Here is a 112,059-nt window from a genome sequence, read left to right as displayed (position 1 = left end):
CGGTCCTGCTCCGGGCCCCGGGCGGAGCCCTGTCCTGGTCCGGCGGAGTGGCGGCCGCGGCCGCCGCCGCGTATCTGAGCCAGGACCTGCCACGGCAGTTCAGCGACCGGCTGGCGCGGCGCAGGGCACGGGAGGACTCCGGCTCGGCCGTCCCGGTCCTCGTCTCGACACGGATCAGGAACCAGGACTACGTGGTGCTGGAGGAGGGCGGCCGGGTCGTCGAGGTCCCGGCCGGCGGGCACACGGTCCGGCTGGTCGTGACCGGGGCCGGGCCGCTTCCCGTGGTGCTGACGGACCTGCGCGTGGAGGTGATCGCGCGGACGGACCGCTCCGGAGACCTCTCCCGGCACGCGGCGGAGGTCCCGCTGCGCCGGTTCGAGGTGCTGCTCGACGCGACTTTGCCGCGTGTACGCCCGCTCTCCACCAGCGACTTCCCGTACCAGGTCGGCCAGGGCGAGGTGGAGGTGCTGGACCTGGAGGTCAGGACCGAGGCCGGGGACACCGAGTGGGTGCTGTGGCTCGACTGGTCCTGCGGCGGCCGGACCGGGAGCGTCCGGGTGGACCTCGGCGGCCGCCCGTTCCGGACCGCCGCCCGCCACGCCCGGCCGGCCCTGTGATGGCGTCGGCACCCGCGCTGCGCGGCGCGGCCCTCACCACCCTTGCCCCGCTCGTCCTGGGCGGCGCGGTGCTGCTCGCGGGCGGCACCCACGCCTGGCCCGCCTGGGCGGCCGTCGTCGCGGTCTCCGCCGCCTCGGGCACAGTGACGCTGCGGCGGACGGCACCCACCGAGCACCCCTCCCGTGATCAGCGGGGACCAGGCGGCGAGGTAGATGAAGTCCGGCGCGTCGTACGCCGGGACCGTCTGCCAGCTCACCGTCAGCAGCAGCGCGGCCGAGAGCAGCGCCCCGAACACCGCCGCGACCCGCTGCCACAGCCCCAGCATGGTCAGCACGCCCACCACGATCTGGAGGAAGGCCACCGACAGGCCCGCCCCGACCGGATGCTGGAGCGCGAAGGCGCGCAGCGGCTCGGCGAGGGCCCACGGGTGCAGCGAGTTCAGCCACTTCATCATCGAGCCGCGCTCGCCGCCGTCGAAGTAGACGGGGTCGCAGAGCTTGCCCATCCCCGCGTACACGGAGATGAAGCCGAGGAAGACGCGCAGCGGGAGGAGGACCACACCGAGGTTCATCCGGCGGCCCGGGTAGTACGCGTGCCGCACCTGGTCCGCGCCGTGCCGCTGGCCGCGCGACTCCGGGCCGTCCTCGCCCTCGTAGCCGTCGTCGTAGCCGCGCTCGAACTCGTCGAACCCGTCGTCCCCGTACGCCCCTTGGGCGTATCCGTGCGGGCTCTGGCGCACCGCCTGGAGCAGGGCCGTCTCCGCGCCGCCGCCGGAGTCCGCAAGCGGCGCGCGCGGGGCCACCACCACCGGCGTCGGCATGGTGTCCTCGTCGATGCGCGGGATGACCTGGGTGGCGCCCACGTCGAGCGACTCGCCCGCCGCGCCCGGCGCCTCCAGTCCGCGCACCGCCTGCAGCAGGCCGGTCGCCCCGGGCGCCGCCCGGCCGCTCCACACCACCGGGGCCCGGCGGCGGGCCGCACCCGCGGCCGGCACCCTCGCCGGGTCCCTCAGCGGGCGCTTCGACTGGGCCTTCGGGGCGAAGTGCACCCGGAAACTGGCGTGGTTGACGATGACCTGCGCGGGGTCCGAGTCCACCTTGACCATACTGAGGGCAGGCTGATCGTCGAACCCGGGCCGGGGCGTTCTGGTGTCCACACTCATCTAACCGAGTGATGGAGGTTTAGGACACTGCCTTGACGGAGGCGAGATCTGTCCGAGGCCCGTCAAGATCACCTACTCCGGACGGGCGTCGGACGGCAGCGTCCGTACGAAGGGCGTCAGCCCTTGCGCCGGCGCGCCGCCTCGTACAGCACGATGCCCGCCGCGACACCGGCGTTCAGCGACTCGGCGCCGCCCGGCATCGAGATCCGCACCCGGTAGTCGCAGGTCTCGCCGACGAGGCGGCCCAGGCCCTTGCCCTCGCTGCCGATGACGATGACGACCGGGCCGGCCAGCGCTTCCAGCTGCTCGACCGTGTGCTCGCCGTCGGCCGCCAGGCCCACGATCGTGACTCCGGCCTTCTTGTAGTCCTCCAGGGCGCGGGTCAGGTTGGTGACGCGCGAGACCGGCGTACGGGCGGCGGTGCCCGCCGAGGACTTCCAGGCGCCGGCCGTCATCCCGGCCGCGCGGCGCTCGGGCACGACCACGCCGTGGCCGCCGAAGGCGGAGGTGGAGCGGACGATCGCGCCGAGGTTGCGCGGGTCGGTGACACCGTCGAGGGCCACGATGAGCGGCGTGTCGTGGTTGTCGTACGCGGCCTCCAGGAGGTCCTGCGGGTGCGCGTACTCGTACGGCGGGACCTGGAGGACCAGGCCCTGGTGGTTGAGCCCGTTGGTCATCCGGTCGAGCTCGGCGCGCGGGGCCTCCATCAGGTTGATGTTGCCGCGCTCGCCCGCGAGCTGGAGCGCGTCGCGCACCCGCTCGTCGTTGTCGATGTACTGCTGCACGTACAGCGTGGTCGCCGGGACGCCGTCGCGCAGGGCCTCGAAGACCGGGTTGCGGCCGACGACCATCTCGGACGTGCCCTTGGCGCCGCCGCGGCGCGGGGCCGGGCGGCGGGTCGCCGCCTGCCTGGCCTTGGCGGTGGCGATGCGGTTCTTCTTGTGCTTCTTGCGGTCCTCGGCGGGCGGCGTGGGGCCCTTGCCCTCCAGGCCCCGGCGCCGCTGGCCACCGCTGCCGACCGTCGCGCCCTTCTTGTTGGACGTGCGGCGGTTCCTGCGCTGGCTGTTCCCGGCCATGACCTACCTGTTTCCGTGATTCTGCGACCTACGGGGCGTCGTTTCGTCCGTGGGTCCTGCGTACGTACGTATATGAAGTGTGCCGCCCGGTCGCCCGGGCGGCACATCGCGCTGCCCCGTCAGCGGGGGCCGAGGGTCCAGCGGGGGCCGCTGGGGCTGTCCTCGATGACCAGGCCGGACTGGGTCAGCTGGTCGCGGATGGCGTCGGCGGTGGCCCAGTCCTTGCGGGCCCGGGCCGCCTCACGCTGTTCGAGCACCAGCCGTACGAGCGTGTCGACGGCCCCGTGCAGGTCCTCGCCCCGGTCGGCCTCGCCCGCCCAGTGGGCGTCCAGCGGGTCGAGCCCGAGGACGCCGAGCATCGCGCGGACCTCGGCGAGGCGGGCGACGGCCTCTTCCTTGTCGTCGGCGGCCAGCGCGCTGTTGCCCTGGCGGACCGTGGTGTGGATGATCGCGAGCGCCCCCGGGACGCCCAGGTCGTCGTCCATCGCCTCGGCGAACGCGGGCGGCACCTCGGCGGCCGGCTCGACCACGCCCCCGGCCTTCTCGACCACGCGCTGGACGAAGCCCTCGATGCGCGCGAACGCCGACTCGGCCTCGCGCAGGGCCTCCTCGCTGTACTCGATGGTCGAGCGGTAGTGCGGGGTGCCGAGGTAGTAGCGCAGCACGATCGGGCGCCACGTCTTGACCATGTCGGAGACGAGCACCGAGTTGCCGAGCGACTTGGACATCTTCTCGCCGGACAGGGTGACCCAGGCGTTGTGCATCCAGTACGCGGCGAAGTCGTCGCCGTACGCCTTGGCCTGGGCGATCTCGTTCTCGTGGTGCGGGAAGATCAGGTCGCGACCGCCGCCGTGGATGTCGAAGGCGCTGCCCAGGTACTTGTGGGCCATCGCCGAGCACTCCAGGTGCCAGCCCGGACGGCCGCGGCCCCAGGGCGTCTCCCAGTCGGGCTCGCCCGGCTTGGACGCCTTCCACATGGCGAAGTCGCGGGGGTCGCGCTTGCCCGCGACGCCCTCGTCGGGCTGGAGCAGGTCGTCGATGTCCTGGTTGGACAGCTCCAGATAGCCGGGGAAGGAGCGCACGTCGAAGTAGACGCTGCCGTCCGACGCGTACGCGTGGCCGCGCTCGATCAGGCCGCGCATCATCTCGATCATCTCGGGGACGTGCCCGGTCGCGCGCGGCTCGTAGGTGGGCGGCAGGCAACCCAGGGCGTTGTAGCCGTCGTTGAAGGCGCGCTCGTTCTCGTAGCCGATCGACCACCAGGGGCGGCCCTGTTCGGCCGACTTGGCGATGATCTTGTCGTCGATGTCGGTGACGTTGCGGATGAACGTGACGTCGTAGCCGCGGTATTGGAACCAGCGGCGCGCGATGTCGAAGTCGAGGTAGGAGCGGACGTGCCCGATGTGCGGGGCGGCCTGCACGGTCGCGCCACAGAGGTAGATCGAGACACAGCCCGGAACGAGCGGGGTGAAGTCACGGATCTGCCGGGCGCTGGTGTCGTACAGGCGAATAGTCACGAGTCCAGGGTAGTGGGCCCGTAGCAGTGCCCCGCGACCCTTGGGCCACGGGGCACCGAAGTGTGACAGAAGCTTTTCCGGCGGGCTCCGCCGCGGGCATTTCGGCGGCCTTTCGACCCGTCCGCCGGAACGCCTTCATCCGGTCCGGTACACCAGCGCCGTGGCGATCCCGGCGAGGCCGTCGCCGCGGCCGGGGAAGCCCAGGCCGTCGGTGGTGGCGCCGGAGACCGAGACCGGCGCGCCGACCGCGTCCGAGAGCACCTTCTGCGCCTCCTCGCGCCGCTTGCCGATCTTCGGGCGGGGGCCGACCACCTGGACGGCCACGTTGCCGATGCCGAAGCCCGCCTCCCGGACGATCCGGGCGGCCTCGGTGAGCAGGGTGACGCCGGAGGCGCCGGACCACTCGGGGCGCCCGGTGCCGAAGTGGGCGCCGAGGTCGCCGAGGCCCGCCGCCGAGAAGAGCGCGTTGCAGGCGGCGTGGGCGACGACGTCCGCGTCGGAGTGGCCCGCGAGGCCGGGGCCCTCGCCCTCCCAGAGCAGGCCCGCGCACCACAGCTCGCGGCCCTCCTCGAAGGCGTGGATGTCGGTGCCGATGCCGACCTGCGGGATCACCGGGGCCGGGGCCCGCGGGGGCGTCTCAGAAGCCATCGTTCGCCCTCCTGCGGGCCAGGACCGCCTCCGCCAGGACCAGGTCCAGCGGGCGGGTCACCTTGAAGGCCTCCTCGTGGCCGGGGACGACCACGACCTTCAGGCCGAGCCGCTCGACCATCGACGCGTCGTCCGTGACCTCGCCGGTGACGCTCTCGTGGGCGCGCACCAGGGTGGCGTGGTCGAAGCCCTGCGGGGTCTGTACGGCGCGCAGCCGGGACCGGTCGGGCGTGGCGAGCACCGGCTCGGGGGTGCCGTCGGTGTGCGGCTCGACCTCCTTGACGGTGTCGGCGAGCGGCAGCGCGGGGACGACGGCCGGGGCCCCGTCCCGTACGGCCTCGATCACCGCGTCGACGGTGTCGACCGGCACCAGCGGACGGGCCGCGTCGTGGACGAGGACCACGTCGATGCCCTGCGGCAGCGCCTGGAGGCCGAGCCGCACGGACTCCTGGCGGCTCTCGCCGCCGGGCACCACGACGAAGTCGGTGCGCTCCGGCAGCGCGTGCTCGGCCAGCAGGTTCTTGACCTCGGTGGCGCCGTCGGGCGGGGCCACGACGACGACGAGCGAGACGGCGCGGGAGGCGGCCATCGCCCGGACGGCGTGGATGAGCATGGGCGTGCCGTTCAGCGCGCGGAGCGCCTTGGGGGCGCCCGGGCCGAGCCGCACGCCGCGGCCGGCCGCGGGAATCACGGCGGCGGTACGGAAAACGCGCGTTTCCTCAGACAAGGTTTGTGTCCTTCGGCGACATGGGTATGGCCTCAGCAAGCTGGGCGCGACGCCCCTGACCGGCCCCTTCCGTGACGACCGGTCGGGCGCTCCACCCGGCCCGGCACGCCGTCGCGGGTGCCGTGCGTACGAATGATGTCCGAACATGCCGCAGCGCCCGGCGACACAGCAGTAGGGTCACTGCTGGTCAGCGGGCACCGCGGCAATGCTGGTCCTCCGGGAGGCGAAGCCCCCGGACCTACCAGGTCAGGACGCGAGAACCTCGTCGAGGAGGGCCTCGGCCTTGTCTTCGTTGGTGTTCTCAGCGAGTGCCAGCTCGCTCACCAGGATCTGCCGCGCCTTGGCGAGCATGCGCTTCTCACCTGCGGAGAGTCCGCGCTCGCGCTCACGACGCCACAGGTCGCGCACTACTTCGGCGACCTTGATGACATCGCCGGAGGCGAGCTTCTCCAGATTTGCCTTGTAGCGACGGGACCAGTTCGTGGGCTCTTCCGCATACGGTGCCCGCAGCACCTCGAAGACCCGGTCCAGCCCGTCCTGCCCGACCACATCGCGCACGCCTACGAACTCCGCATTGTCCGCGGGTACGCGCACCGTCAAGTCGCCCTGGGCGACCTTGAGCACCAAGTAGGTCTTGTCCACGCCTTTGATCTGGCGAGTTTCGATGGCCTCGATCAGCGCGGCCCCGTGATGGGGATAGACCACGGTGTCGCCAACCTTGAACGTCATGTGACAGGTACCCCTTCCGTGGCTATCCAGGGTAACACGAGAACAGCCTGTTCTGAATGGCGTTTTCGCAGGTCAGGGCATATCTCGGGGCTTGACAACAGCAACACGAACGTGCTGCGGAGGGCTCACGGGAGGGGGTATTCGCAGGTCGGAGCGGCTGTTCGGGGGCAGGGAAACATGCCCGCCACACACTCCGCAACCCCCCTCAGCTGGTCTGAACGTCCCGTTTTGTCGGGTTCCAAGCGGTGAACTTCCACTGCTCCGTTCGGTGATCGGTCACCCGTTCGGCGGGACCGCGATTTTTTCGTGAATTGATCAACGGATGCCGGCCGGGAGGTTTTCGGTAAGGAATACGTGGCGGTACGGAGAATTGATCACCGGCGATATGTGAACGCCACGCGAAACACCGAGATCAGCATGGGTGCGGGCGCTTCGCGGGGGGTGTGGGGACGGTAACCTAAGCCAGCTGACACAGACTTAGCTGTCCTTTAGATGTCCCGATGTCCTTACGTCCAAGGAGTTGCCGCCGCCGTGAGCCGCAGCCTTCGACGCGGCGCCCTCGCCGCCTCTGCCATCGCGTTCTCGCTCGCCTCCCTCGCCGCATGCTCGGCGGGCAACGACGCGCAGACGCTCGAAGTGAAGCCGGACAACGCCGCCGTCAAGGTCGGTGACATCAAGATCCAGAACGCGACCGTGCTGACCCAGCCGAAGACGGACGCCGCCGGGCCCGCCGTCATCACGGCGACGATCTTCAACAACGGCGACAAGCCGCAGACGCTCGACGCCGTCAAGCTCGCGGCCTCGGGCGCCACGGTGAAGCTCTCCCCCGGCAAGGGCCAGACCGGGCTCACCGTCCCCGCGCACGGCTCGCTGATCATCGGCGGCAAGGACAACGCGTCCGCCGTGGTCGAGAACGGCAAGGAGGCCGCCAAGAACGGCGACGCCCAGCCGGTCACCTTCCAGCTGAGCAAGGCCGGCGACGTGACGCTGCGCGCGTTCGTGGTCCCGTCCACCAGCTACTTCGAGGGCTACGGCCCCAGCGAGCTCCCCAAGCCCCCGGCGGCCACGCCGGGCGCGCCGGGCGCGACCACCTCGCCGGGCGCCTCCACGTCCCCGGGTGCGCCCGCGAGCGGCAAGCCCTCGGGCAAGCCGGCCAAGGGCGGCAAGCCGTCGGGCACCGCGAGCACGGGTGCGGCTCACTGACGTACACGCACAGACGAGGAGGGGCCCCGGACAGAAGTCCGGGGCCCCTCCTCGTGTGCGTCCGCGCGGCGCGTGTCTACGGCTCGAACTTGTAGCCGAGGCCGCGGACCGTCACCAGGTAGCGGGGCGCGCCCGGGTCCGGCTCGATCTTGGCGCGGAGGCGCTTGACGTGGACGTCGAGGGTCTTGGTGTCGCCCACGTAGTCCGCGCCCCAGACTCTGTCGATCAGCTGCATACGGGTCAGCACGCGGCCCGCGTTGCGCAGCAGCATCTCCAGGAGGTCGAACTCCTTCAGGGGCAGGTCGACCTTGCCGCCGGAGACGGTGACCACGTGGCGGTCCACGTCCATACGGACGGGGCCGGCCTCCAGGGCCGCCGGGGTGACCTCCTCCGGCTCGCCGCGCCGGCGCAGCACCGCACGGATGCGGGCCACGAGCTCACGGGACGAGAAGGGCTTGGTGACGTAGTCGTCGGCTCCTATTTCGAGGCCCACGACCTTGTCGATCTCGCTGTCCTTGGCGGTGACCATGATCACCGGGACGTTGGAGCGGCCGCGCAGCTGGCGGCAGACCTCCGTGCCGGGCAGCCCCGGCAGCATCAGGTCGAGCAGCACGAGGTCGGCGCCGTTGCGCTCGAACTCGTCCAGCCCGTCGGGTCCGGTGGCCGCCACGGCGACCTCGAAGCCCTCTTTGCGGAGCATGTAGGACAGGGCGTCGCTGAACGATTCCTCGTCCTCGACGACGAGCACTCGGGTCACGGAAGGACCTCCGGGGCAGGGAGCACAGTGGTGGAGTCGTGCGCGGTGGGGAAGGTGTCGTACGGCGGCTCGTCGACGGCGTCGTCGTCCGGGCCTGCGATGTCGGGTGCGGCGCGGTCCCGTACGGCGCCGGCCTCCGGCAGCCTCAGGGTGAAGGTGGAGCCCTGTCCCTCGGAGCTCCACACCGTGACCTCCCCGCCGTGCGAGGCGGCCACGTGTTTGACGATGGCCAGGCCCAGGCCCGTACCACCGGTGGCGCGGGAGCGGGCCGGGTCGACGCGGTAGAAGCGCTCGAAGACGCGCTCCCGGTCCTTCTCCGAGATGCCGATGCCCTGGTCGGTCACGGCTATCTCGATCAGGTCCCCGCCGGGCGCGGCGACGCGGCGGCCCGCGATGCCGACCCTGGTCCTGGCCGGGGAGTAGTTGACGGCGTTCTCGACGAGGTTGCCGAGAGCGGCGGCGAGCTGGCCGCGGTGGCCCCAGACGTACAGGTCCGCCGTGCCGCCCGCGGCCATGGTGATCTGCTTGGTGGACGCGGGGTGGCGGGAGCGGTCGATGGCCTCGGCCACCAGCTCGTCGACCCGGACCGGCTCGGCGTCCTCCAGCGGGTCGTCGTTCTGGACCCGGGAGAGGTCGATGAGCTCCTGGACCAGATTGGTGAGCCGGCTGGCCTCGATCTGCATCCGGCCCGCGAAGCGGGTGATCGCCTCGGGGTCGTCCGAGGCGTCCATGACGGCCTCGGAGAGCAGGGAGAGCGCGCCGACCGGGGTCTTGAGCTCATGGCTGACGTTGGCGACGAAGTCGCGCCGGACCGCCTCGATGCGGCGGGCCTCGGTGAGGTCCTCCACCAGGAGGAGCACCAGGCGGGAGCCGAGCGGGGCGACGCGGGCGGAGACCGCAAGGGCCTCGCCCCGGCCGGTGCCCCGGCGCGGAAGATCCAGCTCCACCTGCCGTATCTCACCGTCGCGCCGGGTGTCGCGGGCCATGTGGAGCATCGGCTCCACGGCCAGCTTCCCGCCTCTGACCAGCCCCAGCGCATACGCCGCGGAGCTGGCCTTGACCACCGAGTCGCTCTCGTCGAGCACCACCGCCGAGGAGCGGAGCACCGACAGCACGGTGTCCACGCCGGGCGGCAGTACCGCGTCCGTGTGCAGGGATGTCCGGGTGGGCCGCGCCTGGTCGCGCTCGCTCCAGCGGAACGCCAGCATGGCGATGACGCCGGTGCACAACCCGGCGATCGCTGCCGCTGCGGCGACCGCCGCGTTCACGTCCATGCCTCCAGGTTATGCGGGTGCGCCGACACTCTCCCAGCCATCCGGGTGTCTGCTCGAACGTTCGTCGCCCAGAGTTCACCATGGTGATAGTGCTGGTTCACTTGGTGTGGCCGAATCGGACGCGTAACCCACGGAACGTGGGAGCGTGGGGGTCACGACATCCCCTGCCTCCCCCGGGGTCATCGCCCCCGGTCATCGAAAGAGGGACACCCATGCGGGACGCGTACCACGAGGAACTTGACTCGATCGGCGAGGGCCTGGTCGAGATGGCCCGCCTTGTCGGGTCGGCGATCGGGCGCGCCACGACGTCCATGCTCGACGCCGATCTCAAGCTCGCCGAGAGTGTGATCGCCGCCGACCAGAAGGTCGACGATCTGCAGCACGAGCTGGAGGCGCGGGCGATAGCCCTGCTGGCCCGCCAGCAGCCGGTCGCCACCGATCTGCGGATCGTCGTCACCTCGCTCAGGATGAGCGCCGACCTGGAGCGCTCGGGCGACCTGGCCCAGCACGTGGCCAAGCTGACCCGGCTGCGCTACCCGGAGCGGGCGGTCCCGCGCGACCTGCACGCCACCATCCTGGAGATGGGCCAGCTGGCCCAGCGCCTGATGGCGAAGGCCGCCGAGGTGATCATCACCAAGGACGTCGACCTGGCGCTCCAGCTGGAGCAGGACGACGACGAGATGGACCTGCTGCACCGCACGCTCTTCCAGCACCTGATGGACGACCGCTGGAAGCACGGCATCGAGACGGCCGTCGACGTGACGCTGCTCGGCCGCTACTACGAGCGCTTCGCCGACCACGCGGTCTCGGTCGCCAAGCGCGTGGTGTACCTGGTCACGGGCGAGCACGCGGACGAGCTCCAGCCGCCGGTGCAGGTCGAGGGCGCGTAGCGCGGAGCGCACAGGGGTGCGTACAGGCGCGCATTGAGCGACGCGCGCGGATGCGCCGTTGATGCGCCCGCCCCGATGGGCATGCAATGGGGGAAGGTGCGCGTACTCGCCCCCGACCCCATCCCGGGAGGGACTCATGAACGAAACCCCCGCCCCGAACGCCTCCGGCTGCAGCTGCGGCCCCGGCTGCCAGTGCGGCTGCCAGTCGGGCGGCTCCTGCCAGTGCGGCGGCGGCTGCTGAGCAAGCGGCACGAGATGGGCCCCGTCCGGTGAACCGGACGGGGCCCTTCGCGCGCTGCGGCTCCTCGCGGGTGTCAGTCCTGGTCGGACGCGTCGCCGTAGACGTTGCCGGGGCTGATCACCTGGGTGATGGCCCGGCCGAGCAGGGTGCTGGGGTTCTCGTCGTTCGAGGCGATGTCGGTGTTGAGCAGGATCACCATCGTCGCCTTCTGGGCGGGCAGGTGGACGGTGAGGCTCTGGTAGCCGGGCAGGGAGCCCGCGTGGCCGATCCACCCGTGGTTGATGTCGATGCCCAGCCCGTAGAAGTCGCCCGGCGCGCCGGTGGGCTGCGCGTCGAGGCGCTGCGCCTGGGTGTGCCGGGTCAGGAGCCGGCCGGTGGCGACGTTCACCGCCCAGGAGCGCATGTCGTCGAGGTTCGAGATCATCGCGCCGGCCGCCCAGCCCCAGCTGGGGTTGAAGTCCGTGGCGTCCGCCACCGAGCCGTCCGGCGTGAAGTCGGTGTAGCCGTGGGCGTGCGGCCGCGGGAACTCCGCCGCCTTCGGCAGGAAGGTGTGCTTCAGGCCGCTCGGCCGGGTGATCAGGTCCCGGATCGCGTCCCGCAACGGGCAGTGGGTGACCTTCTCGACGACCAGCCCGAGCAGCACGGTGTTGGTGTTGGAGTAGTCGAACCGCGTGCCGGGCGGGAACTGGTTGGCGTGCTTGAAGGCGAGGCGGAGCAGCTCCCTCGGGGCCCACTGGCGGTGCGGCTGGGTCGTCAGCAAGTGCTGGAAGTCCTCGTCCTTGCTGTACGGGAACAGACCGCTGCGCATCTCCGCGAGCTGGCGCAGCGTGATGTGCCGTCCGTCGGGCACTCCGGGGACGTACCGGGAGATCGGGTCGTCCAGGCCGACCCTGCCTCGGTCGACGAGCTGGAGCAGCGCGGTGACGGTGAAGGTCTTGGTCTCACTGCCGATGCGCATGTTCAGGCCGGTCCGCATCGGGGTGCGGCCGCGCTTGTCGGCGACGCCGAAGGCCCGCACATAGCGCGGCTGTCCGGGCTTCCAGACGCCCACGATCACTCCCGGGACCCCGGCGTCGGCGGCCGCCCGCTGGATCACCCGGTCGAGCTCCGCCGCGGTCGCGGCCCAGGGCGGTGGCGCGGCGGCCGATGTCCTGGGAACCGGTACGGCCGCCGCGGGACCGGCGATCGAGGGCAGGAAGGCGGCCACGCAGGCGGAGACGACCAGCGCGGTACGAAACAGAGCATTTCTGCCCATGCGGATATACATATGTCCTGGATAAGTCCCGCCGGGCCGTTGCCCGCAGTGCAACGCTGGCCCCCGGCGCACATTCATCCGAACGCCCCGGGGCCGCCTCACCCGGCAGGGGTCGCCTCACCCGGCAGAGAAGGGGCCGAGGGCCCACAGCGGTTCCAGGCCGTGAAAATGCCTCCCCGCCGCGCCCTTCGCGCGGCGGGGAGGCATGATCGCGTCGTCTACTTCTTCTTGCCCTGGTTCTTGACCGCCTCGATCGCGGCCGCGGCCGCGTCCGGGTCGAGGTAGGTGCCGCCGGGGTTGACCGGCTTGAAGTCGGCGTCGAGCTCGTAGACGAGCGGGATGCCGGTCGGGATGTTCAGGCCCGCGATGTCGGCGTCGGAGACGCCGTCGAGGTGCTTGACCAGGGCCCGGAGGCTGTTGCCGTGCGCGGCGACCAGCACGGTCCGGCCCGCGAGCAGGTCCGGGACGATGCCGTCGTACCAGTACGGCAGCATGCGGACGACGACGTCCTTGAGGCACTCGGTGCGGGGGCGCAGCTCCGGCGGGATGGAGGCGTAACGGGCGTCGTCGCTCTGCGAGAACTCCGTGCCGTCCGCGAGCTCCGGCGGCGGGGTGTCGTACGAGCGGCGCCACAGCATGAACTGCTCCTCGCCGAACTCGGCGAGGGTCTGCGCCTTGTCCTTGCCCTGGAGCGCGCCGTAGTGGCGCTCGTTCAGACGCCACGAGCGGTGGACGGGGATCCAGTGGCGGTCGGCGGAGTCCAGCGCCAGCTGGGCCGTGCGGATCGCGCGCCGCTGGAGGGAGGTGTGCAGCACGTCGGGGAGCAGGCCGGCGTCCTTGAGCAGCTCACCGCCGCGCGCCGCCTCCTTCTCGCCCTTCGCGGTGAGGTTGACGTCCACCCACCCGGTGAACAGGTTCTTCTCGTTCCACTCGCTCTCGCCGTGGCGGAGGAGGATCAGCTTGTACGGTGCGTCGGCCATGCGTCCGAGCGTAATCGACGTTCGCGGGCCCTCGCGCGCGCGGGGACCAGGCTCCCGCGAGCGTCTCGGCAGGTGGACGATTGACGGACGGCGTCAATTGACTGGCGTGCGAGAGCCCTCCGCTCGTAAGTTGCAGCTATTACCAGCGCCACTTACAGATCCAGGTGCTGCCTGTTCGTCGCTCCGGGGGGAATCCGATGTCCGTCGCCAGTCTCAGACGCGCCGCACGAGAGAGCGTCTCGGGTCTGCCCCGGGAGTTCTGGTGGCTGTGGACGAGCACGCTGATCAACCGGCTCGGGGCGTTCGTCGCCACGTTCATGACCCTCTACCTCACCCATGAGCGCGGCTACTCGGCCTCGTACGCCGGCCTCGTCGTCTCCCTGCACGGCCTGGGCGGCGTGGTCTCCTCACTCGGCGCGGGCGTCCTGACCGACCGGCTCGGCCGCCGCCCCACGATGATGATCGCCCAGACGGCGACCGCCTTCTCGGTGGCGCTGCTCGGCTTCATGACCGACCCGGCGGCGATCGTCGCGGTCGCCTTCCTGGTCGGTATGGCCTCCAACGCCTCACGCCCGGCCGTACAGGCGATGATGGCGGACATCGTGAAGCCCGCGGACCGGATGCGGGCCTTCTCGCTCAACTACTGGGCGATCAACCTCGGGTTCGCCGTCTCCTCGGCGGGCGCCGGCTTCGTCGCGCAGCACAGCTATCTGGCGGGCTTCCTCGGCGAGGCCGCGCTCACCCTGACCTGCGCGATCCTCGTCTTCCTCAAGCTGCCCGAGTCCCGGCCCGAGCCCACCTCCGCGGTACGGGAGAAGGGCCGCGAGCCGGAGGTCGGCCTCGGCACGGTGTTCCGCGACGGCCGCTTCATGGGCGTGGTCGGCCTGTCCTTCCTCATCTCCCTGATCTTCCAGCAGGGTTACGTCGGTCTGCCGGTGGCGATGGGCGCGGACGGCTTCTCCAGCGCGGACTTCGGTCTGGCGATCGCGGTCAACGGCGTACTGATCGTCGCCGTCCAGATCCCGGTCACCCGGGCCATCGAGCACCGCGACCCGCGCCGGCTGCTGATCGTCTCGGCGCTGCTCGCGGGATACGGGTTCGGGCTCACCGCGTTCGCGGGTTCGGTGGCGGTGTACGCGGCCACGATCTGCGTCTGGACCCTGGCCGAGATCGTCAACTCGCCCACCCAGACAGGTCTGGTGGTGCGCCTCTCGCCCGTCCACGGCCGGGGCCGCTACCAGGGCGTCTACACGATGTCCTGGTCGGTGGCGGCGCTGGTCGCCCCGCTGATGTCCGGCTACGTCGTCGACCACTTCGGCGCGGACTGGCTGTGGGCCGCCTGCGCGGTGCTCGGCACGGTGGCCGCGGCGGGGTACTGGCTCTTGATGCGGGACCTGGACGGCGGCGAGGACGTGGTGGCCGGGGTCAGCGCCCCGGAGCGCGCCGACCTCCGTACGGACGCGGTGGCCTGACGGCCGGTCCCGGCCCCGGGGCCTGTCCGGCCTGGTTGCGCGGCGCCTAGTTGCGCGGCGAGGGCCGGGACGGCGAGGACTTGGTCAGGTTGGCGAACGCGTCCAGGTTGCGCGTCGACTCCCCGCGCGAGACCCGCCACTCGTACTCCCGCCGGATCGCCGACGCGAAGCCCAGTTCCAGGAGGGTGTTGAAGGAGCCGTCCGCCTCCTCCAGGACCGTGCCCAGGAGGCGGTCCAGCTCCTCGGGGGTGACCGAGGCGAGGGGGAGCTTGCCGGCGAGGTAGACGTCTCCGAGGTTGTCGACCGCGTAACCCACCCCGTACAGCCGCAGGTTGCGCTCCAGGAGCCAGCGGTGGACGCCCTGCTCGTTCTCGTCGGGATGGCGGACGACGAAGGCGTTCACCGACAGGGAGTGGCGGCCCACCCGCAGCGAGCACGTGGTGGAGAGCTTGCGCGTACCGGGCAGCTTCACCACGTACGAGCCCGGCTCGGGGGACTCCCAGTCGAGCTCGGCGTCCTTCAGGTACGCGTCGATCACAGCCAGTGCGTCAGCCATGGTGCGAGCGTACGCGACGGCGGTGTTCGTGCATGGCGGCGGTGTAGACGTCCGCCGTGGCCGAGGCGGCCGTGCCCCAGCCGAAGGACTCGGCGTGCCGGGCGGCCGCCGCGCCCATCCGGTCCACCAGCGCCGGGTCGTCCACGAAGCGGCTGAGGGCGCGCGCGTAGTCGCCCGGGTCGTGGCCGGAGACCAGGAAGCCGGTCTCGCCGGAGCGCACCGCGACCGGCAGACCGCCCACCGAGGCCGCCACCACCGGTGTCCCCGCCGCCTGCGCCTCGATCGCCACCAGCCCGAAGGACTCGCTGTACGAGGGCATGACCAGCACCGACGCCGCCCGGCTTCAGCGCCCGCCGTTGTACGGCCCGTACGGACCGTCGCTGCTCGATCCGCCGCTACGGCCGCCGCGCCCGCGCCCGCGCCCGCGCCCACCGCTGATCTGCCGCACCGCGGGACGGACGTCCACGATGTAGACGATCACCGCCACCGCGCCGATGACCGGCAGGAACGAGAGCAGCGGGAACAGCACGCTGACCAGCAGCGCGATGCCCAGGATGATCAGCCAGAACGGCTTGGTCTGCTTGTCCACCGCGCGGAACGCGTCCTCCCGGCGGAAGGCCGCATCCACCAGCGCGAACAGGCTCAGTGCGGTCAGGGCTGTGCTCAGCAGCCACATGAACCCCGTGAATCCTTGCATCAGCACGGTCGTCCACCACCTTTCCCGGGATCGGTCCCTACGCGGCCAAGGTACCCGTCAAACGAGGCGGGCACCGAAAAAGTGCCCGCCGCCGCGACGGCCCCGGCTCACTCCGAGGGCTTGGCCGCGGTCTTCTTGGCGGTGCTCCGGCGCGCGGTGGTCTTCTTGGCGGCCGCGGGCTTGGCCTCGGCGGAAGCGGAGGAGTCGGCCGCGTCGGCGGACGCGGCGGAGTCGTCGGCCGGGGCCTCGGACGCGGGCTCCGACGCGGGCTCCGAGCTCTTCGGCTCGACGATCTCGGCGACCTCCAAGATCTCCTCGGCGGCCTCGCCGCGCCACTTCTTGACGGCGGCCTCGCCCTGCCCGGCCACGTAGTCGTACGTCTCGCGGCTCTTGACCAGGGTCTCGACCGTCACGCCGACGGCCTGGAGCGCGAGGTGCTGGACGGAGTCGCCCAGCTTCTTCATGTCGCCGTCGAGCGCGCCGACGACGTCGTTCACCTTCGCGGTGAAGGCGGCCTGGGCCTCCTTGGCCGTGGCGACGACCTTGTCCTGGACGACCTTGGGGTCGGTGTTGCGCACGGCCTCGATCCGCGCCGGGACCTCGCTCTGGAGCCGCTCGACCAGGCCCGGGATCTTCTCCGGGACCTTCGCGGCCTGCTTCGCGCCGAGGTCGAGCGCCCCGGCGACGAAGAAGAGGGGCTTGGGGCTCAGGGCATTACGCAGCTCATCGGTGACGGCCATGCTGGTTTCCTCCCGGATCGGTACGTGGATCGGTACGCGGATCAGCTCTGGGGAGCCGATGCGGCATCGCCCGCTCCGTCGCCCTCGTCCCGCCCCCGGCCGGCGGCCGAAGCAGGTGCGTCCGCGTCGAGCCCGTTCTCCTTGCGGAAGGACTCGTAGATCTGGATCAGCACCTGCTTCTGCCGCTCGTCGAGCGAGGGGTCGGCGAGGATGACGCTCCGTGTCTCCGCCGCTTCCGGCGCCCGTTCGTCGAGGATCCCGGCCTGCACGTACAGCGTCTCGGCGGAGATCCGCAGCGCCTTGGCGAGCTGCTGGAGGATGTCCGCGCTCGGCTTGCGCAGCCCGCGCTCGATCTGGCTCAGATACGGATTGGACACACCGGCGGCATCGGCGAGCTGCCGCAACGAGAGCTGGGCGTTACGCCGCTGCTCGCGCAGGAAGCCGCCGAGATTGCCGACGTTGAGCGATGCCATACCCCGATACTGCCCCCTCCTTGCTAACTATTGCAAGCGGATGCTTGCAATAGTGCGCCGCGCCACGTCGGGCCGCACTGCGCCCACGCCCCGCACCCCCTCAGGCCCGGCTCGCCTCCACATCCAGCGTGATCTTGATGGTGTCGCCGAGGGTCGCGCCCACCGGGCCGCCGGTGACGCCGAAGTCCTTGCGGCCGATCTTGGTGGTCGCGGTGAAGCCCGCCACCGAGCGGCCCTCGTACCCCTTGCCGAAGCCGAGCAGCTCCAGGTCCAGGGTGACGGGACGGGTGACGCCGCGGACGCTCAGCTCGCCGTCGAGCAGGAAGCCCTCGGCGCCGCCGGACCGGACCCCCGTCGAGCGGAAGGTCATCTCGGGGAACTCCTCCGCGTGCAGGAAGTCCGCCGACCGTATGTGGTTGTCGCGCTGCTCGTGCGCCGTGGAGACCGAGGCGATCCTGATCGTCGCGGTGACCGAGGACTCCAGCGGGTTCTCGGCGAGCACGATCTCGCCCTCGAACTCGTCGAACCGGCCGCGCACGTTGGCGACGCCCAAGTGCCGTACGGCGAAGGCGATTTCGGAGTGCACCGGGTCGATCACCCAGGTGCCGGGCTCATAGCCGGGCAGCTCGGCGGCCGAGACGGCCGGCTCGGGTGACGCGGAGGACGAGGAGGAAGTGGCGGTCATGCTGGTGGCCCCCTGAAGGCGTAGGCGTTCGAGTGGTGGAGTGCTCGCGTTGCCTTGCTCTGCCGCCCCGCGCCTCCTTGCCCCGCGCAGGGCTCGACCTCGCCCCGCGTAGGGCTCGGTCCCATGCTTGAACCCTCCACAACATAGTGAGTCGAGGCCACTCGCGCACCCAACTGCCGCAGGAAATACGGGTGTTGCACACCGCTACCGCAGCGCCGGCGGCAGCGGCCTGCTGTGCAGGACCTCCAGCCGGGACACCGCCCGTGTCAGCACCACGTACAGCCGGTGCAGCCCGCGCTCCTCCGCCTCCGCGATCGCCGCCGGCTCCACGGCCACCACATGGTCGTACTCCAGGCCCTTCGCCACCGTCGCGGGCAGCACCGTCACCCGGGCCGCCGCCGTCAGGTCGTCCGCCTCCGCCGTCGCCACGCCCGCCTCGGCGAGGGCCGCACGCAGCTCCGGTACGTCCGCGTCGTGCGCGATCACGCCCACCGAGCCCTCCCGTGCGAGCGCCGCCCGTACGGAGTCGACCAGCGCGGCCCGTACGTCCTCGACCCGCCGCACCGCCAACTCCCCGTCCCGGCGCAGCGAACGGGACGGCGGTACGGCCACGTCGAGCGCCCCGAGCAGCCCGTTGGCCAGCGTCACGATCGCCGCCGGGACCCGGAAGCCGGTCGTCAGCGGGACCACCGGGGCGTCCGGCTTGCCCAGGTGCGCCAGCCACTCCGGCCAGTCGCGGGCCGCCCACGGGGTGGTGCCCTGGGCCAGGTCGCCGAGCACGGTGAGCGAGCCGAACCCGGAGCGGCGGGCGACGGCCCGGCACTGCATCGGGGAGAGGTCCTGGGCCTCGTCGACGACGATGTGGCCGTACCCCTGGGGGCGTTCGACCAGCCCCGCGAGCTCGTCGAGCAGGACCTGGTCGGCCGCCGACCACTTGGCCGACTTGTACGAGCGCGGCGCCCGGCTCCACAGCAGCCGCTTCTGCTCCTCGGCGCCGAGCACGCCGTCGGCGGCGGCCGCCAGCGCGTCCGGGTCGGTGAACAGCGCCGCGAGCACCTCCTCGGGCGTGACCTTGGGCCAGGCCGCGTCCACGAACGCGGAGACCGGGCGGGCCCGGGAGATGCGCTGCAGCCAGGTGTTGTTCATCGGCCCGGCCCGGCGCTCGGCCTCCAACTGGATGACGCGCACGGCCCGGCTGCGCACCCGCTCGCGGCCCACGGCGTACGGCGGCGCCTCGGCCCGTACCTCCTCGACGATCCGCGCCAGTTCGCCGCCGCTCACGCGCCAGCGGTACGAGCCGTCGGCCACCTCGACCGCCTCGAACCGCCCGGCCGGGTCGCCCACGCGCGCGTAGAGCGCCCGGTGCAGGACCCGCGCCATCCGGGCGTCGTGCTTGACGACGGCCGCGGCCTCGTCGTCGACCGCCCGGACGGGCCCGCGCGCGACCTCGTCGTCGACCGTCGACTGCCGGATGTCGATCTCGCCGAGGGCGGGCAGGACCTGGGCGATGTAGTGGAGGAAGGTCCGGTTGGGGCCGAGGACCAGGAGGCCGCCGCGCTGGATGCGCTGCGGGTAGGTGTAGAGCAGATACGCGGCCCGGTGCAGCCCGACCGCCGTCTTGCCGGTGCCCGGGGCGCCCTGGACGCACAGGGACCGGCCGAGCTCGGACCGTACGAGGTCGTCCTGCTCGGGCTGGATGGTGGCGGCGATGTCGCGCATCGGGCCGACGCGGGGGCGCTCGATCTCGGCGGCGAGGATCCCGCCGACGGCGCCGTCCTCCGGGGCCGGGGCGGCCGTTCCCAGCCGCTCGTCCTCCATGCCGGTGAGGTCCTCGGCGGCGCCGAGGCTGCCCGGGGCCCAGCCGAAGCGGCGGCGGACGGCGACGCCCAGCGGATCGCGGGACCCGGCCTGGTAGAACGTCCGCGAGACGGGCGCCCGCCAGTCGACGACCAGGGGCGGCGCCGAGGGGTGCTCGCTGATGCGGCGGCGGCCGATGTAGTAGCGCTGCCCGGCGTGGTCGCCGCAGGCACCGCCGTCCTCGAAGTCGAGCCGCCCGAAGAACAGCGGGCTGTCGGGCTCCTGCCGCAACTCCTTGGCCCAGCTGCGCAGTTGATAGCCGAGCACCTCCGCGTCCGCGCCGGAGGCGAAGGCGTTCTCGCCGGTCACGACCCGTTCGTCCGCGCCTTCGGCCATGCCGGCCAGGGCCGCGCGGCAGGCTTCGTGGTAGGCCCGTTCCTGGCTGAGTTCGCGGTCGAGTGGCGTCATGCCGTCCAGCGTAACGCAACTTGGTTAAATTTTTTACTCAGTAACGTTTTCTACTGGCGAGCGCCTTCCTCACGCATAGCGCCCCAGCCCCTCCCTCAGCTGCTCGAACGCCTCCTCCGCAGCCGTCACCGCGCCCGCGTACACCTCTTCGGCGCTCTCACCGGCCTGGATCCGCCGCCAGTTCTCCTCCGCGAGGATCCGCTGGACGGCGACGATCTGGCCCGCCGCGAGACGCGCCCCGATGTCCTCGCCCAGGGCCGCGGCGAGCGCGCCCTCGGCCCGGCTCTGGTACGCGAACAGCCGCGCCACCAGGCTCGGTGTGCCGTACAGCAGCCCGTGGTACGCGCGGACCCGGGGATCGTCGTTCAGCCCCGTCACCGGGTCGCGGCCGTCGAGCCCGGCCAGGAAGTGGCGGCGCAGGGCGGGGAGCGGCGCAAGCCCCTCCGTGCGCCCCTGTGCGACCACCCGCGCGGCCTCGTCCTCGTGGTCCGAGAACCGGTGCAGGGCCAGGTCCTCCTTGGCCGGGAAGTAGCGGAAGAGGGTCGGCTTGGAGATCCCGGCGGCGGCCGCCACCTCCGCGACCGGCACGTTGTCGAAGCCCTTCTCCAGGAAGAGGGCGATCGCCACGTCCGAGACGGCCAGGTACGTCTGCTGCTTCTTCCGCTCCCGCAAGCCCATGGGGCGAGCGTACGGGGAGACCGGCGGGCCCGCGCTTGACCTCAAGTGGAGTTGAGGTCAAAGAATCCGATCAAGAAAGCCGCTCGGCGGCTTTCAGCGGCTTTTCAGCGGCTTTTCGGCGAACGACGGGGATGGGTGAGCGGCATGCGCGTGGCACAGGTGAGGGAGTTCGGCGGCCCGGAGGTACTGGTTCCGGCGGAGCTGCCGGACCCGGTTGCCGGGCCCGACGAGGTGGTGGTCGCGGTCGACCACATCGACACGCTGTTCGTGCAGACGCAGATACGGGCGGGAGAGTTCGGGGAGTACTTCGACGTCCGGCCGCCGTACGTGCCCGGCGGAGGCATCTCCGGCACGGTGGCCTCGACCGGCTCGGAGGTCGACCCGGCGGTGTGGACGGGGCGCCGGGTGATCGCCGCGGTGGAGCCCGGCAGCTACGCCTCGCTGGCCGCCGTCCCCGTCGACCACCTGGTCCCGGTCCCGGAGAACCTCGGCCTGCGCGAGGCGGCGGCCCTGGTCCACGACAGCGTGACCGCGCTGGCGCTGCTGGAGCTGACGGCCCTGAAGGCGGGCGAGACGGTCCTGATCACGGGCGCGTCCGGCGGCATGGGCACGCTCCTGGTCCAGCTGGCCCGGTCGCTGGGCGCGCGGGTGGTGGCGGTGGCCCGGGGCGACGAGAAGACGGCGCTGGTACGGGAGCTGGGCGCGCACGAGGTGGTGGACGCGGCGTCCCCGGACTGGCCGGAGCGCGCCGCGGCGGTGCTGGGCGGGGCGGGCGCGGACGTGGTCCTGGACGGGGTGGGCGGCGCCGTGGGCGCGGCGGCCTTCCCCCTGACCGCTCCCGGCGGCCGCTTCTCGGCCCACGGCGCCCCCACGGGCCACGGCTTCGCCGCGGTCTCCCCGGAGGAGGCGGCCGCCCGGGCCATCACCCTGCTCGGCATAGCGGACGTCCAGCTCACCCCCGAGCGCCGCACAACCCTGGCCGCCCGAGCCCTGGAGGAGGCGGCAGCGGGCCGGCTGCGTACGGTGATCGGGGCGGTGTTCCCGCTGGAGCGGGCGGGGGACGCCTGTACGTCACCGACCCGGCGGGGAGACGGCTGCTCTGGCACGTCCTGGACGCGGCGGGCAGGCCCTCGCGGGGCGTCGGCTGGCAGGTGTTCACGCCCACGGGGGCCGAGCCGGACGGAACGGTGGCCGCGCACCCGTCCCTGCCGCTCCTCTACCTCGCCAACCGGGACGAGAAGGCGGCCGTCAGTTGCCTCCCCCTGGGCCCGGACGGCAGGCCCGACGACGGCGGCACGACGACGCTGTGGGTACGCGGCACGGCCCCGCTCCACAAGGGCCTGGCCGTCCACCCGGCGGGCACCCATCTGTACGTCAGCGATCCCGGCGGGCGCACCCTGAACGTCTTCGCGCTCCGCGCGGACGGCCGGGCGGACTCCGACGGGCCGTCACTCACCCACCGGGTGCGGCAGGCCCCCGGCCCCCTGGCGGTCCACCCGGAGGCCGGCTGCGTCTACTTCGCCGAGCGGGAGACGGGAGCGGTCCACCGGACCGCGCTCGCATCCGACGGCCTCCTCGCCCAGGACACCGCACCCGAGCAGCTGCCGGGCTTCACGGCCCCGCACTGCACGGGGATCGCGGTGCACCCGAGGGGCACCTATCTCTACGCGTCCACCGCGCTCACCCTCGCGGTGACGGAGCTGAGCCCACGCACCGGCCACCCGTCCGGGCGCCCGGTCACGCTCCCGCTGCCGCGCCGCCGACCGTGACCGTGATCTCGTGCACCGAGTTGCGCACACCCGGCGGCGGCTGGACGCGCCCGTCGCGGTCGGTGGCGCGGGCCCGGACGCGGTGGCGGCCGGGCGGCAGGCGCAGGGAGAGGGTGAAGGGCTGCCAGGCGGGATCGGCCCCGAGGGGTTCGAGGGAGGCGGGCAGCCAGGGCCCGTCATCGACGCTGACATCGAGCGAGACGACCTCCCCGACACTCCAGGCCCGCCCGGCCAACTCCACGTACCCACCCGCGACTTGATCGCCGTCCTGCGGGCTGAGGATCTTGCTGCCGACGTCGACGGCCCGCACCGGGCGGGCGGTGTGCTCGCCCGGGTGGACGCGGGTGTAGAAGCGCGTGGTGAACATGTGGTCCGGCCGCTCCTCGGCCAGGACGATCCGGGTCAGCCACTTCACCGAGTTGGTGCCGAACATCCGGGGCACGACGGTCCGCAGCGGATGCCCGTGCCGGACGGTGAGCGGCTCGCCGTTCATCTCGTACGCGAGGAAGACGTCGCGCCGGGCGGTCTCCAGGGGCAGGTCCTTCAGGTACGAGAGCCCGTCCTCGCCGTCGAAGGTCCCGGTGTCCGCGCCCTCGAACCAGACGTGCCGCGCGGACGGCAGCGGCACGGCCCGGTCGAGGAGGGCGGAGAGGTCGAACCCGGTCCACCGGAGGTTGGCCACGGCCCGGGTCGGCACGTCGGGCTCGAAGGGGTTGCCGAAGCACTCGTGGAACGCGGTGAAACGGCGGGCGGGCAGGGCGAGGACGTCGTCGAGCCGCAGCCGGAGCGGCCGCTCGACGAGCCCTTCGACGGACAGGGTCCAGGAGTCGACGTCGAGGTCGGGCACGCCGAGGTGGGCGCGCACGAAGACGTTGTCGACGGGAGTGAGGAAGTCCGTGACATCGGCGAAGTCCCTTACGTCTAACGCCTGTTCGCCCATTCCCCGGCCCCGTTCCCGTTCTCGTGTCCGACTACAGCCCGCGGGCGACCTCCGTCGCCCAGTACGTCAGGATCATGTTCGCACCGGCCCGCTTGATTCCCGTCAGAGTCTCCAGGATCGCCTTGTCGCGGTCGATCCAGCCCTTCTCGGCGGCGGCCTCGACCATCGCGTACTCACCGCTGATCTGGTAGGCGGCGACGGGCACGTCGACGGACTCGGCGACCTTGGCGAGGATGTCGAGGTACGGTCCGGCCGGCTTGACCATGACCATGTCCGCGCCCTCGTCGAGGTCGAGGGCGAGTTCGCGCAGCGACTCGCGGACGTTGGCGGGGTCCTGCTGATAGGTCTTGCGGTCCCCGCGGAGGGAGGAGCCGACGGCCTCGCGGAAGGGCCCGTAGAAGGCGGACGAGTACTTCGCGGTGTAGGCGAGGATGGACACGTCCTCATGGCCGGTCTGGTCCAACGCGTCCCTGATGACGCCGACCTGACCGTCCATCATGCCGCTGGGGCCGACGACGTGGACGCCGGCGTCGGCCTGGACCTGGGCCATCTCGGCGTACCGCTCCAGGGTGGCGTCGTTGTCGACGCGCCCCTCGGCGTCGAGGACGCCGCAGTGGCCGTGGTCGGTGGTCTCGTCGAGGCAGAGGTCGGACATGACGACGAGGTCGTCGCCGACCTCCTGCTTCACGGCGCGGATGGCGACCTGCAGAATCCCGTCGGGATCGGTCCCGGCCGTTCCGTTCGCGTCCTTCTTCGCTTCCTCCGGCACTCCGAAGAGCATGATCCCGGCGACCCCGGCCTCCACGGCCTCCACGGCGGCCTTCCTCAGCGTGTCCATCGTGTGCTGGACGACGCCGGGCATGGCCTGGATGGGAACGGGCCGGTCGATGCCCTCGCGCACGAAGGCGGGGAGGATCAGGTCGGCGGGGTGCAGCCGGGTCTCGGCGACCATGCGGCGCATGGCGGGGGTGGTCCGGAGCCGCCGGGGGCGGGCGCCGGGGAACGATCCGTAGGTCATACGCCTACGCTACGCCGGTCCGCCCGGGCCTTTTTGCCCCACCCCGCCCCTTCCCGTAAGCCCTCTGGCGGGCGGCCGGGTGGCGGGCGGCCGGGTAGCGGGCCGGGGCCCACTGCCGGGGGCGCTGCCCCCGGACCCCTTGATTTATCCGCGGCTCCGGTGAGGGCTGGCCGCGCAGTTCCCCGCGCCCCTTACGTAGTCCGCCGCAGCCGGAGAATCCAGCTCAGCCACAGGCTTTTAGGGGCGCGGGGAACTGCGCGAGCAACCCAGCACGGTCCGCGGACAAACGACGGCCCCTTCAGGGGCGCGGGGAACTGCGCGAGCAACCCAGCACGGTCCGCGGACAAACGACGGCCCCTTCAGGGGCGGGGGTTGGGTACGGGAGTCAGCGGGAGGGGCCGAACCAGCGCTCCAGGGCCTGCCTCAGCCCGGTGCCGTCGGTGTCCGGTGCGCCCGCCCAGGCCACATGGCCGTCGGGCCGCACCAGGACGGCGCCCACACTGTCGAGGGCGCCGCCCTTCTCCGGCACGGCCGGCAGCACGGTTACCCGGTCGGCCCAGCCGGAGGTGTCCGGCAGCGCCGCACCGCCGCCGGACAGTTCGAGGAGCACACCGCGTGCGGTGCGCAGCAACTGGGCCGTGTTCACCGGGCCTTCGCCGGTGGTCAGGCCCGCGTCCGGCAGCCGGGCGCCGAGCAGCGGGTGCTCGGGGCCGCCGACGTCGTAGCGGATGTCGAGACCGCTGATCATCCCGGCGAGGTGCGCCCGGACGTCGTCGTGGGTGAGGAGCTCGGTGAGCACCGAGCGCAGCGGCTCGACCTCAAGGCCGCCGAGCAGCAGCATCGCCTGCGCCCTGATGTTGGACAGGACCCGCCGGCCGACCTCGTGGCGTTCGGAGTGGTACGTGTCGAGCAGGCCTTCGGGGGCGGTCCCGCCGAGGTGCAGGGCCAGCTTCCAGCCCAGGTTGAAGGCGTCCTGGAGGCCGAGGTTGAGGGCCTGGCCGCCGATCGGCATCTGGCGGTGGGCCGCGTCCCCGGCGAACAGGATCCTGCCCTGGCGGTAGCGCGTCAACTGGCGGTTGGCGTCGCCGAAGGAGTTCGCCCACAGCGGGGTGCCCCCGCTGATGTCCTCGCCGGTGACGCGCTTCCAGACGGCCGCGATCTCGCCGAACTCCGGGTCCCCGGTGCGCGGTTCGGCCTGGGAGCCGAACTCGTGCACCATCACCCGGGTGACCCCGTCGCGGGTCGCCGCGATGGCGAGCCCGGCGGGCAGCCGCTCGAAGCGGCGGTTGGGGATGGTGACACCGGCGACGTCCGCGCGCAGCAGCTCGCGGCCGGCGTCGTTGCCCGGGAACTCCGCCCCGGTGAGGCGGCGCACGGTGGAGTCCTCGCCGTCGCACCCGACGAGGAAGCCACCGCGCACCACGACCGTGCCCTCGGGCCCGGCCGCCGTCGCCTCGACGAAGTCGCCCCGGTCGGACACCCCGCGCAGCTCGTGGCCGCGCCGGATGTCCACGCCCAGCGAGAGCGCCCACTCCTGGAGCAGGGCCTCGGTCCGGGTCTGGGGCATCTTCCACTGCCCGGGGAAGGGGCTGGGCAGCGTGAGGTCCATCGGGATGCCGCCGAAGTGGCCGCGCGGCTCGTTCGGCGGCGTCCCGAAGACGTCGAGCAGTCCACGGCTGTCGAGGAGCTCCATGGTGCGGGCGTGCAGTGTGGAGGCCCTCGACTCCGTGGTGGGCGTGGCCCGTTGTTCCAGTACGACCACGTCGGCTCCGCCAAGACGCAGCTCACCGGCGAGCAGAAGCCCGACGGGGCCGGCGCCGACGACGATGACCTGGGTGTCGAGGCGGTCCGTGGTGGTCATCCGGGGTCAGCCCTTCGACTCGGCGTACGTCTTGGCGTGGTTGAGCGTGGCCGTGCTGTTGGTGGACAGCGCGGTGTGCACGTACTCACGGGCGTCCGCGACGGTGGCCTCGGGGCCGAGGATCTTCGCGATGTTGTCCGTGTTGAGCGTGACGGTGTGCTGCGAGGAGGCGGCCGTGCCCTCCGGCGTCTCCTCGAACGTCCAGATCCCGGTGTGCAGGGTCATCAGCGCGGGCAGCGTGATCTGCTTGTACGCGATCTTGTGGTTCGGGAAGGTCACCCGGTACGACTTGGTGGTGTGCACCGAGCCGTCCTTGGCGCGGGTGTCCATCTCCAGGGTCTGGAGCCCGGGGGTGTCCTCGGTCAGCCGGACCACGGCCACGTGCGGCAGCCGCTCGGACCACAGGTTCGCCTCGTTGATGAAGTCGAACAGGTCCTTGGGCGAGCCCTGGACGATGACGGTGTCGGTGAACGAGAACGTCACCTCCTCGGTGGCGTGCGCGAGCTCGACGTTCTGCTTGAGCGCGGCCAGCTCCGAGCGGCTGTTCTTGTCGACCGCCTCGTCGATCCAGGCCAGGCCCTCGGGGTCGTCGTCGATCGCCCGGTAGTCGTGCAGCAGCCGCACGCGCGAGGAGTTCTCGGCCAGGGTCTCGATGATCCAGGTGCCGCCCATCGCCGCGACCGGAGGCGTGGTGACCTCCTGGCGGAAGGTGATGCGCAGGGCCTCGGGGTCCAGCTCGCGGTGCGAGGTCCAGTTCTTGGCCTCGCCGTTGGCGGTGGCCCAGATCCGGATGCGCTCGTGGTTGCCGTTCTCGCCGACCTGGTCCACGTAGATCGTGGGCGGGAAGATCCGCGGCCAGTTGGTGACCTCCGCCAGCAGCCGGTACACCGCGGCGGCGGGGGCGTCGATGGTGATCTCGTGCTCGACCTCACGGGTCGTCATATCCGCTCCTCCTTCGGGTACTTGGGCGTGCTAGAAGTTGCCGAGCCCGCCGCAGACGTTGAGCGCCTGCGCGGTGATGGAGGCGGCGGTGTCGGAGGCCAGATAGCCGACCAGACCCGCGACCTCGTCCGGGGTGGAGTAGCGGCCGAGCGGGATCTTGGACTGGAACTTCTCCAGGATCGCGTCCTCGGAGGTGGAGTACGCGGCCGCGTAACCCTGCCGCACGCGCTGCGCCATCGGCGTCTCGACGTAACCCGGGCAGACGGCGTTGACCGTGATGCCGGTGGGCGCGAGCTCGTTGCCGAGCGCCTTGGTGAAGCCGACCACGCCGTGCTTGGAGGCCGAGTACGGGGCGCCGAGCACGACGCCCTGCTTGCCCGCGGTGGAGGCGATGTTGATGATCCGGCCGCGGTCCTTGTGGCGCATGCCACCGGTGTTCAGGACCTCACGGGTGACCCGGAAGACGCTGTTCAGGTTGGTGTCGATGACGGCGTCCCACAGCTCGTCCTCGATGTCGGCGGTCACCCCGCCACCCGAGCGCCCGGCGTTGTTGACCAGCACGTCGACGGTGCCGAAGCGGTCGACGGCCGCCTGGACGAACGCCTTGACGCTGTCGGCGTCGGTGACGTCCAGCGCCGAGCCGTCGGCCTCCAGGCCCTCGCCCTGGAGCTGCTTGACGGTCTCGGTGACGTTCTCGGCGTTGCGCGCGCCGATGAAGACACGGTGCCCCTGGGAGGCGAGCAGCCGGGCCACGGAGAGCCCGATGCCGCTCGTGGCGCCCGTCACCAGTGCGACCCGTGCGGTGTTCTCGGTCATGTCGTTCTTCCTTAGTCTGTGGCTCAGGCGGCGGACGCGGAGGACAGCTGGGCGTTGACGACCTCGATGAGGGCGCGCGGGGTGGTGGCGTCGGTCAGCGCGTCGTCGTCCAGCGAGATGCCGTACTCACGCTCGATCCGGCCGCCCGTCTCCAGGAGCGCGAGCGACTCGTATCCCAGGACCTCGAACTCGGTGTCCAGGATGTCGCCGTCCAGGTCGACGCCCTCGTCGGCGCCCGCTGCCTCAAGCAGGATGCGCTTCAGGTCCTCGAGGGTGAACGTGGTGGCCATGGGATTTCCCTTCCTCTGTACGGCGTGCCGCAGGGGCTGGTCGCAGTGGTGTTCAGCGGTGGTGCGTGGACAGGTGGTGCGGTGGAGCGGTTGCGTACCGGCTATGCGGCGGCACGGACGACGACGGCCGAGTTGAAGCCGCCGTAGCCGCGGGCGATGACCAGCGCGGTGCGCACCTCGGCGGTGCGCGGCTCGCCGGTGACCAGGTCGAGGTCGTACTCGGCGGCCGGGTCGACGTGCACGGTCGGCGGGATCAGACCGTCCTTGATCGCGAGGAAGGCGGCGGCCAGGTCCAGCGGAGCCGCGCCCGAGTAGAGCCGTCCGGTCATCGTCTTGGGCGCGGTGACCGCGACCCCCCGGGTGCCGAAGACCGCGTTGAGCGCCTCCGCCTCCTGGCGGTCGAGCTCGGGGTCGGCGGCCGCGTCGGCGAAGACCACGTCCACGTCACCCGGTGCGACCCCCGCGTCGGCCAGGGCGAGTTCGATGGCCTTGCGCAGCCCCGGCGGGCGGCCGGAGCCGGCCTTGGGGTCGATGGTCGAGCCGTATCCGGAGATCTCGCCGTAGATCCGGGCGCCGCGTGCGCGGGCCGCCTCGGCGTCCTCCATGATCAGGATCGCGCCGCCCTCGCCGGGCACGTACCCGGCGGCCTCGCGGTCGAAGGGCAGGTAGGCGCGGGTCGGCTCCTCGCTGGTGGAGAGCCGGTCGCTGGCCAGCTGGGCCACCCAGCCCCACGGGCAGACCGAGGCGTCGATGGCGCCGGAGACGATCAGCGAGGTGCCCTTGCGGATCTGGCGGCGGGCCTGGGCCACCGCGTCGAGACCGCCGGCCTGGTCGCTGACGACCACGCCGCTGGGGCCCTTCATCCCGTTGCGGATGGAGATCTGGCCGCTGTTGACCGCGTAGAACCAGGCGAAGGACTGGTACGCCGAGACGTACTGGCTGCCCTTGGACCACAGGGCCTGGAGCTCGCCCTGGCCGAACTCGAAGCCGCCGGCCGCGCTCGCGGTCACCACGCCCATGTCGAACTCGGGGAGTTCGGCCGGGGTGATGCCCGCGTCGGCGAGCGCCCAGTCGGCCGCGACCAGCGCGAGCCGGGTCACCCGGTCGGTCTGCGGGAGCAGTCGGCTCGGCAGCAGGTCCTCGGCGACGAAGCCCGGGACCTCGCCGGCCAGCTTGGCCGGGTAGGACGACGGGTCGAAGCGGGTGATACGGCCGATGCCGCTCTTGCCACCGACGGTCGCCGCCCAGTAGTCCTGGATGCCGAGCCCGTTGGGGGACGCCACCCCCAGGCCGGTGACCACCACGGACGACGTCATGCGAGCTTCCTCTCGGGACGGGCGAGCACCACGGCGCTCTGGAAACCGCCGAAGCCACTGCCGACCGAGAGGACCGCGTCGGTCTTCCGGTCGCGGGCGGTCAGCGGGACGTAGTCCAGGTCGCACTCGGGGTCGGGCGTGTGCAGATTGGCCGTGGGCGGTACGACGTTGTACTCCATGGCGAGCGCGGAGGCGGCGATCTCGATGGAGCCGATCGCGCCGAGCGAGTGCCCCACCATCGACTTGATGGAGCTCATCGGCGTCCGGTACGCGTGGTCGCCGAGGACCCGCTTGACGGCCGCCGTCTCGTGGCGGTCGTTCTGCTTGGTGCCGGAGCCGTGGGCGTTGACGTAGTCGATCTGGTCGCTGTTCATCCGCGCCTCGTCGAGCGCCACGCGGATCGCCTCGGCCATCTCCGCGCCGTCGGGGCGCAGTCCGGTCATGTGGTACGCGTTGGAGCGCGTGGCGTAGCCCGCGATCTCCGCGTAGATGTGGGCGCCGCGCTTCTGCGCGCTCTCCAGCTCCTCGAGCACGAAGAAGGCGGTGCCCTCGCCGAGCACGAAGCCGTTGCGCGAGTTGTCGAAGGGCCGCGAGGCCGTCTCCGGCTCGTCGTAGCGGTTCGTCGTGGCCTTGATCGCGTCGAAGCACGCCATGGTGATGGGCGAGATCGGCGCGTCCGAGGATCCGGCGATCATGACGTCGGCGGAGCCCTCACGGATCAGCTCGACGGCGTAGCCGACCGAGTCGATGCCGGAGGTGCAGCCCGTGGAGACCACGGTGCTGGGGCCCTCGGCCCCGACGGCCCAGGCCACCTCGGCCGCGAAGGAGCTCGGCACCAGGTGGTTGTAGAGGTGCGGGGCGGCGTACTGGTGGTCCACCAGGTCCAGCCGGCCGCCGTCGCTGACGACCCGGTACTCCTCGTCGAGTCCCATGGTCGCGCCGACCGCGCTGCCGACGGTGACACCGATCCGGTACGGGTCCAGGCCTGCCAGCTCCAGACCGCTGTCGGCGACCGCGCCGCGCGAGGCGACGACCGCGAACTGCCCGGCGCGGTCCATGCGCCGGACCTCCTGCGGGCTCAGACCGTGCTCGTACGGATCGAAGTCGATCTCGGCGGCCACCCGGGAGCGGAACGGCGTGGGGTCGAAGAACGTGATCCCACGCGTCGCCGTGCGGCCCTCGCTGAGGAGGCTCCAGAAGTTCTTGGTGCCGATTCCACCCGGGGCCAGCACCTCCATCCCCGTGATGACGACCCTGCGAGGCGTTGTCACGCGCCCGCCTCCCAGTTGTAGAAGCGGGCGGCCATGGCGTCGGCGGGCGAGCGCCAGGTGGCCGGGTCGTACGCCTGGATGAACGGCTTCAGGTCGTTGCTGATCCCGATGAACCGCGGGTCGTTCTTCGCGGCCTCGATCAGCTCACCGCCGTTGTCCGCGTCGAAGTCCTGCAGGTGGAAGTAGAGGCCCCGGTAGGAGAACAGCTGACGGCGCAGCGTTCCCATCCGGTGCGGCATCTCCGTCGCGTCGAACTCGGCGAACAGCTTGGCGACGTCGGTGCTCGAACCGGGTTCCATGCGGGCGACGATGAGCGTGCTGTGCATACGTATTCGCTCCTCAGCGGTTGCGGTTGATCCGGCACTGGCCCCGCTCCTGGCGCGTACGACGTCGGACGCGCCCGGATTCGAGGGCCATGAGCGGGAGTTGAGCGAGAGGATCAGCGGTGGCGAACCACGCCCCGGATCATGTATTCAAGGGTCTTCTGATCCCGCTCGCCGTTCAAGGCGCCCCGGTTCAGGTCTACGTCCGGTTCGGTCAGATTCCGCAAATACACCGCAGCCATGTCAGAGAACACGCAACGAAGAGCAGCTGAGCGGTGCGGAATTGTCACGTCGGCGTCAGATGCCGTCAGGTCGCGAACCGGAGCGTCTCCCCTGCCGGACCCGGCCCAAAAAACCGGAACGCCCGGCTCCTGGAGAGGAACCGGGCGTTCTGAGGTACCGCGGTGGTGGTGCGGGGTGTCAGTTACCGGCGGCGCGGGTGTGCACCACGCGGTAGGTGTTGGAGTCCACCGACGTCAGGAGCGAGCCGGTGCGGCGCTCGGCCTCCTGGCGGGCAGCGGGCTTGGCGTCCTGAGCGGTGGCCTGGTAGGCGTCGAACGCCTCCTTGCTCTCCCACTGCGAGTAGGAGACCACGAAGGAGCCCTCAAGACCGCGGGCGGCGATGCCCTTGAGGATCGTGTGGGAGACGTAGCCGGCGGTGTCACCGAGGAACTTCATCGACGGGCCGAGCGCGTCGACCAGGTCGTCCTGGTTCTTCTCCTCGACACCGAAGACCGCGATCACGGTGTAGTCCGAGCGCTCCGGGGAGATCTCGACGCCCTCGCCCGACTTGGTCTGGGAGTACGCGATCTCGTTCTGGAGCAGCCGGATCGAGGTGGTCAGCTCGCCGAAGAGCGGGAGCGTGCGGTGCTTGAACTCCTCGCCGTCGTAACGGTCCTCCAGGTCCGCGCGGCTGCGCCACTGGATGAAGTTGGCCGTGCCCGGCTTGTCCACACCGGCGTGCACGGTGGAGGACATCCAGCCCGGGTAGGCCGCCGAGTCGACGATCTCGCGCATCGCGCCGAGCAGACCCTCCTGCTTCTCCGGGGCGTCCGTGGAGAAGAGGTTGAGGACGGTCAGGTTCTTGTCATCGCTGGAGATCTTGGGCATGTTCTTCGCTTCCTTCGAGGTACGGGTATGAGAGAACGGGGCGTCAGACCCTGCTCAGTTGGGCCGGCCGAACCATCGGTCGAGGGCTTCGGCGAGCCCCTCCGTGCGCGAAGCGGAGGGGGAGACCCAGGCGACGTAACCGTCGGGGCGCACAAGGAAGGCGTCCAGACCGGCGTCGCAGTCGTGTTGCTCGGCGGTGACCGTGGTGACACGGTCGGCCCAGCCCGCGGCGAGTTCCCGCAGGTGGGAGTCGTCGGTGAGGTCGAAAAGGACGGCCTTGCCGGCCGTCAGCAGCTCGAAGTTGGTGGTCTTCTTGCCGTCGACCACCAGTTCCTCGTCCTTGAGACGGCGGCCGAGGAGCGGATGGTCGCCCTCGCCCACGTCGTGGCGGATGTCCAGTCCGGTGACCATCCCGATCAGCGTCTTCTGGACGTCCTCGAACCCGGTCAGCTCGGTGAAGACGTCGAGCAGCGGGGTGATCTCGTCGCCGCCCAGGTAGAGGATCCGCTGGGCGAGCGTGTTGGTGAGCACCCGCGCACCGACCGGGTGGCGCTCGGAGTGGTACGTGTCGAGCAGGCCCTCGGGAGCCTGGCCCTTGATCTCCAGGGCCAGCTTCCAGCCGAGGTTCACCGCGTCCTGCACGCCGGCGCTCATTCCCTGGGCGCCGATGGGCAGATGGATGTGCGCGGCGTCGCCGGCCAGGAAGACCCGGCCCTTGCGGTACTCGGCGGCCTGGCGGCTCACATCGGTGGTGGTGGAGACCCAGTGCACCGTGGCGCCGCTGATGTCCTCGCCGGACAGGCGCTTGAACGCCTCGGCCACCTCGTCGAAGGTGATCGGGTCCGGGCTCTTGCGGAGCGGTTCGCTCCGGTCGAAGTAGACGATCCGGCAGCGCTCCGGGCCGAGCGGCAGCACCATGACCATGCCGCCGGGCACCCGCTCGCCGCTGAAGCGCGGGCGCAGCGGCACCCCGCTGATGTCGGCGAACCGGAGCTCGATGGCCGGGTCGGTGCCCGGGAAGTCGATGCCCGCGAGCTTGCGCACCACACTGCGGGCGCCGTCGGCACCCACCAGGTAGCGGCCGCGCAAGGTGGCCGGGCCCTCGGGCGTGGCCACCTCCACGGTGACCCCGTCGGCGCCGTCCGTCAGGCCCGTGACCTCGACCCCGCGGCGGACCTCGGCGCCCAGCTGCCCGGCCCAGCCGGCCAGCACGCCCTCGGTACGCGACTGGGGGATGCCCCGGGCCCCGTACGAACCGCCCTCGACCAACCGGTAATCGATGGACACCCCGCCGAAATGGCCGACCGGAATGACGTCCACGCCACCGAAACGCTCCAGCAGCCCGCGCTGGCCGAATTCCTCTATGGTGCGCGCCGAGAATCCCAGCGCACGCGACTGCTGTATCGGCTCGGCAAGGCGATCGACGACAATCACGGACACGCCGTTCAGGCGCAGTTCGCCTGCGAGCATGAGTCCAGTGGGGCCGGCTCCCGCGATAATTACGTCCGCGTCAAAGTTATCCATCTACCCTCTTCCGACTGGCGTTTCTCCAGTATCCCGAGGGCCCCAGCGAGCGTAAATAGCTGCTAGTACAGGCCTTTGACAAGTACGTCAACTCTGCTACAGAGACTCTTGGTCAGAGGCCTGTCCCGGAGTCATCCTCAACCATGACCTCAAGCCAATCCACCGCCGATGTCGCGGGACTGCTCGACCGTTACCTGATCAATCTGGACGACGACAAGCTCGATGACGCCTGGGCCCGGGGGCTGTTCACCGAGGACGCCGTCGTCGAGTTCCCGATGAGCCGGCACGAGGGGATCGAGGGCCTCGCCGAGTACCACAGCACCGCGCTGGCGGCGTTCGCCCTCACCCAGCACATCAACTCGCCCGCCGTGGTCGAAATCGACGGCGACCGGGCCTCTTTGCGCGCCAACATCGTCTCCACGCACGTGCACCACGCCTCCGACCATCCGGAGGACGCCGAGCGCGATCCGATATTCGCGAACGGAAGCCTGGTGAGCGCCGAGGCCCGGCGCACCCCGGACGGCTGGCGCCTGAGCCTGCTCTCGCTGCGCATGATCTGGGTGACCGGCACCCCGCCGCGCAAGGGCTGAGGAACCGCGGCACAACGGAGCGCGGCGGTACGGGGAGGACACTCCCCGTACCGCCGCGCTCCGCGTTGCCTCGCCTCTCCCCGCCTTCGGGATCGGCACCGGGTTCTATACGTTCAGGCTCAGCACACGGTCGACCCGGATCTCGACCACCACACGGCCGGGCGGGTTGGGCGGGCCCGAGCGGTAGCGCCGGGCGTAGCGGCGCGCGCCCTCGGTGACCCGGGCGGGCTCGTCCTGGACCACGGCCGTGCCCTCCAGGGTGACCCAACTGAACCCGGCCACCTGGCAGATGGCGACCCGGGAACCCGGCGCGGCGATCAGATTGCGGGCCTTGCGGGACGAGGACACCGTCATCACCCGGGCGAGCCCCGCCTCCGCGTCCCAGGTGAACCGCACCGGCGCGACGTGCGGGGACCCGTCGGGCCGGATCGTGGTCAGCACGCCGATGTGCGGCTCCGTCAGGAAGCCCTCCACCGACGCCGACACCTCCGGCGCACTCGTACGCCCCAGGGGCAACGACATCGTGTTCGTCCTTCCGTCTCACTGCAGCTACCAGGCCATTGTCAACACCCGGGGCCGACCTGTGGAACCGACTGGGCAACTGCGAACCGCATACCCCAACTGGCGGGAAGTCGGGGCTGGTTCAGTGGGTTACGGCAGGGCATAGTAGAGTCAAACGGAGGGAGGTTCCGTATGCCAACGTCAACGCCGGTCAGTGAGAGCGGTGGCCGCCGGCTCCGGGCTGACGCGGAGCGCAACCGGGCCCGGGTCCTGAACGCGGCGCGCGAGCTCTTCGCGGAACGCGGCGCCAACGTGTCCATGGACGAGGTGGCCCGGCACGCCGAGGTCGGCGTGGGCACGCTCTACCGCCACTTCCCCACCAAGGAAGCCATGGTCGTGGCGGCCTCCCAGCAGCGCTTCGGCGAGATCCTCACGTACTACCGCACGGTGTGCCGCGAGTCGGCCGAGCCGCTTGAGGCGCTCCAGATGCTGCTCACCCGGGTCGGCGAGGTGGAGGCGCGCGACCGGGGTTTCGCCAGCGTCATCGGCGGCACGCTCGGCTCCGAGGGCCCGCCCAGCACCATGCGCGCCGATCTGGAGGCCGAGCTCGTGGACCTGGTCGGCAAGGGCCAGGCGGCCGGCTCCATCCGGCACGACATCGCGGGTGCCGACATCCTCGCCCTGACCTGCGGTCTCACCTCGATCGTGCACCGGCGCAGCGGCGACTGGCGGCGCTATATCGACATCGTGCTCGACGGCCTGCGCTCGGACCACATCACGCCGTAGCGGCACCCCGGGGCGCGCGGCACGGCCGTGCCCGCCCACGGGCGGGCCGGATGTCAGACCCGTCCTGTTGTATGGGGGCATGAACCACACGAGCACCACGGATCTGCGCACCCGGGCCGACGCCGTCCTGGCCCGCCTCGTCGGCGACCCCACGGGAGCGGCCAGGCTGCGCGAGGACCAGTGGCGCGCCATCGAGGCGCTCGTCGCCGAAGGGCGGCGCGCGCTGGTCGTCCAGCGCACCGGCTGGGGCAAGTCCGCGGTGTACTTCGTGGCGACCTCGCTGCTGCGCGAGCGCGGCAGCGGCCCCACCGTGATCGTCTCGCCGCTGCTCGCGCTGATGCGCAACCAGGTGGAGGCCGCCGCCCGCGCGGGCATCCGCGCCCGCACGATCAACTCCTCGAACACCGAGGAGTGGGAGACCGTCCAGGCCGAGGTGGCCGCGGGCGAGGTCGACGTCCTGCTGGTGAGCCCGGAGCGCCTCAACAACCCGGACTTCCGCGACGAGGTGCTGCCCAAGCTCTCCGCGGCCACCGGTCTGCTCGTGGTGGACGAGGCGCACTGCATCTCGGACTGGGGCCACGACTTCCGCCCCGACTACCGCCGGCTGCGCACCATGCTCGCCGAGCTCCCCCCGGGCGTCCCGGTCCTCGCGACGACGGCGACGGCCAACGCGCGCGTGACGGCCGATGTGGCGGAGCAGTTGGGCACCGGCGCGGACACCGACGCGCTGGTGCTGCGCGGCCCCCTGGACCGCGAGAGCCTGAGTCTGAACGTGCTGTCGCTGCCGGACGCCGCACACCGCCTGGCCTGGCTCGCCGACCACCTGGACGAGCTGCCGGGCTCGGGGATCATCTACACGCTGACGGTGGCGGCCGCCGAGGAGATCACCGCGTATCTGCGCCAGTGCGGTCACACGGTCGCCTCCTACACCGGCCGCACGGAGAACGCGGACCGCCAGCAGGCCGAGGACGATCTGCTGGCCAACCGGGTCAAGGCGCTGGTCGCCACCTCCGCGCTGGGCATGGGCTTCGACAAGCCGGACCTCGGCTTCGTGGTCCACCTGGGCTCGCCGTCCTCCCCCATCGCCTACTACCAGCAGGTGGGCCGCGCGGGCCGAGGTGTGGAGCACGCGGAGGTGCTGCTGCTGCCCGGCAAGGAGGACGAGGCGATCTGGAAGTACTTCGCCTCGGTCGCCTTCCCGCCCGAGGAGCAGGTCCGCCGCACCCTGGACGTGCTGGCCCGGTCGGGCCGCCCGCTGTCGCTGCCCGCCCTGGAGCCGCAGGTCGAGCTGCGGCGCACCCGCCTGGAGACCATGCTCAAGGTCCTCGACGTGGACGGCGCGGTCCACCGCGTCAAGGGCGGCTGGACCTCCACCGGACAGCCCTGGGTGTACGACGCGGAGCGGTACGCGTGGGTGGCCCGCCAGCGGGAGGCCGAGCAGCAGGCGATGCGGGACTACGCGGCGGCGACCGGCTGCCGGATGGAGTTCCTGCGCCGCCAGCTCGACGACGAGGAGGCGGCCCCGTGCGGCCGCTGCGACAACTGCGCGGGCGCCCGCTTCACCGCCGATGTGTCCGGCACCGCACTGGAGGCGGCCAAGGGCGAGCTCACCAGGCCGGGCGTCGAGGTCGAGCCCCGCAAGATGTGGCCGACCGGCCTCGGGGCGGTCGGCGTGGACCTCAAGGGCCGTATCCCCGCGGGTGAACAGGCCTTCCCCGGCCGGGCCCTCGGCCGTCTCTCGGACATCGGCTGGGGCAACCGGCTGCGCCCGATGCTCGCCCCCCAGAGCCCCGACGGACCGGTTCCGGCCGACGTGGTGGACGCCGTGGTGACCGTCCTGGCGGACTGGGCCAAGGGCCCGGGCGGCTGGGCCTCCGGCGGCCCCGACGCACCGCCCCGGCCCGCCGGAGTGGTCACCGTCGCCTCGCTCACCCGCCCCCGGCTCGTGGAGTCGCTGGGCGCCCGGATCGCGGAGATCGGCCGCATGCCCCTGCTCGGACGCGTGGAGTACGGGGAGGAGGCCGCCGGGTTCCGCGTTCCCGCCTCCAACAGCGCGCAGCGGGTGCGCGCCCTGCACCACGCCTTCACGGTGCCGGACGAGTTGGCACGGGCGGTGCGGGAGGCGGGCGGTCCGGTGCTGCTCGTCGACGACCGGTCGGACACGGGCTGGACGCTGGCGGTGGCGGCCCGGCTGCTGCGCCGGGCGGGTGCGCAGGGGGTGTTTCCGCTGGTCCTCGCCGTTCAGGGATGACCGCAGGGCTCCGGGGCGTGATCGGGGGTGTGGCTGGGCAGGGATATGAGCGTCATACCCTCCGATTCCCGTCAGCGGCTCCATTTGCTCGTTGCCGCGTGCCCGTGAGGCAGCGAGAATTGAAGCCGCGCCGCGACGGCGGACCCGGATTGGGGGCCCTGCTGTGCTGCGCCCTCACCCGACCCTGCCCGCACTGTGGGCGCGTATCCGGAAGGGAGGACCGTGACCTTCGGATTCGCACCGTCCGCAGCCTCGGCAGGCGCGTCGTCCCTCATGTCGGCGGCCTCGGGGAACCGTCTCGCCAGGATGCTGGAGCCCGCGGAGTGGGCCTCGGCGGGGATCCCGCTGCTGCGCAACCCCCGCGAGGTGGTCAGCGGCCTGCACACCCGGCACCGCCCGACCCCGTCGACGGCGGTGATCGCCGTCCTGGACCACGAGGAACGGCTGGCCGCCAGCGCCTCGTTCGTGCGGCGCCCGGTCGCCGCCGACGGCTGGGAGTTCCGCAACGCGCTCCTCGCGCATCTGCGCCGGGTGATCCCGCACGACCTGCGCCGCCGGACGCCGGTGCGCACCGCCGTCCTGCTCTACTGCCGTGACGGCGACGAGCGTTGGACCGAGGAGGACGGCGCCTGGATGTGGGGCCTGCGGGACGCCTGCACCCTGCACGGGCTGCGCTGCGGCGCGTACATCACCCTGACGCGCGCCGGCTGGCAGGTCCTGGGCGAGGGCCGAGGCGGCCGCCACCCCCACTCCACCAGCCGCCCCACCCCCCTGGCGAACACCACCGGTGCTGTTGAGGGCTTAGCGGCCGGGCGGGACACACGGGCGGGGCTCCGGTCCCGCCCTGGCCATCTGGTCGCCGGCCCCACCGAGGAGAACCATTCCGCGTACGCGGACATGATCTGCGAGGGCGTCGGGATCCCGCTCAGCCTCATCGGACCGGCCGCCGCCGCGAGCGCGCGCCCCACCTTCCGGGCCTCACGCTCCATCGCCCCCCAGTTCGGCCCCGGTCCGGGGCCCAGCGCCAGCGCCGCGCGCATCATGTCCGTGTACACCGACTGCACGCGCTTGAACTCGAGGAGCACGGGCAGGTCCTGCTCCCACCCCGTGGAGCTGCCCGGCCGCGCACTCTCCACGGACGACCGCCACAGCTCGCCGACACGGCGGGCCTCCCGGGGCGGGTAGCGCATCAGATGCAGATGGGTGGCGAGGTCCCAGAGCGGGTCGCCGATCATCGCGAGTTCCCAGTCGATGGTCCACAGGTCCCCGGCCGGGTCCACGATGAGGTTCTTCCGGTGCAGATCCCCGTGGAGCAGGGAGAACGGGCGCGGCCGGAGCGCGGCCGCCCGCTCCTTGAGCTCGTGCAGGACGTTCCCGGGAACGCGCAGCCGCCGGAAGAGCGGCTCGTAGAGCGCGGCATGCTTGTGGCACACCTCGTTCTCGGTGAAGTGGATCAGCCGGCCGAGGAAGGCCGCCGAGTCGCCGTCGGGGGCGCGGTCCTCGGGGGCGCAGGCGCACTCGGCCCGGAGCTCGTCCGGCTCGATGCTCACCAGTTCCGCGAAGAGGTCCGCCAGTTGGGCGCTGTGGCGACCCGAGAGCGGCTGACCGGGCGGCTGCCCCGCACCGAGTGTCCGGCCCGGGATGAACTCCTGCAGAACGACGTTCTCCACCACCTCCGCGCACTCCGGAACGCGGCCCACCCTGCCGCGCAGTGCGAGCAGCAGCCGGTCCTCGGACACGAAGCACCGCCGGTCGAACCAGAGCAGGCCGGGTCGCGGCGAGCGGAGCTTCACCCGTTCGAAGCGCGCGCTCAGCGGGTTCTCCGCAGGCAGCGGAAAGGCGTACGTCTCGTGGTGGTAGCCCCGGAGTGGCCCGACGACCGCCTCGGCGTCGCGGCTCAGCCCAGCCGCCTGCCGACGCACTGCGGATACCGCCTCGCCTGTCATCGCTTCGCGCCCTCGGGTGGTCATCAGCCGGGAACAGATTGAGGAAAATTACCCTCTCTAGCATGGGTCGGCCGAATTCACACCGATGTCACTCGCTCAGCACCAACGGCGCCGACAGCTTCGACCAATACCGCTCGAACAGCAGCTGAAGTTGGTCGAAGTACGCCTCCTCGCGGGGCGTGTCGCCACCGGGGTGGCCCGTCCAGGTGAAGAGATCGACACCGCTCTCCAAATCCATGATCTCCCCCGCCCCGTCCCCCGGCCCCAGCTCCACCTTGTTCGTCCGTATGCGATAGAAGCTGGTCAGCGCCTGTGCCCCGTTGAGGACGTACAGCTTCTGCATCGGCAGCACCGGCATGCCGCGGATCGCCACCGACACCGAGGGGACCAGGCCGTCCTCCTTCAGGGTGACCAACGAGTGCTCCAACTGGCCCGCGTACATCCGGATGAGCCTGCGCAGCCGCTTGAGCGGCCGGGAGTCGGCCGGGTCGGCGAGCAGGTAGGGCAGCGGGTGGACGGCTTCGAGGCTGGGCAGCAGCATTCTGAGCCGGATGGTCTTCGGCCAGGTGCCCGCCGCCTCCTTGGTGGACTCCAGCTGGCGTGTGACGACCTTGCTCAGCCTCTCCGTGGTGAAGGACAGGACGTCCAGCGTCACATCCTCGGCGCGGAAGGCGTCCGCTATGTACTCGGTGAGCGTGTGGGGCACGGCGCCCCTGGCCACCACGCGAGGCCCCCTGCCCCGCACGCCCGCATCGATCAGGCCCCAGGACCTGAGCTCCTCGACGGCCCGCTGAGCCGTGCGCCTCGACACGTGGTAGCGCGCCGTCAGCGCGTGCTGGGTGGGTATCACCTCGCCCACGCCATGTGCCCCGCTGGCGATCGCCTCCCGCAGGTCCGAGGCGATGAGCAGGTACTGGGGCTGATGGGCGCCGCCCGGCCCCGCCTCTTGCCCTGTCGACACCATTCAAGAAAGTTACAACAGGCCGCCATCAGGCGTGAGTTGGCCACCCCTTGGCGCGCACACCCCGCACCTGCCGCTCCGTTGCCGCCCACTTGCCGCATGCCGGCTCGTGCGCGGCGTCATGTACGGATCACTTGACAGCTGTTGCGGACGCGAAGGCTCCCCGTAGCTTCGGCCTTCAGGGAAGACCCGGGAGGCCGGAACATGGAAGATCGGAACGTGGGTGAACCGTCACTCCGCGCGCAGGCCGGAGCCGACCGCGTCGTACAGCGGTTCCAGCGAGCGGACGATGTCCTTCACCCCGGCATCCGCCAGCTGCGCGACCTTGGCGCCGTCGGGTGCGTAGCCGAGGAAGGAGACCCCTATGGCGTCGGCGGCGATCCAGTCCGCGGGCGAGTCCCCGATCATCAGCGTCTCGGCCGGGGACGAGCCGGTGGAATCGAGCGCCCGCTCCAGGCAGTGCGGATGGGGTTTGAGCAGCGCCAGGTCGGCCGTACGGCCGTGGATGTGTTCGCCGAAGCAGCCATCGAGCCCCTCGCGTCTGAGATAGGCGGCCACCGCCTTGGGCGAGTTGTTCGTGGTGACGGCCAGCCGGAACCCCGCCGCGCTCAGGGCCAGTATCAGGGAGTTGGCGTAGGCGGTGCTGTGGGCGCTCGTGGCGGCACGGATCTCCTGCGCCGTGAGCGTGCTCTCCGCCTCCTTGACCACCGCCTTGCTCTCGCCCTGCTTCCAGGCCGCGAGCAGCAGGGCCAGCGGATCGCCGGCGGCCTTCCCTTTCGGTCTGAGGGCCCCGTGTTCGAGCCTGCCCGAGAGGCGCTCGGCGATCGCGGCGGCCACAGCGGGCGCCCCGACTCCCGCGAAGAGCCGGCACACCGGTCCGTCGAAGTCGAAGAGCACGCATTTGGCAGCGGCAAGGCGCTCGCGAAGGTCGGTCACGTCACTCCGTCCGTCGGGGAGGTGGGTCACTTGCCGGTTCCTTCAACCACCATGGTGCCCGCGCCTGCTCGCGGCGGTGAGGGCCAGGAGGTACGGGCATGCCCGGCTGGCTGAGAACCGCCGGTCCCCGTGGGCCGCTACGACAGTCTCATCTGCGAAGTGATCGTGTTCCAGAGCCCGTCGAACCACTGCTGCGACCGTTCCACGAACGCCGCGTCCCGCGCACCCGCGCTGCGCAGGTACTGGAACAGCATCGACTGGTTGCCCAGCGAGTCGAAGATCTCCACCGACGTGTCGGCGATCTCCTGTTCGCGGCGGGTGATGTCGTAGTAGCCGAACAGCGCCTCGGAGCCGTTGAGCAGGTAGAGCTTGATCGGCGAGGTCAGCGGGAGCGTCTGGAACTCGATGCGGACCTCGACTCCCTCGATGATGTGCAGCGCCTCCAGGTTGTCCCGCAGGACGAGGCCCTGGGTGTTGCGCTGGCTCAGCCACCGTTCGTGGACCAGCCGGTCGTCGGCCGCCGAGCGGTGGACGGGGCGGGGGAAGGCGAGGTTGATGCCCCGGTCCGGCAGCAGGATGCGTACGTGGACCGAGTCCGGGCGGAAGCGGCGGGCGTGGATCGCGCCCAGCGGTTCGCCGAGGGCCAGGTTGAGGGTCTCCGTCGTCAGGCAGACCGCGTCGATCCGCACCTCCCTCGCACGGAACGCCTCCGCCACCCGGGGGCTGAGCACCGCCGCCGTCAGCTTCGGCTCCTCGTCAGACGGGCGGGACGCCGCCGGTACGGAGCTGGCGATCTTCGCCGGGGCGCCCTTGCGGCCCTCCGTGATCAGGCCCTCCTCGTGCAGCTGCTGCAGGGCCTGGCGCACCACCGTCCGCTCGACGCCGTAGTGCTCCACCAGCCAGGCCTGGGTGGGCAGTTTGGCCCCCACCTTGAGCTCGCCCGCGCTGATCCGGGCCCGCAGGGACGCGGCCACACCGTCGGGCGTGCGCCTGGAGCCGCCGCCCTCCGTCACCTCAGATTCCGACGTCACATCTGAACGCTACAACTATCTGACAGCTATGGGGAGTTGTCGGGAAGTTGGTTTATGGGTCTTGAGCCAGCGGGACAACTTCACCAAGTTGGTGGACAACTTGGTGAAGTTCGCGCACAAGCTCCGCCCGCGGTTCCATCCAGCGTCACAGCCGCCGTTCCAGCCACCGTTCCAGCCACCGCTTCCGTCACCGACTCGTCCGTCGCCTCGGCCGCCGCTCCACCCGCCGCACGCCTCTGGGGAGGGAACTCCATGCCCATGACCGCACTCCTGCTCGCCCTCGCCGTCATCGCCTTCGAGAAGCTCGTCCACCACCGGCTCGGTGTCGTCGGCAGCGTGGGGGTCGTGGTGCTGACCGTCGGCCAGCAGACCGGGGACAGCACCTTCACCGTCATCGGCGCGGCCGCCGTCCTGGCCGCGCTCGTCCCGCCGCGGACCGACCAATGACCAGGCCCACCGCCCTCAGAACATGTCAGGGCACCAAGCCCGCCGCGACGTCCTCAAGATGGCGTCCGCCCGGGCCGCTGCCCCCGCCGTCTCCTCGGCGGCCAGGCCCAGCGCGGCCAGTCGTACCGCCGACTCGTCACCCAGGTACAGCGAACCCAACTCCCGTACGTCCAGCACCAGATCCGGCGACGAAGCGGTGGGGGCGCAGGACGCGCCCGACGGGTCGGCGTCCAGGCGGTAGCGGCCCGAGGCGTAGCCCGACGCGTCCGTGACCTCCAGGACGAGGGTGCCGGCCGTCGCGTACGTACGCGCCTCAAGCGCCCGTACGACATCCAGCAGCCGCAGCCACAGGAAGTCCGCGTGCGTCACCATCCGGGCCGCGCGCGGGTCCGGGAGGAGCTGCGGGAGCAGGTCGTCGGGGGCGCGGTAGCCGGTGCGGACCCTGGATATCCAGTCGACCGAGCAGACGAAGTGCCACAGGGCGCGCTCGGCGGACGGGGTGAGGGCGAGCAGCCCCCGTACCGTCGCCGTGTTCAGCGGCTGCTTGGCGTCCGTCCACTTCGCGTCCGCGTGATAGGCCACCAGGCCCTCCACCTCGCCCGACGCCGAGCGGTACACCGCCCAGAACGGCTCGGTCCAGGGGTGGTCGTCCCGGGTGGCCGCGCCCGTGCTCAGGTCCCACCAGCGCGTGTTGCGGTCCACCGCGCCGGGCTGGCCGACCCGGAAGCGCTCGAAGAGCTCGGGGCCCAGCTTGCGTACGTCCTCGGAGGCGACCAGGTCGATACGGCCGCCGTCCTCGGGGCCCGACCAGCGCGGGTCCAGGCCCGCCCGGCCCGTGTCGACCTCCCACTCGGCGGTCCAGGTGGCGGGGCCGAAGCCGTACCGCCCGTAGATCGGGTACTCGGCGGCGATCAGCGTCGCCGCCACGTCGCCGCGCTCCTTCGCCGCCGCCATGTCGTTCGCCATCATCCGGCTGAGCAGACCGCGCCTGCGGTGGGTCGGGGAGACGGTCACGTTGGTGACCGCGCTGGTGGGGACGGCCGCGCCGCCCACCACGGTCAGCTCCTGGGCGAACGAGCGGAAGGTCGCCACACAGCGGCCGCTGTCGAACACGCCCTGGGTACGCGCCAGATCGCTGTTGGCCAGCCGGCCCGCCCGGTCGTTCTCGCTGACCACCGGCGGCAGGAGGAAACCCGTGTTGACGGCCCGCAGCCAGTCGGCGAACTCGGCTTCGGTGACGGTACGGAGGTCGAGGGCGGAAGCGGAAGCGGGGGCAGCGGCGGGGGCGGAGGCGGCTTCGCGAGGGCTCGGGCTCATGTCCGTCACGCTAGGCACGCCCCGGCCCCCCTGTCGCCCGAATTTCCGCCTGGCGGGCCGGGCCCCCCACCCGCTCCGCCCCGCCGAGCAGCGGCGCGCTGCCGATGCGCTCGACCACCGGGCCGTCCACGCCGAGCAGGCGCAGGGCGCGGGCCAGGACCGGGCCGAGGGCGCGGGCGGCGCCGTCGTCGACCTTGAAGGCGAGCGCACGGCCGTCCGGCAGCGCCACCGCCTGCACCGCCTCCGCGCCCATCTTGGACAGCACGCCGGGCACCTCGCGCATCAGCCAGGTGTCGGGGCGGCGGGTGCCGGCCACGTACTCGGGGTGCGCGCGCATCGCGTCCGCCACCCTGCGCTCCGGCGTACCGGGCTCGGCGAGCACGAACGTACGGAAGGCGCGGGCCAGGCCCGTCAGGCTGATCGCCATCAGGGGCGCCCCGCAGCCGTCCGTGCCGACCGTCGCCACCGGCTCGCCCGCCGCCGCCTCCACGCCGTCGTGGACGAGGCGCTGGAGCGGGTGGGCCGGGTCCAGGTAGGACGTCTCGTCCCAGCCGTTGAGGCGGCAGGCGGCGAGCATGGCCGCGTGCTTGCCGGAGCAGTTCATGGTGACCCGGTCGCGGACCTGGCCCGCCGCCAGGTACGTCTCGGCCTCGACCGCGTCCAGCGGCAGGTCGGGCGGGGTCTGGAGGTCGTCCGGGGTCAGCCCGTACTCGGCGAGCATCTTGCGGACGAGGTCGAGGTGGAAGCCCTCGCCCGAGTGGCTGGCGGCGGCGAGCGCGAGCCGCTCCCCGGAGAGGTCGAGCCCGGCCCGCAGTACGGCGGCGGCCTGCATGGGCTTGTTGCTGGAGCGCGGGAAGACGGGCGCCGCCGGGTCACCGAGCGCGAGCTCCACGCTGCCGTCGGCCGCCAGCACCACCAGCGAGCCCCGATGGTGGCCCTCGACGAAACCGGAACGTACGACTTCGGCGAGGACCGGGGGTATGACGGTGTCGGTAGTCATGACGGAGGCCTTCCAGGGCTGGACCGCCCGGTGACCTTGGAATCGTCGGTCAGATGAGCAGGTCGTCTACTTGTGCTTCCCCTTCACGGTACCTGCGGGCGATCTCCGCGCTGCAATCGTCGGCCGTGCGCTGGAGGTGCTGGCGGCGCCGCGAGACCTGCTGCTCGTAGCGGATCAGCCGTCCCATCGCGGTGTGCAGCTCGTCGTCCGTACGGGCGTCGAGGTCGGAGAGCTGGACCTCCGCGTCCATCTCGGCCGCCAGGCGCCGGTACTCGGCGCTGCGGGGCGTGGAGAGCGTGACGTGGCGGGCGGAGGCGCGGTGCGAGGAGGGCGCGTCCGCCAGGATCTCGGAGAGCCGCTCCACCACGGGCGTGTGCGGTCCGGTGCGCCGGGCCAGCTCGGCCCGCAGGATGTCGATGCGCCCGTGCAGCAGCCGCCGCACATAGCTGAGGTCGGCCTCGTCGCTCTGCGACTGGCGCCGCAGGCTCCGCAGCTCCGGCAGCCGCAGTGCGGTCAGATCGTGCTCTTTCGGTACGGGCAGATGGTCACCGGCACGCTGTACGGGTGGTCGCGAGACGGCCGTCCGGCCGGCCGACGGGCTCGTCCGGGTCAGCGAAACGGGGCCGGGCGACTGCTGCCCGGCGCCAGGAGTGCTCATGTGTCTTACCGTCCCCTCGACCGGTGCGGGATAGGGCGCACCGCCTGTCAGCATCGTGCCACTCCCGGTGGCGCATATGCAGACACACACCACCCGTTCGGCCCCCGTCGGACTGGATTGGTGCGTGGAATAGGTTGGGTCCCATGCGAGCGGTGGTACAGCGGGTCGACGGCGCGAGCGTCGTGGTGGCGGGCGAGACGGTCGGCGAGATCACGGGCGAGGGCCTGTGCGTACTGGTCGGGGTCACCCACGGGGACACCCCGGAGAAGGCCGCGCAGCTGGCCCGGAAGCTGTGGTCGGTGCGGATCCTTCAGGGCGAGAAGTCCTGCTCGGACGTGGCCGCGCCGCTGCTGGTGATCTCCCAGTTCACCCTCTACGGCGACGCCCGCAAGGGCCGCCGCCCCACCTGGAACGCGGCGGCCCCCGGCGAGGTGGCCGAGCCGCTGGTGGACGAGGTGGTGGCGCGCCTGCGCGAGCTGGGCGCGACGGTGGAGACGGGCCGCTTCGGCGCGGACATGAGGGTGTCCTTGACGAACCACGGCCCGTTCACGGTCGTGGTGGAGGTCTGAGGGGCCGCTCCCGGCCCCCCGGCGCCGCGGGCTACGGCTCGACCACGACCTCCTGCGCGGCGGCCGTGTTGCCCGCCAGCAGCTCCGCGTCCACCGCCACGTTCCGCTTGACCAGCGCCAGTGCGATCGGCCCCAGCTCGTGGTGGCGCGCCGACGTCGTGATGAAGCCGATCTGCCGGCCCTCGGCCCCGTCCGCGGCGACCCGCAGCGGCGTCCCGTGCGCGGGCAGCAGGACCTCGCTGCCGTCCAGGTGCAGGAAGACCAGGCGGCGCGGCGGCTTCCCCAGGTTGTGGACGCGCGCGACCGTCTCCTGGCCCCGGTAGCAGCCCTTCTGGAGGTGCACGGCGGTGCCGATCCAGCCCAGCTCGTGCGGGATGGTGCGGTGGTCGGTCTCCAGGCCGAGCCGGGGCCGGTGCGCCTCGACCCGCAGCGCCTCGTACGCCAGGATCCCGATCGCGGGGCCGTGCGCGGCGGCGAACGCCTCCAGCTCCGCGCGCGGCAGGAACAGGTCCCGCCCGTGCGAGGTCTCCCGCACGACCGTGCCGTCCGGCACCTCCGCGATCGACCCGGCGGGCAGGTGCACCACCGCGAAGTCCGCGGTGCGGTCGGCGACTTCGACGCGGTAGAAGAACTTCATCGACTCCAGGTACGCGACGAGGTCGTCCCGCGTACCGGGCTCGACGTGCGCCCACACCGTCGTACCGTCGTCGACGAGGTAGAGCGCGTGCTCGATGTGCCCGTTCGCGGAGAGGATCAGCGCCTCGGTGGCCAGACCCGGCCGCAGATCGCTGACGTGCTGGGTCAGCAGCAGGTGCAGCCAGCTCAGCCGGTCGTCGCCGGTGACGGTGATGACACCCCGGTGCGAGAGGTCGACGAAGCCGCTGCCGTCGGCGAGGGCGCGCTGCTCACGGAACAGATCGCCGTAGTGCGCCGCGACACCTTCGTCGGGCCCCTCGGCGGGGACGGCGCCGGGCAGGGCCAGCAGAGGGCTGATCGTTGATTGTCGCTGCATGGAGCAAGCCTACGACGCGCCACTTGAGGCGTTCTTGGCGCACTTCTGGCACTGGCCGAAGATCGCGAAGTGCTTCATGTCCGTCGTGAAGCCGAACGTCGAGCAGAGCTTGGCCGTGAACTCGGCCGCCACGTCCACATCCGCCTCGATCACCGACGTACAGTCCCGGCAGACGAGGTGGATGTGGTGATGGCGGTCCGCCAGATGGTAGGTCGGGGCACCGTGTCCCAGATGGGCGTGCGAGACCAGACCCAGCTCCTCCAGGAGCTCCAGGGTCCGGTACACGGTGGAGATGTTCACGCCGCCCGCCGTCTTCCTCACCTCGGTGAGGATGTCGTCGGGCGTCGCGTGTTCCAGTACGTCGACGGCCTCCAGCACGAGCTGGCGCTGGGGGGTCAGCCGGTACCCGCGCTTGCGGAGGTCGCTCTGCCAGTCGGTGGTCACCACACGCCCAGTGTAGGAGCCACCCCGGATTTACCCCCGCGAAGAACGGATCTCCGCCGGATCTCCGTACCTGATCCCCGTATTCGATCTTCCTACTTGAAGAAGGCGATGCCGTCGTCCGGCAGGTCGCCCAGGCCCCGGGCCATCGCCGCGACCTCTTCGGGCGTGACGACCTTCTTGAGGTGCGCGGACATGTAGGGGCGCAGCTCGACCTCGGGGGTCGCCTTCTCGCCGACCCACATGAGGTCGCTCTTCACGTATCCGTACAGGCGCTTGCCGCCGGTGTACGGACCGGAGGCGGCGGTGCGCGCCACGGCGTCGGTGACCAGGTCGATCTGCGGCTTCTGGTCGGCGAGCTCGCCGTACCAGATCTCGACGACGCCCTGGTCACGGACCATGACGATCTCGACCTTGCGGTCCTTGTCGATGCGCCAGAAGCCGGACTCGGACTCCAGCGGCTTCACCTTGTTGCCCTCGGCGTCGAGGATCCAGGAGTGCGACACGTACTCCAGGAAGTCCCGGCCGTCGTGGCTGAAGGTGACGGACTGGCCGAAATTGGCCTTCTCGGCACCCGGGAAGTCGGTGACACCCGCGCCCTCCCACGTGCCGAGGAGGAACGCGAGGGGGACGAGGTCCGGATTCAGGTCGGACGGGATCTCGATCATGAGGCTTCGATCAGTCTTTCGTTACGTCTGCGGCTGGGGCGCGGTTCAGCGCTGGCCCTGGTACAGCTTCTTCACGGCCAGACCTGTGAAGGCGAGGACACCGACGCAGACCAGGACCAGCAGGGTTTCGAAGAAAGCCTCAAGCACGGGGTGCTCCTCGGATGAGCGTGTGGGCAGTAAAGGGCCGTACCCCAGCCTAATGGGTTGAGCCACGGCCTTCTCTGTGAGGTGCGCCGCCGCGCCCGTCCGGCCCCGTGGCGGGGCCCGAAGGGCCGGTGCGGTGCGCATTACAGTTCGGGACATGGCCAAGAAGCTCGTACTGAAGGTGACCGCCGGGGCCGATGCCCCCGAGCGGTGTTCGCAGGCGTTCACCGTGGCGGCGGTCGCCGTCGCCAGCGGGATCGAGGTCTCGCTGTGGCTGACCGGTGAGTCGTCGTGGTTCGCGCTGCCGGGGCGGGCCGCAGAGTTCGCGCTGCCGCACGCGGCGCCGCTGCCGGACCTGATCGACGGGATCCGGGCGGGCGGCGGCACGATCACCGTGTGCACGCAGTGCGCGGCCCGGCGCGACATCACCGAGAAGGACCTGATCGAGGGCGCGCGGATCGCGGGCGCCCAGGTCTTCGTCCAGGAGGCGATGGCGGACGGCACACAGGCGCTGGTCTACTAGCGCGCGGCGCTCAGTACTTCTTCTTGCCGTCCAGCTCGTCCCACCACTCGTCGGACTTCTGGTCCCCGGACGGGTCGTCCCACCAGCGGTCGTCCGGGCCGCGCCGGTTCGCCACCATCGCCGCGACCGGCGGGATCACCATCGCGACCACGCACATGGCGACCGCGGCCGGGACCGACCACAGCCGCACGAAACCCCAGGCGGACACGAACAGGACCAGGCATCCGCCCATCATCCAGAAATACTCGCGGCGCCGACGGGCCAGCATGAGTCCAGCGTACGACCGTATCCGGCGCCCGAGAACGGCACGGAGGGCCGCACCCGGTCCAGGTAAGCGTCCAACCCCCTGGGGTGCGGCCCTCCGGCCAGTACCTGCCCGCCGTCACACGGCGATGGCGACCTCGGCGAGTCCGCCGGTCTGGGCCACGACCGTGCGGTCCGCGGTCGCGCCGGGCACCAGGGCCCGCACCGTCCACGTGCCCTCGGCCGCGTAGAAGCGGAACTGACCGGTCGCCGAGGTGGGGACCTCGGCGGTGAACTCGCCGGTCGAGTCCAGCAGCCGGACGTAGCCGACCACGGGCTCGCCGTCCTTCGTCACCTGCCCCTGGATGGTGGTCTCACCGGGCTTGATCGTCGAGGCGTCGGGGCCGCCTGCCTTCGCTCCACACATGGTTCTTCCTTACGGTCTGTGTTCTCTGGGGGCCGGGGGCTGTGCGGGGCTACTTGTTGGCGCCGAGCTCGATCGGCACGCCGACGAGGGAGCCGTACTCGGTCCACGAGCCGTCGTAGTTCTTGACGTTCTCGACGCCGAGCAGCTCGTGCAGCACGAACCACGTCAGGGCCGAGCGCTCGCCGATGCGGCAGTACGCGATGGTGTCCTTGGCCAGATCGACCTGCTCCGCCGCGTACAGCTCCTTCAGGGCGTCGTCCGACTTGAAGGTGCCGTCGTCGTTGGCGTTCTTCGACCACGGGATGTTGCGGGCCGAGGGGACGTGGCCCGGGCGCTGCGACTGCTCCTGCGGGAGGTGGGCCGGGGCGAGCAGCTTGCCGCTGAACTCGTCGGGGGAGCGCACGTCGACCAGGTTCTGGGCGCCGATGGCCGCCACCACGTCGTCGCGGAAGGCGCGGATCGCGGTGTTCTGCGGCTGGGCCTTGTACGCGGTGGCCGGGCGGGCCGGCACCTGCGAGCCGTCGACCAGGTCGCGCGAGTCCAGCTCCCACTTCTTGCGACCGCCGTCGAGCAGCTTGACGCTGTCGTGGCCGTAGAGCTTGAAGTACCAGTAGGCGTACGAGGCGAACCAGTTGTTGTTGCCGCCGTAGAGGACGACGGTGGTGTCGTTCCCGATGCCCTTCGCCGACAGGAGCTGCTCGAAGCCCTCCTGGTCGATGAAGTCACGGCGGACCGGGTCCTGGAGGTCCTTGGTCCAGTCGATCCGGATCGCGTTCTTGATGTGGTTCTTCTCGTACGCCGAGGTGTCCTCGTCCACCTCGACGATGGCGACCTTCGGGTCGTCGATGTGGGCCTCGACCCAGTCGGCGTCTACCAGGACGTCGCTGCGGCTCATGCGGTTCTCCTCCGGGGCAGGTGCGGCGGGTGGTGCGGGGTGCGGGTGCATCCGCCACGCGAGCGGGCGCGGCGTCGCTTCGGCACGGGGGGTGGCCCTGAAAATGTTCAACGGGCCCGGGGAACACGGGAGTTGCCGTCTCTTCGCAGAGAGGGGCGGGTCCCGCTCAGGCGTGGCGACAGAGCATGGCGGCGACGCGGCACAGGTCGACTGCCCGCCGCTTCGTGAGATCCGCCTGTCGCTTCATGCGTCCGATCGTAGGGACGGACGGGCGGCCATGTCACCGGTGTGTCGTATTTTGAGACACGATCATCCGGATGGTGGGACGCGAAGGGGCGCCGGGCGCCTTTCGTCGGCGCGGGGGACGCCTCGGCCGGGGGACTATCTGCCCAGCGGACACAGACGTCTCACCATCCGGCTACCGGCCGGTCCCGGGATCCTCCGCCTGCGGGCCGGCGGGGGCTGGTCACGCAGTTCCCCGCGCCCCTCGGGCAGTCCGCCGCAGCCGGAGTGCTCAGCTCAGCCCCCGGTCCTTGGGGGCGCGGGGAACTGCGCCCCCAGCCACCCACGGCCCGCAGGTCAAGACCCTTGCGATCAACCCGCCAGGGAAACGTTCGACCCGGTCCCGGAGAACCGCAGCCCGTCCGGGGTCGCCGTCACCTTGTCCAGGGTGATCCCCCGGGGCAGCCCCTCGATCTTCAGGTCGTAGTCGACGGCCTTGCGAAGCTTCTCGTCGAACCCCGGCACCGGCAGCTTCGGCAGCTCCGAGGAGCGGACCCGGACCGTGGCGCTGCCGTCCGTCGTCACCGTGCTGTACGCACTGACCGTGCGCCCCGCGAGCAGCACCTTGAGGCTGGCGGGGACCTGGACGCCCGCGCCCTCCAGCAGGTCCGCGAGCTGCCCGCTCACCTGGACCTGCCCCTTCGCGGCCCGCTCGGCCCCGGCGTAGCCGACCGTGGCGCCCTTGGGCGCGGACTTGGTCAGATCGGCGTACGAGATACGGGCCGAGCCGTCCGCCCGTACCGCCGTGGCGGACGAGTAGCTGCTGTCGACCTTGACGTCGTGCAGCTTGGCGTGGACCTCGGTGACGTTGACCGAGTGGCCGTCCGCCGTGGCGGTGACCCCGCCCAGCTTGACGTCGACCTCGTCGAACTCCTTGCCCAACGCCTGTGTGAGGAAGGGGAAGCCGGAGATCGAGACGTCGGGGGTCTCCCGCAGACCCTGACTGCTCTTGATCTTGTCGGCCACCTTGGACTCGACGACGTTCACCGCGATGCGGTCCGCGGCGACGAAGAGGCCGCCGAGAACCACCGCCACGATGAGCCATATCCGAAGTGCGCGCATTGCGTACGAGTCCCCCCACGCTGGTCGTTGACGCTGCGAGCCTAACTCCCGGAATTACCCGATCACTCGACCGATCAGATACAAAGCGGGAACAGCCGCGGTGAGCGGCAGCGCCACTCCGGCCGTCATATGGACGAAGCGCGACGGGTAGTCATAACTGGCCACCCGCAGCCCGATCAGCGCACAGACCCCGGCCGCGAGCCCGAGCAGCGCGCCCGACGCACCCACGTCCGTCAGCTGCCCGACCACGATCCCGGCGCCCGCCGCGGCGAGCAGCGCGACCACGGCCGAGACCGGTCCGGGCAGCGGCAGCGCGCGGGCCGGGACGGCGACGGCCACCGCGGCCGCGCCCACCGCCACCGCGTGCGGGATCGCCGCCAGATATCCGGCGGCCAGGATCGCGAGCGCCGCCGCGGCCACGGTCGCCATCAGTCCGTACATCCGCTCGTCCGGGTCCGCGTGGCTGCGCAGCTGGAGCACCAGCGTGAGCAGCACCCACACCCCGAGCGTGCCCAGGATCGCGGCGGGCGCGTGCTCGTCGCCGACGGCGAGCAGCGCCGCGTCGGCGACCAGGCCGCCCAGGAAGGCGAGCGCGATGCCCTGGCGGGCCGGCCACATCCCGTTGAGCCGGAACCAGCCCGCGGCCGTGACGGCCTGGAGCAGCACCAGCGGCACCGTCAGCGCGTACTGCCCGAGGCCGGACGCGGCCGCGAGCAGCAGGCCGAGGACGGCGGTGAGCGCGGCGGGCCGCATCCCGGGCGCGATGATCGGCGAGCGTCCCTCGGCGCGGGCCCGCTGGGCGTCGGTGATCCGGGTGTTGCCGACGGTGGTGGGCGGGCTGTAGGCGGGGCCCTCGCCCGGCGCGGGCTCGGCGGCGGGCGGCTCGTACGCCGACGCCTCCGGGGGCAGCGGCACGGACCCGGTCTGCGGCGGCAGATACGCGGTGTCGGCGGCGGGCTGCGCGTACGCCTGCGCGTACTCCTGCTGGACGGGCTGCTGCACGGCGTGGGCCTGCACGGGCTGGGCCTGGACGGGCTGGGCCTGGACGGGCTGGGCCTGCACGGGCTGGGCCTGGACGGGCTGCTGCACCGGCTGCGGCTGGATCGTGGGCTGGTACTGGGTGTCCCAGGTCTGGCCCTCCCACGTCTGCGTGTACTGCTGCTGCTCCTGGTACGACGCGTCGTGCGGGAACTGCTGCTGGACGGGCTGCTGCGGCTGCTGGTGCTGGTGCTGCACCGGCTGCTGCTGGAGGGGCTGCCCGTACTGGTCGTACTGCTGGTACGCGTCGTACTGCTGGGGCTGCTGCTGGTACTGCTGGACCGGCTGTCCGTACTGGTCGAACCGCGGATAGCTCTCGTCGTACGGATGCGGGTACTGCTGATCGCTCATGACGTGGGGGTCACCCTCCTGCGAACGGCGGGAGCACCTCGACCGTGCCGCCCTCGGCAAGCCGTACGGTCTCATGCCCGCGGGTCCCGACGGGATCGCCGTCGACGAGGAACGAGCACCTGAGCAGCACGCGGGTCAGCTCGCCGGGGTGGCGCTCGCGCACCGCGTCGAGCGCCTCGGCCAGCGTGGCCGCCGTATACGGCTCCTCGGCCACACCCGCGGCGGACTTGGCCGCGGCCCAGAAGCGGATGGTTCCCGCTGCCATGGCGACCCTCCTTTCGTCGACCCCCATGATGGGCTACGCCACCGACAGCCACTGCGCGATCCGGCGCAGCAGCACCGCGTCGGCCGCGTTCTCCGCGTGCCCCATGCCCTCCTCCAGCCACAACTGCGCAGGTCCGGCGGCTGCCAGCATCCTCGGGTGGTCGAGCGGGAAGTACGGGTCGCGGTCGCCGTGGACGATCAGGAGCGGGGTCGGCGCGATCAGCGGGACCGCCTCGACCGGGGAGAGCGGCACCGGGCACCACTCCTGGGAGTCGATCCGGGTGGCGAAGCCGAGCCGTCCGACCAGCCGCCCGGCGGGCCGGGTCACCAGCCAGTGCAGCCGCCGCATGGGGGCCGTGCCCCGGTAGTACCAACGGGCCGGCGCACTGACGGAGACGACCGCGTCGGTCCGCGCCTCGGTGAGCCCCTTGTGCATCGCCGCGTGCCGCAGGACCACCGAGCCGCCCATCGAGAAGCCGACGGTCACCACGCGCGCGTAGCCGAGTGATCTCGCCCACTCCACGGCCGCCGCCAGATCGAGCACCTCGCGGTCGCCGACCGTGGAGCGCCCGCCGGAGCCGCCGTGGCCCCGGAACGAGAACGTGACCACGCCCGCGTACTGGGCGAACACCCCCGCCGCCCGCCGCAGGGCCGGGCGGGCGGCCGACCCCGTGAAGCCGTGCGCGACCACGACCGCGGTGCGCGCCGGGCCCGCCGTGCAGGGGTCGTGGAAGGCCTCCACGGACACACCGTCCGAGGTGCGAAGAGTTGCGCGCCGCGGTCCCCTGGTGATCGAGGAAACATCCACAGTGTGAAATCGGCCCTCTGCCCCGGAACTCATGTGGGCTATTCTGCTGGGCAGAGGATCCGGGCAGCGCAGCCCCCGGGTCCTTTTGCGTTTCCTGGTCGTTGTTACGAGCAGGTGAACAAAGGCTCTCAGGGCGCGGGAGCCAGTACCGACAAGTGCCGTAAACGTCCTCGCAGGGACCGAGGAGGAACCGACGTTATGGGCGAGCAATCCGTGCACGAACCGAAGAAACCGACGACTACCAGGGCAGGTGGGGCGCGATGAGCTCGCTACTGCTCCTGACCAACGCCCTCCAGCCCTCGACGGAGGTGCTCCCCGCCCTCGGCCTGCTGCTGCACAACGTGCGGGTGGCCCCCGCCGAGGGCCCGGCCCTGGTGGACACCCCCGGTGCCGACGTGATCCTCGTCGACGGCCGCCGCGACCTGCCGCAGGTCCGCTCGCTCTGCCAGCTGCTGCGCTCCACCGGCCCCGGCTGTCCGCTGATCCTGGTGGTCACCGAGGGCGGTCTGGCCGCCGTCACCGCCGACTGGGGCATCGACGACGTGCTCCTGGACACCGCGGGCCCCGCGGAGGTCGAGGCACGGCTGCGGCTCGCGATGGGCCGCCAGCAGATCACCTCCGACGACTCCCCCATGGAGATCCGCAACGGCGATCTCTCCGTGGACGAGGCGACGTACAGCGCCAAGCTCAAGGGCCGGGTGCTGGATCTGACCTTCAAGGAGTTCGAGCTCCTGAAGTACCTGGCGCAGCACCCCGGCCGGGTCTTCACGCGCGCGCAGCTGCTCCAGGAGGTCTGGGGCTATGACTACTTCGGCGGCACCCGGACGGTCGACGTCCATGTACGGCGGCTGCGGGCCAAGCTCGGCCCCGAGCACGAGTCGCTGATCGGCACCGTCCGGAATGTCGGGTACCGGTTCGTCACCCCCGAGAAGGTCGAGCGGGCGGCCGAAGAGGCCAAGGCGAAGGCGGCCGCGGAGGCCAAGGCCAAGGCGGCCGCCGCATCCGTGGCCTCCACACCGGTCCCGGCCGCCGCAGAGCCGGAGGAAGCCTCCGTACGCCCTGCCCAGAGGTAGGTCACCCCGCGTAGACTCCCGCTCGTGGCCAAGGTGACGCGGGATGATGTGGCGAGACTGGCGGGTACGTCGACCGCGGTCGTCAGCTACGTCATCAACAACGGACCGAGGCCGGTCGCCCCGGCCACGCGCGAGCGGGTACTCGCCGCGATCAAGGAGCTGGGCTACCGGCCCGACCGGGTTGCCCAGGCGATGGCCTCCCGGCGCACGGACCTCATAGGCATGATCGTCCCGGACGCGCGCCAGCCGTTCTTCGCGGAGATGGCGCACGCGGTGGAGCAGGCGGCGGCCGAGCGCGGGAAAATGGTCCTGGTCGGCAACTCCGACTATCTGGACGACCGCGAGGTCCACTATCTGCGGGCGTTCCTCGGGATGCGCGTCGCCGGTCTGATCCTGGTCAGCCAGGGTCCCAGCGAGCGTGCGGCGGCCGAGATCGACGCCTGGGACGCGCGCGTGGTGCTCCTCCACGAACGGCCGGAGGCGATCGACGACGTGGCCGTCGTGACCGACGACATCGGCGGCGCCCAGCTGGCCACCCGCCACCTCCTCGAACACGGCCACGCGTACGTGGCGTGCCTCGGCGGGGTCGAGTCGACCCCGGCGGTCGGCGACCCGGTGGCCGACCACGTGGAGGGCTGGCGGCGGGCGATGCTGGAGTCCGGGCGGCCGACCGAGGGGCGCCTCTTCCAGGCGCCGTACAACCGGTACGACGCCTACCGGGTCGCGCTGGAGATCCTTTCCGGGCCCGAGCGTCCGCCGGCGATCTTCTGCTCCACCGACGACCAGGCGATCGGGGTGCTCCGGGCCGCGCGTGAGCTGCGGATCGATGTGCCGGGGGAGCTGGCGGTGGCGGGCTTCGACGACGTGAAGGAGGCCGGTCTGACGGACCCGCCCCTCACGACCGTGGCCTCCGACCGCCCCGCGATGGCCCGCGCGGCGGTGGACCTGGTCCTGGACGACGCCCTCCGCGTGGCCGGCTCCCGCCGGGAACGCCTGAAGCAGTTCCCGTCGCGCCTGGTGATCCGCCGCTCCTGCGGTTGCTGAGACCCGGACTTCACCCGCGGGCCGGTGGGGCTGAGCGCGCCCCTTAATGGCCCGGACTTCGCCTGCGGACCGGCGGCGGGGAGGTGCACGCGCAGTTCCCCGCGCCGTTAATGGCCCGGACTCCACCCGCGGGCCGTGCTGGGTTGCTCGCGCAGTTCCCCGCGCCCCTCAAGGGCCCGGACTTCGCCTGCGGACCGTGGGTGGTTCTCGCGCAGTTCCCCGCGCCCCTGAGGTATCCCGCCGCAGCCAGAAAACCCAGCTCAGCCACAGGCTTTCAGGGGCGCGGGGAACTGCGCGAGCAACCCAGCACGGCCCGCAGGTCCGGAGGGTTCAGGGGCGCGGGGAACTGCGCGGCCAGCCACCCACCGGGCCGAGGATGAAGACCGGGCCGGGCAGCCACCCACCGGGCCGCGGATGGAGACCGGGCCCAAAGCGGCGCGGCTACGCGTTCAGTTCGACCTGGATTTCGACCTCGACCGGCGCGTCCAGCGGCAGGACCGCGACGCCCACCGCGCTGCGGGCATGCACACCCTTGTCACCCAGCACCGCGCCGAGCAGCTCGCTCGCCCCGTTGATCACACCCGGCTGGCCGGTGAAGTCGCTCGCCGAAGCCACGAACCCCACGACCTTCACGACGCGCGCGATGCGATCGAGGTCACCCGCGACCGACTTCACGGCCGCGAGGGCGTTCAGCGCACAGATGCGCGCCGCGTCCTTCGCCTCCTCGGCCGTGACCTCCGCGCCCACCTTGCCGGTCAGCGTCAGCTTGCCCTCGACGATCGGCAGCTGCCCGGACGTGTACACGTACACACCCGACCGCACGGCCGGCTGGTACGCGGCCAGCGGCGGTACGACCTCCGGCAGCGTCAGGCCGAGCTCGGCCAGCTTCGCCTCCACCGCACCGGTGCCCGCGCTCATGCCTGCTTCTCCCGCTTCAGGTAGGCCACCAGCTGCTCGGGGTTGTTCGGCCCGGGAACGACCTGGACCAGCTCCCAGCCGTCCTCGCCCCAGGTGTCCAGAATCTGCTTGGTCGCGTGCACGAGAAGGGGCACGGTCGCGTATTCCCACTTGGTCATGGGGCCGACTGTAGCCGCTGGCGGGGGCAGCCTCATGCGTAGGCCTCCCGGGGACTGGTTAGGCTCGACGACGTGAGCAGGCTCCAGGTCGTCAGCGGCAAGGGCGGTACCGGCAAGACCACGGTCGCCGCAGCCCTCGCGCTCGCCCTCGCGACGGAGGGCAAGCGCACGCTCCTCGTCGAGGTCGAGGGCAGACAGGGCATCGCACAGCTCTTCGAGACGGAAGCCTTTCCGTACGAGGAGCGCAAGATCGCCGTGGCGCCCGGCGGCGGGGAGGTGCACGCGCTGGCGATCGACGCCGAGCGGGCCCTGCTCGACTACCTCCAGATGTTCTACAAGCTGGGCTCGGCGGGCCGCGCCCTGAAGAAGCTCGGCGCCATCGACTTCGCCACCACCATCGCCCCGGGCGTCCGGGACGTCCTGCTGACGGGCAAGGCGTGCGAAGCCGTCAGGCGTAAGGACAAGCAGGGGCGGTACGCGTACGACCATGTGGTCATGGACGCCCCGCCCACCGGGCGGATCACCCGCTTCCTCAACGTCAACGACGAGGTCGCCGGGCTCGCCAAGATCGGCCCGATACACAACCAGGCGCAGGCCGTGATGCGGGTGCTCAAGTCCCCCGAGACGGCCGTGCACCTGGTGACGCTCCTGGAGGAGATGCCGGTCCAGGAGACCGCCGACGGGATCGCCGAGCTGCGCGCCGCCGAGCTGCCGACCGGCGCCGTCATCGTGAACATGGTCCGCCCGCACCTGCTGGACGAGGACGCGGTCCGGGGCGTCACCGGCGACCGGCGCAAGGAGGTCGCCAAGGCGCTCACCCGCGCCGGCGTCACCGGCTCCGCCAAACTGGTCACCCCGCTGCTCCAGGAGGCCGCGGAGCACGCCGAGCGGGTGGAGCTGGAGCGCGAACAGCGGGCGGTGGTGGGCTCGCTCGGGCTGCCCGCGTACGAACTGCCGCTGATCGGCGAGGGAATGGACCTGGCCGGGCTCTACCGCCTGGCCGCACGACTGCGAAGGCTCGGGGTGGGGCAGTGACCATGGACGCGGCCGTGCCGCTCGACATCGACCCCCTGCTGGACGACCCGAAGACGCGGATCGTGGTGTGCTGCGGCTCCGGCGGGGTGGGCAAGACGACGACGGCCGCGGCGCTGGGGCTGCGGGCCGCCGAGCGCGGCCGCAAGGTGGTCGTGCTGACCATCGACCCGGCCCGCCGGCTCGCCCAGTCGATGGGCATCGACTCGCTGGACAACACCCCGCGCCGGGTCAAGGACGTCGAGGGCGAGGGCGAGCTGCACGCCATGATGCTCGACATGAAGCGGACCTTCGACGAGATCGTCGAGGCGCACGCGGACCCCGAGCGCGCCCGGGCGATCCTCTCCAACCCCTTCTACCAGTCCCTGTCGGCCGGCTTCGCGGGCACGCAGGAGTACATGGCGATGGAGAAGCTGGGCCAGCTGAGGGCCCGCGACGAGTGGGACCTGATCGTCGTGGACACCCCGCCGTCGCGCTCGGCGCTCGACTTCCTGGACGCGCCGAAGCGGCTGGGGTCGTTCCTGGACGGCAAGTTCATCCGGCTTCTGATGGCCCCCGCCAAGATGGGCGGCCGGGCCGGGATGAAGTTCCTCAATGTCGGTATGTCGATGATGACGGGCACGCTCGGCAAGCTCCTCGGCGGGCAGCTGCTGCGGGACGTCCAGACGTTCGTGGCGGCGATGGACACGATGTTCGGCGGCTTCCGCACCCGCGCGGACGCCACCTACCGGCTGCTCCAGGCGCCCGGCACCGCCTTCCTCGTGGTCGCGGCGCCCGAGCGGGACGCGCTGCGCGAGGCCGCGTACTTCGTGGAGCGGCTCGCGGCCGACGCGATGCCGCTGGCCGGTCTGGTGCTCAACCGGGTGCACGGCAGCGGCGCGGCCCGGCTCTCGGCCGAGCGGGCGCTCGCGGCGGCGGAGCACCTGGACGAAGGTCAGCAGGAAGGCCACCAGGAAGAACAGCCCCTGGAAGAGGGAACCGGGGAAAATCTTGTCGACGGCCGCATTGTCGATCAGAGGTCCGGGAAGGCTGAGGATCGTGGCACCGGTGGTTCCTCTCCCGAAGCTCCCTCCCCCACCGGACCCGAGGACGGCGTGTCGGTCGACCGGCTGACCGCCGGTCTCCTGCGCCTGCACGCCGAGCGGATGCAGGTGCTCGCCCGCGAACAGCGCACCCGCGACCGCTTCACCGCACTCCACCCCGAAGTCCCGGTGGCCGAAGTGGCCGCCCTGCCCGGCGACGTACACGATCTCGCCGGGCTCCGGGCCATCGGGGAACGGCTCGCGGCCCAGGAAGAGTCGGCCGGAGCGCTCTGATACGTCCGACGCGTCCGCTGCGGTACGCGTCGCGCGGATATGGCCTACCCCACGGCCGCGTAGGTCTCGTCCACGGCGTGCCGGTAGACGTACGCCTCCTCGTCGTCGACGCCCACGGGCAGGATGCCCGTGCTGCGCTCGTATTCCGTACGCGCCGTCTCCAGGAGACGGCGCCAGGACGTGACGGTGGGCCGGCGGCGCAGCAGTGCGCGGCGCTCCCGTTCCGTCATTCCGCCCCACACGCCGAATTCGACGCGGTTGTCCAGTGCGTCCGCGAGGCACTCGGTCCGCACCGGACATCCGGTGCACACCGCCTTCGCCCTGTTCTGAGCCGCACCCTGTACGAACAGTTCGTCCGGATCGGTAGTGCGGCAGGCTGCCTGCGCACTCCAGTCGGTTACCCAGCCCATGCCGGCGCCGTCCTCTCCCGAATCGAGGCTCCCCCACGGCGGCAGAGGCATATTCACCGCTGCCAGTTGAGGACGTTACGGAAGGTGGGCACAGCGCAACACCCCCTTCGGGCCCAATCTTGAATGGCCCGAACGGACTATGCGTACGCGGCAGATCACCCAACGGAGTGAGCTGGGGACAAACGTGAGAAACCCGACCAAGCGGGACGTTCCAGTTGAGCCACAACGGACGCCTGATGACGCATGAGGCGTAAACGGACGGCGAATCCGGGCAGCCGCCCTCTTGCGAAGGCCGAACAGCTATAAACATCGAGAAGCACAGACAAGCAACCACTTGATGCGCAACCGCACTGCTGTGACAGTTGAGCGCAGCTTAGGCCAGAGCATTGACCCGTGTCCGGCGAATCAGAACGTAGGCTGCCCTCATGGCAAAGAAGCGCTCGGGCGGTGGTCTGACCGGGACCCAGCAGGTCGCCAAGTTCGTCGGGGTGAGTGTGCTCTCCGGAGCGGTGCTCGCGGGCATCGCGCTGCCGGCGTTCGGCGCGCTGGGGCTCGCGGCCAAGGGCACGGTCGAGGGGTTCGACGAGATCCCCGCCAATCTGAAGACCCCGCCGCTGAGTCAGCGCACCACGATCCTGGACTCCCAGGGCGGTCAGATCGCCACGGTGTACTCGCGTGACCGCACGGTGGTCCCGCTCGCGGACATCTCGCCGTACATGCAGAAGGCGATCGTCGCGATCGAGGACGCGCGCTTCTACGAGCACGGCGCGGTCGACCTCAAGGGCGTGCTGCGCGCGCTCAACAAGAACGCGACGTCGGGCGGGGTGGCCCAGGGCGCGTCCACCCTCACCCAGCAGTATGTGAAGAACGTCTTCGTGGAGGAGGCCGGCGACGACCCCGACAAGGTCGCCGAGGCCACCCAGCAGACGCTCGGCCGCAAGGTCAAGGAGCTCAAGTACGCGATCCAGGTCGAAGAAGAGCTCGGCAAGAAGAAGATCCTGGAGAACTACCTCAACATCACGTTCTTCGGGCAGCAGGCGTACGGCGTCGAGGCAGCCGCCAAGCGCTACTTCTCCAAGTCGGCCAAGGACCTGAAGCTGGAAGAGGCCGCCATGCTGGCGGGCATCGTCCAGTCGCCGAGCCGGTACGACCCGGTCAACGACGCCACCGAGGCCAAGAAGCGCCGCGACACGGTCCTCCAGCGCATGGCCGACAAGAAGGACGTCTCACAGGCCGAGGCGGACCGCGCCAAGGCCGCGCCGATCAAGCTGAAGGTCGCCAAGCCGAAGAACGGCTGCATCACGGCCGTCAGCGGCGCGGGCTTCTTCTGCGACTACGTGCGCGAGGTCTTCCTCTCCGACCCGGTCTTCGGCAAGTCCAAGGAGGAGCGGGCCAAGCTCTGGAACCAGGGCGGTCTGACGGTCCGTACGACCCTGGACCCGCAGGCCCAGCAGTCCACCCAGGCCTCCATCAAGGACCACGTCTACCAGGCGGACAAGGTCGCCACCGCCGTGACGCTGGTCCAGCCCGGCACCGGCAAGATCATGGCGATGGGCCAGTCGCGACCGTACGGCTTCGGGACGAACGAGACCCAGATCAACTTCTCGGTCAACAAGCAGATGGGCGGCTCGAACTACGGCTTCCCGGTCGGCTCGACCTTCAAGCCGTTCCTGGCCGCCGCCGCGATCGAGGGCGGCAAGCCGCCGACGCAGCAGTACCCCTCGCCGTTCGAGATGGACTACCCGGCGACCGTCCAGACGTGCAGCGGCAAGCCCTGGGTGAACACCAACAACGAGTCGCTGGAGAACGAGAACGAGTCCGAGCACGGGCCGTACCCGCTGAGGACGGCGATGGAGAAGTCCGTCAACACGTACTTCGTGCAGATGCTCGGTGAGATCGGCATGTGCCCGGTCTCGCAGATGACGGACAAGCTGCATGTGGTGCAGGGCAACGGCGCGAAGCTCCCGATGGTGCCGTCCGCGCTGACGCTTGGCTCCACCGGTATCTCCCCGCTGAACATGGCGAGCGCGTACGCGGCCTTCGCCAACCGGGGCACGTACTGCACGCCGGTCGCCATCGAGTCGATCAAGAAGGCGGACGGGACGGCGCTGCCGGTGCCGAAGTCCTCGTGCAGCCAGGCGATGTCCCAGGGCACCGCGGATGCCGTCAACACGCTGCTGCGCGGTGTGACGGACTCCGGTACGGGCCGCCAGGCGGGTCTCTCGGACCGCGACAACGCGGGCAAGACCGGTACCACCGACCAGCGCAAGAACGCCTGGTTCGTCGGCTACACGCCGAACATGTCGGGCGCGGTGTGGGTCGGCAGCCCGACGCAGAAGGTCGAGATGGAGAACATCACGATCGGCGGCGTGTACAAGGAGAAGGTGTACGGCGGTGAGGTCCCCGGACCGATCTGGAAGGACGCCATGACGGGCGCCCTCTCCGGCCTGCCGGCCCCCGAGTTCGTACGGGTCGACATCCCCGACCCGGTGCAGCCGAAGGACCCGCCGGCGGATCCCGACAACGCCAAGGGCAAGGGCAAGGGCGGCAAGAAGCACCGCCCCGGCGACAACAAGCCGGGCGGCGGCATCTCGGTACCGCCCAACCCCGGCATCTCGATCCCGCCGGGAACGATCGGCGGGGACGAGACGATCGGGGGGATCTGGCCGTAGAGGGCCGGAGGACCCACCAGGTCACATACGGAAGGGGCGCCCAGAGATCTGGGCGCCCCTTCCGCGTGCGCACGTTGACGGCTGCCGCCGTTGTGCCCACGGTCCGCAGGGCGGAACGGGTGGGCACAACGGACCACGGTCCGCAGCCGACAGCGGGTTCGGGGCGAAGCCCCGGGGGAGCGGGGGTCAGCCCGCCAGCAGGCTCTTCACGGCCGCCGACACCCGGCCGCCGTCGGCGAGCCCGGCCACCTTCGGCTTCACGATCTTCATCACGGCGCCCATGGCCTTCGGCCCCTCGGCGCCCGCGGCCCTGGCCTCCGCCACGGCCTCCGCGACGATCACCTGGAGCTCGTCGTCGGACAGCTGCTTGGGCAGATACGCGTCGAGGATCTCGCCCTCGGCCCGCTCCTTCGCCGCCGACTCCGCCCGGCCGCCCTGGTCGAACGCCTCGGCCGCCTCACGCCGCTTCTTCGCCTCCTTGGCGATCACCGTCAGCACCTCGTCGTCGGAGAGCTCGCGCGCGCTCTTGCCCGCGACCTCCTCCTTGGCGATGGCGGTGAGGGTCAGTCGCAGCGTCGACGAGCGCAGCTCGTCGCGTGCCTTCATGGCGGTGGTGAGGTCGTCCTTGAGCGTGGCCTTGAGCGTGGTCATGCGCCCAGTGTGGCAGGTGGTGACGCCCGGGCGCGTGCCAGTTTCACGCCGGGAGCGCGGGTCCGGGCGTACGCGGGGCGCGGCCTGGGGCGTACGGGGTGCCCGCGAGCCACCGGCGAAGACCGTAGGCGTACGTACGTCTGCAACGATGGGCGTATGCACGCGCGATACGGGATTCCCTTGAAGACGACGGCGGCTCTCACGGCGATCGGCGCGGCCGGTATCGCCTACGCGGCGGGCTTCGAAGCCCGTTCTTTCCGTCTGCGACGGGTGACCGTACCGGTGCTGCCGAGCGGGGCGCGTCCGCTGCGCGTGCTCCAGGTCTCCGACATCCACATGGTCGGCGGCCAGCGCAAGAAGCGGGCGTGGCTCCAGTCGCTGGCGGGCCTGCGCCCGGACTTCGTGGTGAACACGGGTGACAACCTCTCGGACACGGAGGGCGTGCCGGAGGTCCTGGACGCGCTGGGCCCGCTGATGGACTTCCCCGGGGTGTACGTCTTCGGCTCCAACGACTACTACGGCCCGAGGCTGCGCAACCCGGCCCTCTATCTCCTGGAGAAGATGCAGGGCAAGCACGGCCTGAACGGCAACGCCCCCGCGGTCGGCGTCGTCCACAACCCGTGGGAGGAGCTCCGCGACGCGTTCGACGCGGCGGGCTGGGTCAACCTCAGCAACGCGCGGGGCCGGCTCAAGCTGGACGGCATGGAGCTGGCGTTCACGGGCCTGGACGACCCGCACATCAAGCGCGACCGGTACGCGAAGGTGGAGGGCGGCCCGGAGGCGGACGCGGACCTGTCGATCGGGGTGGTCCACGCGCCCTATCTCCGCTCCCTGGACGCCTTCACGGCCGACGGCTACCCCCTGGTCCTGGCCGGCCACACCCACGGCGGCCAGCTCTGCATCCCCTTCTACGGGGCCCTGGTCACCAACTGCGACCTGGACACGGACCGGGTGAAGGGCCTCTCGGCGCACGAGGCCGGCGGCAATCGCTCCTACCTGCACGTCTCGGCGGGCTGCGGCACGAACCGCTACACCCCGGTCCGCTTCGCCTGCCCCCCCGAGGCCACGCTCCTGACCCTCACGCCCCGCCCCTGACCTCGCCCCGAAACCGGATTTCGTCTCCGGCCGCCGGTGGGCTAAAGTAAACGACGTCGCCGCGACAACCGGTGACATCGGGGTGTAGCGCAGCTTGGCAGCGCGCTTCGTTCGGGACGAAGAGGTCGTGGGTTCAAATCCCGCCACCCCGACGCTGTAGTACCAGGTCAGGCCCGGTTCTGAGAGATCAGAACCGGGCCTGATTTGCGTTGGGGGGCCATTCTGGGAGCCATTTGGGAGCCGACTCCGAGGAGCGGCTCCCCGGCGGCTCCCAGCGGGTGGCGTTCCGCCTTCGGCACGCCGTGCGCCGTGTGCGCCCCGCGAGAGTCGCCCTGCGGCTTGTGCCGAGGAGACCGCAGGCGGTACGACGATCGGCATGCACCCTTGGTCTCCGTTAAATGACCGGCAGCTCGCACTCCTCACTCGCATCGGGGGCGGAACCGATCCCGTCACCTCGGACAGCCCCGAGCTCGCCCTCACCGCCCGCGCCCTCAAGGAGCGGGGCCTGCTCACCATGCCGAAGCAGAACGGGAAGTGGCGGGCGGAGATCACTGACGCGGGACGCTTCTACCTGGAGCACGGCCATCACCCGGATCGGCCGGACCCAGCTCAGCGTAAGCAGCGGCCCACAGACTCCGGCCAACGGACACAACACACCCCTCCACCACAGAAGCAGGCCACAGCCCCGCCCACGACGAAGCCGACGCCACAGCGTGCCGCCAAGCCCCCACAGCCGTCGTCGGCGGAAGTCGGGGCCGCTTTGATCGTGGAGGTACAGCAGGCTGGACGGTTCCTCCGGATCCCGAACCCCAGCGACGAGGAGCGAGCCCGCTACCGCAGGGCGTTCGACGCGGCCCGGCAGTGCGCCCCCGAGGGATACAGCCTCAAGTACAGCGGGCGGGCGAAGGGGGACTTCTTCCTCGGCCTGCTCCGGGCGACCGGCGAGGACGAGACCGAGTGGAACCGTATCCGGCTGGCGCGCAGCCGTGTGATCACCGATGTCGAGGACGTGATCGCCGCAGTCAGCGCGGATCACAGCGCCTTCGAGATCTCCGAGGAGGTCCTCCCCCGGGTACTCTCGCTGCTCCGGCTCCTCGCCGAGGAAGCCCTCGCACGCCACGGCGAGATCGCGGTGTCCAAGAAGCGCAGGCAGCCGAGGCCGCTGCTCACCGTCCACGGCAGGACGTACGAGGTCGGTTTCCGCGAACGGCAGAAGCCGGTCCGGTACGTACCCAAGCAGCCGGGCCGCCGGACGTACGACTGGCAACGTGTCACCCCAGCCCAGAAGTTCGAGCCCTCCGGCGAACTGGAGCTGCTGGTCAGCCAGCAATCCGGCTACAGCTACGGCTGGAAGAAGGAATGGGCCGACACGGCCAAGAAGCCATTGGAGGAACAGGTCGGTTCAGTCTTCCGGGCGTTGAAGGCGCGCGCGGAGGAGCAGGAGCGGGCCCGGCTGGAACGAGAGGCGGAGCAGCAGCGCCTGCGAGAGGAGCAGGAGCGGCAGGAGGCCGAGCGCCGGCGTCTGGAAGCGGAGCAAGAGGAGCGCGAGCGCCGGGAGTGGGAAGCCGCCGTCAGCGTGGCTTCTATCAAGGCGGTCCGCGCGGTACGGGCCGAGCACTTCGGTACTGCCCTCGATCGGTGGCAGACCGCAGGGGAGATCCGGACGTTCTGTGCCGCTCTGGACGAAGCCGCCGCCGCGTCGGAAGACACCATCGAAGCCGAGAGACTGCGCGAGTGGTCCGCTTGGGGGAAGGCGGAGGCCGACCGGCTCGACCCCACCATGAACGGCAGAGGACTGGCTTCCCTCAACTTCCACGCCGAGCCGACAGAAGATCAGCTGCGGCCGTTCCTCGACGGCTGGCACCCCCACCGGCCGGAGAAGGAGAAGCCTGCGGCACAGCCCGCGCCGCCCAAACCGGACCCGGATCCATGGCGCGGCTTCATCGACGCACGTCAGGATCAAGGCTGGAGATATGGACGCCAAGGTCGCGCTCAATGGTGGAGGCGATGACGCCGTGGCCGCGGTCGCGTAGGGCCTTGACCGCCTTCTCGACCAGCTCTCCGAGCCGGATGACCTCGGTGCGCAGGGCAACCAACTCGTCGTAGCGTTCGGCCTTGTCCTGGCCGCACCACGCCCGGACGGTCCGCAGGACTGCCGCCTCGGCGTCCAGCTTGCGATCGTCACGCCGGCTGTAGGAGTACCAGGAGGAGGACTGGGCACGCTCTTGCTCGATGGCCTGCTGCTTGCGCTCGACCTCCGGAAGGATCTCGTCGGCGAGGTGTCCGGCCACGTGGCGGGCGATGCGCTCGGTGACCGGCCACCCTGCCAGGCACATTCCGCCATGGTTCTCGAACACCATGGCGTCGCCGCGTAGTTCGGCGGCGTCCATGCCGATGAGGGGTGCGGTCTCGTCGAGGCGGCCCAGCTCCAGGACGCCCGCGTCCGCCACTGTTCGGCGCAGCCGCAGCCTGTTCTTCGGGCGAACGAATCCGAGGATCATGCGGGCGGCCTCGAAATCCGTGCTGCCCCGGACGTGGCGAGAGGACTCCACCAGTGCCGACTCCGCCGCGTCGTCCGCGCGGAACGTATCGACATCCGCCCACGGTGCTACGAGAGAGCCGGAATTGACCCACTCCTGCAGCCCAGCGGCATCGCCTTCGAGAAACCGCACGTGGATCCAGCCGGATCTGCCCGAGCCGCCCACTCGAACGACCTCTACCTCGCGAACCGCGCTACCCAGATCCTTCGGCCTCGCGCGGTAGGCCCAGTGCTCGCCAATCTCCATGTACCCATTGAGCCAGGTCGGTTGGCCTCACCTCCGGGCGTTTCCCCATATCTACCGGCGCGAGACCTCACCAGGTGGCCCTCCCCCGGTCGATGCTCCGTCTGCGTGTGAGATCCGCAGCCCGTCACCTGTTCACCGCTCGGGGCTTCGGCGCGCTCTACCTGGAACTCGTGCCCCTCCTCCGAGGATGCTCACGCATGGTTACAAGGGTGTCACAAGGTGAAACGTACGGGTGCTCTGGTGGCTGACCAGCAAGAAAATGTCACTCTACGTTTGCCGGGATTGCCCGGCGCCCCGTGCGCTGGGTACCTCAGGGCGAGGGGGTGGGGAATGAGTACTTGTCGTTTCAATCCACCGCCGGGTTGGCCTGTGCCACCTGCGGGATGGATACCGCCGTCGGATTGGCGGCCCGACCCCTCATGGCCCCCATTGCCTGCGGGATGGCAACTGTGGGTGCCCGAGCCCGACTCCGCCACCGACGTCCTCGCCAACGGTTCTGCCGCAGGCTCTGCGGTGCCGCCGCCGCGGAAGGGCGGATTGTTCGGGCGCCGTCGCGCGGATGGCGTGTCCGAGGCCGAAGAACTGCGGGCATGGATCGCAAGGACACAGGGGCTGGATGCCGCGCGGGTCTCGGGCCTCGTACGACAGGTCGAGGCGGAGGCCGCCGCGCTGCGGGAGAAAGCGTCCGTCGAAGTCGCCGAGGAGGTCGAGGGGATCCTCAAGGACGCACGCGAGACGGCGAAGGAGATCCTCGACGACGCGCGCCGGACGGCCAAGGAGACCGAGCGGGTACGCAAGGAGGCCGACCGTCACCGTAAGGACGTCGTCGAAGCCGAGCGGCGGCTCGCCGAGTTGCAGACCCGGATCGTCAATGCCGACGAGACCGCCATGTTGCAGGAGGCCGGAGTCTACGCCTACCGGCATGCGCTGCACGACGCGATCGCCTACCGCAGTCGGCTCGACACGTTGCAGAACGAGATCAAAGCGCTGGCCCGGGCGGGCCGCGCCGTAAAAGCGGCCACGGACTGGACGGTCAACGGCTCCAAGCGCGAGGGCCAGAAGATGGTCCGGGACTTCTCCAAGCTGATGCTGCGCGCATACAACGCCGAAGCCGACTACGCCGTGCGTTCGATGCGGCCGCACCGGCTGGGCTCCCTGGTGGACCGGCTCTTCAAGAGCCGCGAGACGATCGCCCGGCTGGGCGCCACCATGCATATCCGGATCACCGACGAGTACCACAACGCGCGCGTGCGGGAGTTGGAACTCACCGCCGACTTCCTGCAGAAGAAGGAAGAGGAGAAGGAGGCGCAGCGCGAGGTGCGCGCCCGGGAGCGTGAGGAGGCGGCGGTCCAGCGGGAACTCGACCGGCAGCGCGAGAAACTGAACAAGGAACAAGGCCACTACCAGGCGGCACTTGAACGCCTGCGCGAGCGCGGCGACGAGGCGGGTGTGGCCGAGATGGAGGCCAAACTGGCCGAGATCGAGAACGCCCTGCGGGACGTCGAGTCCCGCGCCGCGAACGTCCGCGCCGGCTATGTGTACGTCATCTCGAACATCGGCGCCTTCGGCGATCGCATGGTGAAGATCGGTATGACACGTCGACTCGAACCTCTGGAGCGGGTCTACGAGTTGAGTGGCGCGGCCGTACCCTTCCGCTTCGATGTCCACGCTCTGATCTTCAGCAAGGACGCGGTCGGCCTGGAGGCGGAGCTCCATCGGCGCTTCGCCTCGCAGCGAGTCAACCAGGTCAACAGCCGGAAGGAGTTCTTCTATGCCACCCCGGCAGAGGTGCGCAACGCGCTGCAACAGTTCGCCGGACAGCATCTGATCGAGTTCACCGAGGAACCCCAGGCCCTCGAATGGCGGGCCGGCCGACGCATGGGCCAAGCCGGTGAGCCCGTCGCGGGCGCATGAGGACTTGCAAGTCGGGCAGCACAATGTGCCGAGAGGCATCACTACGATCACCGTCATGGATTGGCTGAAGCAAGCCGCAGAGCTGAGGCAATGGAGCCGGGACGGGGTGCGGGCGCCGCACAAGCCGTTGCTGCTGCTGTACGCGCTGGGCCGTTTTCAGGCGGATGCCGCGGACGAGTTGCCGTACAGCGCGGTGGAGGCGGATCTGAAGCAACTGCTGGCGGAGTACGGTCCGTCGCGGGGAACCACACCCGCTTATCCGTTCCATCACCTGGTCAGCGACGGGGTATGGGAAGTGCGGACCAGGAACGGCGCCGGCAGCCCAGGCACCGGGGTGCGGGAACTACGCGCCAGCGGGGCCACTGGGAGGCTCGCCCCGGACCTTCAGGCGGCGCTCCAGCGGGAACCTTCGCTGCTGGGCCGCATGGCACGGGTGCTGCTGGTCCTTCACTTCCCGGCGTCACTGCACCAGGACCTGTGCGACGCGATCGGCCTGGAAATGGAACTGGCCGAGGCCGACGCTCTGACAGTGCCCGGGAGGCGGCAGCGGGACCGGCGGATGCGGGAGATCGTGCTGACCGCGTACGAGTACCAGTGCGCCTTCTGCGGCTACGACGGCATGATCGGCACAGCGCCCGTCGGGCTGGAGGCCGCGCACGTGCGCTGGTGGGCGTTCAACGGCCCGGACGACGTCGACAACGGCCTGTGCCTGTGCTCGCTGCACCACAAGCTCTTCGACAAGGGCGTCCTGGGCATAGGCGACGGCCACCGCATCTTGGTCTCGCAGCGCTTCATCGGCCGCAGCCAGGCTGCCCGCGAGCATGTCACAGCACTCGCGGGCTGTCCGCTCATAGGCCCTCAACCCGGCACTCGGCCCATCGCGGCGGCCCACCGCTCGTGGCACACCAGCCAGGTCTTCCACGGTGACCCGCGTCCCTCCGCCGCCTGACCTGATGTCCGATACGCAACCTCAAGAGGCTAGCCGCACCAAGCCTCCCTGCCCTTCACGCTGCTTTCGACGCGGGGGCGCGTGATCTCGTCCGTTCAAGCAACGATCGACTTCCCCGTCCCGTCGAGGTGCAGGTGGCAACCCGCGCGCGACGAGGGCCTCGATCGTGTTCCAGCGGAGGCCCTCTCACCCCATCGCACGCACCGCCATCGCTGACTACCTCGCCGCTTCACGGCGCGCCAGCAATAGCGCGTCGAGGACCCTTACCGGCGAGCGAGGGCTCATCGCCACGCGGGCGTCGAGCGCCGTCTCCCACTGCTCGGTCAGGCCAAGCATGAGGCGCTTGCGCATGCCGGGGGTGACGTGGGCGTAGCGCGCGGAGACCGAACCGTCGATGTGGCCCATGCGTTGGTCCATGAGGACCTTCTCGGTGCCGAGGTCCTCCATCATCGTCCGGTGCGTGTGGCGCAAGCCGTGGGGTGTGAGGCCCTTGGCGATCGGGAGCCAGCAGGCGTCGGCCCGTTCCGTGGCGCCGCGGCCCCGGGCCGGGATGCCGGGCCACGGCTCGCCCAGGATCGGCACCGGACGGGCCTCCTGCGGCGCCTTCTTCGGGTACCAGCCGGAGACTGCCGGGGTGAACAGCCAGGTGGCGAAGCCGTTTCGGCGCCAGTGGGCCGCGTGTTCCGACACGACGCCGCCCCGTACGAACCCGAGGTCGGCGATCGCCTGCTCGACGCGGACGCGGGTGTCCTCGCGTACGCGGTCGGGGTGGTTGAGGACGTTGGAGACCGTGCCAGTGGAGACTCCGGCGCGGCGTGCGACATCGACGAGCTTCGCGCCCTGGTGGCCGCCGGTGCGCGCCGCGCCCTGCCCTCGGAAGACGTACGTCTTGCCGTGGCAGGGGCAGGGCGTCGGCTTCGTACGGGCGATGTGGTTGAAGACCAGGGCCGACAGCCAGTCCGTCGAGTCGATGGTGCGGTAGCTGTCGTCCTTAGGCGGGCAGCGCACCATCTCGCCGGTGTCGAGCTCGTACAGCTGCCACTCGACGCGGGCCGAGGAGGAGCGGACGAACTCCGTTTCCAGACCAGCGATTTCGCCCCAGCGCATGCCGGTGTATGCCTTGAGGACCACGGCGACGAACTCGTCGTCACGGCCGGACAGCAGGGCGGCCCGTTCGGCGGCCAGCAGGATGCCGAGCGCGTCCGTGACGACTTTCTCCGGGCCTCGGTCGCGGGAGCGGCCCGCACGCTTGCCGCGCCCCCGCCGCCTGGCTGCCGGGTTGGACGTGAGCAGGCCCTCGTCGATCGCGTCCTCGAAGATCAGGTGGAGCGTCGAGCGCCAGGTCTTGACGCTGGAGGCCGCGTACACGGCCCGCTCTTTCTTCTCCCACAGCTCGACGTCCGTGCGCAGGATGCCGATGAGCGCCTTGTCCCCGAAGTCGGGGAGCAGGTGCTCCTCGATGTGGCGCCTGTAGTTCTGCATGGTCGACGCGGCCAGGTCCTGGGCGGCGTACCAGCGGCTCGCGTACTCGCCGAAGGTCTCCTGACCGAGGGCCGGGTCGCGCCAGTCACCGCGCCGGTACTTGTTCTCGGCTTCGCTGGCGGCGCGCTGGGCCTCGCCTTTGGTGGCGAACCTGATGGCCTTGCCCTGGTCGTCAACGACCGTGAGGTGCTTGCCGGGCTCGGTCTTGTAGCGACCGCGCCAGTAGCTTCCGCGCTTCTCCGCGAAACCCACGTGTACCTCCCCTTTCTTACGTCGTCGACTACGCAGCGGCCCCGAACTGGCCCTGCCGGGCCCGCCGTGGGGGTCGGGCCTGGAGCCGGGCCGTGGGCACCGGTGCGGTGGTCGGAGAAGAAGGGCGGGGCGCCTTCGAGGCCGCGGCCGGAACAGGCTGCTGAGGGAGGGCCCCCCCCCGCCGCACCGGCTCGGGCAGCACCTCCAGGGTGAGGACGGCGCCGCCCTCGGTGTGCAGCAGGACATTGCCGAGCAGCTCGCCCGCGGCCAGCTCCACGTCGTCGACGAGCTCCCCGAAGCCCCAGTCCTCCAGGGCCCGGCGCAGGGCCACCCTGGACTCGGCCAAGCCCTCGGGGTCGGCCTGGTGGATGTACTGGTGGATACGGGGGGCCTGCGGGGTGCCCGGGTCGGGGGCGCGGCGCAGCACCAGCAGGGCCACGTCGTCGCCGGTGCCCCAGCGCTCCCACAGGCTGGCGGAGAGGTGGTCCGCGAGCGCGTCGGCCCCCTCGGGTCCGGTCCGGACGGCCGCCTCCAGGGCGTCCATCCCGGCCGCGATGTCCAGGCCGGGCTCCTCCACGAGCCCGTCGGTGCACATCACCATCGTCTCGCCGGGCACCAGGTCGAGCCGGGTCTCGGGGAAGTCCTCGTCGTCGAACTCGCTGGCGAGCCCGAGCGGGAGTCCGCCGCGCAGATTGGGGCGGCCCACCCGGCCGTCGGTGTGCCGGATGAACGGCCCCAGATGGCCCGCGCGGACCGCCCGGACCCCGCCGGAGACCAGGTCCACCTGCGCGTACGTACAGGTCGCGAAGCGCTCGGTGTCGAGCTCGGCGAGGAAGCGGGAGGCACGGGCGAGCACCGTCGCGGGCGGGTGGCCCTCGCCCGCGTAGGCGCGGATCGCGATCCTCAGCTGGCCCATGATCGCGGCGGCGTGGGTGTCGTGGCCCTGGACGTCGCCGACCACCACCCCGACCCGCCCCCGGGGCAGCGCGATCACGTCGTACCAGTCGCCGCCGACCTCCCGGCCGCCCCAGGCCGCGTGGTAGCGCACGGCGATCTCGGCGCCGGTGACCTCGGGCACGTGCCGGGGCAGCATCGACGCCTGGAGGCCGGTGGCGAACTCGCGCTCCTGGTCGAAGAGGATGGCCCGCTGGAGCGACTGGGCGACGATGCCCGCAAGCCCCAGACAGAGGTTGCGGTCCTCGGCCGAGAAGTCGCTGCGCCCCCGGAAGAACAGCGCGAGGCCGCCGACCGGGCGGGCCTGGGCGATCAGCGGCAGGAAGGCCGCCGCGTCCAGTTCCATGCTCTGGATGTACGGGGCGAGCCGGGGGAAGGTGTGGCCGAGCTCGCCCAGCGAGGTGACGAACCGGGGCTGGCCGGTCAGCACGGCCTCGGCGAGCGGCAGCGAGTCGTCCAGACGGTGCAGCTTCAGCTCGTCGAGCGCCTCCATCGAGTCGCCGGCCAGCGCGATGACCTTGAGCGCGCCGCCCTCGACCAGTCCGAGGACGAGCCCGTCGGCGCCGAACCGCTCCCTGCCGTCGGTGCCGGTGAGGACCGCGGCGACGTCGTCGACGGTGACCGCCTTGGAGAGGGCCGCCGTGGTGCCCTGGACGATGCCGGTGATGCGTCGCCGGCCCGCCTCCATCGGGCTGATCGAGGTGAACTCGGTGAGCTCGGTGGAGGCGTTGCGGACGATCCCGAGCACGCGGTACGCGCCGCCCCGGTCGTCCCGCAGGATCCGTCCGCGCACATGGGTCCACTGCCGGTGCCCGTTGCGCCGTCTGAGCTGGAAGTAGGCGCCGTAGGAGGAGCGGCCGGTCTGCATGGCCTCGTCGATCACGGCGTTGACCCGCACGCCCTCCTCGGGGGGCACCCGGGAGACCAGCGAGTCGGGGTTCCCGTCGTATTCGTCGGGCGTCAGGTCGAAGACGGCGAGACCGGCGTCATCGAACGCAAGGGTGTTGTGCTCCAGGTCCCAGTCGAAGCTGCCCATGCGGTTGAGGGCCAGCCTCTCGCCCGGCCCGATCTCCCGTCGGTCGCGTCCAGCCACTGCGTCAGCTTAACTTCGGGGGTTTTTCCTCCGCATCACGGAGTCCCGCCCAGTGGGCCCCTCGTGGTGCGGTCGGCCCACAGTCACCCGTTCGGCCGCGCCCGGGAGGCGGCGGGGGCGGGGTTGTGCCGCAGTACGGCGTCGATGAGCCCCGAGGTCGCGTCCGGGAAGTCCATGGGGACGATGCCGAGCCCGGTGCGGCCGGCCGGCGCCGAACCGTTCAGGAAGGTGCGCACCTGCGGGTTGAGCCGGGCGGCGTTCCACTCGGGCGGCAGCCCGGCCGCCGTGCTCACATAGTTGATGTAGAGCTTGCCGGGCTGGTCGGCGGCCTTGCGGAACTGGGCCTCGATCTTGGGGTACTTGCCGAAGGGCTCGGCGTTGTAGTCGTCCTGGATGTCGAAGAGCGCCGGGTCGCCGTAGCGGACGCCGGGCAGGCCGCCGTTGTCGGCGAGCAGCACCACCCTGCCCCGGGCCTCGCCGAGCGCGGGCAGCACGGAGTCGAGGCGGAACAGCGGCCGCCAGCCCTTCTGGTCGAGGTAGATGTCGAAGATCCGGCGGAACTCCGCGTCGCTGACCGTCGAGTACTCCTGCTTGACGCGCATCAGCACGGTCTCGCCCGGGTGGGCGGCGAGGAAGTCCCGGCAGGCGATCAGTACATCGCCGAACATCAGGTTCTGGTAGAAGGCGGCGTGGTGGATGGCGAAGGCGTCGCCGGTGGCCCGGCAGCGTACGTCCAGGAAGCGGATGCCGGCGTTCAGCTGGGCGGCGACGAGCGCGCTCTGGCACTTCACCCACAGACCGCCGAAGCGGGCGCCGGTGTCGTGGGTGCCGGGGATCGTCAGCTGCCGCAGGTCGGTCGAGCCGCCGAGGCCCGCCATCCAGTCGCCGGTGCCCAGGGTGCGGGCCGCGGCGGGCGCGGCGCCCGTGTACGCCAGGAGTCCGGCGGCCGGAAGTACGGCCGCTCCTCTGAGAAAGCCCCGCCGGTCCATACCCACGCTCCCCCTGCCGCTCGGCGGCCCCGTCCCCGCTGTGGCATGGAAGCACAGTGGGCTTCAGGAGAACAGGCGTTGTGCGACACCGATTACCGCCCGGTAGTCCCGGCGGGCGCCGCCGGCTCCCACCGCGGCACGCGGCCGCTCCGCACCGCGCCCACTTTTCCGTACGCCCCTGTGTCCGCGTACGTCTATTGCGCGCTCACCCAGCTGGTGAAGACCTGGTGCATCCGGAAGTTCCACACCTGGCTGTGCGCCGCACCCGTCACCGGTACGCGCCGGGGTCCGGCTCCCTCCCCCGCTCGCGGTCCGCCATGAACCGCCAGATGTCGGGGCGGGAGCCGTCCGTGTCGGTGAAGCCGTAGACGCGGGCGAGCTCGCCGGAGCTGAGCGACTGCTGGTTCCAGCGTGCCCGTCCGCCGTCGGCCGCCAGCGCGGCGACCGCGCGCCCCACGTACCGCGGCGACTCCGAGAGGGCGAAGTCCGGCGGGGCGGCCGCCTCGCGCCAGTTCTCCTCGGTGACGCCGAAGGCGTCCAGCATCATCTCCGAGCGCAGCCAGCCGGGGGTGAGCGAGACGGCCGTGCCGCCGTACGGGGCGAGTTCGTGCCCCTGCGAGAACGCCAGCCGGTTCACGGCGGCCTTGGCCAGGTCGTAGAAGACGGAGATCCGGTAGTGCGCCGCGTTGTAGGCGGCGGTGCCGTCGGTCACCTCGACCAGCAGACCGCCCGGCCGGGCGGTGAGCAGCGGCAGCAGACGGTGGGAGGTGATCAGATGCGTGTCGACGGCCAGGCGCAGGATGCGCAGCCCGTCGTCGAGGTCGTGCTCCCACATCGGGGTGTTCCAGTCGGCGGGGCCGCCCTTGAGCACTTCGGCGCCCCAGATGTCGTTGACCAGGATGTCGAGGACGCCGTGCTCCTCGGCGATCCGCTCGGCCAGTGCCTGCACCTGCGCGGGGTCGAGGTGGTCGGTGACGGCCGCGATGCCGGTGCCGCCGAGCCGGGTGACCAGCTCGGCGGTCTCCTCGACGGTCTCGGGGCGGTCGTAGTCGGACGGGAGCGGATGCGTACGGCTGCTGCGGCCGGTGCACACCACGGTCGCGCCCGCCTCGCCCAGGGCGGCGGCGATACCGCGTCCGGCGCCGCGGGTGGCCCCGGCCACCACGGCCACGCGCCCGCGCAGCGCACCTCCGGCCGGTTGGTCCCGCGGTCCGTCCACGGCCGGAGTCTGCCCGCGCCGGGACCGCTGATTACCGGTTCGGCCCCGTATTCGACAGGATGGGCGCATGACCGAGATCCACACCCCCCGTCTGCTCCTGCGCCGCTGGGACGAGGACGACCTGCCCGCCCTGGCCGACATCAACGCCGATCCGGACGTCATGCGCTGGACCGGGGACGGCTCGGTCCTCGATCTGGAGCAGACCGCCGAGGACATCGAGCGCTGGGAGGAGGAGTGGGACGAGGAGGGCTTCGGGCTCTTCGCCGTCGAACTCCTCGGCTCGGGCGAGCTGGCCGGGGTCACCGGGCTCTCCGTGCCCACCTATCTGCCCGAGGTGCTGCCGGCCGTGGAGATCAGCTGGCGTCTGGGGCGGCAGTTCTGGGGGCAGGGGTACGCCTCGGAGGCCGCGCAGGCGTCCCTTGAGTTCGCCCTCCAGGACCGCGGCCTCGACCGGGTCATCGCCATCACGCGCGTGGGCGACACGGCGTCCCACAACGTGATCAGCAAGCTGGGCATGGTCCCCGAGAAGGTCACGACCGACCCCCGGTACGGCCACCAGCTCGCGGTGCACTCGATCGACCTCACCGAGTACGAGGGGTAGGGCTGTCCGGCGCCGAGTGGACGCCCGGCTGATATTTGGGCAGCCGGACCGTGATCTTCATTCCGGCGCCCACCGCCGTCTCGATGACCAGGCCGTGCCCGTCCCCGTAGACCTGGCGCAGCCGGTCGTCCACGTTGGACAGGCCGATGCCCGCGGACGGGCCGGCCTCGCCCGCGAGGAGGCGGCGCAGCCGGTCGGGCTCCATGCCGACGCCGTTGTCCTCGATGACCACCAGCGCCTCGGACCCGGCGTCCTGGGCCGTGATGCTGATGTGGCTCTTGTCGGTCTTGCCCTCCAGACCGTGCTTGACGGCGTTCTCGACGAGCGGCTGGAGGCACAGGAAGGGCAGGGCCACCGGCAGCACCTCGGGGGCTATCTGGAGGGTCACCGAGAGCCGCTCCCCGAAGCGGGCGCGGACCAGGGCCAGGTACTGGTCGATGGCGTGCAGTTCGTCGGCCAGGGTGGTGAAGTCGCCGTGCCTGCGGAAGGAGTAGCGGGTGAAGTCCGCGAACTCCAGGAGCAGTTCGCGGGCCCGGTCCGGGTCCGTCCGTACGAACGAGGCGATCACGGCCAGCGAGTTGAAGACGAAGTGCGGGGAGATCTGCGCCCGCAGCGCCTTGATCTCGGCCTCGATCAGCCGGGTGCGGGACCGGTCGAGGTCGGCGAGCTCCAGCTGGACCGAGACCCAGCGGGCCACCTCGCCCGCCGCCCGGACGAGCACCGCCGACTCGCGCGGCGCGCAGGCGACCAGGGCGCCGTGCACCCGGTCGTCGACGGTGAGCGGGGCCACCACCGCCCAGTGCAGGGCGCAGCCGTCGTCGTCGCAGTGGATGCGGAACGCCTCGCCCCGGCCGGTCTCGCGGATGCGGCCGAGCCGCTCCAGGATCTCCGTGCTGTGGTGCTCCCCCGCCCCGTCCCAGGTCAGCACCGAGGACCCGTCGGTCAGGCAGAGCGCGTCGGTGCCGAGCAGGGTGCGCAGACCCCGGGCGGCGCGCCGCGCGGTGTCGGGGGTGAGCCCGGCCCGCAGCGGGGGCGCGGCCACCGACGCGGTGTGCAGGGTCTGGAAGGTGGCGTGCTCCACGGGCGTGCCCAGATCGCCGAGCCCCTGTGGGCGCGCGGTGCGCCGCCCGGCCCAGAAACCGGCCGCGACCAGGGGGAGGGCCGCCGCGAACATCCCGGCCAGGAACCCGTTCACGCCTGGGCCCGACGGGGTGCGGCGGGGTGGGCGGGTCCGCCGCGCTGCCCCGCGTACAGCGCTTCCGGCAGATGGAAGCGGGCCAGTATCGCGGCCGTGCCCGCCGGGATCCGGGCGGGCGTCGCCAGGGACACCAGGATCATCGTGAGGAAGCCGAGCGGCACCGACCACAGGGCGGGCCAGGCGAGCAGCGCGTGCAGCGGTCCGCCGCCCGGGAGTCCGGCCATGGTGGCGGTGACCGCGAGCAGTGCCGAGCCGCCGCCCGCCACCATCCCCGCGACCGCGCCCGGCGGGGTGAGCCCGCGCCACCAGATGCCGAGCACCAGCAGCGGGCAGAACGAGGACGCGGAGACCGCGAACGCCAGGCCCACCGCGTCGGCGACCGGGAGTCCGCCCACCAGGGCGCTGGCCGCCAGCGGTACCGCGACCGCGAGCAGGGTGGCGAGGCGGAAGTGCCGGACGCCCCGGGTCGGCAGCACGTCCTGGGTGAGGACGCCCGCGACCGCCAGGGTCAGCCCGGACGCGGTGGACAGGAACGCCGCGAAGGCGCCGCCCGCGAGGAGTGCGCCGAGCAGGTTGCCGCCGACTCCGCCGATGACCAGGTGCGGCAGGACGAGCACGGCGGCGTCGGCCTGTCCGGTGAGGGCGAGTTCGGGCGCGTACAGCCTGCCGAAGGCTCCGTAGACGGGCGGCAGCAGATAGAAGGCGCCGATCAGGCCGAGGACGACGACCGTGGTGCGGCGGGCGGCGACGCCGTGCGGGCTGGTGTAGAAGCGGACGACCACGTGCGGCAGGCCCATGGTGCCGAGGAAGGTGGCGACGATCAGCCCGTACGTGGCGTACAGCGGGCGTTCCTGGCGGGCGTGGGCGAGGGGCGTGGACATGCCCGCGCCGCCCGCGTCGCTGCCGGGGACGGGGTCGCCGGGGGCGAAGACGAGCCGGGTGCCGCGCTCGACGCGGTGGGTGCCGCCGGGCAGCAGGAGGCGTGCGTCCTGGTGGCGGGTGCCGTCGACGGTTCCGGTCGCGGTGACGCGCCCCGGATCAGCGTGGCATGCACCCCCACGGCGCGCAATCGGATGACTACAGGGCGCTACGAGTGGTCAAGGGTGCGGAGACCGCCGGACGGCTGTCCCGTCGGCGGGCCTCGTAGACGGCGCCAACTCAGTGAACGGGAGTCGAGCCTCGCCGGGAAGGGTGCTCAGCGGGCGGAGCGTGGTCCGAGAAGAAACCGTCCGACGTCGATGGGGCCGTGATGAAACCTCTGAGCAGCGGGATCCGCCTTCCGCTCGCAGCCCTGTCCGGACTGCTCGCCGGGTTCGCGGCGCTGGCCGTGGCGGAGTTGGTCTCCGCCACGGTTCGGCCCGAATCCGGTCCGGTGATCGCGGTGGGCGGTGCGGCCATCGACAGCACGCCTCCCGCCGTGAAGGACTGGGCGATCCGCCACTTCGGTACCCACGACAAGCTCGTCCTACAGCTGGGGATTCTGGGTGTGCTGGCTCTGCTCGCCCTGGTGCTCGGCGTGCTGGCGCTGCGCTTCCGCCGTACCGGTGCCGCCGGGGTGCTGCTGTTCGGGCTGGTGGGAGCGCTTGCTGCGAGCAGTCGTCCCGACTCGGTGGGCAGCGCTGACGCGATGCCGTCGATGGTCGGCGCTGCGGCCGGGGCAGGATTGCTGTACCTGCTGATCGGCCGCCTCACCCCAGGGGCGGGGACCGCGACCGGTGCGGCGGAGGGGGAAGCCTCGGGAGGTCCTCAGGACTGGGACCGCCGCGGGTTTGTCGTGGCGGCCACCGCGGCCGCCGTCGCCTCGGCGGGCACCGGCCTGCTGGGAAGGACACTGAACAACGCCAACGGCCGGGGAGCGGTCGCTTCTCGCGGCAAGGTGAAGCTGCCCGCCGTCGCCTCGTCCGCCCGGCCCCTTCCGCCCGGGGCCATGCTGCACACGCCTGGCCTCAGCCCCTTCATCACCCCCAACAGTGACTTCTACCGGGTTGACACCGCCCTGGTCGTACCGAAGGTGAACGCCACCACCTGGCGGATGAAGATCCACGGAAAGGGCGTCAGCCGCCCCGTCACGCTCACCTTCGAGGACCTCCTGGGCCGTGAACTCATCGAGCGCGACATCACGTTGACGTGTGTCTCCAACGAAGTGGGGGGTCCCTATGTGGGCAACGCGCGCTGGATCGGGGTACGCCTGGCCGACCTGCTCAAGGAAGCGGGAGTGCGGCCACCGTCGCGGGGCGGGCCGGCGGATCAGCTGGTGGCCCGCTCGGTGGACGGGATGACGATCGGCACCCCGGTCGAGGACGTCATGGACGGCCGCGACGCGCTGCTGGCGATCGGCATGAACGGCGAGCCCCTCCCCTTCGCCCACGGCTTCCCCGTCCGCATGGTGGTCCCCGGGCTGTACGGATACGTATCGGCGTGCAAATGGGTCCGGGACATCGAGCTGACCACGTTCGACGCCTACGACGCGTACTGGGTCAAACGGTCCTGGGCGAGGAAGGCGCCCGTCAAGACCGAGTCCCGTATCGACACCCCGAAGCCGTCCGCCCGGCCGAAAGCCGGAACGGTGATGATCGCCGGGGTCGCGTGGGCCCAGCACCGCGGTGTCGACCGGGTCGAGGTACGGGTGGACGAGGGGCCCTGGGTGCCGGCCGACCTCGCCGCCGAGGACACGGCTGACACCTGGCGCCAGTGGTCCCTGCCCTGGAAGGCCACCGCGGGCGAGCACACCCTGACCGTCCGCGCCACCGACCGCAGCGGCCAGGTGCAGACCGACCGGCGCACCCCCACGATCCCGGACGGGGCCAGTGGCCGGCACTCGGTGGTGATCGACGTGGACTGATCGCCCGCGCCACCGGCTGCGCCTCGGCGCGCAAGGAGGGGGCCGGTTGCTTCGACGGGAGGCCGGGTTCCCCGGGCAAGATCGGGGCATGTGCTCCTCATCCCTGATACGCACGGATTTCCCCCGCGCACCCGGAGGTTGGACCATGCCGTACGCACGCGCACGACGTGCCGCACTGGGCGGGCTCGCCCTGCTCGCCGCTCTTCCGCTGATGGCCTGCGCGCAGGCCGGTGGCCAGGCGTCGTCACCCGCGCCGCCCGCCGCGACGACACGGCCGCATACGGACACGAAGCCGCCCGTGGCCGATTTCAAGGAGCTGGAGCGCAAGTACGGGGCGCGGCTCGGGGTGTACGCGGTGAACACCGGCGACGGGCGTGAGGTGGCCTGGCGCGACGGGGAACGGTTCGCCTACGCCTCCACGTTCAAGGCGCTCGCCGCCGGGGCCGTCCTGCGGAAGTACTCCCTCGACGGCATGACCAAGCTGATCACCTACTCCAAGGACGATCTGGTGGCCAACTCGCCCGTCACCGAGAAGCACGTCGACACCGGAATGACGCTGGGCGAGCTGTGCGACGCCGCCGTGCGCTACAGCGACAACACGGCCGGGAACCTGCTGTTCGACGCGCTCGGCGGACCGAAGGGCCTGGAGCGTGCCCTGAGGGAGACGGGCGATACGGTGACCCGCGTCGAGCGCCGCGAGCCGGACCTGAACCAGTGGGCCCCCGGCACCGTGCGGGACACCACCACGCCCCGCGCGCTGGCCAAGGACCTGCGCGCGTTCGTCCTCGGCGACCGCCTCGGCACGGCCGAACGTGCCCAGCTGACGCGGTGGCTGCGGACCAACACCACCGGAGGCGAACTCATCCGGGCCGGAGTCCCCAAGGGCTGGACGGTCGGCGACAAGACCGGCGCGGGCGGTGTCTACGGCATCCGCAACGACATCGCCGTGGTGTGGCCCCCCGACGCCGCGCCCATCGTCGTGGCGATCCTGTCCAACCGCGGGACGAAGGAAGCCGATTACGACAACAAACTGATCGCGGACGCGGCGGCGGTGGCGGTTGCCCGAGCGGTGTCATAGGCGGAAGCGGGCCCCTTCCGGGTGCTTGTGGCCGGGCCGAGGCGCAGTACGCCCTACTTCGGTGCCTGGAAGCCGCCGATCCTCTGCTCAAGCAGTTCGGCCAGCCGCAGCGGGGTACGGTCCTCGAACATCGGGCCGATGAGCTGCACTCCCACCGGCAGACCCTCGGGGGACCGGCCCGCCGGTACGGCGGTGGCGGGCAGACCGGGCATGGTGGCCACACCGGCCCAGACGAGCTGGTCGAAGTACGGGTACGCGACGCCGTCGATGTCGAGCCGGCGTCCCATCGCATCGGGGTCGTGGTCGTGCGGGAACGCGGGAGTGGGCGTGATGGGACACACCACGGCGTCGAACTCGGCGAAGAGCCGCCGCCAGCCGTGGCGGTGGAGCTCGCGGCGGCTGTTCGCTTCCAGCCAGTCGCGGTGGCTGAACACCATGGCGCGCAGCCGCGCGGCGTCGAGACTCCGGTCATCCGCGCCCAGTCGGGCGGCGCGGGCCCGCAGCCGCTCGTACGCCTCCGGGGGAAAGCGCGCGACGGCACCCGAGAAATGCAACTGCGTGTAGAGCGTCGCGGCTTCGGTCAGATCGGGCAGAAGCGGGCTGCGCCGCTCGACGCGGGCGCCGCCGTCGGCAAGCGCGTCGGCCACCCGGCTCACGCCCGCCCGCACGGCGGACCCGGTCGGAATGAGCGGATGATCGTCGAGGACCAGGACCCGGAAGTCGCCCAGCCGCTCGTGCCGCGCGGGCGGCAGCGCCACGTCGTGCGCCACACCGAGCGTCAGCGGGTCCGGTCCGGCCATGACGTCGAGCAGCAGCGCGAGGTCGCGGGCCGTGCGCGCCATGGGACCGACGACGGCGAGGTCGGAGTCGACCGGCAGCGCCGGCGCGTGCGGCGGGACCATACCGCGGATCGCCGCCAGCCCCAGCGACGGCTTGTGGGCGTAGACACCGCAGAAGTGTGCGGGGGTGCGCAACGAACCGGCGATGTCGGATCCGATGGACAGCGCGCCGAACCCGGCCGCCAGGGCGGCCGCCGATCCGCCGGAGGAGCCACCCGACGTACGGCCGTGATCCCACGGGTTGTTGGTGGTGCCGTAGATCTCGTTGAAGCTCTGCACATCCTGCAGTCCCACCGGCACATTGGTCTTGCCGAGCACCACCGCGCCGGCGGCCTTGAGCCGTGACACCTGCACCGCGTCCTCGGCCGGCACGAAGTCCCGGTGCGGCGCCATGCCCCAAGTCGTGGGCAGCCCCGCGATGTTGTAGGACTCCTTGACCGTCACCGGTATGCCGAGAAGTGGCCGGTCCTCGCCGCGGGCGCGCGCCCGGTCGGCACCGCGCGCGGCGGCCCGCGCGCGGTCGAAGTCCGGCACACAGATCGCGTTGATCGCCCGGTCGTCCCGCTCGATACGGGCGATCGCCTCGTCGGTCAGTTCCGCCGAGGTCACCTCACCGGCGCGCAGGGCAGCCGCGAGTTCCTCCGCCGTCGCAAAGTTCCCGTCCATGAGTCGACCGTATCGACCCCTGGGAGAGGGCATGAAATGCCGATTCGCACAACGGGTCGGATGGTCTAGCGCAGCGGCCCGGACAGGCGTACGTACGTCACCGTAGTCTCGACGCCGCTGTCCACCAGTCGGCCGCGCGGGTCGAAGGCCTCGGGGCCGTCCGTCATACCGAAGTCGTTGTCGTTGATGAGCGCGAGGGTGTCCGGGCCGGTCGGTGCGACGCCCTCGATCTTGCCGGGCACGCCCGGGACCTTGCCGAAGTCGGCCACGAGGGTTTTGCGCAGTACCGGCGCTCCGGCCGCTGTGGGGTCGTCCAGCTGCTCGTACGAGGGGGAGGTCGCCGGGTCGTCCCAGGCGCTGTTCAGGATGCCCGGTCCGTGCGGGAGGGTGACCCGGTGCAGGCGAGAGGTCTTGTCGGTGCGTTCCTGCACCAGGAGCCTGTTGCCGCCGATCGCCACCAGGGAGGAGATCTTGAGTTCGGAGGTGTCGTGCTGGCCCGGGTCGACGACGTCCACCGGGTCGAAGCGGTAGGCGTACTCGGCCGTCACGGCACGCTTCTTCGGGGAGAAGCGCAGCAGGCGCGTGTTGCGGGAGTCGTTGCCCGCGGCCGCGTCCGGCACGGACAGCGGACTCTGTACGGCGAGGACCAGGTCGCCGCCCGGGAGTTGGGCCAGGCCCTCGAAGCCCCGGTTGGTCTTGCGCTTCAGCAGAATGGCGGGCAGCGACTCCACGACGGGGTAGTCGGCGCCCTTGAGGGCGAGCCCCTTGGGGACGTATCGCGTGAGGACCCTTCCCCGCGCGGAGACGTGCACGAGCGAGGGCCCGTACTCGTCGGCGAGCCAGAACGAGCCGTCGGCCGCGCGCACGATCCCTTCGGTGTCCAGGCCGTTCGGGTCGTACGGGAGCGGCGTCTTCGCGTCGTACGTGTACGGGGCCTCGTCGCGCGAGGCCTGGTTGGGCAGACCGGTGACGGGTCTGCCGGAGCGCGTGGTGATCGGGATCGCCTTGAGGACCTGCACGCGGTGGCCCGAGACACGGATCCTGACGATCGCCGGGTCGAAGCCGGGGACCGGGAAGGTGCGGCGCTTGGTGCCGTCCACCTTGATCTGGCCGTTGGGGCCGCGGTCGGTCACCGTCCAGAACTCGCCCTTGCGCGCGGCGGGGTAGAGGTCGCTGCCGATCCCGCCGAGGTCGATGCCGCGGTCGTCCGCGACCGAACCGGGCAGCAGGGTGTTGCTGAACGGGCCGAGCGGGATGTCCCCGAGGGTCGCGGTCCCCACGACCCGCGTGTCCCGGTTCCCGTCACCGGACGCGGGACCCGGCGCGCCAGCAGCGGTGCCGGTCACGGTGATCGCCGCGAGCAGGGCGAGGGGCACGCCCGCGGCGAGGGAGCGGCGTATGGTGCGCTGGGTGTGCGCGTGGGACGACATCGGGCCTCCTGGCCTGCAGACATGTGACTGTGGCCAAGCTGATGGCTCCCCGCGAACGTGATGAGTCATCGGGGTGAATGCCACCCGACGCGCCGCGAACGCCCTGGCGTCGGTCCTGTCCCGTGGGGAGCGCGGGGATCCAGATGTCAGGGGTTCTGCCTCGTGGGACGCGCCGGCGGTGGCCCGGCCGGGAGGGGCTGGTCCTGGCGCAGGGCCAAGGAGGCCGAGAACCGCGCGCGGGCGACCGGTCCGACGAGTGCCACGGGCAGGGTGACGGCCGCGGCGATCGCGAAGAGCGTGCCGAAGCGCTTGTCGTCCGCCAGCCCGCTCACCAGATATGTGCTGAGGGCCGCCCCGGTGTAGACGGCACATGCCACCAGAGAGGTGGCGATGCCCCGTACTTGGGGCGGCGCGACCTCGGTTCCCCAGGTCTGCACGGTGGACTGCACCAGCGCGAAGGCGAGCCCGGACAGCACGCTGGCGGTCAGTACGGTCGCCATCGACTGGGTGGGCACGCAGACCAGATAGCCCACGCCGAGCAGGACGCTGCCGACGGCGAAGTGGGTGGCCGCCGTCACCCGCTGGGCCAGGGCGCGGACCGCCACGCCGCCCGCCACCGCGGCAAGGCCGTAGCTGCCGGTGACCAGGCCGGCGTACACGACGCTGTGTCCGCCCGCCTGCAGCGCGGTGTTGAGGAAGTTGAAGAAGCCCAGCATGGCCGCGCCTTCGAAGAGCGCGAAGGCCACCAGGAAGCGGAACCAGCCGATACGGAAGACCATGTGGAGCCGGGCTCCGACGCTCGTGCCGCTGGGGGCCGGGGCGGATGCCTCCGGCAGGCGGCCGAAGGCGAGGACGAGCAGGGGCGAGCAGATCGCCACCAGCAGGATCGCCGCGCGCCAGTTCCACAGATGGGTGAACACACCCGCGACGACGGTCGCCGCGGCCGTCCCGACGGCCCCGGCCGCGAGCACGCTCGCCACGGTCCGCTGCCGCTGGGCGAAGGGCAGCCGGTCGCCCACGTACGCGACCATCACCGGCAGCAGGGCGGCCGCCGACGCGCCCGCGAGCGCGCGTCCGAGGATGAGCACGCCCAGGTTGGGGGCGAGAGCGGAGACCAGGTCGGCCACGCACATGCCGAGCAGGGCCACGCGCATGACCCGTACGCGCCCGTAGACGTCGGAGACGAGACCGTGGATGGGCTGCATCAGGCCGAACAGCAGCAGGTAAGCGGTGAGGGCGATGGTGACGGAGGAGAGGCTGACGCCCAGGCCCTTGGACGCGGGCAGCAGCAGCGGGGTGATCACGATCCGGTCGAAGTTGCCGAGGAAGGAGCCCGCGTAGATCAGCCGCATGTCCTGGGCGTCGGTGGTGCTCTTGTTCACTGCCTTCCCTCCGGCTCGGTGGTCTGCTGACGGGCTGCGATCGTCGCGTGCACCCGAGCCTCCATGGCTGTTCCGGAAGGCCAATTCATCAATATCGCTGATAGTCAGAGAACCTGATGGGTCAGTATGGAGCGGCCGGCTGGAATCGTCAACGCGAGGGCAGAGCTTCACGAACTCCAACCGGCCTGTGTGGTCCCGCTGTTGAAGGCTTGACGTGTCTCAAAGGCGTTGGTCTTCTGTCTAAAAGACAGTCAGTGCTGCTGTCGGACCCGAGGCGCCGGGGGGCGTCGGCCGGGCCGTCAGATGTTCTGGGGCAGACCGCGCGCCGCGCCCGGCGCTCGCTGGAGGGGAGCCGGAGCAATGACCGTGAGCAGGGAAATCGGCGTCGGGGATCCACCCTTGTTCGAAGGACTTCAGCAGTGGCACGGCTTCCTGTTGCGCAAGGCCGCCCAGGTGGTGACGGGTTCCGTCGAACGGGATCTGTCGCCCCTCCAGGTGACGATGCGTCAATTCGGTGTGCTGAGCGTCGTCGCGGCCGAACCGGGCCTCAACCAGCGGGCAGTGGGCAGCAAGCTCCGCATCAACCGGATGACCGTCGTCACCCTGGTCGACAAGCTGGAGGGGACGGGGCTGATGGAGCGCAGACGCTGCCCCGACCGCCGGAGCCTGGCGCTGCATCTGACCGAACGGGGTGGCATACGGCTCCGGGAGGCGCAGGAGGTGCTGGCGGAGGTCCACCGGGAGTTCCTCAGCCCCCTGTCCGCCGAGGAACGTGACGCCCTGCGGGAGATCCTGGTGCGTCTCGTGATGTGCGGGCCCGGTCTCTGAGGGCGGCGGGTGCGGGGCGGCCTACCCGGTGTTCGCCGGTCGACTGGCCCTGATCACGGTGGCGTACGCCTCGCGCTCGCCCGTTTCGGTGGTGACGGTGTGCGGCACCCGCGCGGCGCGTTCGATGCGGAGATCCGGCAGCTCCGCGCGGAGGCGCTCCGGGGTGTACATCCTCTCCGGATCGGACGGGCCTTCGAGGCCCGTGCCGAGGTTGTCGAGATGGTGCCCCACGATGACCAGCCGTCCGCCCCGGGTCAGCGCCTTGGCCGCACGGGCCAGGAGTGCCGCCCGCTGTGGCGGTTCGATGTGCACGTACGTGATGAGGGCGAGGCCGAAGGTGTCCTGCGGCGGTTCGTAGGAAGCCAGATCCGCGAGGACGGTCGTCACCTCCACCTCCTCGGCCGCTGCTTGCCGACGCGTGCGCTGCAGTGCCGCCGCTGAGAAGTCCACGGCGGTCACCCGCCAACCGTGGTGGGCGAGCCACAGCGTGTGGCGTCCGGCACCCGCGCCGAGGTCGAGGGCCCGGGGCCCCGGCGCTGCCGGGCCGGCGGCCGGGTCCGGCGACACCAGCGCCAGCTCTGCGACCGCCAGCGGATGGGGGGCGAGCGTCCAGCCGATGTCGCCATGGGTATATCGACGGTTCCAGTACTCCGCCGAATGCGTCATTTCCGCTCCTACCTCCGCACGCAGGGAACGAAGCCTCAAGCAACCTGACAGCAAGCCAGATTATCACCAGTGCTGCCTATCGTCGGGCGTCCCCGTCGTCGGCGGGCAGCTGTACGGGAGGGTTGAGCTTCCGGAAGTACGTCCAGCTGGTCTCGTTCGGCTCGCTCCACTTCTCCGGGGCATGGGCGAATTCCGGGTGGCGGTCGGCGACGTAGGCACGGGTGCGTTCGGGGACCTCGGCGTACGAAGCGAGCTTGCGCCCCCGGCAGTGGAAGGTGAGGCCGCCGGGCCGTTGGCCACGGGCCATCCAGGGAAGCCACGGGGACATCCGGGTCCACGACATGGTGGCCGGGACGCCGGGCGCGGAACCGGCCAGGTCGGCGCGGTCGGCGAAGAACTGGAAGAGCTCCAGGGCCTTGTAGGTGTCACCGGCCGAGTGGACGGGGTACTGGCTCACCGGCAGCGGCGAGGGGTAGGCAAGCGGGATCTCCACGCTGAAGCAGACCTGTCCGCCGAGTTCGGTCCTCGGTATCGGGAAGGGGCGCCACTTCTGGTTGGCCGGGTCGTTCCAGACGTGCACCACGGGCAGGTCCCGCCAGACCTCCAGGATCTCGCGGGTGACGGGGTCCAGGTAGAAGGCGGCCTCGCGGGTGAGCAGCCGGTAGGCGTCCGGACCGTCCTCGGCGTCCTGCACCAGGCGGGCGACGTTGAACCCTTCGAAGCCGAAGACGCGCTGGTAGGGCTCGTCCGGGGCCCACGAGTACACGTCTCCGGTCCACCAGTACGTGACCTCCTCGCCGTCGAGCGAGGCCCGGGTGCGGGCGAAGGAGCGGAACACTTCTGAGGGTGTCGTCATAGGGAGTACTCTGCGCGACGCGACCTGGATGCGATACCCGCGCACCCGCGCACCGAGGGAGCGGACGCGGCCGGCGAGACACAGGTCCAGGGCGACGCGTGGCCCTCAAGTGGCGGTTCCGTACGTGGCCAGCGGCTCCGGTAGGGGCATGCCGAGGCGTACGTGGAGGTGGTGGGCGGCGCGCAGACAGGCATCCGCGCGTTCGGTCCGCCCGGCCGCGGACAGGGTGGTGCCCAGGGCGAGCAGTGCGCCGGCGCGCAGCGGGTCGTTGCCGAGCCGCTGCGCGCCGGAGAGGGTGCGCTCCAGGTGAGCCGCTGCCTGTCCGTACCGGCCGAGCGCGTGCGCGGCTTCGCCGAGGCCGTGTTCGACGAGCAGTTCCACGTGCTCGGAGCCGATCTCCCGGCAGCCGCCCAGGGCCTCCGTGAAGCTCGCCACCGCGTCGGCGGGGCGGCCGAGGCTGAGAAGGGTGCGCGCGTGGCCGCACTGGACGTAGGCGCGTACCACCGTCCAGCCGAGCGGTGTGGCGCGGGAGAGGGCGTCCGTGAGGCAGTCCAGCGCCTCCGACATACGGCCCAACTGCCGCAGGGGGTGCGCGGTGTTGTTGCGCGTCTCCAGCTCTCCCCAGAGGTTGCCGCGCCTGACGTGTACGGCGACGCCCTCCTGGAAGAGGGCGAGGGCGGACTCGTGGCAGGGGAGGCCCGTCGCTCCGGTCACCTCCAGCAGTCCGCTCACATTGAGAAGTTGACCGAGCATCACCTCGTCACCCGTGGCGCGGCACAGCGCGAGCGCGCGGTCCACCTGGGCGCACCCCTCGGCCCCGCGGCCGACCTGCCACAGGCCTCCGCCCAGCATGTAGCGGGCGCGGATCTCGGCGGCCGGCCGGCCGCGCAGGGCGGCGGCGTCGGCGAGCGCGGCGGCGGGCCCGTTCAAGTACGGCCACAGGAAGTCGCTTTCGCCGAACGGGTCGAGGGCCAGGAGCAGATCGACCGCGGGTGCGAGCCGTGTTCCCCCTCTGCGTGCCGCCTGCCGCAATACCCCGAGCAGGGTGTCGAGCGCGTCGCGCACCCACTCCTGCCCGGCCGCCGCGTCGTCGAAGGGGACGGGGGTCGCACGCGTCGGTGCCATGGCGTCCGGGGTGGTGCAGCCGGGGCGGGACAGCCGGTAGGCGCCCCGCAGGGTGGCCAGGCAGAAGTCGACGAGACGGTCGAGCGCGGCGTCGGCCTGCGACCCCTTCGGCGCTCCCGGCGCCCGCGTTCCCCCGGTGTCCGGCTCCGCCTCCTCGGCCCGTGCCCGCGCGAACAGGCGCAGCAGGTCGTGGTAGCGGTAGCGGCGCTCGCCCGACGGCTCCAACAGGCTTACGTCCACGAGCTGTTCGAGCAGGGACTCGGTGCGCCGCTCGTCCCGGTCGAGCAGCGCCGCGGCCATCGGCACCGACAGCGCCGGGCCCTCGGCGAGCGAGCCGAGGCGGAAAGCCCTCGCGAGGTCGGGCGTCAGCTGGTCGTAGCTGAGCCGGAACGTCGCGTCGACGGCCAGATCGCCGATCCTGATGTGGTCGAGCCTGTGCTGCTCCTCGGTCAGCCGGTCCACGAGCCCGGCGACGGTCCAGACGGGGCGCTGGGCGAGGCGCGCGCCCACGATGCGTACGGCGAGCGGCAGATGACCGCAGGCGGCGACCAGCTCGGCGGCGGCCTCCGGCTCGGCGGCGATCCGCGCCCGGCCGACGATCCGGGTCAGCAGTGCCACTGCCTCGCCGGCCGAGAAGACGTCCAGCTCGAATGCCCGGGCCGATGGCAGGGAGAGCCTGGCGCGGCTGGTCACCAGGGCGGCGCAGCCGGGGGTGCCGGGCAGCAGTGGCGTCACCTGTCGGCCGTCCGCCGCGTTGTCGAGGAGGACCAGGACGCGGCGCCCGGCGAGCAGGGAGCGGTAGAGCGCCGCCCGTTCGTCGAGTCCGTCCGGTACGGCGCCGATGCCCAGGGCGCGCAGGAACCGGCCCAGGACCTCCGCCGGTTCGACGGGGTCGGCGGACGTGCCGCCGAGGTCGACGTGGAGCTGGCCGTCCGGGTAGCGGTCGCGGACGCGATGCCCGGCGTGCAGGGCGAGTGCGGTCTTGCCGACGCCGCCGAGCCCCGACATCGCGGAGACGACGATCTGCGGGGAGTCGGCGTCGAGCACGGCCAGCAGGTGCTCGGCCGCGGCTGTACGGCCGGTGAAGTCGGCCGGGGACGCCGGGAGTTGGGCGGGTATGGGGTGCCGGTAGTCCGCCGTCGCCTCCGTCGTCCCGTCGGTGGTGGACTCCTGGGGTGTGTCCGCCCGGAGCGGACCGCTCGCCGTGACGGCCGGGGCGGTGGCGAGGGACGGATCGGCCCGCAGCATCCGCTGGTACAGGTCGGTCAGCTCCGTACCCGGCTCCACGCCGAGTTCGGCGGCGAGCACCGAGCGGCCGTCGGCGTACGCGGCGAGCGCCTCCGCCTGGCGCCCGCCCCGGTAGAGGGCGAGCATCAGCAGAGCCCGCAGGCCCTCGCGCAGCGGGTGCTCGGCGACGAGGAGCGCCAGCTCCGGGGTGCTCCCGGCGTGCGCACCCAGCTCCACGTCGAGGCGGATACGGGCCTCCACGGCGGTCAGTCGCCGCTCGGTGAGCGCATCCCGCAGGCTGTCGGCATGCGGCCCGGGCACTCCGGCGAGCGGCAGGCCGCGCCACAACGAGAGCGCTGTGCGCAGGAGGCGGCGGGTACCCTCCCGGTCACCGTCCCGTGCCGTTTGCTCGGCCTCGGCCAGATACCGGTCGAACTGGTCGAGGTCGCAGACGCCTTCGGCGGTCACCAGACGATAGCCGCCGGGGGCGGAGACCAGGACCGCCGCGGGCGTACGCGGCCGGCGGCCGGGCTCCAGTTTGCGGCGCAGCTCGAAGATCTGGCTCTGCAGCGTGGACAGGGCCCGTTTCGGGGCGGGGTGGCCCCACACACCGTCGACGAGGTCGTCGGCGGTGACGGTCCTGCCGCGCCGTGCCAGCAGTATCGCCAGGATCGCCCGCTGCTGCGGCGTCAGCGGTACGGGTTCCCCCATACCGTCGACCACCTTGACCGGCCCGAGCAGCGCATAGCGAAGCTCGTCTTGGTGCATGTCCACCCCCGTGGTCGCCGCGTATCTCTCCGCGTACCGTGTCTCTCCCCGCACGCCCACCCGCGTCCGCGCTACAACAGCTTGACCGAGCTGGCCCGGTCGTTCCTCGCGTCGCCGACGTAGGGCGTGGCGGTGCGGTACTCCTGCTGCGTGCCGTTGTAGTGGCCCAGTGAGGCGATGACGATGGCTGCTCGTCTGACAGAGGGCATGTGTGTCTCCTGTACGCGAGGGGCTTTCCGCTGGTGGTCTCGGTCGTGTCGACCGCGGTCAGTCCATCCCTCAACAATCCATACGCCGTGAACGTCGGATAAACGCGGACGCTCGGTTGTCAGCAGTCGATGGGTCCCGCTCCTCCCGCTGTTCTCGGTGGTTGGAGCGTCCGTCACGCCGTCGGTTTACCCATCACTTGATGCACAGCCCTTGACAATTGATCATGTACCTGACTGGAGTGGCACTGCACCACACCCACGTACGGGACCACACTCCAATGGGGGGCGATCAGCGCATGACCAAGCCTGAGAGCGCGGGGTACGACTACGACGTCGTCATCAGCGGGGCCAGCATCGCCGGCAGCGCCGCGGCGATCCTGCTCGCCCGACGGGGTGTCCGCGTCGCACTGCTGGAACGCCGCTCGGACCCCGAGGCGTACAAGGTGCTGTGCACCCACTCGATCACCGCCAACGCGTACCCGGTGCTGGACGAACTCGGTCTCGTCCCCGCTCTGGAGAAGGCGGGAGCCGTGCGCAACGAGGCCCGCTGGTACACCCGGTGGGGATGGATCGAGCCGAGGGCGGCGCCGGGCGGCCCCGCGCTGCCGTACGCGTACAACGTCCGGCGCAGCACCCTCGATCCGCTCATCAGGTCCCGTGCGGAGCAGACCCCTGGTGTCGATCTGCTCCTCGGCCACCAGGTGACGGCGTTGATCGGAGAGGCTGGGCGAACCGTGGGGGTGCGCGCGTCGACACCCCGGGGTGAGCGGGAGATCCGGGCCCGTCTGGTCATCGGCGCCGATGGGCGGGACTCGGCCGTGGCGAAGCTCGCCGAGGTGCCCACCCAGCTGCACGAGAACTCGCGGTTCGGCTATCTCGCGCACTTCCGCGATCTTCCGCTGCCCGGCGGGATCGGTCAGACCTGGTTCCTTGAGCCCGACATGGCGTACGCGTTTCCGAACGACGACGGGGTGACGGTCCTCGCGGTGCTGCCGGACAAGAAGCGGCTGCCGGCCTTCCGGGAAGACCTGGAAGGCAGTTTCCTCGATTTCGTCCGTGCCCTGCCCGAGGCACCGCCCATCGACTCCGCCGAGCGCATCTCGAAGATCGTCGGCACTGTCAACTACCCGCTCGTCAGCCGTCGGCCGACCGCACCGGGCGTCGCGTTGATCGGCGACGCCGCCCTGACCGGGGACCCCCTGTGGGGGGTGGGATGCGGGTGGGCCCTGCAGTCCGCGCAGTGGCTGGTGGAGGCGGTCGCTCCGGCCGCGGCCGGACGGGGCGACCTCGACAGGTCGCTCGCGGCGTACGCGCGCACCCACCGGCGTCGGCTGCGCGGCCACCAGACCCTGGCCGTCGACTTCGCCAAGGCCCGTCCGTTCAATCCCGGGGAGCGGCTGGTCTTCTCGGCGGCGGCGCGCGACGAGTCGATGGCGCGGCACATGTATCTGTTCGCGTCCCGCCTGATCGGTCCGCTGCAATTCCTGAACCCCCTGGCACTGGCCAAGGCCGCGGCCGTCAACATCAGGCATCGCAGGAAGGCCGCGCCGTCGGCGCACCTGTCACGTACGGGGTCGTGACCGGCTCTTGCTGGAAGCGGCGCAGGTTCCGCCACGGGCAGGACGCCCGTGGCGGAACCAGTGCCGATACCCCTCGGCTCTACGGGGGCGGGCTGGGTCCCTGCCGGCCCCTTCAGGAGTCGGTCGTGCACTGCACCGCGAGGTCGTCGACGCGCACGGTCCTGGTCGTCCCGTCGTAGGAGCTGATGACGGCCTCGACGAACACATTGGTGTTCCCGCGCGGTGACCACGCCGGGGTGTCGACGGTCTGGTACCCGTTGCTCGCGTTCAGCCAGGGCACCGTCTCGCCCAGCTTGTTGCCGTTCGCGTCCCATACGCGCAACGCGAACTCGACGCCGTTCTGCGGCCATACGTAGATCCGCGCCGCGCAGGTCGAGTTCCACGAGATGCCGTTCAGCGCGGCCCAGGTCCCTTCGCGTGCCCACCCCTGCCGCGCGGAGAGCCATCCGTTGTTCTGGCCCCAGTGGGCGGTGCCGGTGTTGACCTCGAAACCGGCCCAGGCGTCACCCCCCGTCGGACGGTCCCACTTGTCGAGCTGGCCGCCCTCGAATCCGTTCGAGAACACCAGTACTCCGGCGTGCGCGGGAGTCGACAGGGCCAGGACGGCCATCGGCACCGCCGCGACGGCGAGCCACCGGGGCAGCCGCAGGGTACGGCGGACGGCGGTACGGCGCGATCTCGTTGGCCGGCGAAGTGATCTCATGTGGTGCCTCCTTGGGGTCGACGTCCAGGCTGGCCAGCCCCGCGCGCTTCGTACATCCCCAACATTGGGGGTTGCGACAGCCCGGGGTCCTTCCTGACGGGCGTCTGTGGCTTACTGGCAGACCGCGAACGCCGTGAGGCTCTGCTCGTAGGTGCCGGTGTTCGTGCCGTGGATGACCCAGCAGGAGGTCAGTCGTCCCCGCACGCGAGATCCGTCACCGTGCCTCGCGCAGCCGGAGAACGTACGCCGCGGTCAGCGCGACGGCGCGGTCCTCGTCGTGCGACAGCTCCGCGAGCGCACGGGACGCCGTCGTCCCCGGGATGCCCGCCAACGCCTGAGTCAGCCGTCCGCGTGCGGGCTGTTCGGTGGTGTCGTGGGTGAGGCGGTCGACGAGCCCGGTCGCGATCCGATCCGCTGTCGCGGTGTCGCACGCCAGGACGCTCAGCGCATCGGCCGCGTCGGTGTCGTTCCTGCCCTCCACGATCATGTCGATGAGCGTCGGGACCGCATCGGCCACTCCACGTGTCCCGAGCGCCAGAGCCGCGTACCCGCGGGCGACGGCGTCGGGGTGCGCGAGAGCATCGCGCAGCCGCGCGGTGGCCTCCTCGCCGGGCAGCTCGGCGAGGGACCGGACGGCACGTTCGCGCACCGCGGCCACCGGTGAGCCGAGGCCCTGCGCCAGCAGTGCGGGACCGCCGTCGTCCGATCGCGCCAGCGCCCATCGAAGGGCTCCGGCGACATGCGGATCCGGCTCGCTCAGTACCGCCTCGACCAGCGCTTCCACCGGCACCGGGACTTCGTCGGCCGAGGAGAGGGCCGCGCGCTGGCGCGCGCCGGCGCTCTTCGACCCCAGTGCCTGGAGGAGCGCGACGACCTGGAGGACATCCTTCCAGCCGCCCGGCTCCGCGGCATCGATACGGCTCAGCCGCGTGAGCAGCTCGGTCTCCGCCGCGATGCGTTCGCGCGTCTGGCGGATGAGGTCGCCGACGAGCGCCGAGGGCGTGAAGCCGGGGTCGTCGAGCGCGCGCCCGATCTCCCGCAGCGACAGCCCGAGCGAGCGCAGGCTCTCGATCTGGAAGATCCGCTGGATGTCCCCGCCGGAGTACTCCCGGTAGTTGGAGCCCGTACGACCCGAAGGCCGCACCAGACCGAGCGACTCGTAATGCCTGAGCATGCGGGCACTGACCCCGGACCGTCGCGCCACCTCACCGATCAACACGTCCTATTGTCCCTCCTGGCCGTCCCCGCCGAGAGCCACGACCCGCTTCGCCTCCTCGATCGCGGACTCGAATCCGGAGTCCGGGTCGTCCAGCAGCCGCTGCGTGGCCAGCGCGTGCGCGCGCACGAGTGGATCGGGGCCCGTCGTCGCAGCACGCAGAGCCGGCACGATCACTTCACCCAACTCGACCAGTGCCCGGCTGAGACTCAGCTGCGTCTGCCGCTCACCGCGCCCGAGCTGCGTCGCCAGCGCCGCGGCCAACGCGGACTCCCCGCCTTCCGGTACGAGCACGACGGCGGTCCGCCAGGCGGCCCGCGCCACTTCGTCGTCGGGGTCGGTCAGCAGCGACGGTGTGATCGACGACCAGGCCTGCCGGTCCCCGATCTTGGACAGCGTGTGCAGCGCCTGGCTGCGTGCCTGCGCGTGCTCGGAGCGGACAGCGCGGATCAGCCGGGGGAGCGTCATGGACACCGGGTGGCGGGTGAGCGCCCAGGTGAGCATGTCGCGGACGAAGAACTCGGGCTCGATCGCGCAGCGCTCGATGAGCTTGTCGACGAAGCGCGGGTCGGGCGTCGTGCCGACCGCCAGAGCGGCCCGCAGCCGCACGGAGGAGCGGCCGTCCTCCAGCGCCTGGAGCGCTCGGACCGCATCCGTCTCCTGCTGTGTGATCGTCATCGGATCACCTCCTCGGCAAGCAGTGAAGGCGTTGTCACTGTGTCAAGGTCAAGCGGTTCCGCCGCGCGATCGCGAGCCACCTGTCGCGTCCCACGGCGTGAAGGTCTCGATCGCGCCGGGCCGACCTTTCGAAGTCGAGCAGGGTGGAGGGCTGAGCGTCGTCCAAGCGGCACTCCAGCACCTGCCCCCGGGAAACGAACTGCCAAGGCTGGACGTTGCCCCCGGACGGGGCCTGGATGCCGTACGAGACCAGACGGCGCACGGCCTCGGTGTCCAGGGCCCGGCCCCGCTCGGGCAGGACGAGCGGAACCGGGCGCGCTCGGGGCACCGGGCCGGGGGCCGGGTCGGCGGGCCGCACGGGTGCCTCGGTGCCGTCGCGGACGAGTTCTGCGGGGGGCGACCGGCTCAGGACGACGGCTATGGCGTCGCAGGTGGTTCGGACCAATGCGGGACATCATCCCTCCCGTCCCGAAGGGCGGGAACGGCAGGGAGCGCACCCCCGGGGCGGAGCTGCCTCTCCTTGCCGATGGCTCAACGCCCTTGCCCGTTCTGATCGTTGGTCGGCGGAGGGGGCCCTTGCGTCGGAGCGGCACCCATACGTATCTTGCCGATGTATCGGATCGATACATCGAACCGATTGCTTGCGTCGTCGGGGCCATGCCGGTCCCGGCCTACCACCCGCAGGCTGGGCACCTGGGACCGACCGCTGAGGAAGAGGAGCCGCGATGACGGGGACGGACGACGGCACGGGGTATCACCAGGAGTACGCGCGGGGTCGCGCGCTCGCCGAGCAGGCGCCGCACAAGGACGAACGGCTGCTGCACAGCTCGTCGTTCGGCGCGGCGGCTGGTGCCTATGCCGAGCACCGCCCGGACTACGCTCAGGCCGCGGTGCGCTGGGCCCTGGCACCCGCGCCCGGCCCGCGCGTGCTCGACCTCGGCGCTGGGACCGGCAAGCTCACCGGCACACTGCTCGCGCTGGGCGTAGACGTCGTCGCCGTCGAGCCCGACCGGGCGATGCTGGCCGAACTGCGCCGGGGCCTCCCGTCGGTGCGCGCCCGGCCGGGCAGCGCCGAGGCGATACCGCTCCCGGACGGGTCCGTCGACGCCGTGCTGTCCGGCAACGCCATGCACTGGTTCGACATGGACGTCGCGGGGCCCGATATCGCCAGGGTTCTCGCACCCGGTGGGGTGTTGGCGGGGCTGTGGAACGTCTTCGACGACGGGGTCGACTGGGTGGCCGGGCTCGCACAGGTCAGCGGGAGCGCGGCGATCGGCCCGCGAGACGTGCCCACCAGTTGGCGTGCCGAGACGGCCGGGATGCACCTTCCCAAGACCGGTGCCGCCCTCTTCGACTCGCCGGAACAAGCGGAGTTCCCGCACGGGCAGCTCCGGACCGGCGCCTCCCTCGTCGCGACCCTCGCGACGAAGGCGGGAATGCTGGTCATGCCGGAGGTGGAACGGCGGGCCGCACTGGCCCGGACTCGCGCCTATCTCGCGAGCCGACCGGAGACCGCCGACGGCGAGTTCACCCTCCCGATGCTGACCGGTGTGCTGCGCGTCCGGCGGATGTGACATCCGTCGACCGCACGACAGGGGCTGCCGCACCAGCCGATACGTGTTGCTGGGCGGCGAGGAGGAATTCGGCATGGGGGTGCCGGTGGGGCCGAGGCGGAGCCGAAGCACGCGTCGGTGGCCCGGCGGTGTGCGGCGGGTGCGATGGCAGGATGGGGGGATGGCGATGAGTCAGCCCTGGTCAGGGCTTCCCGGTGACCTCCTGGCGGCGAAGGCGCTGGTGTACGACCCGAGCGGCTTTGTCTGCACACGGCCGGTGCCCGAGCCCGAGAGTGCGGAGTACGCGGCGCACGGGTTCACGCTCGACGGGCTGTCGGTGAGGTTCCGCGTGGCCAAGACCACCCCGACGAAGGTCGGCCAGTTCGTCACCGTGTGGCAGCGATCCGCAGAAGGTCCGATCCGGCCCTTCGATGCCGACGACGGGGTCGACCTCTTCGTCATCAGCAGTCGCGACAGCGGCCACTTCGGACAGTTCGTGTTTCCGCGAGAGGTGCTGTGCGAGCGCGGCATCGTGTCGCGGGCCGGGTCCGGCGGGAAGCGGGGGTTCCGCGTCTATCCGCCGTGGGTGACGACGACCAACCGTCAGGCACGCGGTACGCAGACGTGGCAGGTGAACTACTTCCTGCGGCTCGACGAGGACGGTCCTGTCGACATGGGGCGTGCCCGGGCCCTCCATCACCGGTAGTCGTCCGCAATGCGTCCTGGGTGAACCCTCGCCGGTCGGGGCCCAGTGAACGGACGCCCCACCTCCCCCAGTTGCCGGGAAGGTGGGGCGCCGCGCGCGCTCACCGCTCGTCGGTCGGCGGGCGCGTCCGCCCGCTCGTGGTCAGCGAGGTCGGTAGGACGTGGCCAGCACTGAGACGGTGACCTGGCAGGACAGGAGGCCGTGGCGGGCCGGGTTCGCATCGTCCAGGTGGCGTGCGCTCGGTGTCATCCTCACCAGATCGGCCGCCTCCTGCCGGGTCAGGGACGCGGTGTATTCGAGGCGCTGGGTCTCAGCGGCCTCGAAGAAGGGGCCCAGCGTGTGTTGCAGGCGCTGTTCCTTCGCCGGATCGATCGTGACCATCCCGGGGACCTGGCCGCGTAGTTCGGCCAGGTGCCGGTCGGTGGGTCGCACCACGATCAACCGGCCGGTGGGGCGAAGCACTCGGTGGAACTCGGAGGGGTTGCGCGGGGCGAACACGTCCAGCACGACGTCGGCCACCTCATCGGCCAGCGGAAAGGGGCGGAAGACGTCCCAGCTCGCCGCAGCGGCTCGCCGGTGGACCCGGGCCGCCGAACGCAGGGCGCGTACCGAGGTGTCCAGCCCCAGGCCGCGCGCACCGGGCAGCTGATCGAGCACACCGGCCAGGTAGTAGCCGGTGCCGCACCCGGCGTCCACGATCGTGCCCCGATCGGGCAGGACGTCGGCCGTCAGTTGGGCCAGTGCCTCACGGATAGGGGCGTACGTGCCGGTGGACAGGAACCGGTTCCGGGCTTGAACCATCGCCACGTCGTCTCCGCTGGTGGCGCGGGCGCCCGTCAGGAGGCCGGCGTAGCCCTGGCGGGCGATGTCGAAGGTGTGACCCGCCGGACAGCGCAGTGCACCGCGGTCGGGCCGGAGGCAGGCGCGGCACACCGGGCAGCGCAGCAGGTCGAGGAACGGCTGGAGGGCAGGGGGAGACAACGCAGGCACGAGGAACTCCTGGCAACGGTGGAGGGGGGAACCGTGCCTGCACGCGCGCTCAGAAGGCCGCCGGCTCAAGAGAACGAGCTCGACGTCCAACCGCCTCGGTACGGACCGCACAAGGAAGTTGGATCACGAATCAGGCACACCGAGGAGGGCGACGCCGTACGACGGCTTCGCCCTCGACACCTCGTTGTCAGACAGCCTGGCGGTGCGGGGTTCTCATACCTGCACCCTACAAGTTCCAGCGGACGCCCGTCGCGGCAAGAACACGAGCAACCCGTACAACCCCCGCCCCTCATCGCAAGTCTGATCGAACGGTACGCGCCCATGTGCGTGCCGATCGGTTCATCAGGAGGGACTCCCTTGGCTTCCGTACGTACCACCCGACGTCGTCTCGGCGCCTGTGCCGCCACCGTTCTGGCTGTGACGGTCGGCGCCGGTGTGCTGGCCTCGCCCGGAGCCGTGGCCGCTCCCGCTGCCGCGACCGGGGGAGTGGGTGCCTCGGCTGCCGACGAGGCGAAGCTGCCCGTCGGCGCCGAGATCGTCAGCACGGGCGACACCGGCTATCTCACGTCCCGCAAGGACGAGTCCGGCAACGCCGTGCTGGAGTGGCACAAGTACGCCGACGGCTCGGTGATGCCGATCAACACCGGCACGGTGGGTCACGACAGCAATTCCGACACCGTCGTGACCAGCGACGGCGGCAGCACGGTCTGGCTGCGGGACATGAACAGCGGAGACAGTTGGTCCACGTTCTTCGAGCTCGCGTCCGTGTTCAAGCCCGGGGCGAAGCTCGTGGGTGTCGTCGGCCAGAACCTCTTCGTGAGCGTTCCGACGACCGGGGAGTACCGCGAGCTGTGGCAGCTCGCCAAGGTCAACGGGGTCAACCAGAAGACGAAGCTCACGTCGCGTCCCTACGGTGTGGATTACAAGGTCGTCGCCTCCTCCGGCCACGACCTGCTGGTCCTGGGCAGCAACCGGGTGTTCTCGGGGCCGACCTACCGGACCGAGTACTGGAAGGCGCTCACGAACGTCAACAACGGCTCGATCATCGACTGGGGCGGCGCCGAGAGCGTCGGCCCGTGGACCCAGGACTCTACGGGCGCCTACACCGCCGGTTACAAGGCGTGGACCGAGTACACGGCCAAGGGCACCGAGCTCGTCGTGGCCGCGCCGGGTACCCGTAAGACGTTCACCATGGACAGCTCCCTGAGCAGTGCGGTCATCGCCGGCGTCGCCGGGAACACACTGCTCTACGGGATCCCGGGGAAGGCCGAAGGCGAGGCGCTGAGCCCCCTGTACGCGCGCGGGATCACCACCGTCGACGCCGCCCCCTACAAGCTTCTGGAGCACTTCTCCAGCGTGGCCCACGCGCCGGACGGCAGCCTGCTCGTGCGCGGCGCCACGGCGGAAGCCGACGGGCTGTTCAGGATCACCGACGGGGGCAGCGGCCGCCCCGGCGTCACACTCGTGTCGGACACGGGCCGCTCCCGGGCCATCGCGGTGTCCGAGTCGAAGGTGCCCGCCGCGGTGAACCTGGAGAAGCCGGGCAGTACGGTCCCGATGGAGTGGACCCTGTCCCGCGCGAACGCCACCGTGGACCTCAAGCTCACCCACGCGGCCACCGGCAGGACGCTCACCAAGCGCCTGTCGCAGCCGGTCTCCGACAGCCGCTTCGCCTTTGTCTGGGACGGTGTTCTGGACGGTATGAGCGCCCCGAACGGCGCCTACAGCTGGCAGATCACCGCTACCCCGGCCGACGGCGTCGGCGGTGCTGCCACCGCCTCGGGGAACTTCGAGGTCTCCCGCCAGGCCAACCCGCACGACTTCAACGACAACGGCTCGACGGATGTCCTGGCGCGGGACGCCTCGGGTGTGCTGTGGCGGGACGACCTGTTCGACTGGCCGACGGGCGGTCGGATCGCCACCGCCAAGCGGACCAGGATCGGCGGCGGTTGGCAGGTCTACAACCAGATCGAGGCCGCGGGGAACCTCGCGGGCACCCCGACGGGCGACCTCGTCGCCCGTGACACCTCGGGTGTCCTGTGGCTCTACCTGGGCCAGGGCGACGGCACCTTCGCGTCCCGTACCAAGGTGGGCGCCGGCTGGCAGGTCTACAGCAAGATCGCCGGTGGCAGCGACCTCACCGGCGACGGCCGCCCCGACCTCCTCGCCACCGACACCTCCGGCGTCCTGTGGCTGTACAAGGGCACCGGCAGTGCGTCCGCTCCCTTCGCCACCCGCACCAGGGTCGGTGGGGGCTGGCAGATCTACAACCAGATCACCGCGGTCGGCGACATCGCCGGCGGCGCGGCGGGCGACCTCGTCGCGCGGGACGCCTCGGGTGTCCTGTGGCTCTACCAGGGCAACGGCACGGGCAACTTCACCTCCCGCGTCAGGATCGGCGGTGGCTGGAACGCGTTCTCCCACCTCGTCGGCGCGGGAGACGCCACCGGCGACGGCCGCCCGGACCTGGTCGCGTACGGCCCGAACGGCACGTACGTCTACCAGTCGACCGGCTCGGCGACGGCCCCGTTCACCCGCCAGGCAACCACCTTGTACGCGGGTGAGGGAACCAGGTTCAACAACGTCTCCTAGCGGCCGGGTTCGTACCCGTAGCTTTGTGACGTCCAAGGGCCGGCCCCGCGCGAACGCGGGGCCGGCCGTTCCTCATCCCCTCTGGGCCCTACGTATCAGCCCGACAGCCACGTCAACGGCGAGGAACGCGGCCAGGGTGACGCCGAGGACGGGCAGTGCCCAGCCGAGTGCGGCCAGGGCCGGGATTCCGAGGGCCAGGACGGGCAGCGGCAGTTGCCGCCACGCGCCCCGCGCGGGAGCCCTGCCGAGAAGCGCGGTGTGCTCGGCTCGTGTGCTGCGGCGCTGCCACAGCATGCGGTAGCCCCAGAAGATCACCAGGATCAGCCCGAGGGCGACCAGGGCGAGCACGATCTGGTTGACGATCCCGAACAGCTTTCCCATGTGGCCCTGCACGCCGAGCTTGGTCAGCTTCGCCAGTACGGGGGTGTCCGCCCAGCGCACATGGGAGGTGACCTCGCCGTTCGAGGGGTCCACGGCGACCTTGTCGTAGTGGACCGGCCATACGTTGTCGGACTGGGCCACGACCCAGGCGCTGGAGGTGTCGGCCGCGGGGGTCACCGTGACGGTGCCGCCAAGACCGGCCTCCCGTGCCGCCGCGAGGGCGGAGTCGAAGGACGCCGGAGTCACCGCGGCGGCCTTCGGCGCCGCACCATGACCGGCGTGCCCCGCGTGCTCGCCGCCACCTGCTTCCATGGCGGGGGACGGTGCTCCCGGCAGCGCGGTGTCGAGCTCCGGGGCGTGGCCCTTGGCGGCGTCCAGGACCCGGCCGAAGCGCTCACCCGCGTAGTGCGACCAGGTCAGACCGGTCGCGCTGAGGAAGAGCAGGCCCACGGCGAGCCATACTCCGGTCGCGGCGTGCAGGCTCCGGGTGCGGCGCACACCGCGGGCCCCGCGGTCGGGGAGCAGGACACCGCGCGCCGAGTTGGCGCGCTGTCCACGGCTCCGGCCGAGCCACAGCACCAGGCCACCGGCGACGATCACCCACAGCCAGCTCGCGGCCACCTCGGAGTACAGCCTTCCGAACTCGCCGAGGTGCAGGTTGCGGTGCAGGTCGTCCAGCCAGGTGGTGGCAGGGGTCGAGCCGAACCACGTGGTGAGCTCGCCCCTCACCTCGGCGGTGTAGGGGTCGACGAACACGGTCCGCTGCTTCTCCCCGAGCTCGGGAAGGGACAGGACGACCCGGGTGGTGTCCTCGGGACCGGGCGGGGTGATCACGGACGACAGGTCGCCCTCGGGATGGGCCGTCCGTGCCGCGGCCACCTGCTGCGACAGCGGCAGCGCCCGCTCGCCGACCTTCTCGACCCGCAGCCGGTCACCGTAGAGCATCTGGTCGATCTGCGGGGTGAAGGTGTAGGCGAGGCCGGTGAGGGCGGCGACGAGCAGGAACGGGGCCACGAACACCCCGGCGTAGAAGTGGAGCCGGACCAGGAGGGCGCGCACGCCCTGCCAGGACCGGCCTGCCGGTGCGGCTTCGGGCGCGTTGGAGAGCTTTCTCGGCTCGGTTGGTCGGGTGGTGGAAGACATGGCTGTGCTCCGGTGGGACGTACGTGAGACCGCACCGGGTGCCGAGGGCGTCGCCGGTACGGGAGGGAACCCGCTGAATGAGGCGGGGTGGTGGTCAGGCGTACGTCGCCATCGGCGGGCCGCGTCTCGGGTGGACGCGGGAGAGCAGGACCCCGTGCAGTACGGGCAAGGTGTCGTCGGGGCCCGGCTCGGGCTGGCCGGGCGGGACCGGTACCGCGGACGGCGCCCCGATGCGCAGGAGGGGACGCAGGAGCAGGGCGGCCAGGCGCTGGAGGACCCGCTCGCCCTGGACCAGGCACACCGCGGTGCCGAGCGCCGCGAAGGTGTGGGCCAGCGACATCCCCGGGTCCATGGTGTGTCCGGAGACCTCGGACGCGGCTTCCGTGGCCGCGTCCGTATCGGGCATCGGCATGCCGTGATGCCCGGCGTGGCCCGCGTGGGCGCCGTGTGCGGGGGGCTGCGCCCGCATACCACCGTGACCGCCCGCCGTTGTGTGGCCGCCGGCCATGGCGTGGAAGACAAAGTGCAGGACACCCTGGACGCTGCCGAGGACCACTGTGCTCACCGCGAAGCGGTGCCGGCGCAGACCGTGGAGTGCGCCGCACACGACCGCCAGTACGGCGAAGATCCCCGCGAGGCCGGTCGCGTCGGGCAGGTGACCGCCCGCGGCCACGTGCCCGACGGCCCCCAGCAGCAGGCACGCGAAGCCACCGAGCAGACCCACCCGGGTCCGCCTCAGCCAGTTCCCGGGTCCGCGCACGGCCACAAGGTATCCGTGCCAGGCAGGCCCCCCTCGCGCCGCTTGTCGACGCCCTGGCCTGCCCCGGATCCGTCACCCGGCATCAACGCTCAGCACCCGGATGGGGGTTGCCGGACGGGGTCCGTGCCGAGGGCGCGCTGTGGCTGGGCAGCCCGTGATCCGTTTCACAGTCCGCACAAAAGGGGCGGAAGCCGCATCGGCGACATGGGCCACCACGGAGGCAGCCTGGTTCAATGGTGCGAGGGAGTGCAGGATGGCGGATCTAACCTGACCTGACCGGCCCCGGCTCCATAGCCGATGCCGACGAACAGGCCACTCAGTGCGGCGAACGCTACGGACGTGAGCGCCCCCACCCATGGCGAATCCCTCCAGGAACGGGGCAGCGGGCGGGAAGGCCACACCGGCGAGCCCGGCACCTGCCGCAACCATGGCGAAACGGACGCTCATCATGTGGGTGAAGTCCGCCAGCCAGCGTGCGTCCTCCTTCCACCAGGGAAGGTCACCCTTGACACTGTCGTTCTCGGCGGTGTCCGCCGGATTCCTCCCGCTTTCTTGGCTGCCAGTGCCGCTGTGGCTTCCTTCTGAGCCTCCGCCGCCGCTTCAACCGACCGCCTGTCCGATTCGATCCGACGGGCATCGCTCGCGGCGGCCGCCGCCTGCTTCTTGTCCTGGCCGGCCTGCCAGGCCGACTCCCTTCGCCCTGTCCGCCCACTGGAGTGCCTCCGTGGCGGCGTTGCGGGCCCTGGCCGCTGCCTCCTGGGCGCGAGCGGCGTCCTCCAGCGCCTTGTGCGCGATCTTCGTGGCGGCGGCGATCGCGCCCTGCATGGCGGCGATGTGGGTGGCCGAGTCGTAGTCGAGCTGGGCGGTCGTGTACTGCACCGAGGCGACGAACTTGCGGCGCACTCACGCCGGACCGTCCATGGCCGCCTGGGCATGGGCCTTGGTTTACGGGCGCGCCGTGTTGAGGAGAGTCGCGGTCGCGACGGCGTCGTCCTCCTGCTGGGCCGTACCGTACCGGTCGTTGAGGAATTCGTGCAGGGCCCGGGCGGTGCCGGCGTTCAGGGCGTCGTTCGCCGCCTTCGTCACCGCGCGGCCCGGGCTGCTCCCCAGGACGCGGGCGATCGCCACGCGGTTGTCCATCGCGGCCGCCTCGACGACACCGTTGCTGAGGAACTCCGCGGCGGCATCCGGGGCGCTGCCGGCCAATGCCCGGCTCGCGGCCAAAGCCACGTCCGGGCCACCGGCCTTGGCGAGGTAGAGACTGCTCTCGCGGTCGTCCTGCCGCTGGGCGAGCTGCCGGTCCATGTCGATCCAGGCATGGATGTCGGAGTCCGTTCCGGACAGGGCGAACCGTGCTGCGGCGTGCGACCAGGAACCGTTGGAGCCGAGCAGGGCCACGGCCGCCTGTCGTCCCACGGTCGTGGCACCGTCCCTGTCACCGGACTTGAGTGCCGACTCCGCCTGGGCGATGAGGTCCGTCGTGGCCTGTGCCGCCTGCTCCGCCTGGGTACGCCGCTCCGCCTACTCCGCCTTCTCCTCGGCTTCGATCCGTGTGAGCAGGCGGCACTCCTCGATCGCCTGCTTCATGTCGTGTTCGAGCCGTTGCCACTCTGCCTCGCGCGCGCTCTTCTCCACCGCCGCCGCCCGTGCCACCGCTGCGGTGGCGGTGTCCGCGGCCTTGGTGGCCCCGTTGGCGAACTCGGTGGACCTGGCCGCGTAATCGACGGCCCGGCCCGCGTACGCGACCGCCCAGTCGGCGGCGTCCGCGGCCTTCTCCGCATGCGCGGCCGCGCTGTTGGCGGCGTCGCGCGCCTCGCGCTTGGCCTCTGCGGCCTCCGCCCGGGCCGAGCCCGCGGCGGCGGCCGCGGCCGCGATGGCGGCACCGTACGCCCGAGAGGCGGCGGAACCCGCGTTGGCTGCCGCCTGGCTGGCGGCGGCAGCGGCGTAGGAGGCGCGGCGGGAGGCCTGGACGGCGGCGTCGGAAGCGCTGATGGCGACCCGCGCCGAGTCGGCCGCCCCCTTCGCGGCCTCGCCGGCCTTGCGGGCCGCCCGGTCGGCGGTGTCTTCGAGCAGAGCGGCCTTGAAGCCGCCCGCGAGGTAGGCGGCAACCGCCGAATCGCCGTCGCTCATCGCGGCGGTGGCCTCGCGCCGCAGGCCCCTACCGCCTCCTGGGAGGGAGGCGATGATCGCGACGCGGTTGTCCACCGCCGTCTCCGCGGTGCGCCGGACGGCCAGGAAGTGCTGCACGTCGGCGTCGGAGCCGACCAGCGCCGCCGCCGCGGCGGCCCGTACGCCCTTGCCGCCCAGCAGCCACGCCCTGACGACTTCGGCCCGCTCGGTGTCGGGCAGCAGGAACGGATCGCTCCCCGCCGCCCTCCGGCGGTGTGCCGGCCGCCCAGGCAGCCAAGGGGTTCAGGATGAGGCTCGCCGCGGCGGCCATCGCCGTGGTCGCCGCGACGGTGCCGAGAACACGGCGTCTCCTCCAATAGGTGGTGTCCGAAACAGTCCTCCGGGGCCAGCGCCTATGAGTGGTCCCGCACGGCGGCATCGCCAGGTGGCGAGCCGCCTCGCGCGAGGTCATGTCCCGATCCCGGGACAGCCGAGCGCACCGTTTCGGTCAGGGCGTTTGTCCGGAAGTGGCGGCCGGACAACTAGCTGGTCACACCTGCAAGAGGCGGTGAACAGGTCCTTTATCCGCGGACAAGTGGGGTACAGAGCCGAGCGGACGCCCTGGACCCGCCGCCCCGGCTGTCGATCCCAGTAGCGGCGTTGACCGGGCGTATCCCGGCTGCGGCGCGCTCAGTTGACGGCAGGCAGCTCGCGGGCGAAGCGGCGGACGGCGTCGGTGAAGGCCTCGGGGGCGTCGAAGTTCGCGAGGTGTCGTGCCCGCGGGATCAACTCGATGCGAGCGTCCGGATGCGCGCGGGCGAAGTCCGCCTCCCCGGCCCGGAAGACGGGGTCCTTCTCGCCGTTCAGGATGAGGACCGGAGCTTTCACCTGGCGCATCGCACCCGCGTCGAAGCGTCCGAGCACCTCGCCCCAGGCCGCCGGCAGGGTGTGGAAGGCGTAGCCGGAGCGGATGGTCGCCTCCACCACACTCCGTGGGTAGCGCCGACGCAGGAACCGGTCGTTCCACTGGGTGAGACGTGCCTCGGGGATGTGGGGGACGACCCTGGCGACCGCCCGGTAGGGCGCTGCCCACGGGCCGCGGGTGGAGGCACTGGCTCCCGCGAGGACCAGCCCGCGCAGCCGCTCCGGACAGCGGCGCGCGAACTCCAGCGAGGCGTACCCGCCGAGGGAGTGCCCGACGACCAGGGCCGGCCCTCGGCCGAGCGAGTCCACCGCGGAAGCGATGGACTCCGCCGCCGCGCTCAGGCTCCAGGGCTGATCCGCGCGTTCCCCGTGGCCGGGCAGGTCGATGGCGGTTACGGGGAACTCGTCGCGGAGCGCGATGAGTTGGGTGCTCCACTGTCCCGCGCTGAAGCGCGTTCCGTGAACGAAGACCACGGGCACCGCATCCGCTGCTGCCATCAGTTCCCCCAGGTGATGTCGATCTTGAGCCGACTCTACCGGCGGGATCTCCCCCTGGTGACCTGTCTGATCGGGACCCCGGTCAACTGCGCGGAGACGACGGGGTGGAGTGCGAGGGTGTGTGAGGAGGAGGTGTGGTTGCTCGGGCGGCCGTCGTGACGGGCTGACCGTCCCATCGGCGCCACAGGTGGTCGTCGGCACCGTCGTAGGCCCATCCCTCGTGCCGGCACGGGTAGATGGTGAGCGGGGTGCTGCTGTTCCTGTCGGTGCCGTCGTGAGCCCAGCCGGGGACGTCGAGGCACAGGTTGGAGGCCAAGTTGACGTAGTACGAGCCGCCGGAGGCTCCGGGTAGTGCGTACCACTCCTGGTTGTCACCGACGGGAACGCGGTCGTGCATCGAGACCTGTGTGGTGGCGGGGTTGGCGCCGGTGTCCGGAAGGTCCATGCACTGGCCGCTCTTGACATTGCGTATCAGGAACATGTCCCGCGACTCGGGGCCGACAGGGACCGTGCGCGTAGGGACTGTCTCCCACTGGTCGCCACGTTGTTGAGGTTCACTGCCGTTCCGGCGGATGTTCCGGCTTGTGCTGCCGCAGGGGAGACGGCAGTCGCCGTGGCCGACAGGAGTGAACAGGAGATCGCCGCGATGCTCCCTCGGTTCTTCCGCGTTCGGATTCTCGTCGTACTCATGGACAGCCTCCGCTGGTGGACCACCTGGACTGCTTCTGGTCGGGCGCACCAACCATCGCGAGAGCCCACGTTGTCCGTACCCCCTGTGTCGAGAGGACGCAGGTCAGTACCGCCCTCGCGGCCGGACAGCGGCGCTTTGTCCGCGGCCAAAGCGGCCGCCTCGGTCATGTGGCCGCAGCGGACTGCGGACTGCCGCTCAGGTGGCGGATCCGGCGGCGGCGCCCGTCTTGAGGTCGGGCCCCCAGCGCTTGAGGGACTCTTCGAGGTCGAGCGCGCCGGGGCGGGTTTCTTCGGTCGCGGCCGGCCAGTCCTCGCGCGGTACCCGCCACATGATCTCGAATTCGTTGCCGTCGGGGTCCTTGGCGTAGAGGGACTTCGACACGAGGTGGTCGGTGGACCCGACCATGGCTCCGCGCTTGTCGAGCTTGTCGGCGATCTCGACGAGCTCGCCGAGGGTTCCTACCTCCCAGGCCAGGTGGTAGAGGCCGACGCGGCCCTGCTCGGGTCCGGGTGCGTCCGGTCCGACGGAGAACAGGCCGAGGTCGTGGTCGTTGAGTGTGCCCTCGGCGCTGAGGAACGCGGCGCGGCCCGGGATGTCGACGTCGAGCCGGAAGCCGAAGACGTCCGTGTAGAACTCGACGGCGCGCGCGACGTTCCGCACGTAGAGCACCGCGTGGTTGAGGCGGCGTACAGGCATGGGGTCTCCCTGGGAGGGCGGCGAGGCGGGAGGTGGCGGCCTCACTACCGACGATAAACAATGTGAGAGTTCAAGTAAATAGCGCCGCGGCCCGTACGGCCCTGGTCACCCTAAGTGAGGGGAATTCCCGGATACCGGACAGAGTGGACGGAAGATCGCTTTCTCGTCTCACAATCGGACGTACTTCGATCTCAGCAATTGGACAGGCACCTCCGTATGAGCCCGACACTCACCTCCCCATCCCCGCAGCAGGACGAGCGCCAGCAGGACGAGAGCCGGCAGGGCGCACCGCTCTCCAACGGGCTCAAGCAACGGCATCTTTCGATGATCGCCCTCGGCGGCGTCATCGGGGCCGGGCTGTTCGTGGGGTCGGGTGCCGGGATCGCCGCCGCCGGGCCGTCGATCGTGCTGGCCTACGCGCTGTCCGGCATGCTGGTGATGTGCGTGATGCGCATGCTCGGCGAGATGTCCGCGGCCGACCCGGCCTCGGGATCGTTCTCCGTGCACGCCGACCGTGCGATCGGCCCGTGGGCCGGGTTCACCGCCGGGTGGATGTTCTGGACCCTGCTCGTCGTGGGCGTCGGGATCGAGGCGATCGGCGCCGCCCACATCATGCAGGGCTGGTTCCCCGGCACCCCGTCCTGGCTGTGGGTGCTGGCGTTCATGGCGCTCTTCTGCGGCGCCAACCTCGCCGCCGTGTCGAACTTCGGCGAGTTCGAGTTCTGGTTCGCCGCCCTCAAGATCGGTGCCATCGCGCTCTTCCTCATCCTGTGCACGCTGGCGGTCCTCGGCTTGCTGCCCGGCACCTCTTCCCCCGGTACGGCGCACCTCGTCCACGACGGCGGATTCCTGCCCACCGGAGTCAGCGGACTGCTCGTCGGGCTGCTCGCCTCGGTCGTCGCGTACGGCGGCCTGGAGACGGTGACCATCGCGGCCGCCGAGTCCGACGACCCGGTGCGCGGTGTGGCCAGGGCGGTGAAGACGACGATGTGGCGGATCGGCATCGTCTACGTGGGCTCGATGCTGGTGATCGTCACCCTGATCCCGTGGAACGACCCGGCCGTCACCGACGCCGGCCCGTACGCCGCCGTCCTGGACCGGCTCGGCGTGCCCGGCGGTGCGCGGGTCATGGAGGTCGTCATCCTCGTCGCGCTGCTTTCCGCGATGAACGCCAACATCTACGGCTCCTCGCGCATGGCCTACTCGCTGGTCTCGCGCGGCCAGGGCCCCGCCTTCCTCGGGAGGCTCTCCGGCCGGGTCCCGCGCAATGCGGTGCTCGCCTCGTGCGCGTTCGGCTTCTTCGCCGTGCTCCTGTCGTACTGGTGGCCCACCACCGTCTTCGCGTGGCTGCTCAACATGGTCGGCGGGGTCGTGCTGATCGTGTGGGGCTTCATCGCGGTGTCCCAGCTGGTGCTGCGCCGCCGCCTGGAGCGCGAGGCGCCCGAGAAGCTCGCGGTCCGGATGTGGCTCTTCCCGTATCTGACCTGGGTGGCCCTCGCCGGTGTGGTGGGCGTGCTCGTCCTCATGGCCGTCGACTCCGGGACGCGGGTGCAGGTGTACTTCACCGGTGGGCTGGCCCTCGCCCTGGCCGCGACCGGGTACGTGCGGCAGCGGGCGGCCGCGGCACGCTGAACCACCGGGCGGCGGGAGGGGCGCCGCCCGCCGCCCGGCGGCTCTTCTTCGGCACTTGGGACGGATGTCGGAAGCCTGTCGGCGGTGACCGCGGGCTGTCGGCGGTATGTCGGTGGAGGTTGCGACCTTGGGCGGGTTGTCGCTCCCCCCCCGAGCGCGCTGCCTCCGACCGCAAGGAGCCTGTCACCGTGGTTTCCGCGTCCCAGAGCCGACCGTGGAACGTGCACCGGCTGCCGTCCGCCGAGGGCAGGACCTTCCTGGTCACCGGGGGGAACGCCGGGATCGGCTACTTCGTCGCGGAGCAGCTCGCCGCCACCGGCGCCGTCGTCGTCCTCGGCAGCCGGGACCCCGCCAAGACCCGCGCCGCCATGGCCTCGATCCACTCGCGCGTCTCCGGCGCCCACGTACGGCACGCGGGAGAATCCGCGAATCGGCCCGCCTCGGCGGGGGCCGCGTTCAGCCCGAGGTGCGTTCGGTCTTGGGGAGTTGCTGGGTGGCGCAGTGGATGCCT

The 112,059-nt window shown here is 71.3% G+C and carries 106 protein-coding genes, 1 tRNA gene and 5 pseudogenes (1 of these 112 only partly in view); 32 read left to right on the top strand and 80 right to left on the bottom strand.

Annotated elements, in window-relative coordinates; translation table 11 throughout:
* Positions 1-187: 187 nt before the first annotated feature.
* From A8W25_RS34980 to A8W25_RS17860, 6 genes are all read right to left on the bottom strand, one after another.
* On the bottom strand, positions 188-1,780 hold the full coding sequence (locus A8W25_RS34980; protein ID WP_234386488.1) for a DoxX family protein: 1,593 nt from the start codon (positions 1,778-1,780) through the stop codon (positions 188-190).
* A 116-nt stretch (positions 1,781-1,896) separates the two neighbouring features.
* Complete coding sequence (rlmB, locus tag A8W25_RS17880) at positions 1,897-2,856, bottom strand: 23S rRNA (guanosine(2251)-2'-O)-methyltransferase RlmB (protein WP_067162666.1); 960 nt, start codon at positions 2,854-2,856, stop codon at positions 1,897-1,899.
* 119 nt (positions 2,857-2,975) lie between these two features.
* Positions 2,976-4,373: a cysteine--tRNA ligase gene (gene cysS / locus A8W25_RS17875; protein ID WP_067162664.1), complete on the bottom strand. Its 1,398-nt coding sequence runs from the start codon at positions 4,371-4,373 to the stop codon at positions 2,976-2,978.
* 135 nt (positions 4,374-4,508) lie between these two features.
* Entirely contained in the window at positions 4,509-5,021 is a 513-nt protein-coding gene (gene ispF / locus A8W25_RS17870; protein ID WP_067162662.1) for a 2-C-methyl-D-erythritol 2,4-cyclodiphosphate synthase, read from the bottom strand.
* Positions 5,011-5,748 (bottom strand): 2-C-methyl-D-erythritol 4-phosphate cytidylyltransferase, encoded by a 738-nt coding sequence (gene ispD, locus A8W25_RS17865; protein WP_067162661.1) that lies wholly within the window; start codon positions 5,746-5,748, stop codon positions 5,011-5,013. Before ispD ends, ispF begins: the two co-directional genes overlap by 11 nt.
* A gap of 246 nt (positions 5,749-5,994) precedes the next feature.
* Positions 5,995-6,477 carry a CarD family transcriptional regulator gene (locus A8W25_RS17860; protein WP_003953493.1) on the bottom strand — a complete coding sequence of 161 codons (483 nt, stop codon included), beginning with the start codon at positions 6,475-6,477 and terminating at the stop codon, positions 5,995-5,997.
* A gap of 531 nt (positions 6,478-7,008) precedes the next feature.
* Here A8W25_RS17860 and A8W25_RS17855 point away from each other — a divergent pair.
* A complete protein-coding gene (locus A8W25_RS17855) occupies positions 7,009-7,680 on the top strand; it encodes a DUF461 domain-containing protein (RefSeq protein ID WP_067162659.1) in 672 nt (223 codons plus the stop codon).
* Between the two features lie 76 nt (positions 7,681-7,756).
* On the opposite strand, the gene A8W25_RS17850 is transcribed toward A8W25_RS17855, so the two are convergent.
* Together A8W25_RS17850 and A8W25_RS17845 are read right to left on the bottom strand one after the other, a co-directional pair.
* On the bottom strand, positions 7,757-8,437 hold the full coding sequence (locus tag A8W25_RS17850) for a response regulator transcription factor (protein ID WP_017242433.1): 681 nt from the start codon (positions 8,435-8,437) through the stop codon (positions 7,757-7,759).
* Positions 8,434-9,711, bottom strand: a complete 1,278-nt coding sequence (locus A8W25_RS17845; protein ID WP_067162657.1) for a sensor histidine kinase — start codon at positions 9,709-9,711, stop codon at positions 8,434-8,436. Before A8W25_RS17845 ends, A8W25_RS17850 begins: the two co-directional genes overlap by 4 nt.
* A gap of 212 nt (positions 9,712-9,923) precedes the next feature.
* Between A8W25_RS17845 and phoU the strand changes: the two genes are divergently transcribed.
* Entirely contained in the window at positions 9,924-10,601 is a 678-nt protein-coding gene (phoU, locus tag A8W25_RS17840; RefSeq protein ID WP_067162655.1) for a phosphate signaling complex protein PhoU, read from the top strand.
* A gap of 314 nt (positions 10,602-10,915) precedes the next feature.
* Here phoU and A8W25_RS17835 read toward each other — a convergent pair whose 3' ends face one another.
* Positions 10,916-12,097 (bottom strand): serine hydrolase domain-containing protein, encoded by a 1,182-nt coding sequence (locus A8W25_RS17835; protein WP_067162652.1) that lies wholly within the window; start codon positions 12,095-12,097, stop codon positions 10,916-10,918.
* A 218-nt stretch (positions 12,098-12,315) separates the two neighbouring features.
* Positions 12,316-13,077, bottom strand: a complete 762-nt coding sequence (locus A8W25_RS17830; RefSeq protein ID WP_067162650.1) for a phosphoglyceromutase — start codon at positions 13,075-13,077, stop codon at positions 12,316-12,318.
* A 197-nt stretch (positions 13,078-13,274) separates the two neighbouring features.
* On the opposite strand from A8W25_RS17830, the gene A8W25_RS17825 reads away from it, so the two are divergent.
* The gene (locus A8W25_RS17825) at positions 13,275-14,549 is read left to right on the top strand and encodes an MDR family MFS transporter (protein ID WP_067162648.1); all 1,275 of its coding nucleotides are present in this window, start codon (positions 13,275-13,277) and stop codon (positions 14,547-14,549) included.
* A 46-nt stretch (positions 14,550-14,595) separates the two neighbouring features.
* On the opposite strand, the gene A8W25_RS17820 is transcribed toward A8W25_RS17825, so the two are convergent.
* From A8W25_RS17820 to A8W25_RS17785, 8 genes and pseudogenes are all read right to left on the bottom strand, one after another.
* A complete protein-coding gene (locus A8W25_RS17820; protein ID WP_067162646.1) occupies positions 14,596-15,105 on the bottom strand; it encodes a YbjN domain-containing protein in 510 nt (169 codons plus the stop codon).
* Positions 15,098-15,445: pseudogene (locus A8W25_RS17815) on the bottom strand (glycosyltransferase); the annotation flags it as partial. The gene A8W25_RS17820 and the pseudogene A8W25_RS17815, both read right to left, overlap by 8 nt.
* 3 nt (positions 15,446-15,448) lie before the next feature.
* Positions 15,449-15,802, bottom strand: a complete 354-nt coding sequence (locus A8W25_RS17810; protein WP_067164179.1) for a DUF2516 family protein — start codon at positions 15,800-15,802, stop codon at positions 15,449-15,451.
* Positions 15,803-15,909: 107 nt separating this feature from the next.
* Positions 15,910-16,542, bottom strand: coding sequence for a hypothetical protein (locus tag A8W25_RS17805; protein WP_067162642.1), 633 nt, complete (start codon positions 16,540-16,542; stop codon positions 15,910-15,912).
* Positions 16,543-16,583: 41 nt separating this feature from the next.
* On the bottom strand, positions 16,584-17,015 hold the full coding sequence (locus tag A8W25_RS17800; RefSeq protein WP_067162640.1) for a helix-turn-helix domain-containing protein: 432 nt from the start codon (positions 17,013-17,015) through the stop codon (positions 16,584-16,586).
* A 100-nt stretch (positions 17,016-17,115) separates the two neighbouring features.
* Positions 17,116-17,700 (bottom strand): YceI family protein, encoded by a 585-nt coding sequence (locus A8W25_RS17795; RefSeq protein ID WP_067162638.1) that lies wholly within the window; start codon positions 17,698-17,700, stop codon positions 17,116-17,118.
* 204 nt (positions 17,701-17,904) lie between these two features.
* Positions 17,905-19,965, bottom strand: a complete 2,061-nt coding sequence (locus tag A8W25_RS17790; protein ID WP_067162636.1) for a HelD family protein — start codon at positions 19,963-19,965, stop codon at positions 17,905-17,907.
* A gap of 69 nt (positions 19,966-20,034) precedes the next feature.
* Positions 20,035-20,643, bottom strand: a complete 609-nt coding sequence (locus A8W25_RS17785; protein ID WP_067162634.1) for a TetR family transcriptional regulator — start codon at positions 20,641-20,643, stop codon at positions 20,035-20,037.
* 144 nt (positions 20,644-20,787) lie between these two features.
* Here A8W25_RS17785 and A8W25_RS17780 point away from each other — a divergent pair, with 144 nt between their 5' ends.
* Positions 20,788-22,044 carry a zinc-binding dehydrogenase gene (locus A8W25_RS17780; protein ID WP_079126272.1) on the top strand — a complete coding sequence of 419 codons (1,257 nt, stop codon included), beginning with the start codon at positions 20,788-20,790 and terminating at the stop codon, positions 22,042-22,044.
* 62 nt (positions 22,045-22,106) lie between these two features.
* Complete coding sequence (locus A8W25_RS17775) at positions 22,107-22,412, top strand: hypothetical protein (protein WP_067162630.1); 306 nt, start codon at positions 22,107-22,109, stop codon at positions 22,410-22,412.
* Here the strand turns inward: A8W25_RS17775 and A8W25_RS17770 are convergent.
* The 11 genes from A8W25_RS17770 to A8W25_RS17720 form a co-directional block, all read right to left on the bottom strand.
* Positions 22,381-23,352, bottom strand: coding sequence for a molybdopterin-dependent oxidoreductase (locus A8W25_RS17770; protein WP_067162628.1), 972 nt, complete (start codon positions 23,350-23,352; stop codon positions 22,381-22,383). The two genes, A8W25_RS17775 and A8W25_RS17770, sit on opposite strands and share 32 nt — an antisense overlap.
* 31 nt (positions 23,353-23,383) lie before the next feature.
* The gene (gene hemB, locus A8W25_RS17765; protein ID WP_067162626.1) at positions 23,384-24,370 is read right to left on the bottom strand and encodes a porphobilinogen synthase; all 987 of its coding nucleotides are present in this window, start codon (positions 24,368-24,370) and stop codon (positions 23,384-23,386) included.
* Between the two features lie 385 nt (positions 24,371-24,755).
* Positions 24,756-26,231: an FAD-dependent monooxygenase gene (locus A8W25_RS17760; RefSeq protein ID WP_067162624.1), complete on the bottom strand. Its 1,476-nt coding sequence runs from the start codon at positions 26,229-26,231 to the stop codon at positions 24,756-24,758.
* A 6-nt stretch (positions 26,232-26,237) separates the two neighbouring features.
* Complete coding sequence (locus A8W25_RS17755; protein WP_067162622.1) at positions 26,238-27,173, bottom strand: aromatase/cyclase; 936 nt, start codon at positions 27,171-27,173, stop codon at positions 26,238-26,240.
* Positions 27,174-27,203: 30 nt separating this feature from the next.
* Positions 27,204-27,989 carry a 3-oxoacyl-ACP reductase FabG gene (fabG, locus tag A8W25_RS17750; protein WP_067162620.1) on the bottom strand — a complete coding sequence of 262 codons (786 nt, stop codon included), beginning with the start codon at positions 27,987-27,989 and terminating at the stop codon, positions 27,204-27,206.
* A 23-nt stretch (positions 27,990-28,012) separates the two neighbouring features.
* Entirely contained in the window at positions 28,013-28,279 is a 267-nt protein-coding gene (locus A8W25_RS17745) for an acyl carrier protein (protein WP_067162618.1), read from the bottom strand.
* Between the two features lie 101 nt (positions 28,280-28,380).
* On the bottom strand, positions 28,381-29,595 hold the full coding sequence (locus A8W25_RS17740; protein ID WP_067162616.1) for a ketosynthase chain-length factor: 1,215 nt from the start codon (positions 29,593-29,595) through the stop codon (positions 28,381-28,383).
* Positions 29,592-30,866 (bottom strand): beta-ketoacyl-[acyl-carrier-protein] synthase family protein, encoded by a 1,275-nt coding sequence (locus A8W25_RS17735; protein WP_158942597.1) that lies wholly within the window; start codon positions 30,864-30,866, stop codon positions 29,592-29,594. The genes A8W25_RS17740 and A8W25_RS17735 overlap by 4 nt, the downstream gene beginning before the upstream one ends.
* The gene (locus A8W25_RS17730; protein ID WP_067162612.1) at positions 30,863-31,192 is read right to left on the bottom strand and encodes a TcmI family type II polyketide cyclase; all 330 of its coding nucleotides are present in this window, start codon (positions 31,190-31,192) and stop codon (positions 30,863-30,865) included. Before A8W25_RS17730 ends, A8W25_RS17735 begins: the two co-directional genes overlap by 4 nt.
* A 417-nt stretch (positions 31,193-31,609) precedes the next feature.
* Positions 31,610-32,299, bottom strand: a complete 690-nt coding sequence (locus tag A8W25_RS17725) for an antibiotic biosynthesis monooxygenase family protein (protein ID WP_067162610.1) — start codon at positions 32,297-32,299, stop codon at positions 31,610-31,612.
* A 54-nt stretch (positions 32,300-32,353) separates the two neighbouring features.
* Positions 32,354-33,823 carry an FAD-dependent monooxygenase gene (locus tag A8W25_RS17720; RefSeq protein ID WP_067162608.1) on the bottom strand — a complete coding sequence of 490 codons (1,470 nt, stop codon included), beginning with the start codon at positions 33,821-33,823 and terminating at the stop codon, positions 32,354-32,356.
* Positions 33,824-33,966: 143 nt separating this feature from the next.
* Between A8W25_RS17720 and A8W25_RS17715 the strand changes: the two genes are divergently transcribed.
* Positions 33,967-34,413, top strand: coding sequence for a nuclear transport factor 2 family protein (locus tag A8W25_RS17715; protein WP_067162605.1), 447 nt, complete (start codon positions 33,967-33,969; stop codon positions 34,411-34,413).
* A 105-nt stretch (positions 34,414-34,518) separates the two neighbouring features.
* Here the strand turns inward: A8W25_RS17715 and A8W25_RS17710 are convergent, their stop codons facing one another.
* Positions 34,519-34,935: a pyridoxamine 5'-phosphate oxidase family protein gene (locus A8W25_RS17710; RefSeq protein ID WP_067162604.1), complete on the bottom strand. Its 417-nt coding sequence runs from the start codon at positions 34,933-34,935 to the stop codon at positions 34,519-34,521.
* A 171-nt stretch (positions 34,936-35,106) separates the two neighbouring features.
* Between A8W25_RS17710 and A8W25_RS17705 the strand changes: the two genes are divergently transcribed.
* The 3 genes and pseudogenes from A8W25_RS17705 to A8W25_RS34975 all read left to right on the top strand — a co-directional run.
* On the top strand, positions 35,107-35,700 hold the full coding sequence (locus A8W25_RS17705; protein ID WP_067162602.1) for a TetR/AcrR family transcriptional regulator: 594 nt from the start codon (positions 35,107-35,109) through the stop codon (positions 35,698-35,700).
* Between the two features lie 79 nt (positions 35,701-35,779).
* Positions 35,780-37,951, top strand: a complete 2,172-nt coding sequence (locus A8W25_RS17700) for a RecQ family ATP-dependent DNA helicase (RefSeq protein WP_067162600.1) — start codon at positions 35,780-35,782, stop codon at positions 37,949-37,951.
* Between the two features lie 222 nt (positions 37,952-38,173).
* Positions 38,174-38,731, top strand: a pseudogene (locus tag A8W25_RS34975) (hypothetical protein); the annotation flags it as partial.
* Between the two features lie 383 nt (positions 38,732-39,114).
* On the opposite strand, the pseudogene A8W25_RS34970 reads toward A8W25_RS34975, so the two are convergent.
* From A8W25_RS34970 to A8W25_RS17675, 4 genes and pseudogenes are all read right to left on the bottom strand, one after another.
* Positions 39,115-39,897: pseudogene (locus A8W25_RS34970) on the bottom strand (phosphotransferase); the annotation flags it as partial.
* Between the two features lie 88 nt (positions 39,898-39,985).
* On the bottom strand, positions 39,986-40,861 hold the full coding sequence (locus A8W25_RS17685) for a GntR family transcriptional regulator (RefSeq protein WP_067162594.1): 876 nt from the start codon (positions 40,859-40,861) through the stop codon (positions 39,986-39,988).
* 228 nt (positions 40,862-41,089) lie between these two features.
* A complete protein-coding gene (locus A8W25_RS17680; protein ID WP_199831772.1) occupies positions 41,090-41,794 on the bottom strand; it encodes an HAD family hydrolase in 705 nt (234 codons plus the stop codon).
* Positions 41,795-41,931: 137 nt separating this feature from the next.
* Entirely contained in the window at positions 41,932-42,825 is an 894-nt protein-coding gene (locus A8W25_RS17675) for a GntR family transcriptional regulator (protein WP_234386486.1), read from the bottom strand.
* A 252-nt stretch (positions 42,826-43,077) separates the two neighbouring features.
* Here A8W25_RS17675 and A8W25_RS17670 point away from each other — a divergent pair, with 252 nt between their 5' ends.
* A complete protein-coding gene (locus A8W25_RS17670; protein WP_158942595.1) occupies positions 43,078-43,272 on the top strand; it encodes a hypothetical protein in 195 nt (64 codons plus the stop codon).
* 15 nt (positions 43,273-43,287) lie between these two features.
* Here the strand turns inward: A8W25_RS17670 and A8W25_RS17665 are convergent, their stop codons facing one another.
* The 3 genes from A8W25_RS17665 to A8W25_RS17655 are packed head-to-tail and all read right to left on the bottom strand — an operon-like array spanning position 43,288 to position 46,247.
* Entirely contained in the window at positions 43,288-44,589 is a 1,302-nt protein-coding gene (locus A8W25_RS17665; protein WP_067164175.1) for a GNAT family N-acetyltransferase, read from the bottom strand.
* Between the two features lie 10 nt (positions 44,590-44,599).
* Complete coding sequence (locus A8W25_RS17660; RefSeq protein WP_067162588.1) at positions 44,600-45,589, bottom strand: asparaginase; 990 nt, start codon at positions 45,587-45,589, stop codon at positions 44,600-44,602.
* A 49-nt stretch (positions 45,590-45,638) separates the two neighbouring features.
* A complete protein-coding gene (locus A8W25_RS17655) occupies positions 45,639-46,247 on the bottom strand; it encodes an ABC transporter substrate-binding protein (protein ID WP_067162586.1) in 609 nt (202 codons plus the stop codon).
* Between the two features lie 143 nt (positions 46,248-46,390).
* Here A8W25_RS17655 and dtd point away from each other — a divergent pair, with 143 nt between their 5' ends.
* Positions 46,391-46,816: a D-aminoacyl-tRNA deacylase gene (dtd, locus tag A8W25_RS17650; RefSeq protein ID WP_067162584.1), complete on the top strand. Its 426-nt coding sequence runs from the start codon at positions 46,391-46,393 to the stop codon at positions 46,814-46,816.
* A gap of 31 nt (positions 46,817-46,847) precedes the next feature.
* Here dtd and A8W25_RS17645 read toward each other — a convergent pair whose 3' ends face one another.
* From A8W25_RS17645 to A8W25_RS17635, 3 genes are all read right to left on the bottom strand, one after another.
* On the bottom strand, positions 46,848-47,828 hold the full coding sequence (locus A8W25_RS17645; protein ID WP_067162582.1) for a YgfZ/GcvT domain-containing protein: 981 nt from the start codon (positions 47,826-47,828) through the stop codon (positions 46,848-46,850).
* Between the two features lie 9 nt (positions 47,829-47,837).
* Positions 47,838-48,275: a Fur family transcriptional regulator gene (locus A8W25_RS17640; RefSeq protein ID WP_067162581.1), complete on the bottom strand. Its 438-nt coding sequence runs from the start codon at positions 48,273-48,275 to the stop codon at positions 47,838-47,840.
* Positions 48,276-48,364: 89 nt separating this feature from the next.
* A complete protein-coding gene (locus tag A8W25_RS17635) occupies positions 48,365-48,937 on the bottom strand; it encodes an FABP family protein (RefSeq protein ID WP_067162579.1) in 573 nt (190 codons plus the stop codon).
* A 301-nt stretch (positions 48,938-49,238) separates the two neighbouring features.
* Here A8W25_RS17635 and A8W25_RS17630 point away from each other — a divergent pair, with 301 nt between their 5' ends.
* Positions 49,239-49,604 carry a DsrE family protein gene (locus tag A8W25_RS17630; protein WP_067162577.1) on the top strand — a complete coding sequence of 122 codons (366 nt, stop codon included), beginning with the start codon at positions 49,239-49,241 and terminating at the stop codon, positions 49,602-49,604.
* A gap of 10 nt (positions 49,605-49,614) precedes the next feature.
* Here A8W25_RS17630 and A8W25_RS17625 read toward each other — a convergent pair whose 3' ends face one another.
* From A8W25_RS17625 to A8W25_RS17595, 8 genes are all read right to left on the bottom strand, one after another.
* Complete coding sequence (locus A8W25_RS17625) at positions 49,615-49,872, bottom strand: DUF3099 domain-containing protein (RefSeq protein WP_067162575.1); 258 nt, start codon at positions 49,870-49,872, stop codon at positions 49,615-49,617.
* A gap of 114 nt (positions 49,873-49,986) precedes the next feature.
* On the bottom strand, positions 49,987-50,274 hold the full coding sequence (locus A8W25_RS17620) for a DUF1416 domain-containing protein (protein WP_010985465.1): 288 nt from the start codon (positions 50,272-50,274) through the stop codon (positions 49,987-49,989).
* A 49-nt stretch (positions 50,275-50,323) separates the two neighbouring features.
* The gene (locus A8W25_RS17615) at positions 50,324-51,169 is read right to left on the bottom strand and encodes a sulfurtransferase (protein ID WP_067162573.1); all 846 of its coding nucleotides are present in this window, start codon (positions 51,167-51,169) and stop codon (positions 50,324-50,326) included.
* Between the two features lie 166 nt (positions 51,170-51,335).
* Complete coding sequence (locus A8W25_RS35725; protein WP_359364022.1) at positions 51,336-51,416, bottom strand: putative leader peptide; 81 nt, start codon at positions 51,414-51,416, stop codon at positions 51,336-51,338.
* 347 nt (positions 51,417-51,763) lie between these two features.
* On the bottom strand, positions 51,764-52,513 hold the full coding sequence (locus A8W25_RS17610; protein ID WP_067162571.1) for a DUF2993 domain-containing protein: 750 nt from the start codon (positions 52,511-52,513) through the stop codon (positions 51,764-51,766).
* 54 nt (positions 52,514-52,567) lie between these two features.
* On the bottom strand, positions 52,568-53,902 hold the full coding sequence (locus A8W25_RS17605) for a hypothetical protein (protein ID WP_067162569.1): 1,335 nt from the start codon (positions 53,900-53,902) through the stop codon (positions 52,568-52,570).
* Between the two features lie 10 nt (positions 53,903-53,912).
* Positions 53,913-54,167: a MoaD/ThiS family protein gene (locus A8W25_RS17600; RefSeq protein WP_067162567.1), complete on the bottom strand. Its 255-nt coding sequence runs from the start codon at positions 54,165-54,167 to the stop codon at positions 53,913-53,915.
* A gap of 33 nt (positions 54,168-54,200) precedes the next feature.
* Positions 54,201-55,007: an alpha/beta hydrolase family protein gene (locus A8W25_RS17595; RefSeq protein WP_079126151.1), complete on the bottom strand. Its 807-nt coding sequence runs from the start codon at positions 55,005-55,007 to the stop codon at positions 54,201-54,203.
* Positions 55,008-55,234: 227 nt separating this feature from the next.
* On the opposite strand from A8W25_RS17595, the gene A8W25_RS17590 reads away from it, so the two are divergent.
* Together A8W25_RS17590 and A8W25_RS17585 are read left to right on the top strand one after the other, a co-directional pair.
* Positions 55,235-56,047, top strand: a complete 813-nt coding sequence (locus A8W25_RS17590; protein WP_067162562.1) for a response regulator transcription factor — start codon at positions 55,235-55,237, stop codon at positions 56,045-56,047.
* Positions 56,048-56,071: 24 nt separating this feature from the next.
* Positions 56,072-57,091 carry a LacI family DNA-binding transcriptional regulator gene (locus A8W25_RS17585; protein WP_067162560.1) on the top strand — a complete coding sequence of 340 codons (1,020 nt, stop codon included), beginning with the start codon at positions 56,072-56,074 and terminating at the stop codon, positions 57,089-57,091.
* A 441-nt stretch (positions 57,092-57,532) separates the two neighbouring features.
* Here A8W25_RS17585 and A8W25_RS17580 read toward each other — a convergent pair whose 3' ends face one another.
* The gene (locus tag A8W25_RS17580) at positions 57,533-58,009 is read right to left on the bottom strand and encodes a RidA family protein (RefSeq protein ID WP_067162558.1); all 477 of its coding nucleotides are present in this window, start codon (positions 58,007-58,009) and stop codon (positions 57,533-57,535) included.
* Entirely contained in the window at positions 58,006-58,167 is a 162-nt protein-coding gene (locus A8W25_RS33480; RefSeq protein WP_003975360.1) for a DUF4177 domain-containing protein, read from the bottom strand. The genes A8W25_RS17580 and A8W25_RS33480 overlap by 4 nt, the downstream gene beginning before the upstream one ends.
* 72 nt (positions 58,168-58,239) lie before the next feature.
* Between A8W25_RS33480 and A8W25_RS17575 the strand changes: the two genes are divergently transcribed.
* On the top strand, positions 58,240-59,202 hold the full coding sequence (locus A8W25_RS17575; protein WP_067162557.1) for an ArsA family ATPase: 963 nt from the start codon (positions 58,240-58,242) through the stop codon (positions 59,200-59,202).
* Between the two features lie 2 nt (positions 59,203-59,204).
* Complete coding sequence (locus A8W25_RS17570) at positions 59,205-60,515, top strand: ArsA family ATPase (RefSeq protein WP_067162555.1); 1,311 nt, start codon at positions 59,205-59,207, stop codon at positions 60,513-60,515.
* Positions 60,516-60,559: 44 nt separating this feature from the next.
* Here A8W25_RS17570 and A8W25_RS17565 read toward each other — a convergent pair whose 3' ends face one another.
* Positions 60,560-60,925, bottom strand: a complete 366-nt coding sequence (locus tag A8W25_RS17565) for a WhiB family transcriptional regulator (protein WP_067162553.1) — start codon at positions 60,923-60,925, stop codon at positions 60,560-60,562.
* Positions 60,926-61,350: 425 nt separating this feature from the next.
* Between A8W25_RS17565 and A8W25_RS17560 the strand changes: the two genes are divergently transcribed.
* Positions 61,351-63,597: a transglycosylase domain-containing protein gene (locus A8W25_RS17560; RefSeq protein ID WP_067162551.1), complete on the top strand. Its 2,247-nt coding sequence runs from the start codon at positions 61,351-61,353 to the stop codon at positions 63,595-63,597.
* Positions 63,598-63,783: 186 nt separating this feature from the next.
* On the opposite strand, the gene A8W25_RS17555 is transcribed toward A8W25_RS17560, so the two are convergent.
* Positions 63,784-64,248, bottom strand: coding sequence for a GatB/YqeY domain-containing protein (locus A8W25_RS17555; protein ID WP_067162549.1), 465 nt, complete (start codon positions 64,246-64,248; stop codon positions 63,784-63,786).
* A 156-nt stretch (positions 64,249-64,404) separates the two neighbouring features.
* Here A8W25_RS17555 and A8W25_RS17550 point away from each other — a divergent pair, with 156 nt between their 5' ends.
* The 3 genes from A8W25_RS17550 to A8W25_RS17540 all read left to right on the top strand — a co-directional run bounded on the left by A8W25_RS17550 (position 64,405) and on the right by A8W25_RS17540 (position 67,354).
* Entirely contained in the window at positions 64,405-65,343 is a 939-nt protein-coding gene (locus A8W25_RS17550) for a metallophosphoesterase (protein ID WP_067162547.1), read from the top strand.
* A gap of 78 nt (positions 65,344-65,421) precedes the next feature.
* A tRNA-Pro gene (locus A8W25_RS17545) sits at positions 65,422-65,495 on the top strand.
* 614 nt (positions 65,496-66,109) lie between these two features.
* Positions 66,110-67,354, top strand: coding sequence for a hypothetical protein (locus A8W25_RS17540; RefSeq protein WP_234386485.1), 1,245 nt, complete (start codon positions 66,110-66,112; stop codon positions 67,352-67,354).
* Here A8W25_RS17540 and A8W25_RS17535 read toward each other — a convergent pair.
* Positions 67,284-68,129, bottom strand: a complete 846-nt coding sequence (locus A8W25_RS17535; RefSeq protein WP_067162543.1) for a PE-PGRS family protein — start codon at positions 68,127-68,129, stop codon at positions 67,284-67,286. The two genes, A8W25_RS17540 and A8W25_RS17535, sit on opposite strands and share 71 nt — an antisense overlap.
* A 453-nt stretch (positions 68,130-68,582) precedes the next feature.
* On the opposite strand from A8W25_RS17535, the gene A8W25_RS17530 reads away from it, so the two are divergent.
* Positions 68,583-70,043, top strand: coding sequence for a DUF4041 domain-containing protein (locus tag A8W25_RS17530; protein WP_234386484.1), 1,461 nt, complete (start codon positions 68,583-68,585; stop codon positions 70,041-70,043).
* A 55-nt stretch (positions 70,044-70,098) separates the two neighbouring features.
* Positions 70,099-70,992 (top strand): phosphorothioated DNA-binding restriction endonuclease, encoded by an 894-nt coding sequence (locus A8W25_RS17525; protein ID WP_067164173.1) that lies wholly within the window; start codon positions 70,099-70,101, stop codon positions 70,990-70,992.
* A 216-nt stretch (positions 70,993-71,208) separates the two neighbouring features.
* Here A8W25_RS17525 and A8W25_RS17520 read toward each other — a convergent pair whose 3' ends face one another.
* The 4 genes from A8W25_RS17520 to A8W25_RS17505 all read right to left on the bottom strand — a co-directional run bounded on the left by A8W25_RS17520 (position 71,209) and on the right by A8W25_RS17505 (position 76,981).
* Positions 71,209-72,726 carry a LacI family DNA-binding transcriptional regulator gene (locus tag A8W25_RS17520; protein ID WP_067162539.1) on the bottom strand — a complete coding sequence of 506 codons (1,518 nt, stop codon included), beginning with the start codon at positions 72,724-72,726 and terminating at the stop codon, positions 71,209-71,211.
* A 28-nt stretch (positions 72,727-72,754) separates the two neighbouring features.
* A complete protein-coding gene (locus A8W25_RS17515) occupies positions 72,755-74,716 on the bottom strand; it encodes a SpoIIE family protein phosphatase (RefSeq protein WP_079126271.1) in 1,962 nt (653 codons plus the stop codon).
* 140 nt (positions 74,717-74,856) lie between these two features.
* Positions 74,857-75,762: a phosphatidylinositol-specific phospholipase C gene (locus tag A8W25_RS17510; protein ID WP_067162537.1), complete on the bottom strand. Its 906-nt coding sequence runs from the start codon at positions 75,760-75,762 to the stop codon at positions 74,857-74,859.
* A 268-nt stretch (positions 75,763-76,030) separates the two neighbouring features.
* Positions 76,031-76,981 (bottom strand): SDR family oxidoreductase, encoded by a 951-nt coding sequence (locus A8W25_RS17505; RefSeq protein ID WP_067162535.1) that lies wholly within the window; start codon positions 76,979-76,981, stop codon positions 76,031-76,033.
* Positions 76,982-77,048: 67 nt separating this feature from the next.
* Here A8W25_RS17505 and A8W25_RS17500 point away from each other — a divergent pair, with 67 nt between their 5' ends.
* Complete coding sequence (locus A8W25_RS17500; RefSeq protein WP_067162533.1) at positions 77,049-77,582, top strand: GNAT family N-acetyltransferase; 534 nt, start codon at positions 77,049-77,051, stop codon at positions 77,580-77,582.
* Here A8W25_RS17500 and A8W25_RS17495 read toward each other — a convergent pair.
* Positions 77,563-78,777, bottom strand: a complete 1,215-nt coding sequence (locus tag A8W25_RS17495) for a sensor histidine kinase (protein WP_067162531.1) — start codon at positions 78,775-78,777, stop codon at positions 77,563-77,565. The two genes, A8W25_RS17500 and A8W25_RS17495, sit on opposite strands and share 20 nt — an antisense overlap.
* A pseudogene (locus A8W25_RS17490) lies at positions 78,774-79,817 on the bottom strand (sodium:solute symporter family transporter); the annotation flags it as partial. The pseudogene A8W25_RS17490 and the gene A8W25_RS17495, both read right to left, overlap by 4 nt.
* Before the next feature lie 212 nt (positions 79,818-80,029).
* Here A8W25_RS17490 and A8W25_RS17485 point away from each other — a divergent pair.
* Entirely contained in the window at positions 80,030-81,622 is a 1,593-nt protein-coding gene (locus A8W25_RS17485; RefSeq protein ID WP_067162529.1) for a molybdopterin-dependent oxidoreductase, read from the top strand.
* 145 nt (positions 81,623-81,767) lie between these two features.
* Positions 81,768-82,700, top strand: a complete 933-nt coding sequence (gene bla / locus A8W25_RS17480; RefSeq protein ID WP_067162527.1) for a class A beta-lactamase — start codon at positions 81,768-81,770, stop codon at positions 82,698-82,700.
* A 53-nt stretch (positions 82,701-82,753) separates the two neighbouring features.
* Here bla and A8W25_RS17475 read toward each other — a convergent pair whose 3' ends face one another.
* The 3 genes from A8W25_RS17475 to A8W25_RS17465 all read right to left on the bottom strand — a co-directional run bounded on the left by A8W25_RS17475 (position 82,754) and on the right by A8W25_RS17465 (position 87,017).
* Positions 82,754-84,205 (bottom strand): amidase, encoded by a 1,452-nt coding sequence (locus A8W25_RS17475; protein ID WP_067162525.1) that lies wholly within the window; start codon positions 84,203-84,205, stop codon positions 82,754-82,756.
* A 65-nt stretch (positions 84,206-84,270) separates the two neighbouring features.
* Positions 84,271-85,635, bottom strand: coding sequence for an esterase-like activity of phytase family protein (locus tag A8W25_RS17470; RefSeq protein ID WP_067162523.1), 1,365 nt, complete (start codon positions 85,633-85,635; stop codon positions 84,271-84,273).
* A 146-nt stretch (positions 85,636-85,781) separates the two neighbouring features.
* Positions 85,782-87,017: an MFS transporter gene (locus A8W25_RS17465; protein WP_067162521.1), complete on the bottom strand. Its 1,236-nt coding sequence runs from the start codon at positions 87,015-87,017 to the stop codon at positions 85,782-85,784.
* A 399-nt stretch (positions 87,018-87,416) separates the two neighbouring features.
* Between A8W25_RS17465 and A8W25_RS17460 the strand changes: the two genes are divergently transcribed.
* Positions 87,417-87,845, top strand: a complete 429-nt coding sequence (locus A8W25_RS17460) for a MarR family winged helix-turn-helix transcriptional regulator (RefSeq protein ID WP_067162519.1) — start codon at positions 87,417-87,419, stop codon at positions 87,843-87,845.
* Positions 87,846-87,866: 21 nt separating this feature from the next.
* Here A8W25_RS17460 and A8W25_RS17455 read toward each other — a convergent pair whose 3' ends face one another.
* The 4 genes from A8W25_RS17455 to A8W25_RS34030 all read right to left on the bottom strand — a co-directional run bounded on the left by A8W25_RS17455 (position 87,867) and on the right by A8W25_RS34030 (position 92,696).
* Complete coding sequence (locus tag A8W25_RS17455) at positions 87,867-88,511, bottom strand: class I SAM-dependent methyltransferase (protein ID WP_067162517.1); 645 nt, start codon at positions 88,509-88,511, stop codon at positions 87,867-87,869.
* Between the two features lie 76 nt (positions 88,512-88,587).
* Complete coding sequence (locus A8W25_RS17450; RefSeq protein WP_067162516.1) at positions 88,588-89,367, bottom strand: DUF1838 family protein; 780 nt, start codon at positions 89,365-89,367, stop codon at positions 88,588-88,590.
* Positions 89,368-89,472: 105 nt separating this feature from the next.
* Complete coding sequence (locus A8W25_RS17445; RefSeq protein ID WP_067164172.1) at positions 89,473-92,487, bottom strand: AfsR/SARP family transcriptional regulator; 3,015 nt, start codon at positions 92,485-92,487, stop codon at positions 89,473-89,475.
* Between the two features lie 71 nt (positions 92,488-92,558).
* Positions 92,559-92,696: a hypothetical protein gene (locus A8W25_RS34030; RefSeq protein ID WP_158942593.1), complete on the bottom strand. Its 138-nt coding sequence runs from the start codon at positions 92,694-92,696 to the stop codon at positions 92,559-92,561.
* Positions 92,697-92,992: 296 nt separating this feature from the next.
* Here A8W25_RS34030 and A8W25_RS17440 point away from each other — a divergent pair, with 296 nt between their 5' ends.
* Positions 92,993-94,276, top strand: coding sequence for an NAD(P)/FAD-dependent oxidoreductase (locus tag A8W25_RS17440; protein WP_067164170.1), 1,284 nt, complete (start codon positions 92,993-92,995; stop codon positions 94,274-94,276).
* 112 nt (positions 94,277-94,388) lie between these two features.
* On the opposite strand, the gene A8W25_RS17435 is transcribed toward A8W25_RS17440, so the two are convergent.
* From A8W25_RS17435 to A8W25_RS17420, 4 genes are all read right to left on the bottom strand, one after another.
* Positions 94,389-94,979 carry a hypothetical protein gene (locus tag A8W25_RS17435; protein WP_067162514.1) on the bottom strand — a complete coding sequence of 197 codons (591 nt, stop codon included), beginning with the start codon at positions 94,977-94,979 and terminating at the stop codon, positions 94,389-94,391.
* A 214-nt stretch (positions 94,980-95,193) separates the two neighbouring features.
* Entirely contained in the window at positions 95,194-96,198 is a 1,005-nt protein-coding gene (locus A8W25_RS17430) for a MerR family transcriptional regulator (protein ID WP_067162512.1), read from the bottom strand.
* Between the two features lie 3 nt (positions 96,199-96,201).
* Complete coding sequence (locus tag A8W25_RS17425) at positions 96,202-96,873, bottom strand: HEAT repeat domain-containing protein (protein ID WP_067162510.1); 672 nt, start codon at positions 96,871-96,873, stop codon at positions 96,202-96,204.
* A gap of 34 nt (positions 96,874-96,907) precedes the next feature.
* Complete coding sequence (locus A8W25_RS17420; RefSeq protein ID WP_067162508.1) at positions 96,908-97,318, bottom strand: hypothetical protein; 411 nt, start codon at positions 97,316-97,318, stop codon at positions 96,908-96,910.
* Positions 97,319-97,598: 280 nt separating this feature from the next.
* Between A8W25_RS17420 and A8W25_RS17415 the strand changes: the two genes are divergently transcribed.
* Complete coding sequence (locus A8W25_RS17415) at positions 97,599-98,447, top strand: class I SAM-dependent methyltransferase (RefSeq protein ID WP_079126145.1); 849 nt, start codon at positions 97,599-97,601, stop codon at positions 98,445-98,447.
* Between the two features lie 160 nt (positions 98,448-98,607).
* Positions 98,608-99,132, top strand: a complete 525-nt coding sequence (locus A8W25_RS17410) for a MepB family protein (RefSeq protein WP_067162506.1) — start codon at positions 98,608-98,610, stop codon at positions 99,130-99,132.
* A 141-nt stretch (positions 99,133-99,273) separates the two neighbouring features.
* On the opposite strand, the gene A8W25_RS17405 is transcribed toward A8W25_RS17410, so the two are convergent.
* The gene (locus A8W25_RS17405) at positions 99,274-100,122 is read right to left on the bottom strand and encodes a putative RNA methyltransferase (protein WP_067162504.1); all 849 of its coding nucleotides are present in this window, start codon (positions 100,120-100,122) and stop codon (positions 99,274-99,276) included.
* 357 nt (positions 100,123-100,479) lie between these two features.
* Here A8W25_RS17405 and A8W25_RS17400 point away from each other — a divergent pair, with 357 nt between their 5' ends.
* Complete coding sequence (locus A8W25_RS17400; RefSeq protein ID WP_067162502.1) at positions 100,480-102,714, top strand: FG-GAP repeat domain-containing protein; 2,235 nt, start codon at positions 100,480-100,482, stop codon at positions 102,712-102,714.
* A gap of 72 nt (positions 102,715-102,786) precedes the next feature.
* Here A8W25_RS17400 and A8W25_RS17395 read toward each other — a convergent pair whose 3' ends face one another.
* From A8W25_RS17395 to A8W25_RS17360, 8 genes are all read right to left on the bottom strand, one after another.
* On the bottom strand, positions 102,787-104,238 hold the full coding sequence (locus A8W25_RS17395) for a PepSY-associated TM helix domain-containing protein (RefSeq protein ID WP_067162500.1): 1,452 nt from the start codon (positions 104,236-104,238) through the stop codon (positions 102,787-102,789).
* A gap of 94 nt (positions 104,239-104,332) precedes the next feature.
* Complete coding sequence (locus A8W25_RS17390) at positions 104,333-104,998, bottom strand: hypothetical protein (RefSeq protein ID WP_079126269.1); 666 nt, start codon at positions 104,996-104,998, stop codon at positions 104,333-104,335.
* A gap of 600 nt (positions 104,999-105,598) precedes the next feature.
* Entirely contained in the window at positions 105,599-105,901 is a 303-nt protein-coding gene (locus tag A8W25_RS34965) for a hypothetical protein (protein WP_067162496.1), read from the bottom strand.
* A 42-nt stretch (positions 105,902-105,943) separates the two neighbouring features.
* Positions 105,944-106,414, bottom strand: a complete 471-nt coding sequence (locus tag A8W25_RS34960; protein ID WP_234386483.1) for an ALF repeat-containing protein — start codon at positions 106,412-106,414, stop codon at positions 105,944-105,946.
* Positions 106,415-106,519: 105 nt separating this feature from the next.
* Positions 106,520-107,245, bottom strand: coding sequence for a hypothetical protein (locus tag A8W25_RS34955; protein WP_067162493.1), 726 nt, complete (start codon positions 107,243-107,245; stop codon positions 106,520-106,522).
* 552 nt (positions 107,246-107,797) lie between these two features.
* Complete coding sequence (locus A8W25_RS17370) at positions 107,798-108,529, bottom strand: alpha/beta fold hydrolase (RefSeq protein WP_067162491.1); 732 nt, start codon at positions 108,527-108,529, stop codon at positions 107,798-107,800.
* 82 nt (positions 108,530-108,611) lie between these two features.
* Positions 108,612-109,268: an RICIN domain-containing protein gene (locus tag A8W25_RS35455; RefSeq protein ID WP_158942591.1), complete on the bottom strand. Its 657-nt coding sequence runs from the start codon at positions 109,266-109,268 to the stop codon at positions 108,612-108,614.
* A gap of 147 nt (positions 109,269-109,415) precedes the next feature.
* Positions 109,416-109,916, bottom strand: coding sequence for a VOC family protein (locus tag A8W25_RS17360; RefSeq protein ID WP_067162487.1), 501 nt, complete (start codon positions 109,914-109,916; stop codon positions 109,416-109,418).
* A gap of 216 nt (positions 109,917-110,132) precedes the next feature.
* Between A8W25_RS17360 and A8W25_RS17355 the strand changes: the two genes are divergently transcribed.
* The gene (locus A8W25_RS17355; RefSeq protein ID WP_067162485.1) at positions 110,133-111,548 is read left to right on the top strand and encodes an amino acid permease; all 1,416 of its coding nucleotides are present in this window, start codon (positions 110,133-110,135) and stop codon (positions 111,546-111,548) included.
* A gap of 188 nt (positions 111,549-111,736) precedes the next feature.
* Positions 111,737-111,961: pseudogene (locus A8W25_RS34940) on the top strand (SDR family NAD(P)-dependent oxidoreductase); the annotation flags it as partial.
* Positions 111,962-112,004: 43 nt separating this feature from the next.
* On the opposite strand, the gene A8W25_RS17350 reads toward A8W25_RS34940, so the two are convergent.
* A protein-coding gene (locus tag A8W25_RS17350) for an agmatine deiminase family protein (protein WP_067162484.1) crosses the window boundary here: on the bottom strand, positions 112,005-112,059 show its final stretch. The gene runs 1,091 nt beyond the window's last position; the window shows 55 of its 1,146 coding nt (coding positions 1,092-1,146); its start codon lies off the right edge, out of view; its stop codon occupies positions 112,005-112,007.

Source organism: Streptomyces sp. ERV7 (assembly GCF_001653515.1).
Classification (GTDB): Bacteria; Actinomycetota; Actinomycetes; order Streptomycetales; family Streptomycetaceae; genus Streptomyces.
Note: the sequence above shows the minus strand (reverse complement) of the source record. Positions and strands in the feature narration are given on the sequence as shown.

Coding starts and splice junctions, on each gene's coding strand:
- A8W25_RS34980 (WP_234386488.1), bottom strand. CDS start 1,780: ATGAGTGTGGACACCAGAACGCCCCGGCCCGGGTTCGACGATCAGCCT.
- rlmB (WP_067162666.1), bottom strand. CDS start 2,856: ATGGCCGGGAACAGCCAGCGCAGGAACCGCCGCACGTCCAACAAGAAG.
- ispF (WP_067162662.1), bottom strand. CDS start 5,021: ATGGCTTCTGAGACGCCCCCGCGGGCCCCGGCCCCGGTGATCCCGCAG.
- A8W25_RS17860 (WP_003953493.1), bottom strand. CDS start 6,477: ATGACGTTCAAGGTTGGCGACACCGTGGTCTATCCCCATCACGGGGCC.
- A8W25_RS17845 (WP_067162657.1), bottom strand. CDS start 9,711: ATGGACGTGAACGCGGCGGTCGCCGCAGCGGCAGCGATCGCCGGGTTG.
- phoU (WP_067162655.1), top strand. CDS start 9,924: ATGCGGGACGCGTACCACGAGGAACTTGACTCGATCGGCGAGGGCCTG.
- A8W25_RS17835 (WP_067162652.1), bottom strand. CDS start 12,097: ATGGGCAGAAATGCTCTGTTTCGTACCGCGCTGGTCGTCTCCGCCTGC.
- A8W25_RS17830 (WP_067162650.1), bottom strand. CDS start 13,077: ATGGCCGACGCACCGTACAAGCTGATCCTCCTCCGCCACGGCGAGAGC.
- A8W25_RS17825 (WP_067162648.1), top strand. CDS start 13,275: ATGTCCGTCGCCAGTCTCAGACGCGCCGCACGAGAGAGCGTCTCGGGT.
- A8W25_RS17820 (WP_067162646.1), bottom strand. CDS start 15,105: ATGGCTGACGCACTGGCTGTGATCGACGCGTACCTGAAGGACGCCGAG.
- A8W25_RS17810 (WP_067164179.1), bottom strand. CDS start 15,802: ATGCAAGGATTCACGGGGTTCATGTGGCTGCTGAGCACAGCCCTGACC.
- A8W25_RS17805 (WP_067162642.1), bottom strand. CDS start 16,542: ATGGCCGTCACCGATGAGCTGCGTAATGCCCTGAGCCCCAAGCCCCTC.
- A8W25_RS17800 (WP_067162640.1), bottom strand. CDS start 17,015: ATGGCATCGCTCAACGTCGGCAATCTCGGCGGCTTCCTGCGCGAGCAG.
- A8W25_RS17795 (WP_067162638.1), bottom strand. CDS start 17,700: ATGACCGCCACTTCCTCCTCGTCCTCCGCGTCACCCGAGCCGGCCGTC.
- A8W25_RS17790 (WP_067162636.1), bottom strand. CDS start 19,965: ATGACGCCACTCGACCGCGAACTCAGCCAGGAACGGGCCTACCACGAA.
- A8W25_RS17785 (WP_067162634.1), bottom strand. CDS start 20,643: ATGGGCTTGCGGGAGCGGAAGAAGCAGCAGACGTACCTGGCCGTCTCG.
- A8W25_RS17780 (WP_079126272.1), top strand. CDS start 20,788: ATGCGCGTGGCACAGGTGAGGGAGTTCGGCGGCCCGGAGGTACTGGTT.
- A8W25_RS17770 (WP_067162628.1), bottom strand. CDS start 23,352: ATGGGCGAACAGGCGTTAGACGTAAGGGACTTCGCCGATGTCACGGAC.
- hemB (WP_067162626.1), bottom strand. CDS start 24,370: ATGACCTACGGATCGTTCCCCGGCGCCCGCCCCCGGCGGCTCCGGACC.
- A8W25_RS17760 (WP_067162624.1), bottom strand. CDS start 26,231: ATGACCACCACGGACCGCCTCGACACCCAGGTCATCGTCGTCGGCGCC.
- A8W25_RS17755 (WP_067162622.1), bottom strand. CDS start 27,173: ATGACGACCCGTGAGGTCGAGCACGAGATCACCATCGACGCCCCCGCC.
- fabG (WP_067162620.1), bottom strand. CDS start 27,989: ATGACCGAGAACACCGCACGGGTCGCACTGGTGACGGGCGCCACGAGC.
- A8W25_RS17745 (WP_067162618.1), bottom strand. CDS start 28,279: ATGGCCACCACGTTCACCCTCGAGGACCTGAAGCGCATCCTGCTTGAG.
- A8W25_RS17740 (WP_067162616.1), bottom strand. CDS start 29,595: ATGACGTCGTCCGTGGTGGTCACCGGCCTGGGGGTGGCGTCCCCCAAC.
- A8W25_RS17730 (WP_067162612.1), bottom strand. CDS start 31,192: ATGCACAGCACGCTCATCGTCGCCCGCATGGAACCCGGTTCGAGCACC.
- A8W25_RS17725 (WP_067162610.1), bottom strand. CDS start 32,299: ATGCCCAAGATCTCCAGCGATGACAAGAACCTGACCGTCCTCAACCTC.
- A8W25_RS17720 (WP_067162608.1), bottom strand. CDS start 33,823: ATGGATAACTTTGACGCGGACGTAATTATCGCGGGAGCCGGCCCCACT.
- A8W25_RS17715 (WP_067162605.1), top strand. CDS start 33,967: ATGACCTCAAGCCAATCCACCGCCGATGTCGCGGGACTGCTCGACCGT.
- A8W25_RS17710 (WP_067162604.1), bottom strand. CDS start 34,935: ATGTCGTTGCCCCTGGGGCGTACGAGTGCGCCGGAGGTGTCGGCGTCG.
- A8W25_RS17705 (WP_067162602.1), top strand. CDS start 35,107: ATGCCAACGTCAACGCCGGTCAGTGAGAGCGGTGGCCGCCGGCTCCGG.
- A8W25_RS17700 (WP_067162600.1), top strand. CDS start 35,780: ATGAACCACACGAGCACCACGGATCTGCGCACCCGGGCCGACGCCGTC.
- A8W25_RS17685 (WP_067162594.1), bottom strand. CDS start 40,861: ATGGTGTCGACAGGGCAAGAGGCGGGGCCGGGCGGCGCCCATCAGCCC.
- A8W25_RS17670 (WP_158942595.1), top strand. CDS start 43,078: ATGCCCATGACCGCACTCCTGCTCGCCCTCGCCGTCATCGCCTTCGAG.
- A8W25_RS17665 (WP_067164175.1), bottom strand. CDS start 44,589: ATGAGCCCGAGCCCTCGCGAAGCCGCCTCCGCCCCCGCCGCTGCCCCC.
- A8W25_RS17660 (WP_067162588.1), bottom strand. CDS start 45,589: ATGACTACCGACACCGTCATACCCCCGGTCCTCGCCGAAGTCGTACGT.
- A8W25_RS17655 (WP_067162586.1), bottom strand. CDS start 46,247: ATGAGCACTCCTGGCGCCGGGCAGCAGTCGCCCGGCCCCGTTTCGCTG.
- dtd (WP_067162584.1), top strand. CDS start 46,391: ATGCGAGCGGTGGTACAGCGGGTCGACGGCGCGAGCGTCGTGGTGGCG.
- A8W25_RS17645 (WP_067162582.1), bottom strand. CDS start 47,828: ATGCAGCGACAATCAACGATCAGCCCTCTGCTGGCCCTGCCCGGCGCC.
- A8W25_RS17635 (WP_067162579.1), bottom strand. CDS start 48,937: ATGATCGAGATCCCGTCCGACCTGAATCCGGACCTCGTCCCCCTCGCG.
- A8W25_RS17630 (WP_067162577.1), top strand. CDS start 49,239: ATGGCCAAGAAGCTCGTACTGAAGGTGACCGCCGGGGCCGATGCCCCC.
- A8W25_RS17625 (WP_067162575.1), bottom strand. CDS start 49,872: ATGCTGGCCCGTCGGCGCCGCGAGTATTTCTGGATGATGGGCGGATGC.
- A8W25_RS17620 (WP_010985465.1), bottom strand. CDS start 50,274: ATGTGTGGAGCGAAGGCAGGCGGCCCCGACGCCTCGACGATCAAGCCC.
- A8W25_RS17615 (WP_067162573.1), bottom strand. CDS start 51,169: ATGAGCCGCAGCGACGTCCTGGTAGACGCCGACTGGGTCGAGGCCCAC.
- A8W25_RS35725 (WP_359364022.1), bottom strand. CDS start 51,416: ATGAAGCGACAGGCGGATCTCACGAAGCGGCGGGCAGTCGACCTGTGC.
- A8W25_RS17610 (WP_067162571.1), bottom strand. CDS start 52,513: ATGCGCGCACTTCGGATATGGCTCATCGTGGCGGTGGTTCTCGGCGGC.
- A8W25_RS17605 (WP_067162569.1), bottom strand. CDS start 53,902: ATGAGCGATCAGCAGTACCCGCATCCGTACGACGAGAGCTATCCGCGG.
- A8W25_RS17600 (WP_067162567.1), bottom strand. CDS start 54,167: ATGGCAGCGGGAACCATCCGCTTCTGGGCCGCGGCCAAGTCCGCCGCG.
- A8W25_RS17595 (WP_079126151.1), bottom strand. CDS start 55,007: ATGAGTTCCGGGGCAGAGGGCCGATTTCACACTGTGGATGTTTCCTCG.
- A8W25_RS17590 (WP_067162562.1), top strand. CDS start 55,235: ATGAGCTCGCTACTGCTCCTGACCAACGCCCTCCAGCCCTCGACGGAG.
- A8W25_RS17580 (WP_067162558.1), bottom strand. CDS start 58,009: ATGAGCGCGGGCACCGGTGCGGTGGAGGCGAAGCTGGCCGAGCTCGGC.
- A8W25_RS33480 (WP_003975360.1), bottom strand. CDS start 58,167: ATGACCAAGTGGGAATACGCGACCGTGCCCCTTCTCGTGCACGCGACC.
- A8W25_RS17570 (WP_067162555.1), top strand. CDS start 59,205: ATGGACGCGGCCGTGCCGCTCGACATCGACCCCCTGCTGGACGACCCG.
- A8W25_RS17565 (WP_067162553.1), bottom strand. CDS start 60,925: ATGGGCTGGGTAACCGACTGGAGTGCGCAGGCAGCCTGCCGCACTACC.
- A8W25_RS17560 (WP_067162551.1), top strand. CDS start 61,351: ATGGCAAAGAAGCGCTCGGGCGGTGGTCTGACCGGGACCCAGCAGGTC.
- A8W25_RS17555 (WP_067162549.1), bottom strand. CDS start 64,248: ATGACCACGCTCAAGGCCACGCTCAAGGACGACCTCACCACCGCCATG.
- A8W25_RS17550 (WP_067162547.1), top strand. CDS start 64,405: ATGCACGCGCGATACGGGATTCCCTTGAAGACGACGGCGGCTCTCACG.
- A8W25_RS17535 (WP_067162543.1), bottom strand. CDS start 68,129: ATGGAGATTGGCGAGCACTGGGCCTACCGCGCGAGGCCGAAGGATCTG.
- A8W25_RS17525 (WP_067164173.1), top strand. CDS start 70,099: ATGGATTGGCTGAAGCAAGCCGCAGAGCTGAGGCAATGGAGCCGGGAC.
- A8W25_RS17515 (WP_079126271.1), bottom strand. CDS start 74,716: ATGGGCAGCTTCGACTGGGACCTGGAGCACAACACCCTTGCGTTCGAT.
- A8W25_RS17510 (WP_067162537.1), bottom strand. CDS start 75,762: ATGGACCGGCGGGGCTTTCTCAGAGGAGCGGCCGTACTTCCGGCCGCC.
- A8W25_RS17500 (WP_067162533.1), top strand. CDS start 77,049: ATGACCGAGATCCACACCCCCCGTCTGCTCCTGCGCCGCTGGGACGAG.
- A8W25_RS17485 (WP_067162529.1), top strand. CDS start 80,030: ATGAAACCTCTGAGCAGCGGGATCCGCCTTCCGCTCGCAGCCCTGTCC.
- bla (WP_067162527.1), top strand. CDS start 81,768: ATGCCGTACGCACGCGCACGACGTGCCGCACTGGGCGGGCTCGCCCTG.
- A8W25_RS17475 (WP_067162525.1), bottom strand. CDS start 84,205: ATGGACGGGAACTTTGCGACGGCGGAGGAACTCGCGGCTGCCCTGCGC.
- A8W25_RS17470 (WP_067162523.1), bottom strand. CDS start 85,635: ATGTCGTCCCACGCGCACACCCAGCGCACCATACGCCGCTCCCTCGCC.
- A8W25_RS17455 (WP_067162517.1), bottom strand. CDS start 88,511: ATGACGCATTCGGCGGAGTACTGGAACCGTCGATATACCCATGGCGAC.
- A8W25_RS17450 (WP_067162516.1), bottom strand. CDS start 89,367: ATGACGACACCCTCAGAAGTGTTCCGCTCCTTCGCCCGCACCCGGGCC.
- A8W25_RS17445 (WP_067164172.1), bottom strand. CDS start 92,487: ATGCACCAAGACGAGCTTCGCTATGCGCTGCTCGGGCCGGTCAAGGTG.
- A8W25_RS34030 (WP_158942593.1), bottom strand. CDS start 92,696: ATGCCCTCTGTCAGACGAGCAGCCATCGTCATCGCCTCACTGGGCCAC.
- A8W25_RS17440 (WP_067164170.1), top strand. CDS start 92,993: ATGACCAAGCCTGAGAGCGCGGGGTACGACTACGACGTCGTCATCAGC.
- A8W25_RS17435 (WP_067162514.1), bottom strand. CDS start 94,979: ATGAGATCACTTCGCCGGCCAACGAGATCGCGCCGTACCGCCGTCCGC.
- A8W25_RS17425 (WP_067162510.1), bottom strand. CDS start 96,873: ATGACGATCACACAGCAGGAGACGGATGCGGTCCGAGCGCTCCAGGCG.
- A8W25_RS17415 (WP_079126145.1), top strand. CDS start 97,599: ATGACGGGGACGGACGACGGCACGGGGTATCACCAGGAGTACGCGCGG.
- A8W25_RS17410 (WP_067162506.1), top strand. CDS start 98,608: ATGGCGATGAGTCAGCCCTGGTCAGGGCTTCCCGGTGACCTCCTGGCG.
- A8W25_RS17395 (WP_067162500.1), bottom strand. CDS start 104,238: ATGTCTTCCACCACCCGACCAACCGAGCCGAGAAAGCTCTCCAACGCG.
- A8W25_RS17370 (WP_067162491.1), bottom strand. CDS start 108,529: ATGGCAGCAGCGGATGCGGTGCCCGTGGTCTTCGTTCACGGAACGCGC.
- A8W25_RS17360 (WP_067162487.1), bottom strand. CDS start 109,916: ATGCCTGTACGCCGCCTCAACCACGCGGTGCTCTACGTGCGGAACGTC.
- A8W25_RS17355 (WP_067162485.1), top strand. CDS start 110,133: ATGAGCCCGACACTCACCTCCCCATCCCCGCAGCAGGACGAGCGCCAG.